This is a genomic window from Pseudomonas sp. GW821-FHT03A09, assembly GCF_059421065.1.
Genome location: NZ_JBWKUX010000002.1, coordinates 142,520 through 257,862 on the forward strand (window position 1 = coordinate 142,520; position 115,343 = coordinate 257,862).

Genomic DNA, 115,343 nt, shown 5'->3' on the forward strand with positions numbered 1-115,343 from the left:
GTTAGACCGCTTTCGCAGGCAAGCCAGCTCCCACAGTTGACCGAGTTTCAGCATGAGAATGCGGTCGAGTGTGGGAGCTGGCTTGCCTGCGAAGAACGATGACTCGGTTCAACTGACCGCCCACAAAAAAAGCGCCTGAACAGGCGCTTTTTTTTCGACCGGAGTCGGCTTACTTCAGGGTCACAGTGCCTTTCATCATCGAGATGTGGCCTGGGAAGGAGCAGAAGAACGCGTAGTCAGTACCTGCTGCCAACTTCGACACATCGAAGGTCACCGAATCTTTCTCGCCGGCACCGATGATCTTGGTGTGGGCGATGATGCGGGTGTCGCCGTCTTTCAGGTAGTTCTTGTCGATACCAGCGGCCATGCCGTCGCTGGCGATGCCAGGCATGTCGGCAGCGGAGCTCAGTACCCAGTTATGGCCCATGACGTTTTTCGGCAAGCTGCCGGAGTGAGTCAGCTCGACGGTGAATGTCTTGCAGCTCTTGTCGATTTCAATGGCCTTGGTGTTGAAGGACATTTGATCAGTGGAGTCGACGGTGACCTTGCACTCTGCAGCAAGCAACTGGCCGCTCGCCAGAGTCAGCAGGGAAACAGCAACGAGTTTGGCAAACATGTGAATCTCCAAGGCAGGGTTTAAAAAACGCGTATTGCGACAAGGGTGCCTCAAGCAGGCAGGAATTCTTATGATCTGAGTCAACAGATTGTATACAACTTTAGGCTATCAGACTGATCAACACAATCAACCAGCCAAAGTGCCGCACGTTACCTATGATCGACCCTATCCCCACTGGAGTCCGAGCCATGCACCTCAACCAACTGTTCAACGGCCTGTTCGCCGCCTACGCCTGCGGTAAGTGAAGGCCAAGCGCGCTGCTAAGCTGCTACCATGGCGGCCCAAGGCAGCTGCGCGCCGCCCACCCTCACCTTCGACCCTAGAGGATCGCCCATGGCCAAACCTAATTACTCCTTCGCCAAACGTCAGAGAGACTTGGCCAAGGAGCAGAAGAAAGAGGAAAAACTGCAACGCAAGAAAGCCGCTGCAGAAGAAGAGGCCAATGGGCTGACCGCAGACGTCGATGCTGAAGAAACGAGCGACGAGACCGAAACACCAAAAGATCCGGCTGAATAATTTCCTTTGTGGTGAGCCGGCGCGCCCGGCTCGCCACAATCCACCGTCACTCCAGCGGCATCACCGTCACCCGCACCTCCGGGTCATGGTTCCCGCCCCCCAGAATCACCCCCCGCAACGGCGACACATCGGAGAAATCCCGGCCCCAGGCCAGGGTGATGTGCTCCAGTGCCGGCTGCACGTTATTCGTCGGATCAAAATCCACCCAACCTGACACCGGGCAATACACCGAGACCCACGCATGGGACGCATCGGCGCCGATCAGCCGTGGCTGGCCGGGCGGTGGCTGGGTGAGCAAATAGCCGCTGATGTAGCGTGCCGCCAGGCCCCGTGAGCGCAGGCAGGCAAGCATCAGGTGGGCGAAGTCCTGGCAAACGCCGCGACGGCGCTCCAGCACTTCCACCAGGGGCGTGGCGACCTGGGTGGCTTCGGCATCGAACGTGAACTCCCTGAAAATCTTCTCCATCAGCGCCTGTACGCCCAGCAACAATGGCTTGCCTGGGGGGAAACAGTTTTCGGAGAATTCGACGAAGGCTTTTTTCAGGTGCACGTAAGGCGATTCAAAGCGATAGCGGCAGGCCTCGATCAACTCAGCCGACATCGGTTGGCTACTGTAAGTGAGACTGTCACGGGTCTGGTCCCAGGCCGGCGACTGCTGAAAGTCCAGGGCCGGCCGCGCCAGCACTTCCACGGTCAACCCGGCATTCACCAGCAGTTCATCATGGGGCCGCTCAAAAGCCAGGCGAGTGATCGGGTTACCGAACACGTCCAGCTCATCACGTCGCGCAGACGGTTGCGGGCTGATGTCCAGTTGCTGCGAGCTGCAGCGCTGCCAGGCACACGGCCGTGGCCACAAGTGCGCCAATTGCTGGGCCAGGGACACCGGGCTGTCGTAGTGGTAATGGGTATCGTGGAAAATCTGGTAGCGCGCACTCATCACAGCGACACCGTCTGCTGGCTGACATCATCCACATGGGCAAAGTGACGCAACGCCAAGCGATCCGACACTTGCCCACTCTCATCGGCCACCGCTTGCAGCAGGTCGGCCAAGCCGCCCAGCGCGGCGCGTACGCTCGGCTCGCCAAACAGCGGGTTCTCCAGGCAACCCAGGTCGAAGTGCGCCAGGCGCTCCACCAATGGCCCCAGGCCGGTTTCCCGAGGCACACCAAAGTCATCGTTGAGACGGCGCAGGGTGCGGCTCACCAGTTTCAACTGGAACAGCACCGCATGGGGGTTCTGCTCATCCAGCAACAACAGGTCGAGCACCGGGATCAATTGGGGCACCGCCAGGTAGCGCGAGCGATAGGTGATGCTACTGTTGCCCAGTTCCAGCAACCACTCCAACCCCGCCTGATCGAACACCGCCACGCCACGCAGAAATGCCGCGAGGCTGCTGCTGAGAAACTGCAGGCGTTCGATACGCCGGCCCATCATCAAAAAGCGCCAGCCTTCGTCTCGGGTCATATCATCCAGGGCAAACCCGGACAGCGCCGCCAGCGACATCACCAGGCGATTGAGGAAGTCCAGCAACTCGCCGAAGTCCGGGGTTTCGCTTTCCAGTTCCGTGGCTTCGCGTTGCAGCTCCACCAAGGCCTGCCAGTTCTCCCGGGACAGCTTGCCGCGCACCTGGGACGCCGCCCATTGCAAGCGCTGCAAATTGGCACGCAGGCTCGACGCCCAGTCATCACCGAGCAAGGCCGCCAACAGACGCTCAGGCAACTCGCCCTCCTCCGGCAGTAGGCGCAGGGTTTCACCGAGCTCAACAGCCGCCTGCAACGCGAGTGGATCGTCACCGTCGACATAACGCGCCAGCACGATGCGCAGCCAGCGCGCGCTGTCATCGCAACGCTCGCAGTAACGGCCAAACCAGAACAGGTTCTCCACCACCCGTGATGGCAGATAAGGGTCACGGCGCACCAGGTCATGCACACCAATCGCCCGCTGCGCACGCCAATGCTCGCCACCGGCAGCGCGTTCACCGAGCACCCAGGTGTCTTTGCTGGCGCCACCGCGTTGCATCGACACCACTTCGGCATCTGCCTCGGCCGCCACGCGAGTCAGGCCACCGGGCAGCACCCGATAACCTTCATCGCTCGCCACGGCGTACACCCGCATGCCAATGGCGCGGTGTTGCAGATGATCATCCTCGGTATGCCATACCGGCGCCTGGGACAGTTGAGCAAGCTCTTGGGCGACATACGCGTAGGGCCGCGCACGCATACGTTCGGCCAGGGCCTGGCGTTGCGGGTCGTTCAAGTCGCGCCCGAATACCGGGGGGAAGCTCTGCGAAGGAAACGCGGGTTTGATCAGCAGCTCCGGCAGTTTCTCCAAGGCTTCGGCCAGCACCGGTGCTTCACCGCACCACCAGGTAGCGATGGACGGCAGGATCAGTTCTTCGCCAAACAAAAACTGGTTGATCTTCGGCAGAAAGCCCAACAAACCCGGGGACTCCAACACACCACTGCCAAGGGCATTGGCCACCAGCACGTTGCCCTGGCGCACGGCATCGAGCAGCCCGGGCACGCCGAGGGCCGAGTCGGTGCGTAGTTCCAACGGGTCACAAAAGTCATCGTCCAGCCGGCGCATGATCGCGTGCACCCGGCGCAGGCCACTGAGGGTTTTAAGAAACACCGTGCTGTCGCGCACCGTCAGATCGCCGCCCTCCACCAACGGGTAGCCGAGTTGGCGCGCGAGGTAGAGGTGTTCGAAATAGCTTTCGTTGAAACGCCCCGGTGTCAGCAACACGATCAGCGGCGGCTGGTCATCGCCGGGCGCCTGACGGGCCAAGGTTTCCTGCAAGGTGCGGAAGAAACCAGTGAGGTGCTGCACTTGCAGATCACGATACAGATCCGGGAAAGCACGGGACACAATGGTGCGGTTTTCCAGCGCATAACCCGCACCCGATGGCGCCTGGGTCCGGTCGGCGGTGACCCACCAGCGACCATCCGGTGTGCGTGCCAGGTCCACGGCGTACAGATGCAGGAAAGCATCCTCCGGCGGCTGGATGCCTTGGCAGGGCCACAGGAAATTGTTATGCCCGAACACCAGTTCAGCCGGCAGCAAGCCTTCCTTGATCAGGCGTTGCGGGCCGTAGAGATCGGCCAGCACGGCATTGAGCAAGCGCGCACGCTGGGCGATCCCCGCCGAAAGCTGCTGCCACTCATCGGCAGCCAGCACATGGGGCAGCAGATCCAACTCCCAGGGGCGGTCGGCGCCCTTGGGGTCGGCATAGACGTTGTAGGTCACGCCGTTTTCCTGGATCTGCCGGGTCAACAGCGCCTGGCGCTGAGCCAGTTGCGCGGGCGTACTGCGTTGCAAGTGCTCAAGCAAGCGCTGCCAATGGGCACGCACCGCGCCGCTATCGTCCAGCAGTTCGTGATAAGTACCCGCGGTCAGCGGGTAACGGTCGAGCAAGTCGGACATGGAACGCTCGGCAGGGGCAAGGGGGCTCAGATTAACTCAAATTTACTGCAATCTAATGTGGGAGGGGCTTGCCCACGATTACGGTGGGTCAGTTGCACATTTGTTGATTGGCACACCGTCATCGGGGGCAAGCCCCCTCCCACATTTGAATCGTGCTTAATTGGGGAAACGTCGGAGATCTAGGGTCATGGGCAATTCATCGTTGATGACTTTCGTCGGCACTGGGAGCTTTCCAGGGCTGTGCCCCAACCGGAAAAACCGCGCCATGCGCCGGCTCTCGGCCTCATTGGCATTCACCGGCAAGCTGTCGTAATTGCGCCCACCCGGATGGGCCACGTGATACTGGCAACCACCGAGGGAGCGTTGCATCCAAGTATCGAGCAGGTCGAACACCAACGGCGCATGCACCGGGATCGTCGGCTGCAGACAGTTGGCCGGTTGCCAGGCGCGGTAACGCACGCCGGCAACAAATTCGCCCACCCGCCCGGTGGCTTGCAACGGCACCGGAACACCGTTGCAGGTCAGCAGATAGCGTTGCGGCGGCAGCCCGGTGAGCTTCACTTGCAGACGCTCCAATGACGAATCCACATAACGCACCGTACCGCCTGCCGCCCCCTCTTCGCCCAGTACGTGCCAGGGCTCCAGGGCCTGGCGCAATTCCAGTTCGATCCCGCTGACGGCGTAGTCGCCGACCTTGGGAAAACGGAACTCCAGGTGCGCGGCAAACCATTCGGCACGCAGCGGGTAACCGGCGGCATTCAGCTCGACGATCACATCGGCAAAATCCTGCTCGATAAAGTGTGGCAACAAAAAGCGGTCATGCAGCTCGGTCCCCCAACGCGCCAGTTTCGGTGGCGCATAAGGTTCGCGCCAGAATCGCGCGACCAGGGCACGCAACAGCAATTGTTGGGTGAGGCTCATGCGCGCATGGGGCGGCATTTCAAAGGCACGCAATTCCAACAGGCCCAATCGGCCGGTGGCACCGTCGGGAGAGTAGAGTTTGTCGATACAGAACTCTGCGCGATGGGTGTTGCCCGTCACGTCGATCAGCAGGTTGCGCAGCAAGCGGTCGACCAACCACGGCGGGCATTCTTCACCAGGTTCGGGCATTTGGGCGAAGGCGATTTCCAATTCGTACAGGGCGTCATTACGCGCTTCGTCCACCCTGGGTGCCTGGGACGTCGGGCCGATAAACAGGCCGGAAAACAGGTACGACAGAGAGGGATGGTTGTGCCAGTAGCTGATCAGACTGCGCAGCAGATCAGGCCGGCGTAGAAACGGCGAATCCTTGGGCGTGGCGCCGCCCAGCACAAAGTGGTTACCACCACCGGTGCCGGTGTGGCGCCCGTCGATCATGAACTTTTCAGTGGTCAGGCGGGTTTGCCGCGCCTCTTCGTAGAGGAATTCGGTGCGTTCCACCAACTCATCCCAAGTGGCGGATGGCTGCACATTCACCTCGATCACACCCGGGTCTGGCGTGACGCGAAAATTGCTCAACCGCGTATCGGCCGGCGGCTCGTAGCCTTCCAGCAACACCGGGCAGTGCAGTTCTTCGGCGGTGGCTTCGATGACGGCCACCAGTTCCAGATAATCCTCGACGCGCTCCAGCGGCGGCATGAACAGGTACAGCCGCCCTTCCCGCGCCTCGGCGCACAGCGCGGTGCGGGTGAGCCAGTCAGCGGATTGATCGACCTTCGGCACACGCTCATCGACGGGCGCGGCGTCGTCATGGCTTTGCAGCTGCGCCGTGGTCGGCAGCTCAGGTTGATCCTGGTTCGGGTCGGTGGGATGCACAAAGGGATACTCCGCCGCCGTCACCCACGGCTGTGACGCCAACGGCAGGCGATAACCCAACGGCGAGTCGCCAGGCACCAGCCGACAGTGGTTATCGCGCAAGTACCAACGCCCGCTTTGCCAACGATCATTGGCCGCCGTACGCGCCAGCGGTAGCACTTGGCCGATGACCTTATCCAGGCCCTGGCTGAACACTTTGCGCAGGCGCTCACGCTCCAGCTCATCGCCCAGGCGCGGGTCTTGGGCGGTGACGTTTTGTGGCAGCGCACCTTCGCGCCACAGGTAGTAGAAGTTGTCTTCGAAGGCGGGAAACACAAAGCGCGGCGGCAGTTTCAGGCTTTCGGCGATGCTGGCCAGAAACCGCCCGGCGAGCACGCCATCAGCGCCGTAATCCTGTTGCTCATCGGCGATCAGCGCACTGTTATGCCAGATCGGCACCCCATCGCGGCGCCAGTAGCAGTTGAGCGACCAGCGCGGCAATTGTTCACCTGGATACCACTTGCCCTGGCCGAAGTGCACCAGGCCCTTGGGCGCGTAGTGCTTGCGCATGCGCTGGAACAGTTCGGCGGACAGACGTCGCTTGTCCGGCCCCAGCGCAGCGGTGTTCCATTCGGCACCGTCGGGGTCGTCGATAGAGACGAAGGTCGGTTCGCCACCCATGGTCAGGCGTACGTCATCCTTGAGCAGGTCGCCGTCGATCTGCCGGCCAAGGGCCTGGATCGCCAGCCATTGTTCTTCGGTGTAGGGCTTGGTGACGCGCGGCGCCTCCCAGATGCGCTCTACCGACATTTCGTGGGTGAACTCGCACTCACAGGGTTCGACCAACCCACTGATGGGCGCGGCGGACGATGGATCGGGACTACAAGCCAACGGAATATGGCCCTCTCCGGCAAACAACCCGGAAGTGGCATCCAGGCCGATCCAGCCCGCGCCGGGCAAATACACCTCGCACCAGGCGTGCAAGTCGGTGAAATCCACCTCGGTACCAGACGGGCCGTCGAGGGCTTTGACATCGGCGGTCAATTGGATCAGATAACCGGAGACAAACCGCGCCGCCAACCCGAGGTTGCGCAGCAACTGCACCAACAGCCAGGCCGAATCGCGGCACGAGCCGGAGGCGTTTTCCAGGGTAAATTCCGGGGTTTGTACGCCGGGCTCCATGCGGATCAGGTAGGCGATATCGGCAGCCAGGCGCTGGTTGAGGCCCACCAGAAAGTCCACCGCCGGCAGCGGCGTACGGTCGATACCCGCCAGGTAGGCAGCAAACCTGGGCGTTAGCGGCAGGGTTTCCAGGTACGGTGCCAGCTCCCGCTGCTCATCGGCAGCGTAGCGGAAGGGGATTTTTTCGGCATAAGGCTCGAGGAAAAAGTCGAACGGATTGAACACCGCCATCTCGGCGACCAGATCGACTTCGATGCGCAGCTCATCGGTTTTTTCCGGGAACACCAAACGCGCCAGGTAATTGCCCTGGGGGTCTTGCTGCCAATTGATGAAATGCTGCTCGGGCTGCACTTTCAGCGCGTAAGACAGAATCCGCGTGCGGCTATGGGCGGCCGGGCGTAACCGCACGATCTGCGGGCCGAGTTCGACCGCACGGTCGTAGCGGTAATGCGTAACGTGGTGCAACGCGACATGAATCGACACGGCGGCCTCCTGCGAGCTAGGGCATGGAAACAAAGCGCGCAAGACTTATGCCAGAGCGGCAGCCATTGCGCTTTATCGTAGGGCCCGGTGCAGTACAGCACCAAAACGGCGCCTGGGGTGGTGCCATGGTGCAAGTGACGCACACATTTGTGGCGAGAGGCCGTGCCTCAGATGGTGAATCTACCCAATCAGCGGGATTTGTGGCGGGCAATCATGGCTTCGCGCAGGTGGCGCACTTCGAGCAGTTTCTGGCGCATTTCGCGGTGGCGTTTGCTGTTGAGCAGCAGCAACCCCAGCAGCGGGAACAGCAGGCCCAACCCATAGGACAGAGGATGGGGACCAAAGGCGATAGTGGGCAGCACCGCCAGAACACAGAGTATGAGCAGCGCCACCAGCGGCCATACCCACTGCGGCCGTCCGCGCGCGATCATGAAATTGCAGTGCACGATGCCCCACGTCAGAGCGAGACCACCCAGGAAGGAATACTTGAGGTTGTCGTCCATCGGCAAGCGTGGGAAATAACTGTCGAACATCAGCGGTACCGCAAACACAAGGCTGAACACCGCCGCGAAAATCGCGCCCATGAAGACCGGAAAGTACTGCGCCAGAAAACTGCGAATGCCAGGTAACTCATTCATCTCTCATGCCCTCATACAGTCCTACTGGCCAGCCTGGCCCCATCGCGGGCAAGCCCGGCTCCCACAGTTGACCGGGTTTCACAGTGAGAGCGCGGTCAACTGTGGGAGCTGGCTTGCCTGCGAAGGCGATTTAATGGGTACTGCCTTGACACAGGCCGCTAAAACTAACGCTTTTTACCCGCCGCTATAACGGCCTGGCGCAGATGGCGGATCTCCAGCAATTTTTTGCGCATTTCCCGATGGCGCTTGCTGTTGAGCAATAGCAGGCCAAATAGCGGGAAAAGGACCGCAGAGGTGTAAACAAGCAAGTGCGGGGGGAACTGAATCATCGGCAGTACGAACAACAGGCAACACCCCAAGTAGCCTGCGACCAGTCCTGTAGCCCATGGGCGCCCTCGCGCAATCATGAAATTGCCAAACACTATCACCGCAACCAATATCAGGATGGCAAGTCCTGAGTAATTGGACTTCAACACTGGATCAACACCTCGCAAATACGTAACGCCTGCAAGGGATACAGCAGATGCCCCGGAAAAGATCGCCATGAAAATCGTCCCCATGAACACGGGGAAATAGCGGACGAGGAAACCGTTTATCGAAGGCGCCCCCTTCACATGCGACCACTCGACCTAACGGTTGATTTGACAGACTGCCGAATGCGGCGGATTCCCACGAGTTTTGCACGCATATCTCGTTGAGCCTTGCTGTTAAGCGTCAACAATCCGAGTAATGGGAATAACACCGCCAAGCCAAAGAGAACCCTTTGAGGCTGGTATTGAACCATTGGAACTACAAACAGTAGACAGGCGATGTAGATACCGACCATTACCCACGCCCAAGAGGGTTTGCCCCGCAGAATCATAAAGTTGCTATGGACCGCCAACAGAATGAGCAGCGCCCCGACAGACATGATCTTGAGCCCCACTTGAGCAATGGGCGCATCACGAAAATAGGTAACGAACGCCAGCGCCACAGCCAACGCCAAAGAAAAACACGCAGCAAATACGCCGCCCATAAACGTCAGAAAGTATTGCCTGAAAAAGTCGCGTAGCGTCATTAATTCGCTCATTCGTTGACCTCCTCGTACAACCCGATCGCGATGGTATTGATGTTCCCGGAATAGGCGCTCCCACCGAACCCTACGGTTGCGCCCAAGACGTCTTTGATCTGGGTGGTTGTACTGTGCTTGAGCTGCGTAGGGGTGAAGCGCTTGGTGAGCTCACCCGATGCCTGCCTGAGTTTGAGCATCTTCGAGGTCAGGCTGGGGTCATTGATGCTCAAAAGCTCCTTCGTCAGCTTGGCTCTTTCCTGGCGATTCAAACCGCGAAGTACTTCACGCAGGCTCTTGCCCGTCGAGGCCTTGGCGACCTTGACCAGCTTGACCGTCGTGAGGGCCGAAGCGCCCACGCCTGCTAGCGATGCAGCATCCAGCACAATGGACGCATTCTGGTACCAGCCTTCACTGTCGAGCCAATCGTTTACCTCTGGTTTGGCAACTTCCAGCGCTGTACGGGCAATGCCATTGAAACACTGGAGCGAACTGGCGCCAGCAGCTGCATACCCCACCACTACGATGACGGAACTGGCGCCAGCACTGAAAGGCACCAGGATCGTTCCACTGGCGATCGCTGCCCAACTGATGACAGCTCCCAGGCAGGAGACTCCGGTATTCACGGCTTCGCCGATGAGGCGAGATTCGCGAGGATTACTCACAACATGTTCAGCAAACTGCGTCGGTGCAATGTACTTCTGCGCTTCACGCAAAATGATGCGCTTGGGCTTGATACTGCAAATCGGCTTGAATTCGCGCAGGGTGACGACGTTGAAGTCAGCGTCGATATACACCACGCCCGCGCCAACGATGCCAGGATCGGCATCGATAGCCGCAAACAGGCGCGGCAAGTTGATCTGGCTTTCAATACGCTGGCGCGCCATGAATTGGGAGCGATTGGAGTCCATGCCGATGGAGGCCAGGGGGTTGCCCATGGGGTGTTCTTCCTTGAAAGGGGTGGCGACTGCACTGACGCCTTCGCGGGCAAGCCCGCTCCCACACTTGAATGTATTCACAAATCAAAATGTGGGAGCAGGCTTGCCTGCGATAGCGACTGAATGGGCGCCACCTTAACAAACAGACTCGCCACCGAATAGAAAGCAAAACGCCAGCACGAGGCTGGCGTTTTGCATATCAGGCTGCGATCAACGCGGCACTACCGGCTTGCGCGCAGGCTTGCCGCCCTTGCCCTTGGCCGCATCAGCACGCTCCTTGGCGGCCTGCTTGTTGCGTGCCTGGGCCGCGGCCTTGGCTTGTTCGCGTTTGTCCCACGGGTTGCTGCCGTCGCTGCCACGAGGCGGCAGGCCGGTGTGCTGGGTGAGGATCTTGGTCGTGGTTTCCTTGGCGACCTTATGGCTGCCGGCCGGCGTCGAGTTCTTGCGACGGGCGCTCTGGTAGCTGTCGGTGGATGGCTGGTGCAAGGGGATCAACTGGTCCTTGCCCGGCCCGATCAAGTCGGCGCGGCCCATGCGGGTCAATGCTTCACGCAGCATCGGCCAGCCTTTCGGGTCGTGGTAGCGCAGGAACGCCTTGTGCAGGCGGCGCTGTTCCTCGCTCTTGACGATGGTCACGGCGTCGCTCTTGTAGGTGACCTTACGCAGCGGGTTCTTGCCCGAGTGGTACATCGCGGTGGCGGTGGCCATCGGCGACGGGTAGAACGCCTGCACCTGGTCGGCACGGAAGCCATTGCCCTTGAGCCACAGGGCCAGGTTCATCATGTCCTCATCAGTGGTGCCCGGGTGGGCCGCGATGAAGTAAGGAATGAGGTACTGCTCCTTGCCCGCTTCCTTGGTGTACTTCTCGAACATGCGCTTGAACTTGTCATAGCTGCCGATGCCCGGCTTCATCATCTGGTTGAGCGGACCTTCCTCGGTGTGTTCCGGGGCGATCTTGAGGTAACCACCGACGTGGTGAGTCACCAACTCCTTGACGTACTCCGGCGACTCGACGGCAAGGTCGTAGCGCAGGCCAGACGCAATCAGGATTTTCTTCACACCCGGCAACGCACGGGCACTGCGGTACAGCTGGATCAGCGACGAGTGGTCGGTATTCAGGTTCGGGCAGATGCCGGGGAACACGCAGGACGGCTTGCGGCACGCGGATTCGATTTCCGGGCTCTTGCAGGCGATGCGGTACATGTTCGCGGTCGGGCCGCCGAGGTCGGAGATCACCCCGGTAAAGCCCGGCACCTTGTCGCGGATCTCTTCGATCTCGCGAATGATCGACTCTTCGGAACGGTTCTGGATGATGCGGCCTTCGTGCTCGGTGATCGAGCAGAAGGTGCAACCGCCGAAGCAGCCACGCATGATATTCACCGAGAAACGGATCATGTCGTAGGCCGGGATTTTTTCCTTGCCGTACGCCGGGTGCGGAACGCGGGCGTAAGGCATGCCGAACACGTAGTCCATTTCTTCGGTGGTCATTGGGATGGGCGGCGGGTTGAACCACACGTCCACTTCACCATGCTTCTGTACCAGGGCACGGGCGTTGCCTGGGTTGGTTTCCAGGTGCAGCACGCGGTTGGCGTGGGCGTAGAGCACCGCGTCGCCACGGACTTTTTCCACCGAGGGCAGGCGGATCACGGTCTTGTCGCGGGTCATCTTCGGGCTGGCCAGGATCTGTACGACCTTGGCTTCTTCCGGATCGTCCTGCGGACCTTTTTCCTGCTCGATGGCGCAAGCCTGGGTGTCCTGGGTGTTCACATACGGGTTGATGATCTTGTCGATCTTGCCCGGGCGGTCGATACGCGTGGAGTCCACTTCGTACCAGCCCGCTGGCGTGTCACGGCGAATGAACGCAGTGCCGCGCACGTCGGTGATGTCTTCGATCTTGTGGCCCCACGACAGGCGCTGGGCAACCTCGACAATGGCCCGCTCGGCGTTGCCGTACAGCAGGATATCGGCGCTGGCGTCGATCAGGATCGAGTTGCGTACACGGTCCTGCCAGTAGTCGTAGTGGGCGATGCGGCGCAGGGAGGCTTCGATGCCACCGAGCACGATCGGCACATGCTTGTAGGCTTCCTTGCAACGCTGGCTGTACACCAGGCTCGCACGGTCCGGGCGTTTGCCGGCCATGCCGCCAGGGGTGTAGGCGTCGTCGGAACGGATTTTCTTGTCGGCGGTGTAGCGGTTGATCATGGAGTCCATGTTGCCGGCCGCGACGCCGAAGAACAGGTTCGGCTCGCCGAGCTTCATGAAGTCGTCTTTGGACTGCCAGTTCGGCTGGGCAATGATCCCGACGCGGAAGCCCTGGGACTCCAGCAGCCGGCCGATAATCGCCATGCCGAACGACGGATGGTCAACGTAAGCATCACCGGTGACGATGATGATGTCGCAGGAATCCCAGCCGAGCTGATCCATCTCCTCCCTGCTCATCGGCAGGAATGGCGCTGGACCGAAACATTCGGCCCAGTACTTGGGATAGTCAAATAACGGCTTGGCTGTTTGCATGACGGTGACCGGTGTTGAGATGAAAAATCGCGGGCGCGGAATATAGCACAAATTTTGACCAATTCCGACGGCAGCAGTCGGAATTGTGGTGACGCCATCGCAGGCAAGCCAGCTCCCACCTTTGAATGCATTCACACATCAATGTGGGAGCTGGCTTGCCTGCGATGAGCCCCTTACGGGCGCAGGAGAATTACTCGTCGTCGTCGAAGTTGTAACTGCCCGGCGCGAGGTTTTCGAAGCGGGTGTACTTACCGATGAATGCCAGGCGGATAAACCCGATGGGGCCGTTCCGCTGCTTGCCGATGATGATCTCGGCAATGCCTTTGTGCTCGGTCTCGGGGTGATACACCTCGTCGCGGTACACGAACATGATCACGTCGGCGTCCTGCTCGATCGCTCCGGATTCCCGCAAGTCGGAGTTCACCGGGCGCTTGTTGGGACGTTGTTCCAGGGAACGGTTGAGCTGGGAGAGTGCCACTACCGGGCAGTTGAATTCCTTGGCCAGGGCCTTGAGGGACCGGGAGATTTCGGAGATCTCGTTGGTCCGGTTGTCACCGCTGGAACCCGGGATCTGCATCAACTGCAGGTAGTCGATCATGATCAGGGCGATGTCACCGTGCTCGCGCACCAGGCGCCGGGTACGCGCGCGCATCTCCGAGGGGCTGATGCCCGCGGTATCGTCGATGAACAGCTTACGGTCGTTGAGCAGGTTGACCGCCGACGTCAGGCGCGGCCAATCGTCATCTTCCAGTTGGCCGGAACGGACTTTGGTCTGATCGATACGACCCAGGGAGGAAAGCATACGCATGATCAGCGATTCGCCTGGCATCTCCAGGGAGTACACCAAAACGGTCTTGTCACTGCGCAACACGGCGTTTTCCACCAGGTTCATCGCGAACGTGGTTTTACCCATGGACGGACGACCGGCGACGATGATCAAGTCAGCCGGCTGCAGGCCGCTGGTCTTCTCGTCGAGGTCGGTGTAGCCGGTGGAAATACCCGTGATGGCCGCATCGGTGTTGAACAGCGTGTCGATGCGGTCGATGGCTTTGGTCAACAGCTCGTTGACGCCTACCGGGCCGCCAGTCTTCGGGCGCGCTTCGGCGATCTGGAAGATCTGGCGTTCGGCTTCATCGAGGATCTCTTCGGCGGTGCGTCCTTCGGGATTGAAGGCGCTGTCGGCAATCTCGGTGCTGATACCGATCAATTGGCGCAGGGTGGCGCGCTGGCGAACGATCTGGGCATAGGCCTTGATGTTGGCGACGGACGGCGTGTTTTTCGCCAGCTCGCCCAGGTAACCCAGGCCGCCGACTTGGGAGGTCTGGCCTTCCTTGTCGAGTTGTTCGGCCAGGGTCACCACGTCGATCGGCGAGTTCTGGTCGGCCAGCTTGGCGATGGCGCGGAAGATCAGGCGGTGGTCATGTCGATAGAAGTCACCGTCCGAGACTTGATCCAGCACGCGTTCCCAGGCGTTGTTGTCCAGCATCAAGCCACCGAGCACGGCCTGTTCGGCCTCGATGGAATGCGGCGGCACCTTCAGGGCAGCGGTTTGCAGATCGTATTGCTCAGGAGCTGAAATATCGTTCATGGCCACTTGGAATTGGGGAAGTCTAGAAAAACAAAAGGCACGACCTGTAAACAGGATCGTGCCCGATGTTAACCGCCTGGCACGCGAGGTGCCAGTCAGTTAGGTGCGACTTAAGCTGCTACCACGACAACGCGTACGGTGGCTTCAACTTCAGCGTGCAGGTGCACGGCTACGTCGAATTCGCCTACGTTGCGGATGGTGCCGTTCGGCAGACGAACTTCGCTTTTTGCAACTTCAACGCCGGAGGCGGTCAGTGCATCAGCGATGTCGTGGGTGCCGATCGAACCGAACAGCTTGCCTTCGTCACCGGCGGTGGCAGTGATAGTCACTTCCAGCTCAGCCAGTTGGGCAGCGCGAGTTTCAGCCGAAGCTTTTTTGTCTGCTGCTGCTTTTTCCAGCTCAGCACGACGCTCTTCAAACGCAGCCAGGTTGGCAGCGGTTGCAGCGGTGGCTTTGCCGTATGGCAGCAGGTAGTTACGACCGTAGCCGGCCTTAACGTTCACTTTGTCGCCCAGGTTGCCCAGGTTGGCGACTTTTTCCAGAAGGATCAGTTGCATGTGAAAATCCTCTAACTTTTAACCTTCACCGTTCGCGTTATCGGCGTCTTTCGGCGCCAGACGACCGCGAAAATCAATCAGGCCGTCGACAATGGCCAAAACCACGAGTAACGGATAGATCAGCTGCATGAACAGCAACAGCGTGACGTACAACCCCACCAGCCAGAACTTGGCCAGGCGCTTTCGCGCAACCAGCCCATGAATCAAGGCCAGCCCGGCAAACACCAGCGGTACGCTGCAAATCGGCGCCAGCAAGGCCATCTGAGGACCGAAGTTCGGTCCGACAACCATGCACGCCAGCAGCAACATCGCCGGCCCCGCAGGGATTCTGATACTGCGAAACTCGCGACCAAAACCACCCGGGTTGTACAACAACGCCTGCCAGTAACGCCCAAGAATCAGGCTCATTACGCTGACAACTTGCAACAGTGCCGCAATCAGGCCAGTCAGGACCGGGGCAATCAGTGACGCGAACCGCGCTCGCTCATCTACCGACAATTGCTGGTAGATATCCCCGAGGGCCAGCGGCAGGATCTTGACGATCTCTTGCGCCAGCGCCTCGATCTGCGGGCGGAAAGCCGCGCCAAGCATCACCGAGTACACCAAACCCAATGCCACGCTGACCAGCAGCGTACGGACCCAGGACTCGCTTGCGCGTAAAACCAACGCAAGGCTCGATGACCCCAGCAGTACCAGAAGTACCCGTGGATCACCGAATTGCAGCCACCAGATCAAGGCCGGCAACAATCCCAGGGCAAGAACGCCAACGGCGTCCTTCAAACCGCGCCGCAAGAGCACAAGGCAACCTGCAGCAGCACCCAACCAATAAAGCAACGGCAATGCCGCACAGCCAGCCACTACCAGAGTGGCCTGCACGCGTCCGCGCATGATGAACTCAGCTAAGGCGCGCATGCATTCAATCCCTTACTACTTGTCGACTGCCCGGTCTCAGCGGCCGTGGCTGTCGGTGTAGGCCAGCAGGGCCAGGAAGCGGGCGCGCTTGATAGCGGTGGCCAGCTGACGCTGATAACGAGCTTTGGTACCGGTGATACGGCTTGGAACGATTTTGCCGGTCTCGGATACGTAGGCTTTCAGAGTGTTGAGATCTTTGTAATCGATCTCTTTCACGTCTTCAGCGGTGAAGCGGCAGAATTTACGACGACGGAAGAAACGTGCCATTTGATAGGCTCCTTAAAAGGTCCGTGGATTACTCGTCAGCGTTATCGCTGTTGTCGCTGTCATCACTATCAACGCTATCAGCGCCTTCGTGCTCAGGACGGTCGCGACGCTCACGGCGCTCACTGCGGTTTTCTTCAGCCTTGAGCATCTCGGATTGGCCGGTAACGGCTTCTTCGCGACGGATGACCAGGTTACGGATCACTGCATCGTTGTAGCGGAAGTTGTCTTCCAGCTCGGCCAGGGCCTTGCCAGTGCACTCAACGTTCAGCATCACGTAGTGAGCCTTGTGAACATTGTTGATTGCGTAGGCCAGTTGACGACGGCCCCAATCTTCCAGACGGTGGATTTTGCCGCCGTCTTCTTCGATCAGCTTGGTGTAACGCTCAACCATGCCGCCGACTTGCTCGCTTTGATCCGGGTGGACCAAAAAGATGATTTCGTAATGACGCATGAATGCTCCTTACGGGTTGTAGCCTGCCGCTCAAAAACGGTCAGACAAGGAGTGAATGACACTTATGGATCTTGCCGCAGGGAGGCACATCGGTGCCCGCCAGGAAGGCAAGGGGCGCAATTGTAGAGAAGGGGGAGGAAGCGTGCAAGGTGATTGGTGATTATTTGAACAATCTCCCAAACACCACAAAACAATTATGGGAGGGGGCTTGTGTGGGAGCCGGGCTTGCCCGCGATACAGGCACCTCGACTTTTCAGTTACACCGAGATAATGCTATCGCAGGCAAGCCAGCTCCCACACAAGCCTGGCTCCCACAGGGTCTTGCGTCGTTTTTTAGCCTTACTTCTTGGCTTTAGCCTTCGCGCCACGCTGGCGCTGGGCTTCAAACAGGCACACACCGGTCGCAACCGATACGTTGAGACTGCTGACACTACCGGCCATCGGCAAATGCACCAGGTAGTCACAATGCTCACGAGTCAGGCGACGCATGCCTTTGCCTTCAGCGCCCATGATCAGGATGGTCGGGCCAGTAAGGTCCTGGTCATAAATACTGACCTCGGCCTCGCCCGCCGTGCCCACGACCCACAGGCCACGCTGCTGGAGCTTCTCCAGGGTGCGCGCCAGGTTGGTCACAGCCACCAATGGAATCACTTCCGCGGCGCCGCAGGCCACTTTACGCACGACCGGCGTCAAGGTTGCCGACTTGTCTTTAGGCACGATCACCGCCAGCGCACCGGCAGCATCCGCCGAGCGCAGGCAAGCGCCGAGGTTGTGCGGGTCGGTCACGCCGTCCAGCACCAGCAACAGCGGCGAACCTTCGGTGCGATCGAGCAGCTCGTCGAGCATCGCCTCGCCCCAGACCTGGCTCGGACTTACGTCCGCGACCACGCCCTGGTGAACGCCTTCTACCCAAACGTCCATCTCACGACGCTCGGCCTGACCGATGGCGACTTTATTCTGTGTGGCCAACTCGACCAGCGCTTGTACACGCGGCTCGCTGCGACCTTCTGCCAACCACACCTGCTTGACGCGCTTAGGGTGATGACGCAGCAATGCTTCTACGGCGTGCACGCCGTAGATTTTTTCCAGACTCATGACTTGGCCTTAGGTTTGCGCGACCCGCCGCTTCTCGCGGGAGCCGAACCCGCTTTTGGCGGGCCTTTACGGTGTTTGCTCGGTTTCTTTTCTGCGCCCTGGGACTTTCCCCCAGACGCCGCTTTACCACCGCTTTTGGCTTCGTTGAGCAACTGCTGCTTCAACTCGCGACTTTTGCGCACTTCGGCATTTTTAGCCGCAGCGTCGCTTGGTCGGTAGGCCTCTGGGGCTTTTTCCTTGGCGGAAGAACGACGACCGGCCGGCTTGGACGGTGCAGGCTCGGCAGCCGCTTTCGCAGGAGCGCCTTTGCCTTTGCTGGCTGGCGCAGCGGATTCGCCACCACGTTTCTTACGGTTGCCCGGTGATTCAGCGGGCTTGTCGGACATGCCGAAGTCGATCTTGCGCTCGTCGAGGTCGACGCGCATAACCTGCACTTCCACCGTATCGCCCAAACGGAAACTGCGACCGGTGCGCTCGCCCGCCAGTCGGTGATGCACAGGATCGAAGTGGTAGTAGTCACCCGGCAAGGCAGTAACGTGCACCAAGCCTTCGACGTAGATATCGGTCAGTTCGACGAACAGGCCAAAACCGGTCACGGCAGTGATCACGCCTGGGAACGACTCGCCCACGCGATCCTTCATGAACTCGCACTTGAGCCAGTTCACCACGTCGCGGGTCGCTTCGTCGGCACGGCGCTCGCTCATGGAGCACTGCTCGCCCAATTGTTCCAGGGCCGCTTCGTCGTACGGATAGATCCGTGCCTTCGGAATGGTCATGGCACCGGCGCGCTTGACGTGCGGGGTGTTCTGCTTGGAGTGGATCACGCTGCGGATTGCGCGGTGCGTGAGCAGGTCCGGGTAACGACGGATCGGCGAGGTGAAGTGAGTATACGCCTCGTAATTCAGACCGAAGTGGCCCTGGTTATCCGCGCTGTACACCGCCTGACTCAACGAACGCAGCATGACGGTCTGGATCACGTGGTAATCCGGACGATCCTTGATGCTGGCCAGCAGAGCCTGGTAATCCTTCGGCGTCGGGCCGTCCTTGCCTTTGTGCAGGGACAGGCCAAGCTCACCCAGGAAAGCACGCAGTTTTTCCAGACGCTCCGGCGGCGGGCCGTCGTGCACACGATACAGCGCAGGAATTTCGTGCTTTTTCAGGAATTCAGCGGTGGCCACGTTGGCCGCCAGCATGCACTCCTCGATCAGCTTATGCGCATCGTTACGCGTGGTCGGGGTGATCGCGGCGATCTTGCGCTCGGAACCAAAGACAATCCGGGTTTCCTGGGTTTCAAAATCGATCGCACCACGGGTATGACGCGCGCCCAGCAACACCTTGTACAGCGCATACAGCTGCTTGAGGTGCGGCACCACGCCAGCGTATTCGGTACGCAGGGCCTTGGCTTCGCTGGCCTTCGGTGTTTCCAGGATGGTGCTGACCTTGTTGTAGGTCAGGCGCGCCTGGGAGTGGATCACCGCTTCGTAGAACTGGTAGTCGGTCATTTCGCCGGTTTTCGAGATGGTCATCTCGCACACCATGGCCAAACGGTCGACTTTCGGGTTCAGGGAACACAGGCCGTTGGACAATTCCTCGGGCAGCATCGGAATCACGCGCTCAGGGAAGTACACGGAGTTGCCACGCACCTGAGCCTCGGCATCCAGCGCCGAACCGATCTTCACGTAGCTGGAGACGTCGGCAATCGCCACGTACAACTTCCAGCCACCGGAGAACAGGCGCAGCTTGCCGGGCTTGGCTTCGCAGTACACCGCGTCGTCGAAGTCGCGGGCATCTTCGCCATCGATGGTGACAAACGGCAGATGGCGCAGGTCGATGCGCTTCTCTTTGTCCTTCTCTTCGACTTCGGGCTTGAGCTTGCGCGCTTCTTTCACGACGGCTTCAGGCCAGACGTGAGGAATATCGTAGGTCCGCAGCGCGACATCGATTTCCATGCCCGGCGCCATGTAGTTGCCGACCACTTCGATGACGTCACCTTGCGGCTGGAAGCGCGGCGTCGGCCAGTGGGTGATTTTCACCTCGACGAACTGACCGATCTTGGCGTTGGCGTTACGGCCCGGAGTGATCAGCACTTCTTGCTGCACCTTGGGGTTATCCGGCACCACAAAGCCGATACCGCCTTCTTCGAAGTAACGCCCCACGATGGTTTCATGACCACGGGACACCACTTCGACGATCACACCTTCACGGCGACCGCGACGGTCCAGGCCGGAAACCCGTGCCAGGGCACGGTCGCCATCGAACACCAGGCGCATTTGCGCCGGGCTCATGAACAGGTCGTCGCTGCCGTCATCCGGGATCAGGAAGCCGAAGCCGTCACGGTGACCGGCGATGCGGCCCAGGATCAGGTCGAGCTTGTCCACGGGCGCATAAGTGCCACGGCGGGTGTAGATCAGTTGTGCGTCGCGCTCCATGGCGCGCAGGCGGCGGCGCAGCGCTTCGAGTTGGTCTTCGGTGGTCAGACCGAATTCTTCAACCAGCTGCTCGCGGCTAGCAGGCGAACCCCGATCGGCGAGGTGCGCCAGGATCAGTTCGCGGCTAGGAATAGGGTTTTCATATTTTTCCGCTTCACGAGCGGCCTCGGGATCGAGGGACTGCCAATCGGCCATTAGAGAGTTTTCACCTTGTCTATATGCGGGTTAGTTTGGCATACGCGTATTGAAACGGGAAATTTCAGACGTCAACTAGCCTTTAAAAAGCCTTTGTAGCCCCCGACGAGCACCTTGCGCGACCATTGGCGAAATTTTCCAGGAATTTTTCATGGCGGGGGTTTACAGCTCAACATGCCCTCCGTATAGTGCGCGCCATCGACGACGGCAACGTTGTTCGATAATGCCCAGGTGGTGAAATTGGTAGACACGCCAGCTTCAGGTGCTGGTGATCGCAAGGTCGTGGAAGTTCGAGTCTTCTCCTGGGCACCAAATTCAGATCAAACCCGCGAAAGCGGGTTTTTTCGTTTCAGGCCTTTGATTTTTAACGTAAAACTCGATTTATTTTTTTTGAATCAGGGGTTTACAGATCAAAAAGCCGTCCGTATAGTTCGCTCCATCAACAGCGCAAGCGTTGCTGATAATGCCCAGGTGGTGAAATTGGTAGACACGCCAGCTTCAGGTGCTGGTGATCGCAAGGTCGTGGAAGTTCGAGTCTTCTCCTGGGCACCAAATTCAGATCAAACCCGCGAAAGCGGGTTTTTTCGTTTCTGGCATCCGAAAACTTTTCCCTCGATTCAGCCCCTCTCACGCATTTGAGAAGTTTTATCGTTTATCCTTGCAATGATTTGTTGCATTCAAGCGAGGAAACTTCCGGATGATGTTCCGCGATACCCGTCTCAAGACATCCCTTCTGCGTGGCCTGACCCTCACTCTGCTCGGCCTGACCCTACTCTCCCCCACTGCCCATTCCGCCGACAAGGTGTCCCTGACCCTTTACAACGGCCAACACAAAGAAGTGGGCGATCAACTCGCCAAAGCCTTCGAAGCCAAGACCGGCATTCACGTCAACGTACGCAAAGGCAGCAGCAACCAACTGGCCAGCCAGGTCGTCGAAGAGGGTGAACGCTCCCCCGCCGACGTGATCTACACCGAAGAGTCGCCACCCCTGAACAAACTCGGCGAGCAAGGTTTGCTGGCCAAGATCGACGCCGGCACCCTCGACGTACTGCCCAAGGACTACGTGGGCGCAAATGGCGATTGGATGGGCGTGACCGCACGCACCCGTGTCGTGGCCTTCAACCCGAAGCTGATCGCTGAAAAAGACCTGCCCAAATCGGTGCTGGATTTCGCCGGCCCCGAGTGGCAAGGCAAAGTCGGTTTCGTACCCACCAGCGGCGCATTCCAGGAACAAGCCGTAGCGATCATCAAGCTGCACGGTCGCGAAGCCGCTGAGGAATGGCTGACCGGCCTGCGCGCCTTCGGCAAGGTATACAGCAACAACATGGTCGCCCTCAAAGCCGTGGAGAACGGCGAAGTGGCCACTGTGCTGGTGAACAACTATTACTGGTTCGCCCTGAAAAAAGAAAAAACCAACCTGGACTCCCAACTGCACTACTTCACCGACGGCGATGTCGGCGGCCTGATCACCGTGTCTTCCGCTGCCGCACTGAAATCCAGCAAGCATCCCAAGGAAGCCCAGCAACTGCTGGCATTCATGGCCAGCGAAGAAGGCCAGCGCGTCATCACCGACACTTCGGCCGAATATCCGCTGCGCAAAGGCATGGAATCCAGCCGTGGCCTCAAGCCGTTCAGCGAGCTGCAACCACCTAAAGTCACACCCGCCGACCTAGGCAACGCCGAAGAAGCCCTGGACCTGGAACGTGACGTTGGCTTGAACTGATGAGCCCATCGCTACCGGCCCTGCGCGGGCGTTTCAGCCCGCGATGCAAGCGCCCTTCGATCTGGCTGCTATTGCCCGTCCTGCTTCTGGTCGGCTTGAGCCTGCTGCCGCTGGTGTATGTCGGGACCAAAGCCTGGCAGGCCGGCTGGGCGCAAGCGGTGCACCTGCTATGGCGCCCCTACGTTTTTGGCCTGCTGCGCAATACCCTCGCGCTGATGATCGGCGTAACGGTGGCATGCGCCGTGATCGGCCTGTCCCTGGCGTGGCTGCTGGAGCGCAGCAACCTGCCGGGGCGGCGCATCTGGGGCGTGATCCTGTGCCTGCCGTTTGCGGTGCCAGCGTTTGTCAGCAGCTTCACCTGGGTGTCACTGAGCGCCAGTTTCGAAGGGCTTGGCGGCGCCATCCTGGTGATGAGCCTGTCGAAGTATCCGCTGGTTTTTCTGCCGGTGGCGGCGACCCTGCGCAATCTTGATCCGTCCCTGGAAGAGTCAGCCCGCACCCTGGGACTGAATCGCTGGGGCGTGTTTTTCCGCATCACCCTTCCGTTGTTATGGCCGTCACTGCTGGCCGGCGCGCTACTGATCGCGCTGCATATGCTGGTGGAGTTCGGCGCACTGTCGATCATCGGCCTGCAAACCTTCACCACCGCCATCTACCAGCAATTCGAACTGGAATTCAGCAACGCCAATGCAGCAATGCTGTCGGCCGTACTGCTGGTGATGTGCCTGACACTGTTGTGGCTGGAGCTGCGCGTACGCGGCAAGGGCCGACACGTGCGAATCGGCCAGGGTGCGGCGCGGCATGCCGAGCAGGTTCGATTGGGCAAATGGACGCCACTGGGGCAAGCATACTGCTTGGCGCTGGCGATCATTGGCAGCGGCATTCCCCTGGGGATGCTCGGTTATTGGTTGGCAGTGGGTTCTTCAGCGGCGTTTCCAGTGGCTGAGATTGGCGAAGCGTTACTGTCCTCGCTGGCACTGTCCCTGGGCGGAGCAGCACTCTGCCTGGCGTTCGCCGTTCCGGTGGGGTTGTTGGTAGTGCGTTACAAGGGCCAACTGGCGATATGGGCCGAGCGCCTGCCTTACTTGCTGCACGCTCTTCCCGGCCTGGTAATCGCACTGACCCTGGTGTACTTCGCACTGCATTACGTGCCGGCACTGTACCAAACATCGGCACTGCTACTGATCGCCTATGCACTGCTGTTCCTGCCACTGGCCCAGGCACCGATCCGTACGGCACTGAACAAGGCTGCGCCGCAGCTGGAAGAGGCTGCGCGCACGCTGGGTGCATCGTCTTTCGGCGCTTTTTGCCGGGTCACGTTGCCGATTATCTTTCCGGCGCTGGGGGCGGCGTTTGCGCTGGTGTTCCTGGATGCGATGAAGGAACTGACGGCGACGTTGCTGCTCAGCCCGACTGGGTTGAATACCCTGGCGACGGCGGTGTGGGCGCATACCTCGAATGTGGAGTTTGCAGCGGCAGCGCCGTATGCGGCGTTGTTGATCTTGGTGTCGGGGTTGCCGGTGTACTTGCTCACTACTCGGATGTATCTGAGCCGCTGAGACCGCTATCGCAGGCAAGCCAGCTCCCACATTGGAATGCATTCCAAATGTGGGAGCTGGCTTGCCTGTGACGGGGCCAGACCGAACAACCTCAAGCCCGGAACTGCCCCAGACTGGCCTTCAACTGCGCCGCCAACCCATCCAGCACCTTGCCACTGGCGGTCGTCTCCACCACCGCCTGCGCGGCACGCTCCGCCTGAGCATGGATCACCTCGACCCGGCCCCGTACCGCATGGGCACCCTGGGCCTGGTGTTCGGCGGCACGCGTCGCCAGACCAATCGCCGCATGCACCTGCTCAACCGACGCCTGCACGGTCTGCTGCAAGCGCACGCTGTCGCGCAACACCAGCAACCCTTCGTTGGCCTGGCGCCCGGCCTTGCCGATGGTCTCCACCGCCTCACGCGCGCCCTGTTGCAACGCCACGATATGGGCCTGAATGTCGCCGGTGGAGCTTTGAGTCTTGCTGGCCAGCGCCCGCACCTCGTCCGCCACCACCGCAAAGCCACGACCGGTCTCACCGGCACGCGCCGCCTCGATGGCGGCGTTCAGGGCCAGCAAGTTGGTTTGCTCGGCGATGCCATGGATCACCGTCAGTACAACTTCGATCTGCTCGCTCTGTTGCGCCAACCGCTCGATCACCCTGGAACCGGCCTGCACCTGCCCCGCCAGCGCCTCGATCAAACCGCCAACCTCAGCTGACGTGCGCGAGTTCTCATCCGTGGCCTGGCGAATATCCACCACCTGCTGCAATGCCGCCTGCATGGCATGGCTTTCGGCCTGAGCCTCATCCGCCATCTGCGACAGCGCGCGCAAGCTCTCGGCCACCTCGTCACGCTGCAAACCGGCCGCCGCATCAGCACCGGCATTACGCAGGGTCATGGCGCCAATTTCCACACCAGTACGCTGGGCCACATCCCCCGCCTCACGCACGATCGGTTGCAACTTATCCACAAAGCGATTGACCGCCGAGGCCATGGCGCCTATTTCGTCCTGGCTGTTGATTTGCACGCGCTTGGTCAGATCGCCCTCGCCCGCCGCCAGATCGTCCATCGCCGCGATCAACAACTTCAGGCGATTGACCACACGACGGCCCAACACGATGGCGATCAACAGCAGCACGCCGAAGCCGACAATGGCGAGCCCCATGCCGATGCGCCAACGCAAGGTTCCAGCAGCCTCCTGCACAGCGCTGGAAGTATTGGCGGTCATCTGGGTTGCTGTGGCTTGCGCCGACTGCAAGCGCGCGCCCATGGCGCTCGCACTGTCGGCGGCTGCGCCCTTGAGGCTGTCGCCCACCAGTTGATCGCTGCTGGCAATCAGCGCGGCAAAGCGTTTATCCAGCGCAGCCAGGTCAGCCTCTACCGATGCAGTGGAAACCCCCATGATGACCTTGCCGATTTCCACACCGTTGGGGCTGATGGACGCCTCCACGTAATACACCGACGGGTCGTTCTTGGCGGCATTCAACACCTTGTCCAAGGCGCGGTCGCCTTGGCCCTTTTCCAGCAGGGCCTGGTTGATCGGGTTCTCCCGGTTCAGATAACGGGTCAGATGCTCTCCCGCCGCATCGTCGTACACCACGAACAGCACATTGGGATTACGCTGGGCACGCCGGGCAAACTCCGACAGGGTCGGCACGTCGCTGTCCCACATGGCGCGAGGGGCTACCGAGGCGAGCAGTTGCGCCATGTCATTGGCAGAGTCCTTCAGGTCTTTTTCCAGGGCCGCACGCAGTTGCTTCTGCTCTTCCTGCAGGCGCGACGATAAACCCGTGGTGAGACGCTGGCGTGTACTGGAAGACAGGCTGTCCAAGCTGGACGTGACCTCTTGGCCGGCTTGCGCCAACTCGCCCGACAGCTTCTGACTGTCGATACCCAGTCGATTGCCCAAATCGGCCTCAAGCGCAGTGACGGTGCTCCGCGTCAGAGCGACGGCCACCAGCACTTGCACCAAAAGAGCGATACCAAGGGTAACGAACACGGGTCGCAACAGACGGCTTTGTAACAGTGAGAGAACGGCAGACACTGGAAATCCCTCCACCCTGGGTGCCACTAATTTGATAGCACCGCGAAAGAAAGAAACATAGCAAGGGTCGTGCCGTCTGCCAGGCACAAACGACAAAGGGCTCCCGAAGGAGCCCTTTGCTTTTTACATCAGCAGCTTATTAGGCGAACGGATGACGCAGAACGATGGTCTCGTTGCGGTCCGGGCCCGTCGAAATAATGTCGATCGGCGCACCGATCAGCTCTTCGACACGCTTGATGTAGGCACGAGCGTTAGCGGGCAGTTCTTCCAGGGTCTTGGCACCCACGGTCGATTCGGTCCAGCCCGGCACTTCTTCGTACACAGGCTGCAGGCCTACGTAGCTGTCAGCGTCGGTCGGCGCAACGTCCTTGCCTTCTGCATCTTTGTAGCCGACGCAGATGTTGATGGTTTCCAGACCGTCGAGCACGTCCAGCTTGGTCAGGCAGATGCCCGAGATGCTGTTCACATCGATAGCGCGACGCAGGATAACGGCATCGAACCAGCCACAACGGCGGGCACGGCCGGTGGTCGCGCCGAACTCGTGGCCTTGTTTGGCCAGGTGCGCGCCAACTTCGTCGAACAGCTCAGTCGGGAACGGGCCAGAACCTACGCGAGTGGTGTAAGCCTTGGTGATGCCCAGGATGTAGTCCAGGAACATCGGGCCAACGCCCGAACCGGTCGCAACGCCGCCAGCGGTGGTGTTGGAGCTGGTCACGTACGGGTAGGTACCGTGGTCGATGTCCAGCAACGAACCCTGGGCGCCTTCGAACATGATGTCTTTGCCGGCGCGACGCAGGTCGTGCAGCTCGGCGGTCACGTCCAGCATCAACGGCTTGAGCAGTTCAGCGTATTCCTTGCACTCAGCCAGGGTCTTGTCGAACTCGATGGCCGGCTCTTTGTAGTAACCCACCAGCATGAAGTTGTGGTAATCCACCAACTCACGCAGCTTGTCTTCAAAGCGCGGCATGTTGAGCAGGTCGCCCACACGCAGGCCGCGACGTGCAACCTTGTCTTCGTAGGCCGGGCCGATGCCGCGACCGGTGGTGCCGATCTTCAGCTCGCCACGGGCCTTTTCACGGGCCTGGTCCAGCGCAACGTGGAAGGACAGGATCAGCGGGCAGGATGGGCTGATACGCAGGCGCTCGCGCACCGGCACGCCTTTCTCTTCCAGCTTGGTGATCTCACGCAGCAGGGCGTCAGGTGCAACCACCACGCCGTTGCCGATCAGGCACTGCACGCCTTCGCGCAGCACGCCCGATGGGATCAGGTGCAAGACGGTTTTTTCGCCGTCGATGACCAGGGTGTGGCCAGCGTTGTGGCCACCTTGGTAGCGCACTACGGCGGCAGCATGTTCGGTCAGCAGATCAACGATCTTGCCTTTGCCCTCATCACCCCATTGGGTGCCCAGGACTACGACATTCTTACCCATAACACTTGTCCTCATTCGCGCAAACTTGGTGCCGGCGATGGCCGGCAGGAAAACTCAAGAAGCCAGTGGCGATACTTGCCAAAGCCCGTTCTGCAGAATCAATTGCCGGTCGCAGTCCGCTTCACGGGCGGCGGCCAATGGCTGCCCAGGCAAGGCCTGGACGACACGCTGACCCTCACTGCGCAACTGGCAAACCTGCTGCCAGAGTGCTGCGTCCGTACTGTCGGGCATCCAGATGCCACCAGACGGCAGCTCGACCTCAGCACGCCCCAGGGTCACCAGGGTTTTCAAATCGGTGGAAAAGCCAGTCGCCGGACGCGCGCGACCGAAGTCAGCGCCGATATCGTCATAACGACCGCCTTGGGCGATGGCCTGACCAACACCCGGTACAAACACGGCGAACACCACACCCGTGTGGTAGTGGTAGCCACGCAATTCGCCCAGGTCAAAATACAGCGGCAACTGCGGGAAACGTGCCGACAATTGCTCAGCAATCGCCAGGACGTCGTCCAATGCAGCCAAGACTGTCGCCGGCGCATTGGCCAAGCGCTCACGCGCAGCGTCCAACACTTCACGACCGCCGCACAGGTTCACCAGCGCACGCAGCATGCCAGCGAGATCCGCAGGCACACCCTCGGTGAGGGCGATTACTTCGTCGATGGCCTTGCGTTGCAGGGCATCGAACAGTTGTTGTTCCACTTCACCGGACAAACCGGCCGCGCGAGCCAGGCCACGGTAGATACCGACGTGTCCCAGGTCCATGTGGACATCAGGTACGTCAGCCAACTGCAACATGGCCAGCATCAAGCTGATCACTTCAACGTCGCTGCTCGGGCTCGCATCGCCATACAACTCGGCGCCCAGCTGGATCGGGCTACGGGAGGACGACAAGGCACGTGGCTGCGCATGCAACACACTACCGGCGTAGCACAGACGGCTCGGACCTTCGCGACGCAGGGTGTGCGCATCGATACGCGCCACTTGTGGCGTGATGTCCGCACGGAAGCCCATTTGCCGGCCCGACTGTGGGTCGATGACCTTGAAGGTGCGCAAATCCAGATCCTGGCCCGCGCCGGTCAGCAGGGATTCCAGGTACTCGATATGGGGGGTGACGACAAACTCGTAACCCCAGCTCTGGAACAGATCCAACACCTGGCGACGCGCTACTTCAATGCGCGCAGCTTCTGGTGGCAGTACTTCTTCGATGCCATCTGGCAGCAGCCAGCGGTCTACCGTTGCCATTACGCCAATCCCCTTTGATCCAGGCGGCCAGCCCTCGGCCGAGCCTTGAGTGAAGCAGAAAATACCCGCCGCCTGCATAAACCACGCGCAAGAGCGACGTGACGAACGGCCTGCTAGCGGCCTCGTCGGGCACTTTCCTCGAAAAACCTGTCACGCCTGCCGAATCAAACATGCAGACGCAAAAAAGCCGGGAATTTCCCGGCTGCCGCATCATACACCCGTTTTCTGAAAGGATCACCCCGCCAGGCGTTTTAGCCGCCCGACGGAGTGCGCCTTAAAGTCACAGGCTTTTATTTGGCTTTTTCCAGGTAGCGGAAGAAATCGCTACTTGGGTCCAGCACCATGACGTCGGTTTTGTTCGCGAAGCTTTCACGGTAGGCACGCAGGCTACGGTAGAACGCGTAGAACTCCTGGTCCTGGCCGTAGGCCTTGGCGTAGATCGCCGCAGCCTGAGCATCGCCATCACCACGGGCCTCTTCAGACTCGCGATAGGCTTCGGCCAGCAGTACACGGCGCTGACGATCGGCATCCGCACGGATACCTTCAGCCAACTCGTTACCCTTGGCACGGTGCTCACGGGCTTCACGCTCACGCTCGGTGCTCATACGCTCGAACACGCTGCGGTTCACTTCCTTCGGCAGATCGATGGCCTTGACCCGAACATCGACCACTTCGATGCCCAGTTCTTTTTCCGCCATCGTGTTCAGCGAACGTGTGATGTCAGCCATCAGCGCGTCACGCTCACCGGATACCACCTCGTGCAGGGTGCGCTTACCAAACTGGTCACGCAGACCCGATTCCAGACGGCGCGACAAGCGCTCGTCAGCAATCTGCTTGAGGCCGGAGGTCGCGGTGTAGAAGCGCTCGGCATCCTTGACGCGCCACTTGGCGTAGGCGTCAACCATCACGGCTTTCTTTTCCAGGGTCAGGAAGCGCTGTGTCGGTGCGTCCAGGGTCATCAGGCGGGCGTCGAACTTGCGCACCTGGTTGACGTAGGGGACCTTCACATGCAGACCCGGCTGGACATCCGCCTGGACCACGCGACCGAATTGCAGCAACACCGCACGCTCGGTCTGAGACACGATGTAGAAGCAGTTCCAGGCAGCGATGACCACGACGACACCCACAATCAGGGCTGTCAGCGATTTATTGCTCATCAACGACTCTCCCTGGTACGTGTTTGCTGTTGCAGCAAGTCAGCGGCCGCACGGGCACTCGCTTCATTGGCAGCGGCATTCGAACTGGTCGACGGCGCGCTGGTGCTGCTACGACCACCTTCGATCATCTTGTCCAGCGGCAGGTACAGCAGGTTGTTCTGCCCACCTTTGCTGCCAGTCACGAGAACCTTGCTGGTGTTGCTGAAGACTTCCTGCATGGTGTCCAGGTACAGACGCTCACGGGTGACTTCCGGAGCCTTGCGGTACTCGGCAACCAGCTTGGTAAAGCGATCAGCCTCACCCTTGGCGCGAGAGACCACTTCGTCGCGGTAACCGTTGGCATCCTCGAGGATGCGCTGGGCCTGACCACGGGCTTCCGGCACGACGCCGTTGGCATAGGTTTCGGCCTGGTTGCGCGAACGCTGCTCGTCTTCACGGGCGCGGATCACGTCGTCAAAGGCTTCCTGCACTTCACGCGGTGCCGCTGCGCTCTGTACGTTCACCTGGGTGACAGTGATACCGGTGCGATAGGTATCGAGGAACCGTTGCAGGCGCTCCTTGATCTCGCTGGCCATCAATTCACGACCTTCGGTCAGCACCTGGTCCATCGCGGTAGAACCGACAACGTGGCGCAAGGCGCTTTCGGTAGCGTGTTGCAGGCTGATTTCCGGCTGATCAACATTCAGCACGAAGTCCTGCAGGTTGCTGATCTTGTACTGCACGGTCAGCGGCACTTCGACGATGTTCTCGTCTTCGGTCAGCATCTGGCCCTGCTTGGTGTAGGCACGCTCACGCGTGACGTTCTCCATGTACTTCTTGTCGATCGGCGGGAAGTAGATGTTCAGGCCAGGCCCGACCGTCTCGTAGTACTTGCCGAAGCGCAGCACCACGGCTTGCTCCTGCTCGTCCACGACATACACGGCGCTGTACAGCCACACGGCCGCCAGCACGACAAGACCCAGGCCCAGCAGGCCATAGCCGCCACCCTTGCTTGTGCGACCGCCGTCGTCACCACCACTTTTTTTCCCACCACCGAACAACCCATTCAGGCTTTCCTGCAGCTTTCGGAAGGCCTCGTCGAGATCCGGTGGCCCCTTGCGGTCGCCATTATTGCGGCGCTTACCACCCCAAGGATCCTGATTATTCGAGTTGCCACCCGGCTCATTCCAAGCCATAGCGCTCTCCATCTGATAAAGCAAAGACGCACCCACGGCGCGCCGACCAATGCTACAGAATGCCTGCTACTGCGGCACAACCGCTTTTTCAGGCTTTTATTGCAAAGTGTGTTGTTCGATGAACTCTGCCGGTACAACGCCTTCACGGCTGACCAGCCGATTCAGCTCCGAGCGCGGCAATCGAACGGCCAGCAAGCTGACACCTTCTTCGTCGTGTTCTTCTTTCTGTACCGCGCCCAACTCGAAAAACTGAGCACGCAGTCGAGCAAAACGCTGAGGCAAGCGCAAGGTGCCGACAAACAAATCGCTGCCCAACAGCTCGGCAATAGCTTGTTCGAGCAATTCCAAGCCACTGCCATCACGCGCCGACAGCCAGACCCGCTGGGGCTTGCCGTTCTCGTCGCGCTGGATTTGTGGCTCTACGCCTTCAAGCAAATCGAGTTTGTTATAGACCTCGAGGATCGGCAAGTCCTGGGCACCAATCTCGCCCAGCACCAACATCACCTGCTCAATCTGCAACATACGGTCCGGTTCGGCCGCATCGATCACGTGCAACAGCAGATCCGAGTTACTCGACTCTTCGAGCGTAGACCGGAATGCTTCGACCAGCTTGTGGGGCAAGTGACGAATGAACCCCACGGTATCCGCCAGGACAATCGGCCCCAGGTCATCCAGGTCCAGACGGCGCAGGGTCGGGTCGAGCGTGGCGAACAGTTGGTCGGCCGCGTACACATCCGATTTCGTCACATTATTGAACAGCGTGGATTTGCCGGCGTTGGTATAGCCCACCAGGGAAACGGTCGGAATATCCGCACGGGAACGGCCACGGCGTGACTGTTCGCGCTGGCTACGCACTTTCTCCAGGCGGCCCTTGATCTGGCGCAGGCGGACCCGCAGCAGACGTCGGTCGGTTTCAAGCTGGGTTTCACCCGGACCGCGCATACCGATACCGCCACCTTGACGCTCAAGGTGAGTCCAGCCGCGAACCAGCCGAGTGCTCATGTGGTCAAGCTGGGCCAGTTCAACCTGGAGCTTGCCTTCATGGGTACGGGCACGTTGGGCGAAAATATCGAGAATCAGGCCGGTACGGTCGATCACGCGACACTCGAAGACACGTTCGAGGTTACGTTCCTGACTAGGTGTGAGGACGTGATTGAAGATCACCAGATCGGCTTCTTCGGCGTGTACCAGGTCGCGCAGTTCCTCGACCTTGCCGCTGCCAATCAGGAATTTGGCGGTTGGCCGATGACGCGGCACGTTAAAAAACGCAACGGTCTCGGCGCCGGCCGAATTTGCCAACTCCTGAAACTCCTGCGGATCTTCGCGCGCCTCAGGGTCCTGTCCATCCAAGTGAACGAGGATCACTCGCTCACCACCACCGTGGCGCTCAAAGAACAAAGGAGACTCCTATCAGGCGTTACCTGGCTCAGCGTCACCCTGTTCATCACCGGCAGCGCTAGGCAGACGGATCGGACGAACTGGAACAACTGTCGAGATAGCGTGTTTGTAGACCATCTGGCTGACGGTGTTCTTCAGCAGGATCACGAACTGGTCGAACGACTCGATCGTGCCTTGCAGTTTGATACCGTTGACCAGGTAGATGGAAACCCCAACTTTCTCTTTACGTAAAGTATTCAAGTAAGGGTCTTGTAGCGAATGCCCTTTTGACATGTGTCGCACTCCTATAAGGATCAATAATAAAAAAGCGGAAAATAGATAGCTTATGGCCGTCACACCCCCAAGGATAGACGGCAATTGCAAGGACTCAGCTCAATATGGAGACCGTGCCCAAGTATTTCAAGGCGCGTGACAGATTGTCGCTGTCCAGGCTGTCCAACCAGTGCAAATCGCTCCAGCTGCGCAGCCAGGTGAACTGGCGTTTGGCCAATTGGCGCGTGGCGATGATGCCGCGCTCCTGCATTTCGGCCGACGTCAGCTTGCCATCCAGGTGATCCCAGACTTGGCGATAGCCTACAGCACGTATCGAAGGCAGCCCGGGATGCAGGTCACCTCTTGAACGCAGTGCTACGACCTCGTCCACAAACCCCTGTTCCAACATAATTGTGAATCTTTGTGCAATTCGTTCATGCAGCACCTGGCGATTTGCCGGAGCGATGGCCAGATTCGCCACAGTATAGGGCAATTGTGACTGTCCAGATGCGTCTGCATCAGCACTTTGCGCAGTTTGTTTCAGCCTGTGTTCAGTCATGGTCTGACCACTCACACGCCAGACTTCCAAGGCGCGCGTGAGGCGCTGGGGGTCGTTAGGGTGAATCCGCGCAGCAGAGACCGGATCGACAGCCGCCAACTGATCGTGCAGGGCTTGCCAACCAAGGCGCGCTGCCTCCTCTTCAAGCTCGGCACGCACCTGGGCGTCAGCCGGAGGCATATCCGCCAGACCTTCCTGCAAAGCCTTGTAATAGAGCATCGTGCCGCCCACCAGCAACGGGATATTGCCCCGAGCAGTGATTTCAGCCATGGCGGCCAGGGCGTCGGTACGGAAGTCCGCCGCCGAATAGCTCTCGGCCGGGTCGATGATGTCGATCAGTTTATGCGGATATTGGGCCAACAACGTTTTTGAAGGCTTGGCGGTACCGATGTCCATGTCCCGGTAAACCAGGGCAGAGTCGACACTGATCAGCTCGCACGGCAACACCTTGGTCAGCTCGATGGCCAGGTCGGTCTTGCCGGCGGCCGTGGGGCCCATCAGGAAAATGGCGGGGGGCAAGGCACTCATCAACGGCCGCGCAAGAACAGTTTGTCCAGATCGTCCAGGCCCATCTGGGTCCAGGTCGGTCGGCCATGGTTGCATTGGCCACTGCGCTCGGTGTTTTCCATGTCGCGCAACAACCCGTTCATTTCCGGCAGGGCCAGGCGGCGATTGGCGCGGATGGCGCCGTGGCAGGCCATGGTGCCAAGCAGTTCGTTGATGTGCGCCTGGATGCGGTCGCTGGTGCCGTATTCCATCAGGTCGGCCAACACGTCAGCCACCAGTCGATTGGCTTCGGCCTGCTTGAGCAGTGCGGGAATCTGGCGGATTGCCAGGGTTTCCGGCCCGAGGCGCTGCAATTCGAAACCCAGCTTCTGGAACACGCCGTGATGCTCTTCGGCGCAATCGGCTTCCCGCTGGCTGACCGCCAGGGACTCGGGTACCAACAGCGGCTGGCCGCTGAGACCTTCGCTGGCCATGGCGATCTTCAGGCGTTCGTACATGATCCGCTCATGGGCGGCATGCATGTCTACCAGCACCAGGCCATGGGCGTTTTCCGCCAGGATGTAGATGCCCTTGAGCTGTGCCAGGGCATAGCCCAACGGTGGAATATCACCGCCGCCTTCCGGCAAGGCAACCGCCGCGCCCGGCTCGGCACCCGGCAGTGGCGCAAAAAACTCGCGATAGGCCGCCTGGGCCTCGGCTACCGGCACTGTCGACTGCGGGCGCGGGGTGTATTGATACTGATAGCCAGCCCCCGAGCCGGAGCCCGGCGCCGTATAAGCAGGCTGTTGCTGTGGCGATTGCAGCAAGTTGGCGGCCAGGCTCATTTCGCCTTGGGGACCGAACTCACCCGCCTGCGGACCACTTGGCCGCACCACCGCCGTCACAATCGGCGCAGACAACTGATCATCCGGGCGCACATCGCCCAGGGCGCGGTGCAGCGTGCCATAGAGGAAGTCATGCACCATGCGCCCGTCACGGAAGCGCACTTCGTGCTTGGTCGGGTGCACGTTGACGTCGACCACCGATGGGTCGACCTCAAAAAACAGCACAAACGTCGGATGCCGCCCGTTGAACAGCACGTCGCGATATGCCTGGCGCACCGCGTGGGCCACCAGCTTGTCGCGCACCGCTCGACCATTCACAAAGAAGTACTGCAAGTCCGCCTGGCTACGGGAGAACGTCGGCAACCCGACCCAACCCCACAGACGCAAGCCATTACGCTCTATTTCAATCGGCAGCGCCTGTTCCAGGAAACCCGCGCCGCATACCGCCGCTACACGGCGGGCGCGGGCGGCGTCGTCATTGGCTTCGTGCAGGCTGAGGATCGTCTTGCCGTTATGGCGCAGATGGAACGCCACATCGAAACGGGCCAGGGCCAGGCGCTTGATGACTTCTTGCAGGTGATCGAATTCGGTTTTTTCGGCCTTGAGGAATTTGCGGCGCGCCGGCGTGTTGAAGAACAGGTCACGCACTTCCACCGAGGTACCCACCGGGTGCGCAGCTGGCTGGACCCGAGGCGCCATGTCGCGGCCTTCGGTCTCTACCTGCCAGGCCTGATCGGCGCTGCGGGTACGGGACGTCAGGGTCAGGCGGGCCACGGAACTGATGGAGGCCAGGGCCTCGCCGCGAAAGCCCAGGCTCATCACCCGCTCAAGGTCTTCCAGGTCGCGAATCTTGCTGGTGGCGTGACGGGCCAGGGCCAGCGGCAGGTCATCGGAAGAGATGCCGCTGCCGTCGTCGCGCACGCGCAGGAGTTTGACGCCGCCTTGCTCCACGTCGACATCGATACGCTTGGCGCCGGAGTCGATGCTGTTCTCCAGCAACTCCTTGATCACCGACGCCGGACGCTCAACCACCTCGCCCGCGGCAATCTGGTTGGCCAGGCGCGGGCTGAGCAGTTCGATGCGCGAGCCGCTGTTCAACTGTGATTCGCTCATTACTGCGCCGCCAATTCAGTGCCAGGAATGGTCAACACCTGGCCGACTTTCAACTCATCGGTTTTCAGGTTATTCGCGCTGCGCAACGTTGCGGGTGAAACCTGGAAGCGCACGGCCAGCATGGCCAGGGTGTCGCCGGGCTGCACGCGATGATCACGTGGGCCCTGGGCGATCTTCCCGGAGTCACGCAGCCAGGCAATGTAGGTGCCCGGCGGCGGGTTCTGCTGGAAGAACTGTCGGATACCGGCGCTGATCGAACGCGCCAGCGCTTGCTGGTGGCTGGCACTGGCCAGCTTGGACGCTTCGTTGGAGTTGGAGATAAACCCGGTTTCCACCAGGATCGACGGGATATCCGGCGACTTCAACACCATGAAACCCGCCTGCTCCACCCGCTGTTTGTGCAGCGAAGTGACCCGACCGATATTGCTCAGGACCTTCTGGCCAACGTTCAGGCTGGAGGTCAACGAAGCCGTCATCGACAGGTCGAGCAGCACGCCGGCGAGCATTTTGTCCTTGTCATCCAGGGACACGTTGCCAGCCCCGCCGATCAAGTCGGAACGGTTTTCACTGTCGGCCAACCAGCGGGCAGTCTCGGAAGTAGCACCCCGATCGGACAGCGCGAACACCGACGCACCGAAGGCGGCGGTCGAAGGTGCGGCGTCGGCATGGATCGATACAAACAGATCGGCACCCTTCTTACGTGCGATTTCGGTACGGCCACGCAACGGAATGAAGTAGTCGCCGGTACGGGTCAACTCGGCGCGATAACCTTTCATCGCATTGACCTGACGCTGCAGCTCACGGGCAATGGCCAATACCACGTCTTTTTCATGCTGGCCGCGTGAACCGGAAGCGCCGGGGTCTTCACCGCCGTGACCGGCGTCGATCACCACGATAATGTCGCGCTTGCCCGCGGGGGCCGGTGGTAGTGGCGGCAACTTGACCTGCGGCTGCGACGGGTTGACCGGCACGGCAGGGACTGTGGCAACGCTCGGGGTTGGCGCTGGCGGCGGGTTGGCATCGGCGGCGTTGTCGAACAGGTCGACCACAAGCCGGTTACCGTATTGGGCATTCGGCGCCAGGGAGAAGCTTTTCGGGGTCACGACCTTTTTCAGGTCGATAACCACACGCAGATCGGTCGGCGTACGCTGGGCCGAACGCATGGAGGTAATCGGGGTGTTGGCGGTGGACACTTTGAGCGGCGCGGCCAGGGTCGCACCGTTGATGTCGATCACCAAGCGATCGGGCGCCGTCAGGGTAAAGACGCTGTGCTGGACCGGGCCAGACAGGTCGAACACCAGTCGCGTGTTATCCGGCGCTCGCCACAGGCGAACACTTTTCACCTGTGAAGCAGCCAGAGCATTGACAGTCATTGCCGCAAGCAACACTCCCACGACAGCAACCAACGCGCGAAAGCGCATACCTAACCCCACCAATTATTTGAATTCCAATGCCAAAGCGGCACACCAAGACTGGCCGCGCGCACCCTGGGGCAACAACTTCAACTGACGTCCATGCTCATGCGGCGTAATGGTAATGGTCATGTCAGGCTTTGGCAAAAAGCCTGTGCCTTTATCTGGCCACTCGATCAGGCACAACGCGTCTTCGTCGAAGTAATCCCGGATGCCCATGTACTCCAGTTCTTCAGGGTCAACCAGACGATAAAGGTCGAAGTGGAAAGCTCGCACTTCGCCAATTTCGTAGGGCTCTACCAGAGTGAACGTAGGGCTTTTCACCGCCCCCGTGTGGCCCAAACCGCGAATAATGCCGCGCGAGAGGGTGGTTTTACCCGCGCCCAAGTCGCCCTCAAGAAAGATCAGCCCTGCACCCGCCGTCACCTGGGCAATGCGATGACCGAACGCGACCATCGCGTCTTCATCGGCCAGAAAAAGGGTTACTTCAGACACGGCGACTGCTCCTCCAGCAATTGACGAACGGCAGGTATCAGATCGCTGGCAGCCAGCCCACGACCAAAGGTGCCTTGGCGAGCCCCCGCCGTGGCGTGCAACCACACAGCCAGGCAACTCGCCTCATAGGCCGGCATGCCTTGGGCCAACAAAGCGCCGACCAGGCCAGCCAGCACATCGCCCAGCCCCGCCGCGGCCATCGCGGGATGGCCCTGATCACAACGGGAAACCCGGCCGTCCGGGCTGGCAATCAAACTGCCAGCACCCTTGAGGATAGCTACTGCATTGAATTTCTGGCTTAAAGCGCGCGCCACCTTAAGGCGATCGGCCTGAACCTCGGCTGTCGAGAGCCCCATCAAGCGCGCCGCCTCGCCAGGGTGCGGGGTGATGACCGAGCCAGCCGGTAAGTTGACACCGCCCGTTGCCAGTTGATTCAACGCGTCCGCGTCCCAGACCTGCGGCTGCCGGGCGTTGGCGGCAACCGACAACAGGCTTTTACCCCAGGATGCCTCGCCAAGGCCGGGGCCAATGACGATGACCGAGATTTTTTCCAGCAACCCCATCAGTTGGTTAGCCGAACTGACGCCAAGGGCCATGACCTCGGGCAAGCGCGCCAGGGCTGCCGGTACATGCTCCGGACGCGTCGCCAGGGACACCATGCCGGCGCCACTGCGCAAGGCGCTTTCCGCGCTCAGCAGCGCAGCGCCGCCAAAGCCGCGGTCGCCACCGATGACCAACAGATGGCCGAACTGGCCTTTATGGGCATCCGAGGAACGCGCAGCCAGTTGCGGCAAGTGGCCGGGCAACAGTGACTGAACGTCGGTTATTTCGTGTTTTGTCTGCGGCATGCGTCTTCAAGCTCCGATGTCTGGCAGAATTATACGCATCTAACCCGTGGTTTCTCGTGTCTCATGCCTGCTATTACCTCCGATCTGCCCGCCCTCGCCCAATCGATCAAAGACTGGGGCCGCGAACTGGGCTTTCAACAAGTCGGCATCAGCGGCCTGGACCTGGCCGAGCATGAACAGCACCTGCAACGCTGGCTCGACGCGGGGTATCACGGCGAGATGGAATACATGGGCGCCCATGGCAGCAAGCGCTCCCACCCGGATGAGTTGGTGCCAGGCACCTTGCGCGTGATTTCGCTGCGCATGGACTACCTGCCCGGCGACACGCAAATGGCGCAATTGCTGGCCCAGCCGGAAAAAGCCTATATCTCGCGCTACGCCCTGGGCCGCGACTATCACAAGCTGATCAGAAAACGCGTACAACAACTGGCCGACCGCATTCAGGCGCAGATCGGCCCATTTGGCTTTCGCGCGTTTGTCGACAGCGCGCCGGTACTGGAAAAAGCCATCGCCGAACAAGCCGGGCTGGGCTGGATCGGTAAAAACACCTTGGTACTCAATCGCAAGGCCGGCAGCTATTTCTTTCTGAGCGAACTGTTTGTCGACTTGCCGCTACCGGTAGATGCTCCCCACAGCACCGAGCACTGTGGACGCTGCACCGCGTGCCTGGACATCTGCCCCACCAATGCCTTCGTCGGCCCCTATGTGTTGGACGCGCGCCGCTGCATTTCCTACCTGACCATCGAGCTCAAGAGCGCGATCCCCGAGGATCTGCGCCCGCTGATCGGCAATCGTGTGTTCGGTTGCGATGACTGTCAGATCGTTTGCCCATGGAATCGTTTCGCCCGCCCCACGGCCGAAGGCGATTTCAAGCCACGCCACAACCTGGATAACGCCGAACTGGCCGAGTTGTTCATGTGGGACGAGGATCAATTCCTCAGCAGCACCGAAGGTTCGCCGTTACGCCGTGCCGGTTATGAGCGCTGGTTGCGCAACCTGGCGGTGGGCCTGGGCAATGCACCGTCGAGCATCCCGGTGCTGGAGGCGCTGAAGGCCCGCCGGGATTACCCGTCGGAGCTGGTGCGCGAACACGTCGAGTGGGCGCTGAACCAGCACGCTACGCGTTAGTGCACATCGTCGTTGTAGACGAACTTGGGCATTTCCCAGTGAAAGCGGATCGCCAGCAACCTCAATAGAAAACCACTGAACAGCGTCAGCAAAATCGCCTGTTCGCTCGGCAGCTCCAGATACAGGCACAGCATGTAGAACCAGGCGGCAAGGAACGAGACGCTGGCGTACAACTCACGACGGAAGATCAGGGGAATGTCATTGCAGAAGATATCCCGCAAGATACCGCCGAACACCCCAGTGATCACACCACTGACCGAGGCCACCAGCATGCCGTGGCCCATTTCCAAAGCTGTCATGCAGCCGATCAGGGTGAACGCCACCAGCCCTACGGCGTCCAGCGCCAGGAACAGCGAGCGCAGGTGGCGCATCAGCGGCGCAATAAAGATCGTCACCAGCGCGGCGATAGAGGTCAGCACCAGGTATTCCGGGTGCTTGACCCATGTCAGCGGGTAATGCCCCAGCAACACATCGCGCACCGACCCGCCACCCAGAGCGGTGACGCAAGCGATCAACACCACCCCGAACCAGTCCATGCCACGCCGCCCGGCGGACAGCGCGCCGGTCATGGCTTCGGCAGTAATGGCGATGAGGTAGAGCATCAGCAGCATGGTGGCGGTCCTTCCAGAGAGGCGCGCAGTCTAATCATTTGGTGATGGCACCAAAAGGGGGCGTTCGGCGAAAGACCGCGTCGACCCTATCGCAGGCAAGCCAGCTCCCACATTTGGATTTGTGAATACGTTCAACTGTGGGAGCTGGCTTGCCTGCGATGGCGCCGGTTCAGGCGCCACCCATTCAAGCCTTGATGAAATGCTTGCGGTAATACTGCAACTCGGCGATCGACTCGCGAATATCATCCAACGCCAGGTGTGTGCTGCCTTTATGGAAGCTGTCTTTGACTTCCGGCGCCCAGCGCGCTGCCAGCTCTTTAAGCGTCGAAACATCCAGGTTGCGGTAGTGGAAGTAGCTTTCCAGCCCTTTCATGTGGGTATAAAGGAAGCGACGGTCCTGGCAGATGCTGTTGCCGCAGATCGGCGACTTGCCCTTGGGTACCCACTTCTCCAGGAAGGCAATGGTTTCGGCCTCGGCCTCAGCCATGCTGATGCGACTGTCACGCACGCGCTGGGTCAGGCCGGAGTTGCCGTGGGTGCGGGTGTTCCACTCGTCCATGGTGGCCAAGACGGCATCGCTGTGGTGGATGGCAATCACCGGACCTTCGGCCAAGGTGTTGAGATTGCTGTCGGTGACAATAGTCGCCATCTCGATGATGACGTCGGTGTCGGGGTTCAGACCGGTCATTTCCAGATCGATCCAAATCAGGTTCTGTGGGTTTTGCATGGCTTGATTCTCTTGGCACCTTGGCGTAGCTGCGCAGTTTAGCAGGCGGGGCCGTGCTAGACTCGCGACCGTTTTACCTAACCTTTGCATTATCGACACGGAACACCCATGGCCAAACGCCAGCTCAATCGCCGCCAAAACTGGCGCATCGAAAAGATTCAAGGTGAACGCGCCGCTCGCGCCGCCAAACGTGAATCCTCCGCCGTGGAAGCGCTCGAAGGCGGCGACCTTGGCCCTGAACAAACAGGCCTGGTGATCGCGCACTTCGGTGTGCAGGTCGAAGTCGAGGCGCTGGAAGGCGAGCTCGCCGGCCAGGTGTTCCGTTGCCACCTGCGCGCCAACCTGCCTGCGCTGGTGACTGGCGACCAAGTGGTATGGCGTGCCGGCAACCAGGGCATCGGCGTGATCGTCGCCCAATTGCCGCGTACCACCGAACTGCGCCGCCCCGACAGCCGCGGCCAGCTCAAGCCGGTGGCCGCCAACGTCGACATGATCGTGATCGTGTTCGCGCCGCTGCCCGAGCCCCATGCCAACCTGATCGACCGCTATCTGGTCGCGGCCGAACACGCCGGCATCCGCCCGCTGTTGCTGCTGAACAAATTCGACTTGATCGACGAACAGAACGCCCCGGCACTCAACGCATTGCTGGCGGTGTACCGCACCCTCGGTTACCCGGTGCTGGAAGTCTCGGCCCATCACGGCAATGGCATGGAACAGCTGCAACAGCAGTTGGACGGCCGTATCAGCGTGTTTGTCGGCCAGTCGGGCGTAGGCAAGTCGTCGCTGGTCAACAGCCTGCTGCCGGAAGTCGAGACCCGTGTCGGCCCGCTGTCGGAACTGTCCGGCCAGGGCACCCACACCACCACCACCGCGCGGCTGTTCCACTTCCCAGGTGGCGGTGAGCTGATCGACTCCCCGGGCATTCGGGAATTTGGCCTCGGCCACGTCAGCCGCAGCGATGTGGAAGCGGGCTTCATCGAGTTCAACGACCTGATCGGCACTTGCCGTTTCCGCGACTGCAAACACGACCGCGAGCCGGGCTGCGCGCTGCTCAAGGCATTGGAAGATGGCCGCGTGCAGCAGCAACGCATGAACAGCTATCGTTCGATTATTGCGAGCTTGCCTGAGAGCAGTTACTAAACTGCCCCTACCAAAAGGCCGCGATCATCGCGGCCTTTTTGTATGTGGATTACGATCCGGGTGCCGGCGCAGGCACCGTAGGATCCTTCATCCCACCGTCATCAAACAGGTTCAGCTTCTGCCGCAGTTCATGGGGCGGCAACGGCTCCTGCTCTGGTGGAAGAGCGTTCGGATCCGCCGGCACTTCACCCGGTGCGCCGTCGCCTTGGACCGGTGCTGGTTTGGCCCCTTGATCACCCTCAATCGCACGCTGAGCCTTTTTGGTCAGCACCACGATATCAATCCGGCGATTGACCGGGTTGAACGGGTCCGCGGAATCAAACAACTGCGAGGAAGCAAACCCCACCACTCGCGCCACTTGCGGGTCCGGGTAGCTGCCAGCCACCAGCGCGCGGCGTGCGGCGTTGGCACGGTTGGCCGAGAGTTCCCAGTTACCGAAGTCGCCCTGGCCCGCATACGGCTTGGCATCGGTGTGGCCACTAATACTGATCTTGTTCGGCACCGCCTTGATGGTGTCGGCCATGGCCAGCAGGATGTCTTCGAAATACGGCTTCAAGCGTGCGCTGCCGGAGTCGAACATCGGCCGGTTGGCGGCGTCAGTGATCTGGATACGCAAGCCCTCAGGCGTGATTTCGAAGGAGATCTGGTCCTTGAACTTCAGCAGTTGCGGGTTTTCCTCAACCTTGGTCTGCAACTCCTTCAGCAGCAATTCCAGACGTTCCTGTTCGACTTGCTCAGCCATGGCCTCGACGGTGTCGCGCTCGACTGGAATCTTTTCCTGAGGAGCTTCGGTCTTGACCTCCGGGTTGATGGTGCGCTCAGGCGCCAACTGCGGCGAGCCGCCCAGGTCGATCACAAAAGGCGTACCACTTTCCGAGAAACCAATCGGGTCTTTGAAGTAACCGGCAATGGCGATCTTTTGTTCCGGTGTGGCGGTGGACATCAGCCACAGCACCAGGAAGAACGCCATCATCGCCGTCGCAAAGTCGGCGAAGGCGATTTTCCAGGCGCCGCCATGATGCCCCGCAGCGAAGCGCTTGACGCGCTTGATGATTATCGGCTGGTTGTTTTCCATGGCTTAGCGACCGCGAACCGCTTGTTCCAGCTCGGCAAAACTTGGGCGATGTTTCGGGTACAGCACCTTGCGCCCGAACTCCACCGCCAGCGACGGCGGCATACCGGAGGCCGAAGCCACCAGGCACGCCTTGATCGCCTCGTAGAGATTCACTTCTTCCTTGGCGTCATGGGCCAGGGAAGTCGCCAGCGGGCCAAAGAAACCGTAGGCCGCGAGAATACCGAAGAAGGTACCCACCAGAGCCGCACCCACGTGCATGCCGATGGCCTTCTGGTCGCCTTCGCCCAAGGAAGCCATGGTCACCACGATACCGAGTACTGCCGCGACGATACCGAAACCCGGCATACCGTCGGCAATGCCAGTGACGGCGTGGGAAGGATGTTCGAGTTCTTCCTTGAGGCTGAACAGCTCCATGTCGAACAGGCCTTCCAGCTCATGGGGGGCCATGTTGCCGGAGGACATGATGCGCAGGTAGTCACAGATGTAGGCCGTCATGCGCTCATCTTTGAGCACGGCCGGGTACTTGGCGAAAATCGGGCTGGCAGCAGCGTCTTCGATATCGCCTTCGATGGCCATCATGCCTTCGCGGCGGCTCTTGTTGAGGATCTCGTAGATCAGGCCCAGCACTTCCAGGTAGAAGGTGTGGGAGAAGCGCGAGCTGAACATGCCCAGCGACTTCTTGATCACGTGCATGGTCATGTAGCCGGGGTTGGCCTGCAAGAAAGCACCAAACGCAGCGCCGCCGATAATCAGCACTTCGAAGGGCTGGATCAATGCGGCAATTTTACCGTGGGACAGGACGTACCCACCGAGCACGCTTGCGATGACGACGATGATGCCGATAATTTTAGCCATAGGAGATTGGTACTTGCGCCGTCGGGTTCATGGACATAGTGGGTGCAGCTGAAAAACTCTTGTTCTACTTATCGGCAAAACTGCGCCAGACTATAGCCCGTTAAGGCGAAAAGCCAATTCGGCCCGTTCCGGGCGTGTTGAATGCAAGTGATGATCGCGCCCCAATCATGGCTAATGAAACGACAGTCCCAACTACAAAACCCACCACCCTCGCCGCTTGGATCAAGCGCCTGGATGAGGTGCCGCTGCCTGTTCCCCAAGCCAGCCATGAACGTGTGTGCAAAGCCATTCGCGACAGCCGCAGTTCATTACGAGATATTGCCGAGCTGATGCAAAACAGCCCGGCGCTGGTACTCAGCGTGATGCGCGAGGCCAACAGCCACACCCACGGCAGCATGGCAGAGCCGGCGGAAAACCTTGAAGTGGCGCTCAACCGCCTCGGCCTCAAGCGCGCTGAAGAACTGCTGGCGCGCCTGCCCTCGGTGCCCGCTCAGGAAATTCCCGTGGCGTTGCGCCAATTGTTGCTGGTGAGCCAGCACGCCTCGCAGCAAGCCAACGGTTTGTTCGGCAGCCGCCTGGCGCGTTTGTGGCAAGACATTCACTGGGGCAGCCTGCTGTTTCTGTCGCCGTTGTGGCCGATGGCCGTCGCTTATCCCAAACTCCTGGAAAAATGGGAGTTGCGGGTGATTCACAAGGGCCAGTCGGCGCACCAGGTCGAGCATGAGCTGTTCGGCGTACGACTGTTGGATTTGTGCCTTGGCTTGACCGAAGCCTGGCACTTGCCGATCTGGGTGTCCCAAGGCTACCACCTGCTCTTGAGCGAACAGCGCCTGCTGGTCAAAGCGCTGCATATCGCCCGCGAAGACGAGGCGCTGCGCCACCAGCAACTGCTGGATGCCGAACCCAACCTGCGGCGCTGGCTGAACCAGCCGGCCAATACAGTACTGCTGGCCAACGGCCTGGCACTGTCGGCCCAGGAGTCCTGGACCTGCCCGCACACAGAACGCTGGCAATACCTCACTGCGCTCTACCTGCAAGAACCTCTGGGCGACGTACAGCAACAGGTCCACCAACAAGCGGTGATCAGCGCCCGCCACACCTTGATGCCTGACCTATGGCACCCGGCGTTGTCGCTTATCTGGCCGTGGCATGTGCAGAAGATCCATCGCGGCCTGTTGCCCGCGCCGCCGCCCACCGCCGAAGCCTTGGCCGTGTGGCGCAAGCGTTGCACCGAACTGCTGGTCGAACCGAGCCGCTTCGCCAACGCCATGCACCTCACTACTTGTGCCAAAGAAGCCTTGGTGGCCAGCGGTATGCAACGTGTGTTGCTGCTCATGGCAGACCGCGCCTTGAGTACGTTGCGTGTGCATCAAGCCGATGGTCTGCCGAAGGATGCCGCGCACCTGAGCCTGGACGTGGTCAACAGCACGCTGCTGCAGCGCCTGCTGGAAAAATCCGCCCAGGTACGCCTCACACCCGACAACCATGCGCAGTTCTCTGCGCTGCTGCCACCGGTCCTGCGTCGCCTGTTTACCGGCGAGCACCTGTTGCTGCGATCCCTGAGCTGCAATGGCCGCGTGGTCATGCTGATGGTCGCCGACCAGGGTGGCGGGCCATTCTCGGAAACCACCGTGCAAGCCTTCGGCAAAACCGCCCAATGCATCGAGAAAGCGCTGCACAGCTTTACCAACCGCAGCGCTTGATGCTTGCGCTACAATCCCGATCCTTTATCGCCGACATTTGTGCCCAGGAGACCTCACATGCCTGACTTCTCTGGCTTGCCGCTGGTGATCGAATCCAGCGACCTGCAAGGTCGCCTTGATGCCGAACACCTGATTCTGGTGGACCTCACCAGCGCCGCCCGCTACGCCGAAGGGCATATCCCCGGCGCGCATTTCGTTGACCCCAAGCGCACCCAACTGGGCCAGCCTCCCGCCCCCGGCTTACTGCCGAGCAAGGCCGAGCTGGAAGCACTGTTCGGCGAACTGGGCCACACCCCGGACGCGACCTACGTGGTCTACGACGACGAAGGCGGTGGCTGGGCCGGGCGTTTTATCTGGATGCTCGACGTGATCGGCCACCCGAAATACCACTACCTGGACGGTGGCCTGCTGGCTTGGCTGGAAGGCCAGCACCCGGTTTCCACCGAGGTGCCCGCTCCCGTCGGCGGCCCGGTCAGCCTGACGCTGCACGAAGGCCCTACCGCCACCCGTGAGTACCTACAAAGCCGACTCGGCGCCGCCGACCTGGGCATCTGGGACGCACGCGGCCCGCTGGAGTATTCCGGCGAAAAAGTACTCGCAGCCAAAGGCGGGCACATCCCCGGCGCGGTGAACTTCGAATGGACCGCCGGCATGGACAAGGCGCGCAACCTGCGCATCCGCCGCGATATGCCACAGATCCTCGAGGACCTCGGGCTGACCCGCGACAAAGAAATCATCACCCACTGCCAGACTCACCATCGCTCTGGCTTCACCTACCTGGTGGCCAAGGCGCTCGGTTATCCGCGAGTCAAAGGTTATGCCGGTTCCTGGGGCGAATGGGGCAACCACCCCGACACCCCCGTTGAGATTTAAGGTTTAAGGACACTTAATGAAAAAGCAGTTGTTTATCCTCAGCCAGTACCTATTGCCACACCACTTGCTGTCGCGCCTGGCCGGCTGCATTGCCGAGTGCCGCGTACGCTGGTTCAAGAACGCCTTCACCAGCTGGTTCGCCAAGCGCTATCAGGTGGACATGTCCCAGGCCCTGGTTGAAGACCTGACCGCCTACGAGCACTTCAACGCGTTCTTCACCCGTGCGCTGAAAGACGGCGCACGCCCGCTGGATCCAACCCCAGGTGCGGTATTGAGCCCTGCCGACGGCGCTGTCAGCCAGCTTGGCCCGATCGAACACGGCCGGGTATTCCAGGCCAAAGGCCACAGCTTCAGCGTGCTGGAACTGCTGGGTGGGGATGCGGCGCTGGCTGCACCGTTCATGGGCGGTGATTTCGCCACTATTTACCTGTCGCCGAAGGACTACCACCGTGTGCACATGCCGCTGGCAGGTACGTTGCGCGAGATGGTGTACGTGCCAGGGCGGATTTTTTCGGTAAACCAGACCACCGCTGAAAACGTGCCGGAGCTGTTTGCACGCAACGAGCGCGTTGTCTGCCTGTTCGACACCGAACGCGGTCCGATGGCCGTGGTATTGGTAGGCGCGATGATCGTCGCGTCGATTGAAACCGTGTGGGCCGGCCTGGTGACACCGCCGAAGCGTGAGCTGAAGACCTTCCGCTACGACGAAGCGGCGCGGGCGCCGATTCATTTGGAGAAAGGCGCGGAGCTGGGTCGCTTCAAGCTGGGCTCGACCGCCATCGTGCTGTTCGGGCCGGATCAGGTGAAGTGGGCAGAAGAGTTGGTGGCGGGTACGCCAGTGCAGATGGGTCAAGGTATCGCAACACCTAAAGCCTGACACAGAACCCAATGTGGGAGGGGGCTTGCCCCCGATGGCGGAGTACCAGTTAACACATCATTAACTGAACCACCGCTATCGGGGGCAAGCCCCCTCCCACATTTTTTACCGCATATCTTCAGTTACAGCTGACCATCACGGTCGCGAAAGCCCAGCAGATACAACACGCCATCCAACCCCAAGGTCGAAATCGCCTGCTTGGCCGACTGTTTCACCAACGGCTTGGCACGGAACGCCACACCCAACCCGGCAATCGCCAGCATCGGCAAGTCGTTCGCACCGTCACCGACCGCAATGGTCTGTTCCAGACGCAGACCTTCCTTGTGAGCCAGTTCCTTCAGCAAGTCAGCCTTGCGCTGTGCATCAACAATCGGCTCAACCGCCACACCGGTCACTTTGCCGTCGATCACTTCCAGCTCGTTGGCGAACACATAGTCGATGCCCAGCTTGGCCTGCAATTGCTTGGCGAAGTAGGTAAAGCCGCCAGACAGGATCGCCGTCTTGTAACCCAGGCGCTTGAGTTCAGCGAACAGCGTTTCGGCACCTTCGGTCAGGCGCAGCGATGCACCAATCGAGTCCAGCACACTCACATCCAACCCCTTGAGCAGCGCCAGGCGCTCCTTGAAGCTGGCGCGAAAGTCCAGCTCGCCGGCCATGGCGCGCTCGGTAATCTCGGAGACCTGCTCGCCTACACCCGCCGCCTTGGCCAGTTCGTCGATGACTTCGGCCTCGATCAGCGTGGAGTCCATGTCGAACACCGCCAGGCGACGGTTGCGACGGAACAGTGAGTCTTCCTGGAAGGCGATATCGACATTCAGCTCCTGAGCCACGCTCAGGAATTCGGCGCGCAATGCTTGTGGATCAGCCGGTTCACCGCGCACGGAGAACTCGATGCAGCCCTTGCCTTTATCGGCCGGCGTATCCAACGGCATACGACCCGACAGACGGTCAATATGGTCGATATTCAAACCATACTGGGCCGTGATCGAACTGACGCGCTGCAATTGTTCAGCCGTCACTTTGCGGGTCAACAGGGTCACGATGTGGCGTTTTTTACCCTGACCGTCGACCCAATGCTGGTAATCGGCTTCGGACACCGGCGTGAATCGCACCTGTTGATCGAGCTTATACGCCGTAAACAGGATGTCTTTGAGTACCGAAGACGCCTGCTCGGTGCTCGGAATTTCGACGAGGATGCCAAAGGACAAGGTGTCGTGGATCACCGCTTGGCCAATGTCGAGAATGTTCACACCACCCTGGGCCAACACACCGGTAATGGCAGCGGTGAGACCCGGGCGGTCTTCACCGGTGATGTTTATCAGGACAATTTCGCGCAAAGCGCACCCCCAGGCTGGAAAAAAACCGCATTCTACCCACTTTCAGTGACCATCGGGCACAGCCAGCGCTTTGCCGGCCCTAGGCCTGTCGCTATACTGCGCGTCAACTTCACGGACCAAGAGCCGAGCGCAAGTGAACCGGCCCACGCCAGTAAAAACCGATAACTTCTTCCTGCTGATCTTCCGGGCACTGCGCCACCGCCGTGTACCGATCGCATTACGCATCGCCAGCCATAACGTGATCCTGGTCGCTCTGGCCTTGGTGATCTACGCCTGCGTGATGGGTTTGCAATTCAAGCAGGCCATGCACGAGCAAGCCGACGCCCTGGGCGCGAGCCTGACGACGCAGACCGCCACCTCGGCGACTGAGTTGCTGGTGTCCAACGACATCCTCAGCCTGAACGTGCTGCTCAACAACCTGACCAAGAACCCGCTGGTGGCCCACGCCGCTATCTATAGCGTGGACAACCGGATCATGGCCGAAGCCGGGCAGCGCCCGAAGAACGGTCTGCTGGGTGAGGCCGAGGGTCTGTATTCGAGCAACATCACGTTCCAGGATGTGAAGGCCGGTCAGTTGCGTATCAGCTTGGATATGCAGCAATTCCAGCAGCCGATGACCATCAGCCTGCAAAGCATGGGCATTCTCAGCGCCATTCTGCTGGCACTGGCACTGGCCTTGAGCCTGCGTCTGGGTCGGCACATCTCCACGCCGCTGATGCAATTGCGCATCTGGCTGCGGGATATCGACGAACACACCCCGGCCACCGACCGACAGGACGAAATCGGCGACCTCGCCCGCCAGCTCCACGCAAGCTTTGCCCCGGAGCCAGTGGTGCGCGAGCCGGAACCCGAGCCTGAGCCGGAATATGACGACACCGACGAGCCTGAGTTTGAAGTCCGCGATCTGCGTGACCCAGGCTTTGACGAAAGCGCCCCGGTAGCCGGACTGAAGGCAGCACCGCGCCATGTGGTCAAGGCTGAAGAAGACGAGTTGGACGACGAAGACCCGTTTGCCGACCTGCGCGACACTTCGGCCGCCGCACCAGTCGTTGCGCCCAAGCCGATGCCAGTGAAGAACGCCGAACCCCAGCACAGCGCGGTATTGGCTGTGCAACTGGGCGCCCAAGAGCAACTGCGTCGCCTGCCCCGTGCCCGCCTGACAGAACTGCTGGAGCGCTACCGTGATTGCCTCGACCAAGCCGCGTCGCTGTATCAAAGCGAACTGCACACCCTGAACGATGGCAGCACGCTGATGTTGTTCCACAGCGAAGACAGTGGCGAAGACTACCTGACCAACGCCATCTGCTGCGGCGAGCTGCTACGCGCCCTAGGCCATGCCCTGCAGATCGAAGTGGCCGACAGCGGCATTACCTTGCAGTTGCAACTGGGCCTGACGGTCGGTGATGACCTGTTTGGTATGAGCCAGATCGACTTGTTGCTGACAGAAATCGCCCAGGACGCGCTGGCCCTGTCCCAACACAGTCGTAACCTGCTGCTGGTGGAGCGCAAGATCAGTGAAGACACCTTGATCCGCCAGCGCGCGCGCATCCGTCCGATCGCCAGCCCTGAAGGTGCGAGCTGTGTGGAACGGTTGATGGAACCGTATCCGTCGATGCTGGAGCGGCAGCTGGCGCGGATGCATGAGACCCGTACCAAGCCCTGACGGGCATCGCGAAACCAATGTGGGAGGGGGCTTGCCCCCGATGGCGGAGTGTCAGTCAATGCATGTATCGACTGATCTACCGCTATCGGGGGCAAGCCCCCTCCCACATTTTGTTTGCCTGCAATTCAGCTTAGAAGCGGAACACTTCCATATCCGTACGAATCGGCGTAGCCATCGGCATCTTCGGCTTTTCCGGCGCTGCTGGCCTGGCCTGTGCCGGGGCACTCTGCTTGCGCGGGGCCTCGGCGACTGCTGGCTGATTGGCCAGCGGCTTGATCGCCACCGACAGTTGCTGCGCCAAATGCTGTAACAACACGCCCTGGGCCTGGACCTGGGACGCGGTAGTGCCGGCGTGTTCTTCCTGCAGGTGCACGATGCGGTTATCGCGCACCTGGCCGCGGCGGTCGATCAAGCGCCATTGCGCATCGAGGATCGCCGGCTGCGAAATCCCGGAGTCGAGTCGGGTAATCGTCAGCAAGACCTGAACATCCGGGGTAAAGCCGGTGGGTGCAGGTGCCAGGACCACACGCTGGCTGTCCAGTTGACCCGCGACCTGGCGCAACATCAGTTGGTTGATATCGGCCGACAGACTGCCCGCCCAACGCCCATCCGTTGAACCTTGCAGGCTGCCGTCGCTCTGACGTTGTAGCAGCGTTTCGCGTTGCAGGTAATCGGCAACGATTACCGGACCCAGCAATACGGCCATGCCAGCCGTTTGGGCTGGCTGAGCCGGACTTCCGCTGTCCAGCTGGTACAGCGACACCGGTTGGTGTGTGCTGCAACCCGCCAACCCCAAAAGGCCAGCGAGCATCAAAAATAGAGGAAGGCGTGGAGCAGTCATCATCCCATCCAGGTGGCTGCCACAAGGCAAACCACAATGTAATACTAAAAATAACCTAAACACGCTCGGCCACGCCGGCGCTGGAAAGGCCATATCATCCGTGAATATGCGCCATGACTCCAGCGCCAAAGCGTCGATCTACGGGTTAAATCGTAGATCGAGAGCCTTAGTCCGCCTTAAACAGGCGCTTCCACCAACAAAGCATCCACTCGCTGGAACCCTCTCGGCAGCTTGTTACCCCGCCGACCGCGCTCGCCCTTGTAGTGTTCAAGGTCGTCAGGGCGCAGCGACAGTGTGCGCTTGCCAGCCTGAAGCACCAGAGTGGCGCCTTCCGGGATCACGGCGATGTCGGTCACGTACTCTTCGCGACTGGCCACGCGCTCCCCGGGAATCCCGATGATCTTGTTACCCTTACCCTTACCCAACTGCGGCAGGTCGCTGATCTTGAATACCAGCAAACGGCCTTCGGTGGTCACCGAGGCCAGCCAGTTGCTCTCACGATCATCCACCGGGCGCGGCAGGATCACCTTGGCGTTGTTCGGCAGGCTCAACAGTGCCTTGCCCGCCTTGTTCTTGGCCTGCAGGTCTTCACCCTTGACCACGAAGCCGTAACCGGCGTCGGAAGCGATCACGTACAGCGAATCGTCGTCCGGCAGCAGCACACACTCGAAATTCGCCCCAGGTGGCGGCGTGAGACGCCCCGTCAGTGGCTCGCCCTGCCCTCGCGCCGAAGGCAACGTATGGGCCGGCACCGAATAACTGCGCCCGGTGGAGTCAATGAACACCGCAAACTGGTTGGAACGCCCAGCCGCGGCGGTCTTGAAACCATCACCTGCTTTATAGGAAAGGCCGGTGGCATCGATATCATGCCCTTTGGCAGAGCGAACCCAACCCTTTTCCGACAGAACGACGGTAATTTTCTCGTTTGGCAGCAGCTCGGTTTCTGTCAGGGCTTTCGCTTCAGCACGCTCAACAATCGGCGACCGACGGTCATCACCATAGGTTTCCGCATCTTTGATCAGTTCGCTACGCACCAACTTCTTGAGCTTGGCTTCGCTGCCCAGCAGGGCTTGCAGCTTGGCTTGTTCCTTGAGCAGCGCGTCTTGTTCGTCGCGCAGCTTCATTTCTTCCAGCCGCGCCAACTGGCGCAAGCGGGTGTCGAGAATGTAGTCCGCCTGGATCTCGCTCAGCTCGAAGCGCGCGATCAGCTCCGCCTTCGGGTGTTCGGCGGTGCGGATGATGTGGATCACTTCGTCCAGATTGAGGTAGGCAATCAGCAAACCGTCCAACAGGTGCAGGCGGCGCTCAACCTTGTCCAGGCGGAATTGCAGGCGGCGACGCACGGTCTGTACGCGGAACTCCATCCACTCCACCAGCAGGTTGCGCAGGTTCTTCAGCTGCGGCTTGCCATCCAGACCGATGATGTTGACGTTGACCCGGTAGCTGGACTCAAGATCCGTGCTGGCAAACAGATGCTGCATCAGCACTTCATGGTCGACCCGGCTGTTGGTCGGGATGATCACGATGCGGCATGGGTTTTCGTGATCGGACTCATCACGCAGGTCAGCAACCTGCGGCAGTTTCGACGGCTTGGCCTGCATCAGCGCGGCGATCTGCTCCAGCACCTTGGCGCCGGACACCTGGTGCGGCAGCGCGGTGACAATGATGTCGCCATCTTCGACGTGGTACACGGCACGCATGCGCACCGAACCTTTGCCGGTCTCGTACATCTTCAGCAAGTCGGCACGAGGCGTGATGATTTCCGCTTCGGTCGGGTAGTCCGGGCCCTGGATATGCTCGCAGAGCTGTTCGACCGTGGCTTTTGGCTCATCCAGCAAACGCACGCACGCCGTGGCGACTTCACGCAGGTTGTGCGGCGGCACGTCGGTGGCCATACCGACCGCGATACCGGTGGTGCCATTGAGCAGGATGTTCGGCAAACGTGCCGGCAACACCAAGGGTTCGTCGAGGGTGCCGTCGAAGTTCGGGCCCCAATCGGCCGTGCCCTGCCCCAGTTCGCTCAACAGTACTTCCGAGTAACGCGACAGGCGCGCTTCGGTGTACCGCATGGCAGCGAAGGACTTGGGATCATCCGGCGCACCCCAGTTACCTTGGCCGTCCACCAGCGTGTAGCGGTAACTGAACGGCTGCGCCATCAACACCATGGCTTCGTAGCAGGCCGAATCACCGTGGGGATGGAACTTACCGAGCACGTCACCGACGGTACGCGCCGATTTCTTGTGCTTGGAATCGGCGTCCAGGCCCAGCTCACTCATGGCGTAGATGATGCGCCGTTGCACGGGTTTCAGGCCGTCGCCGATATGCGGCAAGGCACGGTCCATGATCACGTACATGGAGTAGTTGAGGTAGGCATTTTCGGTGAAGTCAGCCAGCGACCGGCGTTCTACGCCATCTAAGCTGTCTGCAAGGATGTCACTCATGCGGGCCTCATCATGGTTAGGTAAGGCGCAGCGGAACTGCCGCCGCGCTGAGTCAATTCAAAAAAAGTGGGGGTCATGGCTGGGCGCTCCAGCCACCGGCCGGGGCGGCGAAACGATAGACCATCGGGCGTTTTTCACCATCGGCGCGCGGGCCGAAATTGTTGTCGATGCCCACCCAGGCACCCTCGGCATCCATCACCAGGGCTTCAGCCAGGCCATAGGGCTGGGCATAACGCCGATTGGGCGTCAGGGCCTCGTCGGCAAACGACCAGCACAGCTCAACCTTGGCCGTGACGGTGTCGCGCCGACAGATCTGGAACGCATTGCGCTCCAGCGTAAACAGCTTGCCGTTGTACAGCGCCAGGTCAGCAAAGTCCTTGGACACGACCTTGGCATTCTTGAACTGCGCCGGCTGCACTTCCTGACCCGCCTCGCTCAGCAGCACGCAAGGGCCGTCGCAATCCCACACGCTCTGCCCGCGCTTGATGGAGATCAAGCCGCGTCGCTCGCGTTCGGCGGCCAGCCAGATCTGATTGCCCTGCGGATTCACCGCCAGGCCCTCAAACAAGGCATTGAAGTGCAGCAACATGCCACTGGCCCGGGCTTCACGCACCATGCCTGGAGCGATTTTCAACCATTCAGCCGCGCCAGTAACCGGCACCTGCAGCACGGCTGCGTGGGCTTCGCTGACGATGTAACGATTACCCGCGGCATCGCAGGTGATGCCTTCAAAATCCAGGTCGCCACCGCGAATGAAGGACGCGGCCTTGGTGCGCGAACGCAACCCCCAGGGCAAACCGGAGTCGGGCACTGGCGGCACGTCGATCTTCAACACCTCTGCCTTCCAGGTCGGGGCGCCGATATCGAGCCGATAGATCTGGTCGTCATCACGGTCCGAAACCGTCCACAGGTCCTTGCCACACAAGGCCAGGCCCGACAGGTTTCCGCCGCGCATGCCGTCCACGGGGTGTTCGGAGACCAGTTTCAACTCCGTCACGGGCGCGGCAACCACCTGGGTGGTCGCCAGCCCGCTCAACATCAGGATCGCCAGGGCGAAACCTGTGCGCATCAGCCCAGAACCTCGGCCAGGTTGCCTTTGGATTCCAGCCAGGACTTACGGTCGCCGGCGCGCTTCTTGGCCAGCAACATGTCCATCATTTCAGTGGTGGCCGCGAAGTCATCCAAGGTCAACTGCACCAGGCGCCGAGTGTTCGGGTCCATGGTGGTTTCGCGCAGTTGCGGCGGGTTCATTTCACCCAGGCCCTTGAATCGCGTGACTTGTGGCTTGCCGCGTTTTTTCTCGGCCACCAGGCGGTCGAGGATGCCGTCGCGCTCGGCCTCGTCCAGAGCGTAGTAAATCTCCTTGCCCAGGTCGATCCGGTACAGCGGCGGCATGGCCACGTAAACGTGGCCGGCATCCACCAACGGGCGGAAGTGCTGGACGAACAGCGCACACAGCAAAGTGGCGATGTGCAGGCCGTCGGAGTCAGCGTCGGCGAGGATGCAGATCTTGCCGTAGCGCAGCTGGCTCATGTCCGCTGCGCCTGGGTCCACACCAATGGCCACGGCGATATTGTGCACTTCCTGGCTGGCCAGGACTTCGCTGCCGTCGACTTCCCAGGTGTTGAGGATCTTGCCGCGCAACGGCAGGATCGCCTGGAATTCCTTGTCCCGCGCTTGCTTGGCGGAACCGCCGGCGGAGTCACCTTCCACCAGGAACAGCTCGGAACGCATCGGGTCCTGCCCCGCACAATCGGCCAGTTTGCCGGGCAACGCAGGGCCTTGGGTGATGCGCTTGCGTTCGACCTTTTTGCTGGCCTTCAAGCGACGGCCAGCGTTGTTGATCGCCAGTTCAGCCAGGGCCAGGCCCAGCTCCGGGTGCTCGTTGAGCCACAGGCTGAAGGCGTCCTTGACCACACCGGAGACAAATGCTGCCGCTTCGCGAGACGACAAACGCTCCTTGGTCTGGCCGGAGAATTGCGGTTCCTGCATCTTCATCGACAGCACGAACGCAATGCGCTCCCACACGTCTTCCGGCGCCAGCTTCACACCGCGTGGCAACAGGCTGCGGTATTCGCAGAATTCACGCATGGCATCCAGCAAACCCTGGCGCAAACCGTTGACGTGAGTGCCGCCCTGAGCCGTAGGGATCAGGTTGACGTAGCTTTCCTGAACGCTGTCGCCGCCTTCGGGCAACCACAGCAGCGCCCAGTCGACCGCTTCTTTATTACCGGCCAGACTGCCGCAGAACGGTTCGTTGGGCAGGCGCTCGAAGTCGCTGACGGAATCGTCCAGGTAGGAACGCAGGCCGTCTTCGTAATGCCACTCGACCTTTTCACCGGTGCCTTTGTCTTCAAAGGTGACCAGCAGGCCCGGGCACAACACGGCCTTGGCCTTGAGCACGTGCTTGAGGCGGCTAATGGAGAATTTCGGCGAATCGAAGTATTTCGGGTCAGGCGCGAAGTACACGCTGGTGCCGGTGTTGCGCTTGCCGACGGTACCGATCACTTCCAGGTCAGTGGCTTTGTAGCCATCGGCGAAGGTCATCTGGTACTCGTTACCGTCGCGCTTGACCTTGACCCGCACCAACGTGGACAGGGCGTTGACCACGGAAATACCCACGCCGTGCAAGCCACCGGAAAACTGGTAGTTCTTGTTGGAGAACTTGCCACCCGCATGGAGCTTGGTGAGGATCAGCTCGACGCCCGGCACGCCCTCTTCCGGGTGGATGTCCACCGGCATGCCGCGACCATCGTCGGACACTTCCAGGGAGTGGTCTGCGTGGAGAATGACATGCACCGACTTGGCGTGCCCGGCCAAGGCTTCGTCGACGCTGTTGTCGATGACTTCCTGGGCAAGGTGGTTCGGCCGACTGGTGTCGGTGTACATGCCGGGGCGTTTGCGCACCGGGTCGAGGCCCGAGAGGACTTCGATGGCGTCGGCGTTATAAGAGCTAGCGCTGGGAGTGGCCATGGGGTCTCGTCGTGAGTCGTTCGATTAAAAAGTGACCTGCGACTTTACAGTGCTGCAAAGTCGAAGGATTGATACTGATCTGCGCCAATGCCGGCAAAGCTCAACATCGCCGGCAATTGCTGGGCGAACCCTTGGTAACCATGGTCGCCACCGGCCTGGATGCGCAAGGCACAGGCCCGGTAATACTGTTGGGCAAGGCGATAGTCCAGGGTTTCGTCCCCGGTCTGCAACCACACCTGGTAACGTCCGGCGTCCTGGGGTGCCGGGACTTCCAGCTCGGCCAGGGCAGTGACGTGATCGTGGGTCAACTCCCAAGTCTCATCGGTATAGAGGTTCTTCTGGGCGCCTAGGTAACCGTCGAACATCCGGTGGGGACTGACCGCCGGGTTGACCAGCAGCGCCTTGAGGCCATGGCGTTCGGCAAGATGGGTTGCATAGTAGCCGCCGAGTGAGCTGCCGACCAGCAGTGGGCGGCCCAACTGTGCAATGGCTTCTTCCAATTGCGGAATCGCCTTACGCGGGTGGTGATGCAGGGCCGGCACACGCAGTTGGTCGGCCAGGCCGAGACTGTCCATCACAGCGATCAACTGACTGGCCTTGTTGGACGTCGGCGCGCTGTTGAATCCGTGGATATACAAGATCGAAGCGGACATGCCGGGCTCTCCGTGCTTCAGCCAAAGAGGCGCAGTTTACAGGGATCTGGGTGGTATCTACAGGACATAGGCGAACCAATGTGGGAGCTGGCTTGCCTGCGATGGCGGTGTATCAGTCACACAGGTATTGGCTGGCAAACCGCTATCGCAGGCAAGCCAGCTCCCACAGTGAGGCCTCAGTAGCCGTTGCTGCCGTAATCTATGGTGAAAGCAAAATCCTTTACCCGCTCCACACCGGTTTCCAACCGTCCGTCGGCATGCAGGCGCAGCCAGCGGTAGCCCGGCGCCTGTTCGCTGACCTGGAAGTCGTCACTGCCCGGTGCGAACTGGATGCAGGTGGATGGCGACGCCAGCAGGCGCACGCCATTGCGTTCGCGATCGATCTCCTGGTGCACATGCCCCCAGAGCACAGCCTTGACCTGCGGGAAGCGCTCGAGCACGGCAAACAAAGCTTCCGGGTTGCGCAGACCGATTGGCTCCATCCACGCACAACCGATGGGCACCGGGTGATGGTGAAAGCACACCAAATGGTGCCGGCTCGGCGCTTCGCTCAGGGCCTGGGCGAGCAGTTGCAGTTGCCGGTCTTGCAGGTAACCGGGCACCGAGCCTGGCACGGCGGAATCCAGCAGCGTGATGCGCCAGTTGCCGATATCGACCACAGGCTCCAGTAAATCGCTGCACACGGCGGCGTGCGCCATGATCTGCGGCTCATCGTGGTTACCGGGAATCCAGCGCGCCGGGGCGTCGATCTGCCGGCTCATATCGCGAAACCGCTGATAAGACTCAAGCGTGCCGTCCTGGGACAAATCTCCCGTCGCCAGCATCAGATCGATCCGGGGCTGCTGCACGCGCACCAACTCAATCACCCGCTGCAGGCTTTCGCGAGTGTTCATGCCCAGCAGCGTGCCGCTTGCCTCGGCAAACAGGTGGCTGTCGGACAGTTGCACCAGCAACACAGGTGCATCAGGGTTCACGGTGGATACGCTCGGCAAGGCGCTCTCCCAAGGCAATCACAGGAAAATGGACGATTGGCGCGATTATGCTAGGCAGGACACAAAGAGGAAACCTGGGGAAGCAGACGCAGTTCACATCTACCGCACGACTTCGAACTCGTGGCCCAGGGCCAGGCAGTGACTCAACCACTCACCGAGGAACACATTGAGCTGTGCTTTCTCATCGGGCTGGTGCATGAACACGTTCGGGTAAGGATAGATGCTGCGAAAGCGTCGTGCATGTTCGGCACTGATCACTTCGGCCATCCGCGCATCGTGATACACCTGCACTTCCAACTGCGGCACCGGCAGCCACGGCAGGCTGTGTTCCTGGCGTACACGCAGGGTGGTGGTGTAGGGGCAGTTGACGATGACTTCAAGGGTCAGCACGCCGAGCATCTGGTCGCCATGGGTCACGGCAATGCGCCGGGCCTCAGGCGCATGGCGCATGTCGGGAAGCAGGCGCATCAGCCGCGCATAATTGGCCTCGCAGGCGGCTTGCAGCCCGATCAGGTCAACTCGGTATCGTTCCCGTGCCTTTACTGCCATAACCCCCTCACTTCCGCGCGATTAAGCGCAAGCCATTGCAGCGCAATGATGCTGGCTGCATTGGAAATTTTGCCGTCGCGCACCGCCTGCAGGGCATCTTCGAACGCCCAGGGAGTGACGCGGATATCTTCTGCCTCTTCTTCCAATCCATGGACGCCACCGGCCCCGGTGCTGTCGCAACGGCCCAGGTACAGGTGGACAAATTCGGTACTGCCGCCGGGCGAAGGGAAATACTTCGTGATCGGCCACAACGCGGAGAACGTCAGCCCAGCTTCCTCCTCGGCTTCACGGTGTGCAACCTCCTCCGGCTGCTCGTCCTTGTCAATCAGCCCGGCGACCATTTCCACCAGCCAGGGATTGTCAGTACGCCCCATGGCACCTACGCGAAACTGCTCGATCAGCACCACTTCGTCACGCTGCGGGTCGTAGGGCAACACGCACACCGCGTCATGCCGCACGAAGACTTCGCGATTGATCACCCGGCTCATGCCGCCGTCGAACTTCTCATGGCGCAACTGCACGCGATCGAGCTTGTAGAAGCCCTGGTAGGCATTGTCACGCTGAACGATTTCGATCTTGCTCGGCGTCGATTTCACAATGTCCGTCATATCCATTCCCGTTGCCCCCGTACAATTGGCGCCATCCTAACGCGCTCGCGCCCCTGGGTGCAGCCCCTTTCCAGTTGCCGGGATAGACGGCGGACGTCACACTCACTCTCATCAGTTTAGTGGCGAACTGACTGCCTTGCGGGCAGTCCAAGCGCTACTCTTTTCGCTTTCCATCGATTTACGAAGGACACCCATGTCGCTTTTAAAAATCGCCTCCGTGGCTTGTATTGCCTTGACCCTGGGCGCCTGCCAGAGCTTGTTCCAACCCAGCTATCTCAAGCCGCTGGACACTCGACCGGACGCTTCGGAACAGATCAAACCCGGCTGCGACAGCCCGGATTGCCCGCTGGTCAACATCGACACCGTGCATTTCCCTACCGAACCGCAACTCGACTCTCTGGTGGAACAACGCCTGCTGCAAATGACCCGCACCACGCCAGGCGCCAGCGTGCCAGCGACCTTGAATGCCTATCGGGATAAATTCCTGCGTGAATCCGCCGACCGCAACAGCATGTACTTGCAGGCCAAGGTACGTGAACAGCATGACGGACTAGTGATCGTTGAAGTGTCCAGCTACCTGGACACCGGCGCTGCCCACGGCGAACCCGGCCGTGGTTTCATCAACTATTCGCGCCTGCTGCACAAGGAACTGAGCCTGACCGACATGTTGCTGCCGGGCCAGGAACAGGCGTTCTGGAACACCGCGAAAGTCGCCCACAACAGCTGGCTGATCAACTCGCAGATGGACCGTGACCCGGAGTTCGTGAAGAACTGGCCGTTCCAGAAAACCCCGAACGTAGCCTTGACCAGCAACGGGGTGGTGCTCAAGTACAACGTGGCAACCATCGCACCGTATGCATTGGGGCTGATCGAAATGACCATCCCCTACGCACGTCTCACTGGCGTGCTCAAGCCTGAACTGGTGCCCGCGCGCCACTGAAGGCCCGGCCCAGGATGAGCTGCAACAACCCTGCCAGCACCAGTGCCGGCAGGGTCGCGCCGACATTCGGATACAGGTTGGCCAGCAGGTGATACGCGCCGATGCCCCCCAGCCACGCCACCAGCGCGGGCCAGTGCAACGGGGTGACCGAGCCCTGGTTTCGATGGCGCAGGATGAAGTGATCCACCAGCACCACGCCGAACAACGGCGCAAACACTGAGCCAATCAGCAGCAGGAAGTTCTGGTATTGCGCCAGCGGCGCGAGGCAGGCGATCAAGGTGCAGATCACACCAATGGCCAAGGCCAGGTGCTCGACCTTCCAACGCAATAGAATCCCGCTGGACACCGCCGCCGAGTGAATATCGGCAAAGGCGTTTTCCGATTCATCCAACAGGATCAGCAACAGCGGAATCCCCAGGCCCGCACCGGCCAGCGCCAACAACAACGCATTCACTTCACCGCTGGGCGCAAACGCCAGGGTGTAGGCCACGCCCAGGCTCATCAGCCAGAAATTACCGATAAAGAAGCCCAACGCGGTGCCGCCGAACACGCTTTTCGCGCGCTTGCCGAAACGCGAATAGTCGGCAATCAACGGCAACCAGGACAGCGGCATGGCGATGGCGATATCGAAACCCACCGCGAACGGCATTGTACCGTCACCGGGCTGGGCCCAAAGCGCGGCGAGGTCGGCCTTGGCGAACAGGTTCCAGGTCAGCCACAGGCACGCGGCCAACAGCAGCCAGATGCCCCACTTGCGCAGGATCTGCCGCACAAACGTCAGCGGGCCGCTGACCGCCAGCAATGTGGCCAAACCACCGAAGAACAGCGTCCACAGCAATGGGCTGGCCATCAGGCTGCCTTCGCTGAACGCTCGCGTGCCCAACAGACTGGCGGCGTCGCGCATGACGATAATCTCGAACGAACCCCAGCCGATCAGCTGCAACAGGTTCAACAACGCCGGCAAACTCGCACCCTTGGTGCCAAGGCTGAGTTTAAGCGCAGCCATGGCGGACAGGCCGGTGTCGCTGCCGATCACACCGACAGCGGCCAGCAACAATACACCTGCCAAGGTGCCGAGGAAGATCGCCAGCAACGAACCTGACAAGCCCAAGCCCGGCGCGAGCAAGGCGCCGGTCTGCAGGACCATCAGGCCGATGCCGAGGGAGAACCACAGGGAGAACAGGTCGCGGGCGCCGAAGACGCGCTTGTCATTCGGCACGGCGATGTCGGGGGAGTAAGTACTCGGTTGAATGCTCAAGGATGTTATCTCTGAGGGGCATTTGTTGTTTGTCAGATCGCTATCGGGGGCAAGCCCCCTCCCACATGGGGCCTGCTGTGAGCACAGATTTTGTGTACACATCGGTCAACTGTGGGAGCGGGCTTGCCCGCGATGGCGGCGGCACAATCACCGCCGCCCCCGGATCAGACTTTTTTGTAGAGCTGACTCCCTTCCTGCTTGAACCGCTCCGCCTGCTCCGCCAAGCCCTTGGCCACGTCCACATCCACCGCATCAATACGCTGGTTGGCCGCGTACTCGCGCACTTCCTGGGTGATTTTCATCGAGCAGAACTTCGGCCCGCACATCGAGCAGAAATGCGCGACTTTGGCCGAGTCTTTCGGCAGGGTTTCATCGTGGTAGGAACGTGCGGTGTCCGGGTCCAGGCCGAGGTTGAACTGGTCTTCCCAACGGAATTCGAAGCGCGCCTTGCTCAAGGCGTTGTCGCGGATCTGCGCGCCCGGGTGCCCCTTGGCCAAGTCCGCAGCATGCGCGGCGATCTTGTAGGTGATGATCCCGGTCTTCACGTCATCCTTGTTCGGCAAACCCAGGTGTTCCTTGGGCGTGACGTAGCAAAGCATGGCGCAACCGAACCAGCCGATCATCGCCGCACCAATCCCCGAAGTGATGTGGTCGTAGCCTGGGGCGATGTCGGTGGTCAGCGGGCCGAGGGTGTAGAACGGCGCCTCGTCGCAGCACTCCAGCTGCTTGTCCATGTTCTCCTTGATCAACTGCATCGGCACGTGGCCGGGGCCTTCGATCATGGTTTGTACGTCGTGCTTCCAGGCAGTCTTGGTCAGCTCGCCGAGGGTTTCCAGTTCGCCGAATTGGGCAGCGTCGTTGGCGTCGGCAATCGAGCCTGGGCGCAGACCGTCGCCGAGGGAGAAGCTGACGTCGTAGGCCTTCATGATTTCGCAGATTTCGTCGAAATGCGTGTAGGTGAAGTTCTCTTTGTGGTGCGCCAGGCACCACTTGGCCATGATCGAGCCGCCACGGGACACGATACCGGTCACGCGTTTGGCGGTCAGCGGCACGTAGCGCAGCAGCACGCCGGCGTGAATGGTGAAGTAATCCACGCCCTGCTCGGCCTGTTCGATCAGGGTGTCGCGGAACAACTCCCAGGTCAGGTCCTCGGCGGCGCCGCCGACTTTTTCCAGGGCTTGGTAGATCGGCACGGTGCCGATCGGCACGGGCGAGTTGCGGATGATCCACTCGCGGGTTTCGTGGATGTGCTTGCCGGTGGACAAGTCCATCACAGTGTCCGAACCCCAGCGAATGCCCCAGGTCAGTTTCGCCACTTCCTCTTCAATCGACGAACCCAGGGCGCTGTTGCCGATATTGCCGTTGATCTTCACCAGGAAGTTGCGGCCGATGATCATCGGTTCCAGTTCGGTGTGGTTGATGTTGGCCGGGATGATCGCGCGGCCACGGGCGATTTCTTCGCGTACGAATTCCGGCGTGATGATTTTCGGCACGCTGGCGCCAAAGCTGTGGCCGGCGTGTTGCTGGTCGAGCAGGCCAGTGGCGCGGGCCTCTTCGAGCTTCATGTTTTCGCGGATGGCGACGTATTCCATCTCGGCGGTGATGATGCCTTTGCGCGCGTAGTGCATTTGCGTGACGTTGGCACCGGCCTTGGCGCGGCGCGGGTTCTTCACGTGGGCGAAGCGCAGTGCGGTCAGTTCGGCATCGCTCAGGCGCTGTTGGCCGAAATGCGAGGTCAGGCCAGGCAGGCGCTCGGTGTCGCCACGCACTTCGATCCACGGCGAGCGCACATCGGCCAGGCCTTTGCGTACGTCGATGATCACGTTGGGGTCGGTGTAGGGGCCGGAGGTGTCGTACACCGTGACCGGGGCGTTGATTTCACCGCCGAAATCGGTAGGGGTGACGTCCAGGCTGATTTCGCGCATCGGTACACGAATGTCCGGGCGAGTGCCTTGCACATAGATTTTTTGCGAGCGGGTAAAGGGTTGCACGGAGCCGGAGTCGACCTTGGCCGATTCACTCAAGTGCACGGTGTTTTTTAGTTTTGTACTTTTTATTTCTGTGCTCATCACGGGCTCTCCAACTATCCAGGCGGTGGATTTTTGTCGGAGCGAACCTGAGACGGATGGACGCACTGAGAGCAGTGCTGTGCTTGGCGCACGGGGTGTTCGATTGTCGAACAACTATCCCGAACGAAGCACAAGAGGACTCGCCGGGTGACGAGAAATCTTGTTCCCTACGCAGGCGCTAACCTGATCAGGTTCAACGGGATCCGGTATTTACCGATCTCAGCCTTCCAACAAGGCACCCCGACAAGAACGCCGCCAGTCTAGACCAGGCTGGGGGCAAATTGCCAATAGCGCAGTATTCAGCGTGATGAATGGCGTGATTGCGGGATTGTTGCGCCGGGTCAGCGCAACTACACTCGGTGACCGCCACAATGCTTGACGCCAGGAATGGCCAGCCTTAGCCTTGGGCGCTAAATTATCGCTGTAATATTCATACTAGGGATCGCCTCATGCTGCGCAAACTCTCACTGGCTCTTGCCGTGTCTTGTGCGACCAACGGAATGGTCTGGGCAGCTGAAGCGCCCTTGTCTGCCAAAACCGATCTGGTCAGCGTCTACCAGGAAGCGGTGAACAACAACGCCGACCTGGCCGCCGCCCGCGCCCAATACGGCGCGCAAAAAGAAGTGGTGCCCCAGGCGCGCGCCGGCTTGCTGCCGAACCTGTCGGCCGGTGCTGACAGCAATAATGTCCGCACCCAGATCGACCAACCGGCGGCCACCGTCAACCGTGACGCACACTCCTGGCGTGCCACCCTGAGCCAGCCGCTATTCCGCGCCGATCGCTGGTTCCAGCTGCAAGCCGCTGAAGCCGTCAACGAGCAGGCCTCGTTGCAACTGTCGGCCACCGAGCAGAACCTGATCCTGCAAAGCGCCGAGAACTACTTCGCCGTGCTGCGCGCCCAGGACAACCTGGCGTCGACCAAGGCCGAAGAAAATGCGTTCAAGCGCCAGCTCGACCAGTCCAACGAGCGCTTCGACGTGGGGCTGTCGGACAAGACCGACGTGCTGCAATCCCAGGCCAGCTACGACACCGCACGCGCCAACCGCATCGTCGCCCAGCGCCAGGTAGACGACGCCTTCGAAGCGCTGATCACCCTGACCAACCGCCAGTACAACTCGATCCAGGGCATTGTCCACACGTTGCCGGTGCTGCCACCAGCGCCGAACGACGCCAAGGCCTGGGTCGAAACCGCCGGCCGCCAGAACCTCAACCTGCTGGCCAGCAACTACGCGGTGACCGCCGCCGAAGAAACCCTGAGGCAGCGCAAGGCCGGCCACTTGCCGACACTGGACGCCGTGGCGCAATACGAAAAAGGCGATAACGACGCACTCGGCTTCAGCAACCCTAACCAACTGCCCGTGCCGTACGGTGGCGATGTGTCCCAACGCACCATCGGCCTGCGCCTGAACATCCCGATCTACAGTGGTGGCCTCACCAGCTCCCAAGTGCGCGAATCCTATTCACGCCTCGACCAGACCGAACAGCAACGTGAAGGCATGCGCCGCCAGGTCGTAGAAAACACGCGCAACCTGCACCGCGCCGTGAACACCGATGTGGAACAGGTACAGGCACGCCGCCAGTCGATCATCTCCAACCAGAGCGCAGTGGAAGCCACGGAGATCGGGTATCAGGTGGGCACGCGCAACATCGTCGACGTGCTGGACTCACAGCGCCAGCTCTACTCGTCAGTGCGCAACTACAACAACAGCCGCTACGACTACATCCTCGACAATCTGCGCTTGAAGCAAGCCGCGGGCACGCTGAACCCGGGGGATTTGCAGGATCTGGCGCGCTACCTCAAGGCCGACTACAACCCGGACAAGGACTTCCTGCCACCGGACTTGGCCAAGGCCGCTGCCGAGCAGCTCAAGGCCCGCCCCGGCTACTAAGCGCAGCACAAAACCAATGTGGGAGCTGGCTTGCCTGCTCCCACATTTGGATCAGTGTCGAATCATCCGGTCCAAACCATCCAGCAGGCGCTTGAGTGCACCCTGGTTGGTTTGCATCACCTTCAACCCCGCCTCGGCCATCTTGCGCGCATCCTGCGGCAACTCGAACAACTGCCGCACGGCCTCGGCCAATCCCTCAGCATCATCCACTTCGCGCAACGCCCCGGCCTGGCGCATCATCGCGCTGATTTCGAGGAAGTTGAACAGGTGCGGCCCCATGATCACAGGCTTTGCCAATGCCGCCGGTTCCAACGGGTTGTGGCCACCGGTCGGTACCAGGCTGCCGCCGACGAAGGCACTGTCGGCCAAGGCATAGAGAAACAGCAGCTCGCCCATGGTGTCACCCAGCAACACTGAGGTTTGTGCGGTCACGGGGTCACCACTGGAACGACGCACTGTGGCGAAGCCTTGTTGCTCGCACAGCTCAAACATCGGGCCAAAGCGCTCTTGGTGACGCGGCACCAAAATCAACAACGCATTGGGATAGCTGGTGAGCAACTGGCGATGGGCTGCCAGCACCACCGAATCTTCGCCTTCGTGGGTGCTGGCGGCGATCCACACCGGACGCTCGCTGGCGCCCCATTGCTCGCGCAAGGCCGCAGCCCGCACCGGCAACTCCGGGTCGATGGTCAGGTCGAACTTGATCGAGCCGGTGACCTCAACGGTTTCCGGTCGCGCACCCAGGCTAAGAAATCGTTGGGCCTCGGTGTGTGTCTGCACGGCGAACAGGCTCATTTCAGCCAGCATCGGCGCTGTCAGCCTGGCAAATCGTGCATAGCCTTTAGCGGAACGTTCCGACAGCCGCGCATTGGCCAACGCCACGGGTATGCCACGCTGGGCGCAGGCATGAATATGATTAGGCCACAACTCCGTCTCCATGATCACCGCCAGTTTCGGCTGCACGTGATCGAGAAAACGCTTGGCGGCGCACGGTACGTCATACGGCAAATAGCAGTGCTGAATACGTGGTTCGTTGGCGAACAACGCCTGGATACGCTCGGACCCCGTGGGGGTCATGCAAGTGACGGTGATCGGCAGTGTCGGATGGCGCGCCATCAGCCCGCGAATCATCGGCGCGGCGGCAATGCTTTCGCCCACCGACACGGCATGCACCCAGATCCCGCCCGGCTGCATCACCGGCAGACCGTAGGAAAACCGTTCGCCCACACGCTTGGCATAAGCCGGCGCCTTGCGCGCACGCAGCCACAGACGTAAAGCCACCAACGGCAGCGCCAGGTAAAACAGACAGCTGTAGAGGATTCTATTCATGGCGGCGGAGTTTATCGGCTTTTTCAATCGATCGCCTGCAAGCACTCGGCAAATCGTTTCGCCAGGAAGCGTGCGGCCGGCCCGAGGTGCTCGTCACGGCGCCAGACCAGTTCCACCACCAGGGCCGGCGGGGTCCATTCGCTGTCCAGCTCGACCATTTGTTGCTGATAGGTCGGGTACTGCACGATGTGCCTCGGTAGCCAGGCCCAGCCCAGGCCGCTCATCAGCCATTCGGCCAGCACGTAGAAACTGTCGGCGCGCCACACCAAGGGGCTGGCGGCCTCACTGCCGGGATAGACGCTGGTCTGAGTCGACATCAATAGCTGGCGAAACTGTGCCAGGCGCTGGCAATCCACATAGGGTTCCTTGGCGAGCGGGTGGTTCACGCCGCACACCGTCACCATCTCCACACTGCCCACGACCCGACGCTCAAGGGCCTCGGGGATTTGGTCGTGATAGAACAGCAGGCCCAGGTCGGCTTTACGCTCCACCAACTTGCGCGCCACATCGCCTTGGGCGGCGCTGGACAACTGTACTTCCAGCAGCGGGTATTGCACGGCCAGCGCCTCAAGGCTGTCGAGTACCGGCTGGAACAGCATGGCTTCGTCCTGGGCCAGGCGCAGGCAGGCTTCTTCACCGCGAGTCAAGGACAGCGCCCGACCATTGAACCGCTCACACTGGCGCAGCACCTCGCGCGCCTCCTCCAACAATACGCTGCCAGCCTCGGTCAAACGCGGCTGGCGGCCGCTGCTACGATCAAACAGGCTCAACCCCAGGTCCGCCTCCAGCAGGGCAATCCCATTGCTCACCGCCGATTGCGCCTTGCACTGGTCACGCGCCACTGCCGAAAACGAACGCTGCTCGGCAACACTGACAAACAGACGCATTTGCTCAAGATTCCACTGCACGCTCATGGCACAACCCATCTCTTGTTCGGATAGGTAATGACTTTACCCCATCTTTTCAAGCGCTAGAATGCCGACCTAACCAACACGCAATACACCGAGGATTACCCCATGAATGTCGCCTACCTCTACCTGGCCATTGCCATTTGCTCGGAAGTGATCGCGACCGTCTCCATGAAAGCGGTCAAGGGCTTGAGCACACCCATCCCGCTGCTGCTGATGATCGTGGGTTATGGCGTGGCGTTCTGGATGCTCACCCTGGTGGTGCGCACCGTACCGGTGGGCGTGGCCTATGCGGTGTGGGCGGGGCTGGGGATCGTGATGGTCAGTGTCGCTGCCTTGTTTATCTACGGGCAGAAGCTGGACGTCCCGGCGATGCTGGGGATGGGCCTGATCGTGTTGGGCGTGGTGGTGATTCAGCTGTTCTCGAAAACCGTCGGGCACTGACCGCTACTCAACAGGCTGTATACTGCGCCCCTTGTCTTGAACACTGAGGTCGCCGATGCCATCCGTTATTTCCACCGACGTTCTGATTGTCGGCGCCGGGGTTGCCGGCCTCTGGCTCAATGCGCGCCTGCGCCGCCAGGGGTTTTCCACGGTGCTGGTGGAAAGCGCCACCTTGGGCGGCGGGCAAAGCGTGAAGTCCCAGGGGATCATTCACGGCGGGGCGAAGTACGCCCTGCACGGCGCCCTCACCGGTGCCTCCGAAGCCATTGCCGACATGCCGCGCCGTTGGCGTGAAGCCCTGGCGGGTAATGGTGAGCTGGACCTCTCCGACGTGCGCGTACTGTCTCAAGCTCACTATCTATGGTCCCCCGGCACCCTCGCCGGCAATCTCACCAGCTTCTTTGCCAGCAAGGCCGTGCGCGGGCGCGTGGATCAGGTAAAGGGTGACGACTTGCCCCCTGCCCTGCAGGATCGCCGCTTCAAGGGAAAGGTCTATCGCCTGGCCGAACTCGTGGTGGATGTGCCCAGCGTGATCGGACGCCTCGCGCAACTGGCCGGTGACGGGCTGCTCGCCGGGCAGCACATCGAGCCACTGCTGGAAAACGACACCCTGGTGGGCCTGAAGGTGGATGGCCGCGAGATCCGCGCCCAACGCATCGTGCTCAGCGCCGGTGCCGGCACGGCGGATTTGCTCAGCACCCTGGGCCTCAGCCAACCCGCCATGCAGAAACGCCCATTGCATATGATCATCGCCAAAGGCCCTGGCCTGAAGCCGTTGTACGCCCACTGCCTGGGCGGCGGCACCAAGCCGCGCATCACCGTCACCACCCATCCGGCCGCTGATGGCAACTGGGTGTGGTACATGGGCGGCGATATCGCCGAAGCCGATGGCGTGGCACGTACACCAGAAGAACAGATCGCCACCGCCCAAAAGGAGCTGGCGCACCTGTTGCCGTGGATCGACATGAGCCAGACCCAGTGGGCCACCTTGCGCGTCGACCGGGCCGAGCCACTGCAATCGGGCCTGACCCGTCCCGACAACGCCTTTCTCGCCGAACAGGGCCGCCTGCTGGTGGGCTGGCCGACCAAGCTGGCGCTGGCGCCGGACTTCGCTGATCGCGTGCTCAACGCCCTGGAGCGCGACGGTATCCGCCCAGGCGCCACCGAGCCTCTGCCAGCCCTGCCCAAACCGGCTATTGGCGTACCTGCCTGGGAGCAACTGTTGCCATGAGCCTGCCCACCTTGCACGACTTGCATCGCCCCTTGGGCAGTACTGGCTTGATGGTCTCGCCACTGGGCCTGGGCACCGTCAAGCTGGGTCGCGACCAGGGCGTAAAATACCCCAGCGGCTTCCAGATTCCTGATGATGACGAAGCGCGGATGCTGCTGCGCCAAGCCCAACAGTTGGGCATCAACCTGATCGACACTGCCCCCGCCTACGGGCGCAGCGAAGAACGCCTGGGGCCGCTGCTGCGCGGCCAACGCAAGGACTGGGTGATTGTCAGCAAGGTCGGCGAAGAGTTCGTCGATGGCGTGTCCCATCACGATTTCAGTGCCGCCCATACGCGGCTGTCGATCGAACGCAGCCTGAAAAGACTTGAAACGGATTTTATCGATCTGGTGCTGGTGCATTCCGACGGCAATGACCTGCACATCCTCAACGATTGCGAGGTTTACCAAACCCTGGCCGAGCTGAAAAAAGAAGGCAAGATTCGCGGCTTCGGCTTCTCCGGCAAAACCGTTGAAGGCGGCGTGAAGGCTCTGGAACAGGGCGATTGTGCGATGGTCACCTACAATCTGAACGAGCAAACCGAGAAAGCCGTGATTGATTACGCGGCGGCCCATGGCAAAGGCATCTTGGTGAAAAAGGCCCTGGCCAGCGGCCATGTTTGCCTGGAGCCTGGAATGGATCCAATTCATGCCAGTTTCATGCTGTTGTTTGCGCAAACGGGCGTCGCCAGTGCTATTGTCGGGACCATTAACCCGCTGCACCTGGCCCATAACGTGGCGACCGCTGCCCAGGTCATTCGTCAACTCTGATGCCGCCCACGCGGCCGACCCCGTCGCAAGAAGGAGCCGACATGCCGCGAACGCTCATAAGAAAAAATCCCAGCAACTTCAAGACACTGCCGCTGTACGTCGAAGCCACACCCGAGGGCCTGAGCTACCAGAGCGTCGGCATGCCGCTCAACTTCGCCCAGGTCCTGCAACGACGCAAACCGGTCGACGTACCGGACGCCGAGCGCTTTGCCCTGGAACTGGCCAACCTTGGCGTATCGGTGCGACTGACGCTGCATTGGCAAAACAAAGACTACTGGGTGCTCGTGCGCCAGCGTCGCCAGGACCGCGGCGATGTGGTGCTCAAACTGATCTCCGGCTACGTTCCCGCTCATGAGCTGAACCTGCCGCTGCACACCGCCATCCAGGAAATTGCCGAGGAGTGCCTGCTCGAAACCCCCGAAGGCTGGCTCGGCGGGCGTTTCAACGACACCTGGCTGCCGGCGCCCTATTCCGCCGCCCTGCATTACCGTGAAGCCTTGCCCTTTCGCCTCAGCCCGCTCTCCGGAGCCGCGCGCCCGGTGCGCTGCGCAACGACGCAGTTGATCGAGCGCCCGCGAGCCTATGTGCACCTGCCCACCGCATCGCTGCAATTGATCTATGACTTGCGCCTGGAAGTACCGAAGGAAGCCAAGTCCCTGAGCCTGTTCCATGTGGACGAGCGGCTTGAAGGCGATCAGTTGGTGGCACGCCTGGACCGCCAACGTCCGGACCTGTACCTGATGCCCTTGAAAGACGGCCAGCCGCTGGCCGAGTTGTACACCGTCAAGAAAGACCAACTGTATCCGGCGAGCACACGGGGTTTGTACCTGGCAGAAAGCTTCGCCCAGCAAGAAGGCTGGCTGGTGCGTGATGAGCGGATTCGTTGGAAGGACTGGCTCAGGCAGCAAGGCCTGGCGGAACCGGAGAAGGAGTCGAAGCTCAAGCGCTTGACCGGCAAGGCGCGGCAGATGCTGCGCAAGATCGTGCCGAAAAAAGCCAGCCGCTAGGAGCGAGCACCCTCGCTTCTAGCGGCAACGCGCTTTATTCGTTGCTGCGGATTTTTTCGACGATCGCGGTGGTCGAGCTGTTTTCAACCAGGCCCAGCACTTTGACCTTGCCACCGTAGGCGCTGACGATGTCGGCACCGACGACTTGATCGACGGAGTAGTCACCGCCCTTGACCAGCACGTCCGGCTTGACCTGGGCCAGCAGGTTTTCCGGGGTGCCTTCAGGGAAGCTGATCACCCAATCCACCGCGCCCAGACCCGCCAGCACCGCCATGCGACGGTCGACGCTATTGATCGGACGGCCCGGACCTTTCAGGCGACTGACCGAAGCGTCGTCGTTGACCGCAACGATCAGGCGATCGCCTTGGGCACGCGCCTGTTCCAGGTAAGTCACGTGGCCCGCGTGCAGGATGTCGAAACAGCCATTGGTGAACACAATGCTTTCGTTGTGGGCGCGGGCATCGTCAATCGCCAGCAGCAACTGCTCGATACTCAGCACGCCACGCTCGGAACCTTCGGAACGCTGGATCGCCCGGCGCAACTCAGGCGCACTGATGGCCGCCGTACCCAGCTTGCCCACCACGATACCTGCGGCCAGATTGGCCAGGGCTACCGCGTGAGGCAATTCTTCACCTGCCGCGATAGAAGCGGCCAAGGTGGAAATGACCGTGTCACCGGCACCGGTCACGTCGAACACTTCACGGGCACGTGCCGGCAGGTGCATCGCCGGATGGCCCGGGCGCAGCAAGGTCATGCCGTGCTCGCCACGGGTCACCAGCAAGGCGCCCAGGTCGAGATCAGCCATCAGGGTGGCGCCCTTGCTCACCAATTCATGCTCATCGGCACAGCCGCCGACGATGGCTTCGAACTCGCTGAGATTTGGCGTGATCAGGCTGGCACCCCGATAAATCGAGAAATCCTTGCCCTTGGGATCGGCCAGCACCGGAATGCCCTTGGCCTTGGCGGCCTGGATCAGTACCTGGTGATTGCGCAAGGCGCCTTTGCCGTAATCGGACAACACCAGCACCTTGATACCTTCGAGCAACTCATCGACCTGGCTGCCGAGGGCCAGGGCGTCGGTGGCGAAGGGTTCTTCGAAATCGATACGCAGCAGCTGCTGGTGACGACTCATGACCCGCAGCTTGACGATGGTCGGCTGATGGGCGATGCGTTGGAACACCGCACGCACGCCTGCACCGCGCAGGCTGTTGGCCAGGCTGTCGGCGGCTTCGTCGTCGCCGGTCACACCCACCAGGGAGGCCGGGGCGCCGAGCGCAGCAATATTGAGGGCAACGTTGGCAGCGCCACCTGGACGGTCTTCGATTTGCTCGACCTTGACTACCGGTACCGGTGCCTCAGGGGAAATCCGTGAGGTACCGCCATGCCAGTAACGGTCGAGCATGACATCGCCGACCACCAAGACAGGGGCTTGATCGAATCGCGGCATGGACAACTTCATGGAGCAACCCACATACAAAATGAACAGGGGCGCGATATTAGCACAGGGTTTGCGATGGCTTGCGACTAGCGAGACACCGAATCCACTGCGGGGCAAATGTAGGAGGGGGCTTGCTCCCGATGGCGGTGGGTCAGCCAGCATTTCTGCAAGCTGACACTTTGCTATCGGGGGCAAGCCCCCTCCCACAGTAGTCCTATGTAGCTGTCAAATCAGGTGATATCGGCCGACACCGGCGTATCCAGGCCCATGGAGTGCAAGCGGGCGTAGTAGCCGTTTTGCGCCAGCAACTGGCCGTGAGTACCACGCTCCACGATACGACCGTCGTCCATCACCAGGATCAGGTCGGCCTTCTCGATGGTCGACAGGCGGTGCGCGATCACCAGGGTCGTGCGACCTTGCATGACCTTGTCCAGCGCCGCCTGAATGTGCCGCTCGGACTCGGTGTCGAGAGCCGAGGTGGCCTCGTCGAGAATCAGCAGTGGCGCATTCTTGAGCAACGCACGGGCAATCGCCAGGCGCTGGCGCTGGCCGCCGGACAGCAGCACGCCGTTTTCGCCAACCTGAGTGTCAAAGCCCTTGGGCAACTGGTCGATGAAGTCCTTGGCATTGGCATCCGCCGCTGCCGCCTCGACATCTTCCCGTGGTGCGCCGGCTAGATCGCCATAGGCGATGTTGTTGGTCACCGTGTCGCTGAACAACGTCACATGCTGGGTCACCTGGGCAATGTGTTTACGCAGGTTGAGCAGCTTGTAATCTTCGATTTCGACGCCATCGAGCAGGATCTCACCGCTCTCATGGTGATAGAAACGCGGGATCAGGCTGGCCAGGGTCGACTTGCCGCTACCCGAGCGCCCGACCAGGGCGATCATCTGCCCAGGCTCGGCGGTGAAGCTGATGTCCTTGAGCACATGGCGCTCAGTGCCTGGGTAGGTGAAGTTCAGGTTGCGCACTTCCAGACGACCATTGACCTTGTCGCGCTCGACAGTGCCGTGGTCGACTTCGACCTCTTCGTCCAACTGCTCGAAAATACTTTCAGCGCCGGCCACACCTTTCTGGATGGTCGAGCTGACTTCCGACAGTTGGCGGATCGGCTTGGGCAATAGACCGGCCAGGGTGATGTAGGCAACCATATCACCGGCGGACGCATCGCCACGCAGATACAGAACCAGGAACATCAGCACCGCCATGGCGGTGTAGATCACCAGTTGCAGTGCCGGCGTGTAGATCGCGCCGGTGCGGGTCATGCGCAGTTGCTTGTTGGTATTGCTCTGGCTGGCCTTGAAGAAGCGCTTCTCCTCGTAGACTTCACCGCCGAAGCTGCGCACCACGCGATAGCCCTGGATGGTTTCCGAGGCCACGTGGGTCACGTCGCCCATTGCCACCTGGATCTTTTTGCTCTGCTTGCGGAATTTCTTGCTGGCCGTGCTGACCATCACCGCAATCAACGGCAGGATGGCGATCATGACCAGCGTCAGGCGCCAGTTCATGTACAGCAGGGAGGCGAACAGGAAGATCACCGTCATGCCTTCGCGGATCACCACCTTGATGGCATCGGTCGCCGCGCCCGTAACCATGGTCACGTTGAAGGTGATGCGGGAAATCAGGTGCCCCGAGTTGTGATTGTCGAAATACCGGTTAGGCAGCGTCAGCAGGTTGTTGAACAACTGCACTCGCAAGTCGTGGACCAGACCCAGGGAGACCTTGGCCAACAGGTAGTTGCCCAGGAATGACCCCAAGCCCTGCCAGGCAGCGATCAAGATAATCAGCAGCGGAACGGCCTGCAACAATTGCAGGTCCCGCAGGAAAGGCACGGTGGGGAACAACACGGCTTCCGGGTTGGAAAGGCCATCGACAAAGTATTTGAGGATGTAACCCAGCATCGGCTGGGTTGACGCGAAAATCAGAAATCCGACGATACTCAACGCGAACAAGCCCATGTAGGGCTTAACGTAACTAAGCAGGCGGAAGTATATTTTCAAGCTCGAAGGGCTTGCGCTCGGACTGGAGTCGGTCATATCACGCGGCGTTTTGAAAAAGGAGGCTGACTTTAGCACAGCTTCTCTGTTGTACTTGCACCCGGCGTAAGCCGCGGCCCGGTTGGACCCGACCGGCGACATTACATAGCCACTACCTTAAGATGGTCGGCTTTCTCTTTCTGGAATGGCTTTTACTGTATGCACTCCAAGCGCCTAACCTATGGCTCAAATCGCGTTTTCGACTTCCTGGTCCTATGGATTTTGCCCATTGGCTTGTTGCTGCTCCTGAGTGCACTGTTCTTCGTCACCAACCGCAATGTGCTGCACCGCTTCTTCTACATAACGTTCAGCGTACCGACCTTGTTCCTACTGTGCATGCGCCCCCGAGAACTCAGGGAGCTTTTGCGCGAGCCCTTGGCGATCGCGTTTGTGGTGTTCTCCGCCTGGGCCCTGATCAGCATGCTCTGGACCCCTGAATCGACCAACGACACCGACCTGCTCAAACGGCCGCTGAATACGTTCATGCTGTTCGGCGGAATGGGGCTTGTGCTGCATTATCGCAACGAGCTGTTCAAGCCGATCTTCTTTAGTGCCGCACTTATAGCGTTGGTCGCCACCACTTTCAACCTGGTGCATTTCATCACGGATTTCGAGCCGGGCGGGCGCATGATTGGCGGGCGCGGAGCGCTTGACAACCCGCTGCTCAGCTCTCATGTCTTTGGTTTCTTCACCATTTACTGGCTGTATGTCTGTGTAACGACCCGCCGACTGAAAAACCTCTGGTTCGCGGTACCCGCGCTCGCCATTATGCTCGCCGCTGTGTTGGCGACAGGCTCCCGGACACCATTGGTCGCCTTGGTGCTATCGGCACTCTGGCTTACGTTTGCCAGCCCGAACCGTCGATCGGCCATGATGATTGCCGGCCTAGCTCTCGGGGCATCACTCGTCCTGTTGATCGACCCTCAGATCATCACCGCACGGGGCGACTCCTCCCGACTGGGCCTTTGGCAGATGTCTCTGGAGCGTATCGCCGAACACCCATGGATCGGTCACAGCTATGACTCCGATCTTTACCTGAGCCTCGGCTGGGGTGAAACCCTGCGCGAACCCCACAGCTTTGCCCTGGGGGTGCTGTATTACGTTGGCATCATCGGCTTTATCCCATGGATTTTCATGATCGGCTGGGCGTTGTACAACAGCTTCCAGCAACGGGCACAACCGCTGTTCATCCTCGCCTCGTCTCTGTTGGCCTATGGCATCGGCGCAGGCCTGACCGAAGGTGGGGGTATTCTCTCGCGCCCCAAGGAGCACTGGTTCCTGCTGTGGATTCCGCTGGCATTGATTGCTGGCCTGAGCATTGCCCAGCGCCGACGCAGTGTGCTGCGCATGCCAGTGGAGCCCCTCAATCCGCACGCATTCGAGCAACTGTGCGGCAACGCTCATGTAATTGAGGCCGATGGCCTAGGGCCAAAAGTACTGCGCCTGGAAGATGGCAGCTACCTCAAACTGTTCCGGTCACGTCGCTGGTACACATCGGGTAGTTTTAACCCCTACTCAGAGCGGTTTGCCAGCAACAGCGAACAACTGCGCGAGCTGGGCATTCCTGCCCCCCCTATTCTGAATCTTTATACCTTGAACGATGGCAGCAGCGCCGTGCGCTACGAACCACTACCAGGGCTTACCTTGCGCCAAGCGCTGCAAAGCCTGGACAGCAGTCTGCGTGAGTCGCTGATCGAGCGTTTTGGCCGATTCATGGCTCAGTTGCACGAGCGCGGCGTGTACTTCCGCTCGCTGCACCTGGGCAATGTACTGTTGATGGACGATGGTGAGTTCGGCCTGATCGATGTGGCCGACATGCGCGTATACCCCTCGGCGCTGCGCAACGCGCTGCGCCAACGTAACCTGCGCCACATGCAACGTTATCCACAAGACCGCAACTGGTTGTTCGAGGCTCACTTTGAACAGCTCGTCCGAGGCTATGCCTCCGTCGCATCGGCCCAGGCCACGGCAAAAATTCGCGAACAGGTCCTGACCCTTACTCGTCCGGCACAGGCGATCCGCCCTACAACGACGAGGTAATAGCATGAACTTATGGTTCACTACTCCGATGCTGGCGATCGCGATCTACGCGATTGCCATTACCACCTCAGCAGTGCTGCTGCGCCTGTTTCCGCGCATGGGTGAAAGCCTGATATCCACGGGTAGCCAGCGTTATGAAAGTATCGACGGACTGCGTGGCTATCTGGCCCTCGGCGTATTCATCCATCACGCAGTGATCCTGTGGATTGCGCTCACTACCGGCGTTACCGACGTTCCCGCCAACAAGTTCTATGCCCAAATCGGCCTGGCCAGCGTGGCGCTGTTCTTCATGATTACCGGCTTTCTGTTCTGGGGGCGTCTGCTCAAGCATGGTCAGTCGCATGACTGGCTGGCGTTTGCGGTTTCCCGGATATTCCGGATCTACCCTCTGTATCTGCTTCTGTTGGTGGTGGTAATCGCAAACGTGTTCCGCCTGCAAGGCTGGACCCTGATGGAGTCACCTGCGGATCTGCTCAAGCACATCGCTCTGTGGTTGACCTTCGACCGACCGGACATCAACGGTTTTGCTCATACAGGGAACATGATTGCCAATGTCACCTGGACCCTGAACTACGAGCTGTTCTTTTATATGGCCCTGCCGTTTTTTGGCGCACTGTTCATCAGCCGCGGACGCTGGCAAAAGACTGTCATGGCGACCCTGGCGATCGTCCTGGTGTACAAATTGATAGGCTGGGAACACGCCCTGAGGGTGCACATCATCATGATGTTCCTCGGAGGTATCGGCGCGGCGTATTGGGTTCGCCGGCCGGCGCTGGTTGCATGGGGCAAGACGCGCCTGGCAGCAGTCATCGCGCTGATAGCACTGGCGTTGACCATGACCTTGTTTCGCAAAAGCTTCGCCATCACACCGCTGATTCTGTTAACGGTGTTCTTTGTGGTAGTGGCATCCGGCAATACACTGTTCGGTACGCTGAAATTGACCAGCGTGCGCTGGCTGGGTGAGGTCAGCTTCAGTACCTACCTGCTGCACGGCTTGCTGCTATGGCTGGCGGTTCGCGAACTTCCAGCCCTAATGCCCGCTGACCTGCACCAGCCCCAGGCGTTTCTGGCCATGCTGGCGGTCACCACCGTGCTGCTAGTGACCCTCAGCACCTTGAGCTACATCTATATCGAAAAACCCGGCATCGAAGCCGGCAAGCACGTGCTATGGCGCCTGCGCAACCGGCGAGCGAAAGCCGCAACTCTATGACTTGCGTTGTCGTACCAAATAAAGCCGCACCAACCCGCGCAAGGTCTTGCGCCCCCAGAACTTCAACGGGATCTGCTTGAGAATCTCCCGCGCCAACGGGCGATCACGGTCGGCGGTCTTGAGGAACATCGAGTTCAGGAAGTTATAGCGAACCTGATCATAAGCCGGGTGATCGCTGAACAAGCCATAGGTCTTGAGGATGTTCTGGATCATGTAGCGATGGTTCTTGTACGTATTGGTGGCGTGCTGACGATAACGCGCCATCACCACGCCCAGCACGTCAATGGTGTAGCCGGCGTGGGTAATTTTCAGCTCGATCAGCAGGTCTTCCAAGGGGATCAACGGATCGAAACCACCGACTTGCACCAGCGCCTCCTGGCGGATCATCAGTGTGGGCGCCGGCGGAAAGGGCTTGCGATCCATGAACAGATCGTCGAAGTCCAGGCTGCGAAACGGCAGGTCGCGGTGCTGCTTTTTCTCCGGGTATGGCTTGCCGTCGCCATCGATCAGCTCGATGTTACCGGCGCAGATACCGACCTTCGGCTTGCCGTCCATGTAGGCAACCTGGGTCGCGATACGCTCGGGCAACATGATGTCATCAGAGCCGAACGGCACGATCAGGCTGCCCTTGGCCCGGGCGATAGCACCATTGAGGGTGTTGGTCAGGCCCTGGTTCTGCTGGACCTGGAAGTCAAAGCCATGCTCGGCCTGCAAACGGCGAATGCGCTCGACGCTGTCATCCTTGGAGCCGTCATCCACCACCAATAATTCGATATGGGTGTAGGTCTGCCCCAGCACGCTAAGAATACTCTGCTCGATGTACGGAGCATGGTTGTAGGACGCGATGATCACCGAGACCAGGGGTTGTGGCTGATTCATGCTCTACCTACTTCACGCAAACCGGTTTCAATCAGGGTCAGGTACTTGTGCTTGAACTCGTCAAGGGTGTGATTGGCCACCAGATAACGGAACACCTCTTCACCCTTGGCACGCAGTTGTTCGTCGCTCAAGGCCAGGTAAGTGTCCAGGGCGGCGGTCAATTGCTCGACGTTGCCCGGATCGTGGGAAAGGCCGCCAGCACCCTGCACCAGCGGCAGCATGGCCGGGCCGTTGGAGGCGATCACCGGCAAGTGCCCGCTCATGCCTTCAAGCAGCGCCAGGCCCAGGCCCTCGAACAACGACGGCATGGTCCATATGTCAAAGCCGCGCACGTACTTCATGCCGTCCTCACGGAAGCCCAGCAGGTGTGCACGACCGGTCAGGCCCAGGCGTTCGATGTCGGCACGCAAATCGGCTTCGGCGCGACCGGAACCGATGATGCCCACCTGAGCCTCAGGGTATTTGTCCTTGAGGTTGGCAAAGGCTTGCAGCAGATGGGTGTGGCCCTTGATCGGCACCAGACGCCCCAGCGCGCCAATCATCCGGGCATCCATCGGCAGGCCCAGGGCCTTGCGTGCGTCCTCACGGGTCAGCTGCAAGGCTTCTGCCTGCGGGATATCGATAGCGTTGGTAACGTAAGTGGTGTTGTCACGGGTGAATCCGCAATTGAGGTCCACCAGGTAATCCTTCACCGCCTCCGACACGCCGACAAAACGCCACGCCGGGCTGACCCAACGCTGGGTCTGGCGACGACGGTAGCCACGGGCATATTCGCCAAACCCGTGGGAAATGCCAATGCACAGCGGGATCTTCAACCAACGGTTGAGCGACAGCATCATGTTCACCGACTTGAAGCGGTTACAGATGACCACGTCGAATTTCTGCTCGCGGCAATACTTATAGATCTGCCACATGGCGCCAAAGCGAATGCCCTTGAGGGACTTCTCCGGCAGCTCGAAATAGTGGGAATGCTCGGCCACGCTCAAAGGCTGGCCGGGCAGAGGGCGGCCGCTGAGGAACCCCGATGTCACCTCGAAGCGCTCAGCCGGCAAGGACTTGACGATCTGCTCGCCCAAATCGGCGAAGTCATTGGTCTTGACGTTGTAGTCCGGCTGTAACTGCAAAACCTTGAAACGAGGCTTCATAACTCTCCATGCAGCGATCTGGCTACGGGCACACAGCCCGGTAAAAAGGCGACAGGCGCATACGGGCCTGCCTTCGATAGCATCTCAGTCCCGCTTCAGGACCCACAACAGTTCGTGACGACGCACAGCCTTGCGAAAGAATTCGTTCTCGCCATAAGGTGATGGTGCCCGGCCTGCCAACCACTGCTGAAGCCACCTGCGCCCGCGGCGCTTGAACGGCGCGCGCGGCTGCAGGTCGTGCATCATGCCCAAGGCCATGGCCTTGTCCTGCTGCTGGCTCAAGGCAAGCGTGAAGCTGCAAGGCACCAGCTCGACACCGGGGTCGAAACGCGGCGGCAACGCCACGCCGGCACCCGAATCGCCCATGGGCCAGCGGTCGTTATCATGCAGGTGGTTGGCATAGCCGAGCAACGTTTCGGGCTGCCACTCCAGGCCCTGCAACGCCTCAAGTATCGCCGCATGGGCACAGATGTGATCTGCGTGGGGGTCCAGCAACGGCGTCGGCAACACGACTACCTGAGGTCGCGCCTTGAGCAACAGTGCTCTCAGGTCGGCGATCAGGTTATTCCAGGTCGGTGCGCCGTCCATATCCCCCGGCAAGGCAAAGCCGTTGAACTGACGAAACAGCCGCGTATCGCTCAAATCGGCTTCGCGGGAGGCATGGGGTTCCTCCGGCGACGCCTGCATGACCTGCAATTGCATGCAGAAGTAACCCAACTGCACACATTGCGCCTCGGGCACACCGGCCCAGCGTGGCACGGCAATGCTGTCCCAGGCACGCAAACGCCCCTTGAGCCGCGCGGCCTCAGCTGTGGGCATGCCCATCTGTTGATAATGTTCGGCTTCGATTTCACCGGCAGTCAGGGTAACGATCCAGCTTTCGGCTGCCTGGCTATAAAGGCTGAATGCAGCCAGTTCGGCATCGTCGGCGTGGGGCGCAATGACCATGACGCGCTGCTGCCGATAGTCCGGCTGCTGGAAACGCCACAGCGTCGGCTGGCCTTTGATCCGGCACCAGCGCCCGCGTAGCTCGACCGTGCCTGCTACCAACGCTTCGGCTGCACCGGTCAGGTTGAGGTAACGTCGCCCGGCAACCCCGCGCTCGAACACCTGTCGGTCCGGCGAATCCAGGCCTAGTATCTCTACCGCAGGGTCCACGAAGCGCCCGAGCCACGAACTCTTCAACTCGATACCGACGATCAGGGTTTCATCAACGCCCAGCGGAGATTCCAGTACCAGTCGCCCAGCCTCCAGGCGCAAGCCCGGTTGCTCGCTACCCGTCGGGAAAGCGTACTCATAGTCGTCTTTGGGCGAGTAGAACAAGTGATCGGCAAACCATGCCTCATGGGCCGCCCACAGCACGACCGCCAGCACCAACGGCAACCACCAGGCCACCAGCACACCGGCCGCGATCAACACCAACAGGCCGATCAACAGGGCGATACGCTTATTGCGTCGATGACGCTTGAGCAGTTGCTGTTTGCGGCTCATACGCTGAACACCGGCACCGGGTTGCACCAGCGCTCCTTGTATTCGCGGTCGGAACGCCCGAAGGAGAAGCGCAGCGCCTTGTTGACCGCCCGCGCCTGCTCCCAGGCACTTTGGGTATTGAGAAAGCTCAGCACACTGCCAGGGCTGAATGCGCGGGTCTCAGGGTCGACACCACCGTTGACGTACTCGGCGCTGAACCACTCAGTGGACTCCACTTGATACACCAACTGCACGGCAATCGGGGCGTCATTGAGAAACAGCACCGAGCCGAACAGAAACTCCTTGAGCAGCTCCAGCACCTCGGCCAGGCGTGCCGCTCCGGCGGCCGGAAAACCCCAGCGGCGCTGGAACAGGTCGCAATAAATCGCCGCCAATTCCACGCTGGAGAACTCACTCACCGCCCGCACCACACCGCCCGCCTCTTCCAGCAACCGCAACTCACGGCGCTGGTTATAGCGAAACTTCTTCGACAATTCTTCAGAGGTGCGCGCCATCGCCAACTGCTCGGCCTGGGGCTTGAGAGTACTGACACGCCCCTCGTTCAGCGCCGACAGGTAACGTGCACGGTGACGCAACGGAGCCCGCGCCTCGGCAGCAATCGGCAAGATGATCTCGGCATTGCCCAGGTCAAACAGGCCTTTCTTGCCATTGCGCTTGAGCACGTCCTTGGACAGGGCCAGGTCGCGCCCCCAAGTGGCAATCGCCCCCTTGAGTTCGCCGTCCTGCTCCCAGCCCAGGTAACGCACGGAAATCTGCGCCAGCTCGGCCAAGCGCTCGATCACCTGTGGATGAGTCGCCACGCTGCCGCCGTAACGCTGCCAGGCCTGGGCATAAACCTCGGCCTCGACAGGCGCCCAGCCACGTTCACGCCAACCCTGGAAGCGGTTCAGCATTTAGACCACAGCGTCATAAGGGTCCACGCCGTCCTTGACCACCAGAATGTCTTCCATGATCAGGTACTGCAGGTCAGAGCCGAAGAACATGTTCAGCGCATCGGTCGGCGAGCAGATCATCGCTTCGCCACGACGGTTGAGCGAGGTGTTCAGCGACACGCCGTTACCGGTCAGCACTTCCAGCTCTTTCATCATGTCGTAGTAGCGCGGGTTGTACTCGCGCTTGAGCACCTGGGCGCGGGAAGTGCCATCTTCATGGACCACTTCCGGCACACGGGTCTTCCACTCTTCCGCCACTTCAAAGGTGAAGGTCATGAACGGTGCCGGGTGGTCGACCTTGATCATTTGTGGAGCAACGGTGTCGAGCATCGACGGGCAGAAAGGCCTCCAGCGCTCGCGGAACTTGATCTGGTGGTTGATACGGTCCGCCACGCCGGTGGCGCTTGGGCAACCGATGATCGAACGACCGCCCAAGGCACGTGGACCGAACTCCATCCGGCCCTGGAACCAGGCCACCGGGTTGCCATCGACCATGATCTTGGCGATGCGCTTGGGCATGTTCTCGATCTTGCGCCAGTTCGGCTTGCTCTCGTGCTTGGCGCACGCCGCGATCACGTCTTCGTTGCTGTAGGACGGGCCGAGGTAGACGTGTTCCATCTTCTCGACCGGTACACCACGGGCGTGGGACACATAGGCGGCCGCGCCCACCGCGGTGCCGGCATCGCCGGACGCCGGTTGCACGAAAAGCTCTTTCACGTCGTCGCGGGCGATGATCTTCTGGTTCAGCTTCACGTTCAGCGCACAGCCGCCGGCGAAGGCCAGCTTGCCGGTGTCCTTGAGGATGTCGCCCAGATAGTGGTCGATCATCTGCAGGGCCAATTTCTCGAACAGCGCTTGCATGCTGGCGGCGTAGTGGATGTACGGCTCGTCGGCGATGTCGCCTTCGCGTTTCGGGCCCAGCCACTCGATCAGTTTTGGCGAGAAGTAGAAACCCTTGCCCTTCTCTTTGTAGCGACGCAGACCAATGACGTTGGCGTAGTCAGTGTTGATCACCAACTCGCCGTTCTCAAAGGAGGCCAGGCGCGAGAAGTCGTACTTGCTGGCGTCGCCATACGGCGCCATGCCCATGACCTTGAACTCGCCGTCAAGCATCTCGAAACCGAGGAACTCGGTGATTGCGCCGTACAGGCCGCCCAGGGAGTCCGGATCGTAGAATTCCTTGATCTTGTGGATCTTGCCGTTTTCGCCGTAGCCAAAGAATGTGGTGGCGTACTCGCCCTTGCCGTCGATGCCGAGGATCGCGGTTTTCTCTTGGAAACCGGAGCAGTGATAGGCGCTGGAAGCGTGGGCCAGATGGTGCTCAACCGGTTCGATCTTGATTTTCTTCGGATCGAAGCCCAGTTGCTCCAGGCACCAGACGATCTTGTTGCGATAGCGTTTGTAGCGGCGGTTGCCCATCAGGATCGCGTCGAGGGCGCGGTCCGGGGCGTACCAGTAACGCTTGGCGTAGTGCCAGCGTGCTTCGCCGAACAGGCTGATCGGGGCGAAAGGGATCGCCACTACGTCAACGTCGGAAGGCTTGATGCCGGCCTGTTCCAGGCAGAACTTCGCCGATTCGTAAGGCATGCGGTTCTTTGCATGTTTGTCGCGTACGAAACGCTCTTCTTCGGCGGCCGCGATCAGCTTGCCGTCGATATACAAGGCTGCGGAAGGATCATGGCTAAGGGCGCCGGACAGGCCAAGAATCGTCAATGCCACAGGGGTCTAGCCTCTTTTAGTCTGCATGCAGGCGGGTCGCGCCTGAAAAAAGTGTGCCTCCCGCCTCGGCAGGAAACAGCTAAAGGGCGGGATTATAGCGTAAAAGCAGTGGGAAGCTGTTAGCGACAAGCGCCAAGAGGATCAGCGATAGATCTCGATGCTGCCGTCCTTGTTTTGACGGTAGATCGTGTAGGGCAACACCAATGTATCCATCACGCCCGAGGCAACCGCCTCGATGGCGATGATAGGAAATGCGTTACCCGCTGAGTTCAACAGGTGGCTGTCGTTCAAGCCTTTTTCAGGCTGGGGTTCACCATTGAGCGTACAAAAGCCATAGATCACACCGCTGTAGACCCTCGGTACATTTTCACAATGGCTGCGCGAGTCCTTGAGGTTCTGGCTAGTCACGGCGTCGGGGCGAAAGACCGTGTTGACCGTGCCGCAACCAGCAAGCGATACAAACAGCGCCCCCCACAAGACTTTCGAGGTAATCCGCACGAACCACTCCTTTAGACACGCTGGCCATTTTCATCGACAGGACCTGCCACGCTACCATCGACGGCCAAAACAACCCAGGGTACGTAAACCGATTTGCAGCGTAGGGTGATTCTTAAATGATAAAAATAACCTGGGTCATTAAACTCGCGCCTTTTTTGCGCGTTTACTCCCAAACGCCACGGATTCTGGCTGACTCATGAAGACCCTCACCCACCTCACCCTGCTGTTGCCCGGCTTGCTCGCCTTGAGCGATACCGCGCGGGCTTACGATACGCCCCTGATCCTCGACCCCAGCGTAGTCACCGGCTCACGCAGCGCCAGCCCGACGTTCGACCTGCCCTACTCGGTGGACAGCATCAGCCGCGAGCAGATCAGCGACGGCCAACTCGGCATCAACGCCTCCGAAGCCCTGTCCCGCGTGCCGGGCCTGGTGGTGCAGAATCGCCAGAATTATGCCCAGGACTTGCAGATTTCCTCCCGCGGCTTCGGCGCGCGTTCGGCATTTGGCGTGCGCGGTATCAAGCTGATTGCCGACGGCATTCCCGCCAGCACCCCGGACGGCCAGGGGCAGGCAGCCACCTTCAACCTCGACACCGCCGAACGCATTGAAGTGCTACGCGGCCCGGCAGCCACGCTGTACGGCAGCAACGCTGGCGGGGTGATCCAGATGTTCTCCCGCGACGGCGAAGGCCCACCGCGCATCGGCGCCGAAACCCTGGTGGGCAGCGATGGCATGAGCAAGAACCACCTCACCGCCGAAGGTGCCACCAATGGCGCGGGCTTCGTGCTTGATGCTTCGCGCATGGACACCGATGGCTACCGCGACCACAGCAGCGCCCGCCGCGACCAGACCTTCGCCAAGCTCAACGTCGAGCCGGATGACGACAGCAAGCTGGCGCTGATCTACAGCAGCCTGGAGCAGAACGGCACGCAGGACCCGCTGGGGCAGACCTGGGCGGCGTACAAGGCAGACCCGCGCTCGGTCGCTCCCGCCGCACTGCAGTACAACACGCGAAAAAGTATCGATCACCAGCAATTGGGCATGAATTACGAACGGTATTTCGGCGATGCGACGCTGCAGGTGAATGCATACACCGGGCGCCGGAGCGTGATTCAGTACCTGTCGATCCCAGGTGGCACACCGGCCGACAAGCGCGGCGGCGTGGTGGATTTCGACCGCAAATTCTACGGCGGCTCCATCCACTGGCTGCAACCCATCACCAGCGCGCCCGGCGACCTCACCCTGATCACAGGACTGGACTACGACCGCAGCCAGGATGATCGCCAGGGCTACTCCAATACGCTCAACGGTGTACACGGTGTCAAAGGCGCCCTGGGCCGCGATGAAATCGATACCGCCACCAGCCTCGACCCGTTCGTGCAAGCCAATTGGCTGCTGGGCGACTGGACCCTGCAAGCCGGCCTGCGCCACAGCACCATGAAGATGGACGTGGACGACCACTTCCTCAGCGACGGAAACGACAGCGGCAGCAAGACCTACCAGAAGAACACACCCTCGGTCAGCGTGATGTACGCGTTCACGCCTGACTTGCACGGTTATGTGAGCGCCGGCAAAGGTTTCGAGACACCGACCCAGGCGGAATCGGCGTATTCCAGCACCTCGAATGGCTTCAACTTCGCGCTCAAGCCGTCAGTCAGCACACAGTATGAAATGGGCCTGAAAGCCCGCATCGGCCAGGACACCCGCGTCAACGCCGCCGTGTTCCAGATCACTACCGAAGACGAGTTGGTGGTACAGCAATCCAGCGGTGGCCGCACCACTTACCAGAACGCCGGACGCACCCTGCGCCGTGGTTTTGAACTGGGCCTGGAAAGCCAACTCAGCGAACACTGGAGCACCAACCTCGCCTACACCCGCCTGCAAGCCACTTACGACAGCGACTTCGTCAGCGGCGGCAGCACGCCAATCGACAAAGGCAACTACCTCCCCGGCGTGCCGCAAACCACGCTGTTCGCCGAGCTGAACTGGAAGCCTCGCGACTGGGTCAGCACCGCCGTCGAAGGCATGTACCGCAGCAAGGTCTACGTCGAAGACACCAACCAGCAACATGCAGCACCGGGCTACAGCGTGTTCAACTGGCGTGCACGGTTCGAGCAGAAGGTAGAGCACTGGACCTTTCACCAGACATTGCGCCTGGATAACTTGTTGGATCGCCAGTACGTCGGATCGGTGATTGTGGGTGACGGCAACGGCCGCTACTACGAAGCTGCACCGGGCCGCTCGTGGTACGCCGGTGCCGGCGCCGAATACCAGTTCTAACCCCGCTCACTACAATATCGGTCACCTATGGCGCAGGCAGGCGCTGGTCGATCACTTTGTAGAGCGCACTGTTCTCAGGCCAGTTACGCATAAACCGCGCGCGGTCCTTGGCAAACGCCGGGGCAAAGCTGGCGGCGGAGTGGTGCTGACACATCGCGTCCAGGTCGATCATCGCCCAGCGACCTTCGTTCCAGAACAGATTATGCCCCTTGAAGTCGCCATGACTGATGCGCTCGCGGATCAGCTCAGCAAACAGCTGGTCCAGGGCCAGCAGTTCGTTTTCAGGGGCGTCACCACGCTCAACGTAGGGCGCGAAGCGCTCGATGATATCCGGCCCCGGCAAGAACTCGGTGATCAGGTAAGCCCGGCTGCGCAGCCAGAAAAAACGCTTCTCCAGCACCGCCAGCGGCTTGGGTGTGGCAATGCCAAGAAACGCCAGACGGTTTCCTTCGCGCCAGGAATGCCAGGCACGGCTGGGGCGCCAGAAGCGCTTGAGCCAATGGGCAAAACCCTTGATGTTGTAGCGCTTGATCACCAACGGGCGGCCAGCCACCTCGACCTTGGCGACACTCGCCGCGCCACCGGTCTTGTACAAATGGCCCTGCTCGAGCAGCGCATCCGCCTGCTCCAGCACCGGCACCATCGCGGCCTCTTCTTCACGACGCGCCGCACACAAGCCAAAGGCGCCACGCACCACGCTGAACAGCGTGCATTCACGGCCGACCTTGCTCATGAAGTCCCTCATGCGCCAGGCGCTGACCTTACGCACCTGCTTCTCGAGGGCTTCCAAGGGCAACGCATGCTCACCGTTGCTTAGCAGGTAGTACACCAGCAACTCTTCGGTAAACGGCTCGAGGCTCCTAGGCAACTGGGCAAAAAACACACCAAGGTTTTCCAGCACGCGGTTGCGCGACAGCGGCTTGCCGGCCTCTTCAGCGCAGATCCCGGCGCCATCAATCAGGTACAGCTTGCCGTTATGACGCAGCAGGTTGTCCAGGTGCAGGTCTTCCTGCCACACCCCTTGGGCGTGCATCTGGGCAATCGCACCGAGGGCTTCGGCGAGCACGGCAGTTTGTTCGTCCGCTAACGGCGGCAAGTCTTCGACGGCATGCCAGGCATCCGCTAGGCTTTCGGCACCTTCGAGAAACTCGAATAGCAACCAGCCACCCTCGCCGTCTTGCAACCCGTCGGCCAACAGTAAGGGCGTAGTCAAGCCTTGCTCGGCCAACAGCCGCACACCGTTGCGTTCACGCTGAAAATGCCGCGCGGCCTTGCTGCCCACCAGCAACTTGGCCAACACCGGGCGCCCACGCCAAACCGCCGCGCCCACATAGCGCTGCCCCGGCAGCACCCGCAACAGGCTCAGCAGTTGCAACTGCCCGGGACCGGCCGCATCCGCCAACTCGATGCTCAGCGGTAAGCTGGGCGTACGGCCGGCATTTTTCAGCTCGGACAAACGCATCAACGGCTCTCCTTGTGGCTGCGACGGGCCGTCAGACGCTGATGCCAAGTGGCAACCAACGCGCTGTCCTCAGGCTGTTCCAGGTAAGCGGCCAGCAATTGGCGCACCTGAGCCTCAGACCACTGGGGAGCACGACGCAACAGCGGCTCCAGGTCTTTCACCCGGTCACGCCAGCCAAACAACAGCGGGCGGGTTTTCTCCAGGTCAATCAACTGTGCGGCATAACCGTCGGCGGTGGCCTGCAGGAAAATATGCTTGGGGTAAAAACAGCCATGCACTTGACCCACATCGTGCAATTTGTGTGCAAGCTGGCCACAGGCCCGCAGGATTGCACTGTGCTGGGCGTCGCTCAGTTGCGGCCACTGCTCCAGCAACGAATCCAGGTCATTCCAACCGTCCAATGCACGGGTCAGCAACATTGCACGACGCTCGCCCTTGATCTTGCGCTCACCGAAGAACGCGGCTTGCAACGCCGGGATACGCCGCTGGCGGTAAAGGCTGATGTTGCGAAACTCACGGGCAAAACTCGGCTCGCCCAATGGCCTGTGCAAGGTGCGCGTCAGGTAGTTGCTTTGGCGCTTGAGGTAATAACCCTGCCCCTCCAGTTCCAGGCGATACACACTGCTCCAGCCACCGCGACTGGTATTGGGTTCGTCTACAGCATCAAGTTGCTTGGCCCACAAGGCGTCAAAGGTCGCCAGACCGTTGCGCTCCAGCAGAGCACGGTCTTCGGCCGCTAGAAAGTCACTCATTCGCGCCCCTCGAAAAACTTCACCACGTGACGAATGCGTTGTTTATCCGACGCCGTCAGGTGCGTGTGTTGGCGATATTGCATGTAGAAGCGCAGGCGCTGGGTGGCCGACAAGTGATACTTGGCGACTTTGTCCAGGCAGGCCAGGTCCTTGGTGATGCGGTATTTGAGCCAGAAGCCGCGCCAGAAATCACCGTTGGGGCAATCGATCAGGTACAGGGTGCGCTGGTCGTCCACCAGAAGATTGCGCCACTTCAAGTCGTTATGGGTGAAGCGGTGATCGTGCATGGTGCGAGTATATTCAGCGAGTTGACGGCTGATCGCATTGACCCAGCACGGATCTTTCAGCCGCGCATCCTTGCGTTCGGCCAACACCGACAAGTCTTCGGTTTTCGGCAACTCACGGGTAATCATCGCCCCCCGGTTGTACGCCAGGCCCTTGCGATCAAGCCCCCAGGCGACCACATCGGCGGTAGGAATGCCCCATTTGGCAAAACGCTTGAGGTTCTGCCATTCGGATTTGACCCGAGGCTTGCCCAAATAACGACGCAAGCCTTTACCGGCGCCGACATAGCGTTTGACGTAGTAGTTGATTCCGTCACGCGTCACCCGGATCACTTCCGACAGCGGATCGCGAGTCAACTGTTCACCCTGCAGAGCGAACACCGCGTCAAGGCTGCCAAAGTCGTCTGCCAGGGAGGCGTAAGCGGGTTCCAGGTTCCACCCCGCCATCAGAGCGCGTCCCCGTATCGCTGCTTGCGCGCGTAAAGCTTGGCGGCCATGCGTTCCAACTCGTTCAATAGCGCCGTTTGCTCTGCCAGGATCTGGCGCAACGGCTGCTGGAAGTAATGCTTGAGGAAGCGCAGCTTGTCGCGCTGGGTCAAGCCGATTTCCAGTGCCGAGTAATACAGCCCGGCCAGATCCTTGTTGCGCCAGCGCATCGGAATCGTCGGGCGCACCTGGGCACGGTGCAAGTCAATCACCGACAGCTTGAGGTTGTCGGCAGTGATGGGCTGGTCGGTGTGCAACAGAAAGTGGCAGAGGTAGCAATCACGGTGGTTGACACCGCCCCGGTGCATCGCGCCAACGGTACGTGCCAGTTCGACGGTCAAGGCGTGCTTGATCGCCGGAGCCGGCGGCTGCTTGACCCAGTCGAGGGTCAAGTCTTCAAGGCTGATAATCGGCGTCAGCTCTTCGGTGATGATGAATGAATGCTGATCGGCGGGGTTGCTGCCTTTTTCCCCAAAGGCCACTGCGGTCATGGTCGGCACGTCCAGCTCTTGCAGGCGCTGGATCGCCCGCCACTCCTGGCCCGCGCCCAATACCGGCAACTTGGCAGTGACCAGGTTCTTGAGGATTTCGGCCCAGCCGATTCCCCGGTGGATCTTCACGAAATAAGGGTGGCCATCCACCACCGTACGCAACGTACGGCGAGCGGCCAGCTCGCGGAACACCTGGCCTTCCAGTTTCTCGACCTCGGCAAAGGCATCACGCCCCGCCCACAAGGTCTTGAACGGTTCGGCAAGAATCAACTTCATCGGTTTGGCTCCGCCAGAATCAGGTCCGCAGCGTACTGCGGCATGCTAAAGAGGTCGGCCGTCTCGGCGAAGGCCAGACCATTGCGACTCCAGGTCGCACGCGCGTGTGGATCGTCGAGCATCTCGACCAGGTATTGATTGAGCTGGGCCTGCTCGAAGGGCTCGTCCAGCACCCGGCCACTTTGGGCCTTGTCGATGTAGAAGGCATAACCACAGACCTTGCTCACCAGCACCGGCAGGCCTGCGACTACGGCTTCGATCAGCACGTTACCCGCCGCTTCGTTGTAGGCCGGATGGATCAACAGATCAGCTCCCAGCAGGAAACGCGGAATATCGTTACGCCCCTTGAAGAACTGCACCTGATCGCCCAAGCCCAACGCAGCGCTCTGCAATTGGAATACTTTGGGGTCATCCTGGCCGATTACAAACAGTCGAGTACGCTTCTTCAAGGCCGACGGTAACGCAGCTACCGCCTTGAGACTGCGGTCCACACCTTTGGTCTTGAAGCCAGAACCGATCTGGACCAACAACAAATCATCGTCCGCCAGGCCGAACTCGCGGCGAAACTCAGCGCGGATCTCAGCGGCGTTGGGTGGCGCGCGGCGATCACGGGAGATACCGGGTGGCAGCAGGTGAAAGCGCTCAGGCTGGGTGCCGTAATATTGGGTAAAAAGCGGCTGTTGCTGCGCGGAAATGGTCAAGATCCGGGTCTTGGCGTTTTTATCAAACACCGCACGCTCATACTCCGCGAAGTGCTTGTAACGCCCGAACCAGCGGTACATCGGGTTGCGAAGGGTCTGTGCCTTGTCTTCGAACACGCCATCGGCGGCGAAGTACACATCCAGCCCCGGCATCTTGTTGAACCCCACCACACGGTCCACCGGACGCTTGGCCAGGTCGGCCTGGATCCAGGCATACAGCTTTTCGTTGCGGCGGTGGTTGACCAGCGCCTTGACCGGTGCCACCAGCACTTCAAAGCCCGGCGGGATATCGCCTTCCCAGATCAACGTGTACACACGAATCTGATGCCCGCGCTGTTGGCACTCCAGGGCGATGCGCATGAAGTCACGCTGCAGGCCACCGAAGGGGAAGTATTTGTAAAGCACAAAAGCCAGTTGCATCAGTGCTGTTCCTCGGCCAATAACAATGTGGTCAGTCGGTTTGCCACACGTTCAGGGTTCAGGCGTGTAAAGCACAGGGGCGACTCGCGTGGGACGTCGAACCGCCGCAGGTCATCAGCCGTAGGTTGATAAGTGCATTGCTTTTGCAGGCAAGGCGCACACGGGAAATCGCTGGCCAAATGAATCTGGCCTTTGCCATAGGCACCAGTCAGGCCGGGGTTGGTAGGGCCAAACAGGGAAATGGTCGGTACGTCCAACGCGGCAGCCAAGTGGCCAAGACCGGTGTCCACCGCCACGCAGGCACGGGCGCCGGCCAACACACGGGCGACACCCGCCAGGTTCAGCTTGGGCAACACTTCGGCGCTGGACAGGCCCTGAGCCAGGCGTTCAGCCCGGGCCTTTTCGGCTGGGTTGCCCCACGGTAGCTTCACATCCACGCCCAAACGCCCCATGCGCTCGGCCAGTTCGCGCCAGTAGGCTTCCGGCCAGTGCTTGGTGTCCCAGGTGGTGCCGTGCAACAGCAGTACGAAGGGCTTCTTCGGCGGCAGGCCGACGAGCTTGTCGACATTCAGCCCGTAGTCGCCCAACGCCTTAGGCAAGTCATAGCCCAACGCCACGGCAAACAGTTGGCGCAAACGCTCCACCGCATGTTGCCCCCGGGCCACGGCCAGGCGCCGGGAATAAAAGCGTGCCGCAATGGGTTCACGGGCGGAGTTTTTATCGAAACCGGCCACCGGCGCACGCACGTAGCGGGTCAGCCAGGCGCTTTTGAGCAGGCCTTGGGCATCGATCACCAGGTCGTACTTGGTCGACTGGATGCGCTGTTTGAAACGCCGCCACTCGCCGCTCTTGAAGGTCTGCCAGATGTTCTTGCGCCAGCGGCGAATCGCCACCGGAATCACCTTGTCCACCGCAGGGTGCCAGGTGGGGATCTCGGCAAAGCCTTCTTCCACCACCCAGTCGAAGCGAATACCGGGAATTGCCCGCGCCGCGTCGGTCAGTGCCGGCAACGCGTGGATCACATCACCCAGGGATGAGGTCTTGACTACCAATACTCGCAAACTATCGGACCTCTACCACTGAGCCCTGCAACCGCTGCAAAGCCTCATTGACTGGCTGCGGCAGCAATTGACGCAGGCAGTTGTAGTGGCCGAACCGGCAGGTGCGGTCAAAGCACGGGCTGCACTCCAGGCCCAGGCGCACCACCTCGACCTTGTCGGCCAATGGCGGGGTAAAGCCTGGAGAGGTGGAACCATACACCGCGACCAGTGGGCGGTTGAGCGCGGCAGCCACGTGCATCAGGCCGGAGTCGTTGGACACCACCGAATCCGCACAGGACAGCAGATCGATCGCCTCGGCCAGCGAAGTATCGCCACTGAGGTTCACCGCTTCTTCGCGCAGGCCAGGGATCAAGCGCTGGCGTATGTCTTCGCCCACCGAGTGATCGTTTTTCGAGCCGAAGAGCCATACTTGCCAGCCTTCACGGATCTTCGTCTCGGCGACTTTGGCGTAATGCTCCGACGGCCAGCGCTTGGACTCGCCAAACTCGGCGCCCGGGCACAGCGCCAGTACCGGACGGTCCAGGGTCAGGCCGAACTTGGCCAATGCCGCATCACGTGTCACCGGGTCGATCTGCAGACTGGGACGTGGGTAAGGCTTGGGCAACTCGGCACCCGGCTCGTAAGCCAAAGCCATGAACCGTTCGATCATCAACGGGTAGCGCGCCTTGTCGAGGGTGCGTACATCGTTGAGCAGTACATAGCGGAATTCGCCGCGCCAGCCGGTACGCTTGGGGATACTGGCAAAGTAAGGCACCAGCGCCGACTTGAGCGAGTTGGGCAGCAGGATGGCCTGGTCGTACTGGCCGGCCATGGATTTGCCGATTCGACGACGGGTCGCCAGCTCAAGGGCACCGTGGCCGAGCGGGAAGCTCAAGGCCTTGCGCACCTCGGGCATGCGCTCGAGGATCGGCCGGCTCCACTCGGGGGCGAGCACGTCGATCTGGCAGTCTGGGTAGCGAACGCGCAGGCACTGGAACAGTGTCTGCGCCATCACCATGTCACCGACCCAACTGGGCCCAACGATCAGAATATTCATGTAGTTTCCACAAACGATGCGGGGAGGCTTATGCCTCCCCGCATCGACAATGACTGTAGATCGCGCTTTGTGTGGGAGCTGGCTTGCCTGCGATGGCATCGCTTCGGTATGACTGACATACCGAGGCGCCTGCATCGCGGGCAAGCCCGGCTCCTACAAAAAGCTAGTTTCCACATTAGATTGGCGTCGCTCAATTAATCGAGTTTCAGCTTAACCCCAGTTCTTTCCAGATTCGCATCACCTGGCGCCGTTCGTCGACAAACTGATCGCCGGCAACCGTGCCTGACTCATTTTGCAGAGCCTGGCGATGCGCGGCGGAACGGTAGGCCTTATATACCTCGCGCAGCAGGTGGGCATCGGCGGCGGGCATCAGCCCTACCTGCTCCAAGCCCTCCAGAATGCGGATATTGTCGGTGTAGCGCAGCAACGATGGATGCTGCGCAGACCACGCCAAAGCCGCGTATTGCACCATAAATTCAATATCGACGATACCTCCGGCGTCCTGCTTGAGGTCGAACACCGCCGTCGCCTCGAACGCATTGGCGCCGGTACCGGCCGCCGTGGTCTTGGTGCCCAGGTTATCGCGCATCTTGGCACGCATCTCGCTGACCTCCTGGCGCAGCTTGATCGGGTCCCGTTCCCGGCCCAGCACGCGGGCCCGCACTTGCTCAAAGGCATGCCCGACATCCTGGCTGCCCACCAGCACCCGCGCACGGATCAGGGCTTGATGCTCCCAGGTCCAGGCTTCATTTTGTTGATAGCGGTCAAACGCCCCCAGGGAACTGACCAATAGCCCGGACGCACCGGAAGGCCGCAGGCGCATATCCACTTCATATAACTGGCCAGAGTTGGTCTGGGTCGTCAGCAAGTGAATGATCCGCTGGCCCAGACGCGTGAAGAACTGCGCACCATCGATCGGCTTGGCCCCATCGGTTTCCGCTTGCGGGTCGCCGTCGTGGATAAACACCAGGTCCAGGTCGGAACCATGCCCCAGTTCGATCCCACCGACTTTCCCATAACCGACAATGATGAACCCAGGATCGCACAAGGTGCCATCCACCCGTTGCGGCGCACCGTGACGGGCCACGGTCTGGCGCCAAGCCAGGGCCAACACTTGTTCGAGGATGGCTTCGGCGAGCCAGGTGAGGTAATCGCTGACTTTCATCAACGGCAGGCTACCGGCAATTTCCGAAGCCGCCACGCGCAGGCGATGAGCCAGCTTGAAGTGGCGCAGCGCTTCCATCTGCTGCTCAAGGTCGTCCTCGGGAATGCGCGTCAGGCGCTCGCGTAGCTCGGCAGCCAGCTCCGGCGCCAATGGCGGCTTGAACAGGCGACCCTCGTTGAGCAATTCGTCGAGCAGCAACGGGAAACGGGTGATCTGTTCCGCAATCCAGGGGCTGGCGGCACATAGCGTCAGCAAACGGCGCAGGGCATCGGGGTTCTCGGTCAGCAGCACCAGGTAAGCGGAGCGGCGGGCAACCGCCTCCACCAGCGGCAGTACACGCTCCAGCACCAGGTCCGGGTTGGCATGTTCGACCGCCTGGGCCAGCAGGCGCGGGATAAACGCATCCAGCCGCTCACGCCCCAGGCGTTGCATGGCGCGCAATTGCGGGCTACCGCGTAGGCCTGCCAGGGCCTTGAGGGCCTTGGTCGCGTCGGTAAAACCACCTTCGGCCAATTGGCGGCACGCCGCGTCTTCATCCTGGGACTCTTCCCACAGCGGCAACCACTCACCGCCCACCATCAGCTCGCTCTCTTCACCTTCTTCTTCATCAGGATCAGCGATCACTTGGCGGAAGTGCCAGTCCACCCGGCCACGCCAGTACATCAGGCGCTCATGGAAAGCGTCCCAATCGGCGAACCCCAGCATAAAGGCAATGCGCGCCTGGTCTTCTGGATTGTCCGGGAGCATTTGGGTCTGCCGGTCGGCAATCGCCTGGATGGCATGCTCGGTGTAGCGCAGGAACTCATAGCCGTCACGCAGTTCGGCAATCACCACCGCCGGCAGATAACCCTGGCCTTCCAGGGTGCCCAACACTTTGAGCAACGGTCGCTGTTGCAGACTGAGGTCGCGGCCGCCGTGGATCAACTGGAACGCCTGGGCAATAAACTCCACCTCGCGGATGCCGCCCGAGCCCAGCTTGATGTTGTCGGCCATGCCTTTGCGCCGCACTTCTTGCTGGATCAGCTGCTTCATGGTGCGCAGCGCTTCAATAGCGGAAAAATCCAGATAGCGGCGATAGACAAACGGTCGAAGCATATCAAGCAGTTGCGCACCGGCCACTTGGTCGCCAGCCACCACGCGCGCCTTGATCATGGCGTAGCGCTCCCAGTCGCGGCCCTGGTCCTGGTAGTACTGCTCCAACGCATTGAAGCTGAGCACCAGGGCACCGGCCGAACCATAGGGGCGCAGGCGCATGTCGACACGGAACACAAAACCATCGACGGTCATCGGGTCAAGAGCCTTGATCAGTTTTTGACCAAGACGAATAAAGAACTCCTGATTATCCAGGGCGCGCTTCACGCCCACTGTCTCGCCGCCCTCGGGGTACGCGAAGATCAGGTCGATATCGGAAGACAGGTTCAATTCCACCGCCCCCAGCTTGCCCATGCCCAGGATGACCATGTGCTGTGCTTCGCCGCTGCGGCGGCCGGTCGGTGTGCCGAACTGCACGCAGTGGCGCTGGTACAGCCATTGATAGGCTTGGTCGATGCAGGCGTCGGCCATGTCGGACAGGTCGCGACAGGTTTGCACCAGGTCCGCCTGTCGGGTCAGGTCGCGCCAGATGATCCGCACTTGTTGGCGAGTACGCTGGCGGCGCAGTACACGTCCCAGCTCATCTTCTGTTGCAGCCTGTTGCACCGCAGCGGCGACTTGCCCACACAGCTCATCCGGCGCAAAGCCGCGGTCCAGCTCACCCCAGGCGGCCAGCTCCAGCAACATCAAAGGGTCACGAACACTCTGTTCAATGACGAAATCACTGGCAGCACACACACGGGCGAAGTCAGCCCAGCGTTGCGACGTCCATGCAGAAAGGCCATGATCGTCGTCCAGCGCGGCCACTGCGTCACGAAATGACTGCTCGGCCCGCTGGGCAAAAGGCAAGAGAATGGCCGGCAGTTCGGCCAGCGTTGGAAGGCTCATGGTCTATCCTTGATCGGCGCGTAAATGGCTTGTAGCTGTGAACGCAAGAACCACGCTCGGTGAAGGACTGTCGAACAAAGGTTAGAAATAGCTGAAATTAATTTCATTTTGGCAGCCAACATCAAACATTCACCTTTTCTTGTTCGCAAAAGATCAACAATAACGATTATGCTCACCAGCCAGACCGAGCTATACGCTCAGTCTTGTGTAGTTTTACTACTCGTATATACATTCGAAAGGCTGAAATGGCCGACGATTTGTAGTAAAACTACAGGACGCCGAAGCAACCTTCGGCCATCCAAGAATTTATGTCGTCTGCCCACAAGGCCAGTCGCAAACTTCAGGCAACCGATTCTGGTAGCCTTTCCGCCCTGGAGCAAGCCATGCAAGACCTCGATCCCGTCGAAACCCAGGAATGGCTGGACGCCCTGGAATCGGTTCTCGACAAAGAAGGCGAAGACCGTGCTCACTACCTGATGACCCGTATGGGCGAACTCGCGACCCGCAGCGGCTCGCAACTGCCCTACGCCATCACCACGCCGTACCGCAACACCATCCCCGTTACCCACGAAGCACGCATGCCTGGCGACCTGTTCATGGAACGCCGCATTCGCTCGTTGGTACGTTGGAACGCCATGGCGATGGTAATGCGCACGAACTTGAAAGATTCTGACCTGGGCGGTCACATCTCCAGCTTCGCTTCCAGCGCAACCCTGTATGACATCGGCTTCAACTACTTCTTCCAGGCCCCGACCGACGAACACGGCGGCGACCTGATCTACTTCCAGGGCCACACCTCGCCAGGCGTCTACGCCCGTGCGTTCATGGAAGGCCGCATCACCGAAGAACACATGAACAACTTCCGCCAGGAAGTGGACGGTAACGGCCTGTCGTCGTACCCGCACCCTTGGCTGATGCCTGATTTCTGGCAGTTCCCGACGGTTTCCATGGGTCTGGGTCCAATCCAGGCGATCTACCAGGCACGTTTCATGAAGTACCTGGAAGCCCGTGGCTTCATCCCTGAAGGCAAACAGAAAGTCTGGTGTTTCCTGGGCGACGGCGAGTGTGACGAGCCGGAATCCCTGGGCGCCATCTCCCTGGCCGGCCGCGAGAAGCTCGATAACCTGATCTTCGTCATCAACTGCAACCTGCAGCGCCTCGACGGCCCGGTTCGCGGCAACGGCAAGATCATCCAGGAACTCGAAGGCGTATTCCGTGGTGCCCAGTGGAACGTGACCAAAGTCATCTGGGGCCGTTTCTGGGACCCACTGCTGGCCAAGGACGTCGACGGTATCCTGCAACGTCGCATGGACGAAGTCATCGACGGCGAGTACCAGAACTACAAAGCCAAAGACGGCGCGTTCGTACGTGAACACTTCTTCAACACGCCTGAACTCAAGGCGATGGTTGCTGATCTGTCCGACGACGAGATCTGGAAACTCAACCGTGGCGGCCACGATCCGTACAAGGTCTACGCGGCGTACCACGAAGCGGTCAACCACAAAGAACAACCGACCGTCATCCTGGCCAAGACCATCAAGGGTTATGGCACGGGTGCCGGCGAAGCGAAAAACACCGCGCACAACACCAAGAAAGTCGATGTCGACAGCCTGAAGTTGTTCCGCGATCGCTTCGACATTCCGGTCAAAGACGAAGAGCTGGAAAACCTGCCGTTCTTCAAGCCGGAGCCGAACAGCGCCGAAGCCCGCTACCTGAGCGAGCGTCGCGCCGCACTGGGTGGTTTCGTGCCACAGCGTCGCGCGCAGAGCTTCAGCGTACCGACGCCAGACCTGAGCACCCTCAAGGCTATCCTTGACGGCTCGGGCGACCGTGAAATCTCCACCACCATGGCTTTCGTGCGCATCCTGGCGCAGCTGGTCAAGGACAAGGACATCGGCCCGCGCATCGTCCCGATCATCCCGGACGAAGCCCGTACCTTCGGTATGGAAGGCATGTTCCGCCAGTTGGGCATCTACTCCTCCGTCGGCCAGCTCTACGAGCCAGTCGATAAAGACCAGGTGATGTTCTACAAGGAAGACAAGAAGGGCCAGATCCTCGAAGAAGGCATCAACGAAGCGGGCGCCATGAGCTCCTTCATCGCTGCCGGTACTTCGTATTCCAGCCACAACCAGCCAATGCTGCCGTTCTACATCTTCTACTCGATGTTCGGCTTCCAGCGCATTGGCGACCTGGCTTGGGCAGCAGGCGACAGCCGTACCCGTGGCTTCCTGATCGGCGGCACCGCCGGCCGCACCACGCTGAACGGCGAAGGCCTGCAACACGAAGACGGTCACAGCCACATCCTGGCTGCCACCATCCCGAACTGCCGCACCTTTGATCCAACCTACGGCTACGAGCTGGCGGTGATCATCCAGGACGGCATGAAGAAGATGACCGAAGAGCAGCAGGACGTTTTCTACTACATCACCGTGATGAACGAGTCCTACCAGCAGCCTGCAATGCCGGCTGGCGTGGAAGAAGGCATCATCAAGGGCATGTACCTGCTCGAAGAAGACACCAAGGAAGCAGCGCACCACGTACAGCTGATGGGCTCCGGCACCATCCTGCGCGAAGTGCGTGAAGCGGCGAAGATCCTGCGTGAAGAGTTCAACGTCGGCGCTGACGTGTGGAGCGTCACCAGCTTCAACGAACTGCGTCGCGACGGCCTGGCCGTAGAGCGTCACAACCGCCTGCACCCTGGCCAGAAGCCACAGCGCACCTTCGTTGAAGAGTGCCTGACCGGCCGTAAAGGCCCGGTGATCGCTTCGACCGACTACATGAAACTGTTTGCTGAACAAATTCGCCAGTGGGTCCCGTCCAAGGAATTCAAAGTCCTGGGCACCGACGGTTTCGGTCGCAGTGACAGCCGCAAGAAGCTGCGTCACTTCTTCGAAGTCGACCGTCACTTCGTGGTGTTGGCAGCCCTGGAAGCCTTGGCTGACCGTGGTGAGATCGAACCTAAGGTGGTGGCTGACGCTATCGTCAAGTTCGGGATCAACCCGGAAAAACGCAACCCACTGGACTGCTGAGGAGATTTTTTGTGAGCGAACTCATTCGCGTACCTGACATCGGCAGCGGTGAAGGTGAAGTAATCGAGCTGTTTGTGAAGGTCGGCGACACCGTCGAAGCCGACCAGAGCATCCTGACCCTGGAGTCGGACAAGGCGAGCATGGAAATCCCTGCTCCCAAGGCTGGCGTGGTCAAAAGCCTGAAAGTGAAGCTGGGCGACCGCCTGAAAGAAGGTGACGAACTGCTGGAGCTGGAAATCGAAGGTGCCGCTGCTGCGGCCCCTGCGCCAGCGGCCGCTCCGGCGGCTGCACCAGCGCCTGCCGAAAAGCCAGCCGAGGCCCCAGCGGCTCCGGCTGCTGCACCTGCCGCTGCTTCTGTCCAGGACATTCACGTCCCGGACATCGGCTCGTCGGGCAAGGCCAAGATCATCGAGCTGCTGGTCAAGGTCGGCGACACCGTCGAAGCCGACCAGTCGCTGATCACCCTGGAGTCCGACAAGGCCTCCATGGAAATCCCATCGCCGGCTGCCGGCGTGGTGGAAAGCATCGCGGTCAAGCTGGAAGACGAAGTCGGCACTGGCGATTTCATCCTCAAGCTGAAAGTACAAGGCGCTGCGCCTGCCGCCGCTCCAGCTCCGGCCGCCGCACCGGCTGCCAAGGCTGAAGCCGCACCGGCAGCCGCTGCCCCTGCGCCTGCTGCAAAAGCCGAGGCCGCACCGGCCCCGGTTGCTGCCGCACCAGCGCCAAGCGGCGCCAAGGTTCACGCCGGCCCGGCCGTGCGTCAGTTGGCCCGTGAGTTCGGCGTTGAGCTGAGCGCAGTAGCGGCCAGCGGTCCTCATGGTCGCGTGCTGAAGGAAGACGTGCAGGTTTACGTCAAAGCCATGATGCAGAAAGCCAAGGAAGCTCCGGCTGCTGGCGCTGCTACCGGTGGTTCGGGCATCCCGCCGATCCGCACCGTGGACTTCAGCCGCTTCGGCGAAATCGAAGAAGTGCCTATGACCCGCCTGATGCAAATCGGCGCGGCCGGTCTGCACGCCAGCTGGCTGAACATCCCGCACGTGACCCAGTTCGACCAGGCCGACATCACCGACCTGGAAGCTTTCCGCGTTGCGCAGAAAGCCGTGGCTGAAAAAGCCGGCGTGAAACTGACTGTGCTGCCGCTGCTGCTCAAGGCCTGCGCGCACCTGCTCAAGGAACTGCCGGACTTCAATAGCTCGCTGGCGCCAAGCGGCAAGGCGATCATCCGCAAGAAATACGTGCACATCGGCTTCGCGGTCGACACCCCGGATGGCCTGCTGGTACCGGTCATCAAGAACGTCGACCAGAAGAGCCTGCTGCAACTGGCTGCCGAAGCCGCTGCACTGGCTGCCAAGGCCCGCGACAAGAAGCTCACCCCGGACGACATGCAGGGCGCGTGCTTCACCATCTCCAGCCTCGGCCACATTGGCGGCACTGGCTTCACGCCAATCGTCAACGCGCCGGAAGTGGCGATCCTCGGTGTGTCCAAGGCCACTATCCAGCCTGTGTGGGACGGTAAAGCGTTCCAGCCGAAGCTGATGCTGCCATTGTCGTTGTCCTACGATCACCGTGTGATCAACGGCGCCGCGGCTGCACGCTTCACTCAGCGTCTGAGCCAGTTGCTGAACGACATCCGCACTATCCTGCTGTAAGCCTCAACGGGCCTCCCCTTCACCGGGGAGGCCTGGCAATACCGATTTCCGAGCGCCACGCTCGTACCTCAACCCCGCCACTTGGCGGGGCTTTTTTTGCCCTGCTTTTGTAGCCGCGGGTATGCTGGATAAACGCAGTGTCTCTGCGCTTTTCGCGAGCAAGCCGGCCCCCACACAAAGCCAGTGCGAACCACCGATCGCTCCGATTGCAGAAATCCCCCGTGCGGCCGATAACACCCATATAGCACTTAGCCTTCATCCTCTCTTGTCAGTGCGTGCTGCATGATGCAACCTTGCCGCAGGTGACAGTAAAGAGGGCGTGAGCCCGGCGCAGTGCGCAATTTCCCAAGCGAGTTTCCCCATGAAAAGCCAACCCGATGTCGCCCGTATGGCGGCCGAGGTAGTGACGCAATTACCGGTGCCTTCGCGCCTCGGTATGCTGCGTTTCGAGCGGCTTAATGAGGCAAGCTGGGCGTTGCTTTACCTCGACCCCAATTGCGAGCGCCAATTCGGCCTGCCGGCGGTCGAGTTATGCGCCCTGATCGGCACCCCCTACGCCAGCCTGATGGAACCCCAGGCGCGCTACCAGTTGCACGATGCGATCCAGCAGCAACTGAGCCAGAGCCCCCATTACCTGGTGCGCTACACCCTGCACACCAACGATGGGCCGCTGAGCCTGCTGGAAATGGGCGAGGCTTATAAACAACACAATCGCCACTTGCTGCGCGGCTACCTCATGGTCGTCGACGGCCTGTTCAGTGAAATCCCCGCCCCGGCCCCGACGGCCGATCTGGAAAACCAGAACAGCCGCCTGCAAATCGCCCTGGAACTCAACCAGCGTGCGCAACAGGAACAGTTGCAGCACCTGGAACGGGTGCGCGCCCAGCAGGAACTGATCCTGCTGCTGGCCCGCCAGCGCTACAGCGCGCCCAACTCGCTACAGGAAGCCGCCGAGCTGATCACGCGCAGTGCGTGCGATATCTATCAAATCGATTGCGCCAGTATCTGGAACCTCGAGGGCCAGCGCCTGGTGCCGATCTCGGCGTACCAGCGTGCCGACCAGCAACACCACCTGCCCGAGGCCATCGACGCGAGTGGCTTTCCGGACTACCTGGAAGCCCTGCACAGCAGCCGCGCCATCGACGCCACCCATGCGATGCGCGATCCACGCACCCGGGAAATGGCCGAAAGCCTGCGCGCCAAGGATATCCACGCCATGCTCGATGCGAGCATTCGGGTGGATGGTCAGGTCGTCGGCGTGCTGTGCCTGGAACAAAGCGGCAGCTCCCGCGCCTGGCAATCCGATGAAATCGCCTTCGCTGGCGAGCTGGCGGACCAGTTCGCCCAAGTGATCAACAATCACAACCGCCGCACCGCCACCAGCGCCCTGCACCTGTTCCAACGTGCCGTGGAACAAAGCGCCAACGCCTTCCTGCTGGTCAATTGCGATGGCGTGGTGGAATACGTCAACCCAAGCTTTACTGCGATTACCCAGTACAGCGCCGAAGAAGTCCACGGCCATCGCCTGGCGCAACTGCCGGCCTTGGAAAACCTCAGTGAGTTGCTGTTCGACGCACCTTCCAGCCTGGCCAAGAGCAACAGCTGGCAAGGCGAATTCAAAAGCCGACGCAAGAACCTGGAGCCCTACTGGGGCCAGCTGTCGATTTCCAAGGTGTATGGCGACAACCGTGAGTTGACCCACTACATCGGCATCTACGAAGACATCACCCAGACCAAGCTGGCCCAGCAGCGCATCGAACGCCTGGCGTACACCGACAACTTGACCAACCTGGGCAACCGCCCGGCGTTTATCCGCAACCTGGATGAACGCTTTGCCCGGGACAGCGACAGCCCGATCAGCCTGCTGCTGGTGGACATTGACAACTTCAAGCGGATCAACGACAGCCTCGGCCACCAGACCGGTGACAAGCTGCTGATCAGCCTGGCCCGTCGCCTGCGCAACAGCTTGAGTACCGGTGGCAGCCTGGCGCGCTTTGCCAGCAATGAGTTTGCGGTGCTGCTGGACGACGCCGATCTGGAAACCGGCCAGCAGGTCGCCAGCCAACTGCTGACCACCCTCGACAAACCGATGTTCGTCGACAACCAATTGATCAGCGTCACGGGCTCCGTCGGCCTGGCCTGCGCACCACTGCATGGCCGCGATCCACAGACACTGATGCGCAACGCCGGCCTGGCGCTGCACAAAGCCAAGGCCAACGGCAAACACCAGGTGCAGGTATTTACCGAGGCGCTGAACGCCGAAGCCAGCTACAAGCTGTTCGTGGAAAACAACCTGCGCCGCGCCCTGACCCAAAACGAGCTGGACGTGTTCTACCAACCCAAACTGTGCCTGCGCAGTGGCCGCCTATTGGGCATGGAAGCACTGTTGCGCTGGAATCATCCGGAAAAGGGCATGATCCGCCCCGACCAATTCATCAGCGTGGCCGAAGAGACCGGGCTGATCATCCCTATCGGCAAGTGGATCGCCCGCCAGGCCTGCCGCATGAGCAAGCAGTTGAGCGCCGCCGGCATGGGCAATCTGCAGGTGGCGATCAACCTGTCGCCCAAGCAGTTTTCCGACCCGGACCTGGTGGCGTCCATCGCCACCATCCTCAAGGAAGAACAGCTGCCGGCGAACCTGCTGGAGCTGGAACTGACCGAAGGCCTGCTGCTGGAGGCCACCGAAGACACGCGCCTGCAACTGGACCAGTTGAAGAGTTTCGGTCTGACCCTGGCCATGGACGACTTCGGCACCGGGTACTCGTCGCTAAGCTACTTGAAAAAATTCCCCATCGACATCATTAAGATCGATCGCAGCTTTATCCATGAGATCCCGGATAACCAGGACGATATGGAGATCACTTCGGCGGTCATCGCCATGGCCCACAACCTCAAGCTCAAGGTGGTGGCCGAAGGTATCGAGACCGCAGAGCAACTGGCGTTCCTGCGCCGGCATCGCTGCGATGTGGGCCAAGGCTACCTGTTCGACCGGCCGATCCCCGGGTCCGAGCTGATGAAGATGCTTAAACGCTACCCGCGCGGGCCAATCGCCTGACAGCGATGTAACACTCGGGCACACTGGCTGTCTGAATTCTTACCTAACTCAATCTGACTGAGAGGACTGATCATGGTCTTGCGCTCGGAAATTCTGGTGAACAAAAACGTGCTGCCTACTCAAGAACAAGCTTTGCCTGGTCGTGAAACCCCGATGGCGCTGCCGGAGACCCATTTCGTCAACGGCAATCCGCTGCTGGGCCCATTCCTCGACGACGTCGGCTTCGCGATCTTCGGCCTGGGCTGCTTCTGGGGCGCCGAGCGCAAGTTCTGGCAGCGCGATGGCGTGGTCAGCACCGTGGTTGGCTACGCCGGCGGCTACACGCCGAACCCGACCTATGAAGAAGTCTGCTCGGGCCTGACCGGCCATAGCGAAGTGGTGCTGGTGGTGTATGACCAGGCCAAGGTGAAATACGAAGACCTGCTGAAGATGTTCTGGGAACTGCATAACCCGACCCAGGGCATGCGCCAGGGTAATGACATCGGCAGCCAGTACCGCTCGGTGATCTACGCCACTACACCCGAGCAATTGGCAGCAGCGCAAGCCAGCGCGCAGGCATATCAGCAGGAGCTGACCAAAGCCGGCCTGGGCGTGATCACCACGGAAATCGAAGAAGCGCCAACGGTGTACTTCGCCGAGGCGTATCACCAGCAGTACCTGGCGAAGAACCCGCAAGGGTATTGCGGTATCGGCGGCACAGGCGTGACCTGCCCGATCTGACACCAAAAGCATCGCGGGCAAGCCCGCTCCCACCTTGGAATGCATTCCAAATGTGGGAGCGGGCTTGCCCGCGATGGCGTCCTGGCAGGCGACTAGCTACTCAGCGATCAACCAATCCATCTGCCACCCACCCTGCGTCTGGCCAAGCTTCTTGGACAGCCACGGCAGCAGCTCACGCAACTCCTCTTCCAAACCCCACGGCGGGTTGGCGATAGCCAATCCAGAACCGGTCAGGGTGTTGGGCGTGTCCAGCGGATGTACCAGCAACTCCACGCGCAGCAATTTCGGCGCGCCGGTACCGGCCAGGTCCTGGTAGAAACGACGCAGCATGCGCTGGTCCTTCACCGGGTACCAGATCGCTGCGACGGTCTGGCGCATACGGCCCACCGCCTCCTTGAGCGACGCGGCGCAGCGTTGCATTTCATCGAGCTTTTCGAACGGCGGGTCAATCAGCATCAGCGCGCGCTTCTCCGGCACCGGCAGCAAGGCACGCGGCACATGCCAACCTTCGCCCAGGTGCACTTTGACGCGGCGATCACCTTTCATGTTGTCCTTGAGCAACACGCCGTCGTCCGGGTGTTTCTCATTGAGCAACACACGGTCCTGCGGGCGCGTGAGACGCCGGGCCAGCTCCGGGGAGCCAGGGTAGTAACGCAACTGGCCATCCGGGTTCATCTCGTGCAGTACGCGCATGTAATCGGCGGTCAGCGGCGGCAGGTCGCTTTCACCCCACAGACGGGCGATGCCTTCCAGGTATTCACCGGTGCGGTTGGCCTGATCGCCCTGCAGGTCATACAGCCCGATACCGGCATGGGTATCAAGGTAGGCGAACGGTTGCTCCTTGCGCGACATCAGGGCGATGAGGCGGGTCAAGGTCAGGTGTTTGAAGACATCGGCATGGTTGCCGGCGTGAAAGGCGTGACGATAATTCATGGTTGCTCCTGCGCAGGGGGCGAAGTTTACCTTCTACCGGGACAAAGGTGCAGGGCTGCATGTCGGCTGTTGCTCACGGGCCGGTGAGGGACATGCCTCCAGACTCGCAAACAAGATAGCTGGCCAATGTCTCATGACAGACATCAGGCCCACGCGAAAAGTAAGCCACCTTGTGCTTCAAGGTCGCCAGCGAGAAAGCCGCATACAGCTCCGGACGATGCTCCTCCAGCCATTGCATCAGGTTGTCGGTCAAGGTCTGGGGCGATTGTTGCGCCAGCCCGGCTAACAAAGACGCCGGCACCCGCTACCAAGGACTGGCTTTCGCCACTGTCACAGGCGCCGGCGTTACCACCAAGGGCTGACCGTTGATCAGATAGCGTCGGAACACCGGCAGCACCCGCCCCGCCTCTTCCTCCAGCCCCTGCAGGATTGGCAAAAACCGAGCTCCATCCCAAAAACGCAAGAACACGACCCGGCCGTCGGGTAGATAGACCTTGGTCAGGCTTTGCAGGTGCGCAATCACCACGTCCAACGGGCTGGACGACACCGCCAGCCAGCCCCAATCGGCAGCCTCAGTGGTTGCGACCCAATCGCAGAAGGCACTCCCCGGCTCAACGATGCCGACATAGGGCATCACCTCCCCCCACTCGGCATAGGCCGTGCCTGCCCAGATCGATTGGGGCAGCATTCCAACCGCTGCGTCAAAAGGTTTGGCATCACTGGCATTGCTCAAGATGGCGAAGACCCGCTCACCAGACGGTAGAGGCTGCTGTGCAATCCAGGCGTCAGGCGCCAGACGCTTGTTCATCAAGGCAAACTCCTGTCAGCCACTGTGTCGTGGGATATCACACTGGCCGTGTTTGCAGCGCTCACACTCTTCGCAAAACGGTGCGCTACGTTTCAGGCTGGCCACTTGAACGCGGCTCAACGGCACGGGAATAACCACCAGCAGCTTCTCCTTCATTCCCGGTATCAACGGTGTAGCGGCGGGAACTGGCGCACTGCCAAGTTGGATAGGAACACTGCTGAAGATACCGCCCGCCGAAACCGTAATGGATTGGCCACCCGCCTGAATCGTCACACCGGCACCCGCATCGATCACGACACTTTGCCCAGCACCAATCTGGATAGTCCTCCCGGCCCGTATACGCTGCGAGCCACCGACCATCAGATGATCATCCTGCTTGAGTTCAGTCAGACGGTTGCCGTGGGTAACGCGTTGCTCTTCGCCCTGCAACTCATGGTGCGACTCGCCGCCCACCGTTATCCGACGCTGGTTGTCGATCTGCACCTGCTGGTCGTGCAACACATGCTGGGTCCAGTCCCGCTGGGCGCGCAGGTAGATCTCCTCGGCCCCCTTGCGGTCTTCGATGCGCAGTTCGTTATAGCCACCCCCACCGGGGCTGCTCTGGCTGCGCAAGATGCTGCGGGTCTTATCCGTCGGCAGGTCGAGAGGCACCGGCGTCGCCGCGTTGGGCAAGCACCCCATGACCACTGGCATATCCAGGTCGCCATTGACGAAGCCCACCAGCACCTCCATGCCGACCCTGGGAATCAGCACTGAGCCATAACCGTCATGCGCCCAAGCACTGGCCACTCGCAACCAGCAACTCGAATGATCGTTGTGCTCCCCCGTACGGTCCCAAGCCATTTGCACCTTGACCCGGCCGTATTCATCGCAATGGATCTCGCTGTCGGCAGGCCCGGTAACCACCGCATTCTGATAACCCGAACTATTCGGGCGTGGTTGTTCTGGCAGCGACGGCCGGAAAACCACATCCCACGGCGCGGCCGTGAACTCGTTGCGATAGCCCTGACGAAAATCCCCGCCAGCCACTTCGACCACAGCCTCCTCAAGTACCTGGGGTTGTTTGCCTTCGTGCGTGATGCGCGTCACCAGCCACAGGTCGTTCCAGTCGGCGCGCGGGTGCCCGCCAAGCTTGAGGAAACGACCGCTGGTCAACCCCGGCTCGTCACCTTCGCCATGGGCGACCCGGTAGTCGCTGCGGTGCCGTTCCAGCCTGTGCTGCGCCAGGTATTTGCCGTGGGGACGGTCGGAAAAATAGCCGGGATAATCTTGTTCTTCCAGCCGAGGAAGCCGTTCGCTGGCGACTTCGCTCTGCAACGCCAGGTGCGGTTTACGAAAGTCGTAATCGCGCAGACTCACCGCCGTGGTGCGGGTTTCCAATTGCACGGTAAAACTCTTGATTGCCGCTGTGTCCGCCACCATTCCGGAACCAGGCGCGTAAGGCGTGGGCTGCTCGGCCTGGGCAAATACCGTCTGATCGTCACCGAACACCAACAGGTGCCCCTCCGGCGAATGCTGGAAGTGATAGTGAATGCCCAACTCGGCACACAGCCGCTGAATGAATGCCAGATCACTCTCACCGAACTGTACGCAATACTCGCGCTCGGGATACGTTCCGCTGAGTTGGAATGTGAACCGGTCGCCCTGGATCCCCTGCGCCACCAGCACCTGCGCAACGATCTGCGGCACGCTCTTGTGTTGGAAAATGCGCTGGTGGCTGCTGTGTTTCAGATAGGTCAGCTGAGGAACGACACTCATCTGATAACGCGTCAGGCGCCGCCCGGAATCACCCTGTGCCACACGGTAAACCAGACCATGAACACCCTGCCCCTGGTCGTCGAAGCCCAGATACACCTGACGATGGAGCAAGCTCTCAAGGTCAAGGTCGGGCTGCTCGCTGACCAATTCCAAGTCAAAACGGTAGGGCTGACTGATGGCTTCGGTGCCCCTGAACTCGAGTACCTTGAGTTCACTGGACGCCCCGTCGAGGGTCAGGGTAAAGACGCATTGGTTGGCAGGAGCGAACATCCGATGTTTCTCTGCGAAGGGTGGGCGGCAGATTCTGCACCACGGTTACGCCCTGCTGAGCACGCCCCGAGCAAATCAGTAAAACCCTACATGCTAACGCCTGAATCTTCTCCGGAGCGGCGTAAATCACACACGTAAAAAAGCCCGCCATCTGTAGGATGCGGGCTTTTTTTCAGCTCAACGGGCGATCAACGCCCGAAGCATTACTTGTTGAGGTTGTAGTCTTTTTCCGCTGCATCAAAACGCTCGAGCATACCCGCCGTCGGCGCGCCCAGCTTACTTACGAAGTAAATCGCGAGGCTGGCAAAGATGAAGCCTGGGATGATCTCGTACAGGCCCAGCAGACTGAAGTGTTTCCACACGATCACGGTGATTGCGCCGACCAGGATACCGGCCAGTGCGCCGTTGCGGGTCATGCCTTTCCAGATCACCGAGATCAGCACCACTGGGCCGAATGCCGCGCCGAAACCGGCCCAGGCATAGCTCACCAGGCCCAGTACACGGTTGTCCGGGTTGGCCGCCATGGCGATAGCGATCAGGGCCACCAGTAGCACCATGGCGCGGCCAACCCATACCAATTCCAGCTGGGAAGCATTTTTACGCAGGAAGGTCTTGTAGAAATCTTCGGTCAGGGCGCTGGAGCACACCAGCAGTTGGCAGCTCAGGGTACTCATGACCGCCGCCAGGATGGCCGACAACAGCACGCCTGCGATCCATGGGTTGAACAGCAGCTTGGCCAGCTCGATGAACACACGCTCGTGGTTCTCGGTAACCGGGCCTGCCACTTCCGGGTGCGCCGAGAAGTAGGCGATACCGAAGAAGCCCACGGCCACGGTGCCGCCCAGGCACAGGATCATCCAGGTCATGGAGATGCGACGCGCCTTGGCGATCGACTTCACCGAATCCGCCGCCATGAAGCGTGCGAGGATGTGCGGCTGGCCAAAGTAGCCCAGGCCCCAGCCCATCAGCGAAATGATGCCGATGAAGGTGGTGTTTTTCAGCATGTTGAAGTTGTCGGGGTTCTTGGCCTCGATGGCCAGGAAGGTCGTATCGACACCGCCAGTGGCCAGCAGCACGATGATCGGCGTCAGGATCAACGCGAAGATCATCAGCGTGGCTTGTACGGTATCTGTCCAACTTACCGCCAGGAAACCACCAACAAAGGTGTAGGCAATCGTCGCCGCGGCGCCGGCCCACAGTGCAGTCTCGTAGGACATGCCGAAGGTGCTTTCGAACAGGCGGGCACCGGCCACGATGCCGGATGCGCAGTAGATAGTGAAGAACACCAGGATCACCACCGCAGAGATAATCCGCAGCAGGCCGCTCTTATCTTCGAAACGGCTGGAGAAATAATCCGGCAGGGTCAGGGCGTCGCCGTTATGTTCGGTCTGTACCCGCAGACGACCGGCCACGAACAGCCAGTTCAAGTAAGCACCGACGATCAGGCCGATGGCGATCCAGCTTTCCGACAGGCCCGACATGTAGATCGCACCCGGCAAACCCATCAACAACCAGCCGCTCATGTCAGAAGCGCCGGCCGACAGAGCCGTCACCACGCTACCGAGGCTGCGACCGCCGAGGATGTAATCGGAAAGGTTGTTGGTGGAGCGATAGGCCATGAAGCCGATCAGCACCATTGCTGCGATGTAGATCACGAACGTGATCAGGGTTGGATTGCTAACGCTCATAAGAGTGACGCCCTGGCTTTGTTTTTATGTAGCGACGGCCTGTCAGACGGCCACCCACTGCTAACCGGGTAGACGAAACTGCGTGCCGCGCATTTATGACTGGCGTTTCCCCAGGAAAGCCGCCAGCCGATGAACCGAACCGCTGAGGTGGTTGCACCTTGGCCGCGAATGCTATTCAACAAAGCAAATAAGGTGCAACCAGTTTCTTGAGAATAAGTTGCACCCACTCATGTATTCCGGAAAACACCGCGTTTTTGCTCCTTTTTGGAGCAAGAACAGCCGAAGTCAGAAGCAAATGCACCAAGAGAAAGCGGATTCGGCTGAGGGCCGATTTTTTTCGTGAGGACCTTCAAAAATTTCCTGAACAAAAGGGTTGCACCCGGTTGCACCTCTTCATGGGCAAAGCTAATCTTGCCGCCAGCAGATGCCACTCGGTAGTGGCACCCATGAGGATAATAAAGATGGCAACGACCACCCTTGGGGTCAAACTCGACGACCCAACCCGCGAACGCTTGAAGGCTGCCGCGACCTCCATTGATCGCACGCCGCACTGGCTGATCAAGCAGGCGATTTTCAATTACCTGGAGAAACTCGAGGGTGGTGCAACCCTGACCGAGCTCAATGGCTTGGCCAGCAAGGACGCTGAAGACGCGGGCGAGGTCCAGGCCGACCACGCCCACCAGTGCTTCCTGGAGTTCGCCGAAAGTATCCTGCCGCAGTCGGTACTGCGCGCTTCGATCACTGCCGCCTACCGCCGCCCGGAGCCGGAAGTGGTACCGATGCTGATCGAGCAGGCCCGCCTGCCAGCTCCGATGGCAGAAGCCACCAACAAGCTGGCCGCCTCGATTGCCGAGAAACTGCGCAATCAGAAGAGTGCCGGCGGCCGTGCCGGTATTGTCCAGGGCCTGCTGCAAGAATTTTCCCTGTCGTCCCAAGAAGGTGTGGCGCTGATGTGCCTGGCCGAAGCGCTGCTGCGCATCCCCGACAAAGGCACCCGCGATGCGCTGATCCGCGACAAGATCAGCACCGGCAACTGGCAGCCGCACCTGGGCAACAGCCCGTCGTTGTTCGTCAATGCCGCCACGTGGGGCCTGCTGCTGACCGGCAAACTGGTCGCCACCCACAATGAGGCCGGCCTGACCTCATCCCTGAGCCGCATCATCGGCAAGAGCGGCGAGCCGATGATCCGCAAGGGCGTCGACATGGCCATGCGCCTGATGGGCGAGCAGTTCGTCACCGGCGAAACCATCGCAGAAGCCCTGGCCAACGCGAGCAAGTTCGAAGCCAAGGGCTTCCGCTACTCCTACGACATGCTCGGTGAAGCCGCGCTGACCGAACACGATGCCCAGAAGTACCTGGCATCGTACGAACAAGCCATTCACTCCATCGGCAAAGCGTCCCACGGCCGTGGGATTTATGAAGGCCCTGGCATCTCCATCAAGCTTTCGGCACTGCATCCGCGTTATAGCCGTGCGCAGTATGAGCGCGTGATGGACGAGCTGTACCCACGTCTGCTGTCCCTGACCCTACTGGCCAAGCAATACGACATCGGCTTGAACATCGACGCCGAAGAAGCCGACCGCCTGGAACTGTCGCTGGACCTGCTGGAGCGCCTGTGCTTCGAACCGCAACTGACCGGCTGGAACGGTATCGGTTTCGTGATCCAGGCTTACCAGAAACGTTGCCCGTACGTGATCGACTACGTCATCGATCTGGCGCGCCGCAGCCGCCACCGCCTGATGATCCGTCTGGTAAAAGGCGCGTACTGGGACAGCGAAATCAAGCGCGCCCAGGTCGAAGGCCTGGAAGGCTACCCGGTGTATACCCGCAAGGTGTACACCGACGTTTCCTACATTGCTTGTGCACGCAAACTGCTGTCGGTACCGGAAGTCATCTACCCGCAGTTCGCTACCCACAACGCCCACACCCTGTCGGCCATTTACCATATCGCCGGTCAGAACTATTACCCTGGCCAGTACGAGTTCCAATGCCTGCACGGCATGGGTGAACCACTGTACGAGCAGGTTGTAGGCAAGGTTTCCGATGGCAAGCTGAACCGTCCATGCCGTGTGTATGCACCGGTCGGCACCCACGAAACACTGTTGGCCTACTTGGTGCGTCGCCTGTTGGAAAACGGTGCCAACACCTCGTTCGTCAACCGCATCGCCGACCAGTCCATCTCGATTCAGGAACTGGTGGCCGATCCAGTGGCCAGCATTGAGCAAATGGCCACATTGGAAGGTGGCTTCGGTCTGCCGCATCCGCGCATTCCATTGCCGCGCGACCTGTACGGCAGTGACCGCGCCAACTCCGCCGGCATCGACCTGGCCAACGAACACCGCCTGGCATCGCTGTCCTGCGCCCTGTTGGCCACCGCACACAACAACTGGAAAGCCGCGCCGATGCTCGGTTGTGCCTCCAGCAATGAAGCAGCCGCACCGGTGCTGAACCCGTCCGACCTGCGTGATGTAGTCGGCCACGTGCAAGAGGCCACCGTCGAAGACGTCGACAATGCCATCCAGTGCGCCATCAACGCCGGCCCAATCTGGCAGGCCACCCCGCCCGCCGAACGCGCCGCGATCCTGGAACGCGCCGCCGACCTGATGGAAGGCGAGATCCAGCCGCTGATGGGCCTGCTAGCCCGCGAAGCCGGCAAGACCTTCGCCAACGCCATCGCCGAAGTGCGCGAAGCCGTGGATTTCCTGCGTTACTACGCAGTGCAGGCACGCAACGATTTCACCAATGACGCCCACCGCCCGCTGGGCCCGGTGGTGTGCATCAGCCCGTGGAACTTCCCACTGGCAATTTTCAGCGGCCAGGTCGCCGCTGCACTGGCCGCCGGCAATCCGGTCCTGGCCAAGCCTGCCGAACAAACCCCGCTGGTCGCCGCACAAGCCGTGCGCATCCTGCTGGAAGCCGGCATTCCCGAAGGCGTGCTGCAACTGCTGCCGGGTCAAGGCGAAACCGTCGGTGCCCGCCTGGTGGGTGATGATCGCGTCAAAGGCGTGATGTTCACCGGTTCCACCGAAGTAGCGCGCTTGCTGCAACGTAATGTCGCCGGCCGTCTCGATGCGCAGGGCCGTCCGATCCCGCTGATTGCCGAGACTGGTGGCCAGAACGCGATGATCGTCGACTCCTCGGCCCTCACCGAACAAGTGGTTATCGACGTGGTGTCTTCGGCCTTCGACAGCGCCGGCCAACGTTGCTCGGCCCTGCGCGTACTGTGCCTGCAGGAAGATTCGGCAGACCGTGTCATCGAAATGCTCAAGGGTGCCATGGCGGAATGTCGCCTGGGTAACCCGGAGCGCCTGTCGGTGGACATCGGCCCGGTGATCGACGCCGAAGCCAAGGCCGGCATCGAGAAACATATCCAGGCCATGCGCGACAAAGGCCGCAACGTGTACCAAGTGGCAATCGCCGACGGCGAAGAGGTCAAGCGCGGCACCTTCGTGATGCCAACCCTGATCGAGCTGGAAAGCTTTGACGAACTGCAACGGGAGATCTTCGGCCCGGTGCTGCACGTGGTGCGCTACAAGCGCAAAGAGATCGATCAACTGATCGGCCAGATCAACGCTTCCGGCTATGGCCTGACCCTGGGCGTACACACTCGTATCGACGAGACCATCGCCAAGGTGATCGACAACGTCAATGCCGGTAACGTCTATGTGAACCGCAACATTGTGGGCGCCGTGGTTGGCGTGCAACCGTTCGGTGGCGAAGGCTTGTCAGGCACCGGCCCGAAAGCCGGTGGTCCACTGTACCTGTACCGCCTGCTGTCGACTCGTCCTACCGATGCGATCGAACAGTCCTTCGTACGTGGCGACGCACTGACGGCACCGGACGTACGTCTGCGCGACGTCATGAGCCAACCGCTGACGGCCCTGAAAACCTGGTCCGACAGCAACAAGTTCAGCGACCTGAGCGCCCTGTGCAGCCAGTTCGCCGCACAATCCCAAAGCGGTATCACCCGCCAACTGGCCGGACCGACCGGCGAACGCAACAGCTACGCCATCCTGCCTCGTGAGCACGTACTGTGCCTGGCGGAAGTGGAAGGCGACCTGTTGACTCAATTGGCAGCGGTATTGGCAGTGGGCGGTTCGGCGGTATGGCCGGAAACCGACCTGACCAAAGCTCTATTCCCACGCCTACCGAAGGAAGTTCAGGCGAAGATCAAGCGCGTGGCCGACTGGACCAAGGACGAGGTGGTGTTCGACGCGGTCCTGCACCACGGTGATTCCGACCAACTGCGCGCGGTGTGCCAGCAAGTGGCCCAGCGTGGCGGGGCGATTGTTGGCGTGCATGGTTTGTCGCAGGGTGAGACGGCGATTGCGCTGGAGCGCTTGGTGATTGAACGTGCATTGAGCGTTAACACCGCA

86 protein-coding genes, 2 tRNA genes, 3 pseudogenes and 1 riboswitch (1 of these 92 cut by a window edge) are annotated in these 115,343 nt (G+C 60.6%); of the genes and pseudogenes, 25 read left to right on the forward strand and 66 right to left on the reverse strand.

What is annotated here, in order from left to right; translation table 11 throughout:
- Positions 1 to 169 precede the first annotated feature (169 nt).
- Positions 170 to 616, reverse strand: a complete 447-nt coding sequence (azu, locus tag AC07V4_RS03470; RefSeq protein ID WP_008439083.1) for an azurin — start codon at positions 614 to 616, stop codon at positions 170 to 172.
- Positions 617 to 949: 333 nt separating this feature from the next.
- Here azu and AC07V4_RS03475 point away from each other — a divergent pair, with 333 nt between their 5' ends.
- Positions 950 to 1,132 (forward strand): hypothetical protein, encoded by a 183-nt coding sequence (locus AC07V4_RS03475; RefSeq protein WP_431751991.1) that lies wholly within the window; start codon positions 950 to 952, stop codon positions 1,130 to 1,132.
- Between the two features lie 46 nt (positions 1,133 to 1,178).
- Here AC07V4_RS03475 and AC07V4_RS03480 read toward each other — a convergent pair whose 3' ends face one another.
- The 15 genes from AC07V4_RS03480 to rnr form a co-directional block, all read right to left on the reverse strand.
- On the reverse strand, positions 1,179 to 2,069 hold the full coding sequence (locus AC07V4_RS03480) for a transglutaminase family protein (RefSeq protein ID WP_492637287.1): 891 nt from the start codon (positions 2,067 to 2,069) through the stop codon (positions 1,179 to 1,181).
- On the reverse strand, positions 2,069 to 4,555 hold the full coding sequence (locus AC07V4_RS03485; protein WP_492637288.1) for a circularly permuted type 2 ATP-grasp protein: 2,487 nt from the start codon (positions 4,553 to 4,555) through the stop codon (positions 2,069 to 2,071). The genes AC07V4_RS03480 and AC07V4_RS03485 overlap by 1 nt, the downstream gene beginning before the upstream one ends.
- Before the next feature lie 156 nt (positions 4,556 to 4,711).
- The gene (locus AC07V4_RS03490; protein ID WP_492637289.1) at positions 4,712 to 7,993 is read right to left on the reverse strand and encodes a transglutaminase family protein; all 3,282 of its coding nucleotides are present in this window, start codon (positions 7,991 to 7,993) and stop codon (positions 4,712 to 4,714) included.
- A 188-nt stretch (positions 7,994 to 8,181) separates the two neighbouring features.
- Complete coding sequence (locus tag AC07V4_RS03495) at positions 8,182 to 8,631, reverse strand: hypothetical protein (protein ID WP_492637290.1); 450 nt, start codon at positions 8,629 to 8,631, stop codon at positions 8,182 to 8,184.
- Between the two features lie 164 nt (positions 8,632 to 8,795).
- On the reverse strand, positions 8,796 to 9,191 hold the full coding sequence (locus AC07V4_RS03500; protein WP_492637377.1) for a hypothetical protein: 396 nt from the start codon (positions 9,189 to 9,191) through the stop codon (positions 8,796 to 8,798).
- A gap of 50 nt (positions 9,192 to 9,241) precedes the next feature.
- Positions 9,242 to 9,700: a hypothetical protein gene (locus tag AC07V4_RS03505; protein WP_492637291.1), complete on the reverse strand. Its 459-nt coding sequence runs from the start codon at positions 9,698 to 9,700 to the stop codon at positions 9,242 to 9,244.
- Entirely contained in the window at positions 9,697 to 10,617 is a 921-nt protein-coding gene (gene ssp4, locus AC07V4_RS03510; RefSeq protein ID WP_492637292.1) for an Ssp4 family T6SS effector, read from the reverse strand. Before ssp4 ends, AC07V4_RS03505 begins: the two co-directional genes overlap by 4 nt.
- A gap of 210 nt (positions 10,618 to 10,827) precedes the next feature.
- Positions 10,828 to 13,131 (reverse strand): YgiQ family radical SAM protein, encoded by a 2,304-nt coding sequence (locus AC07V4_RS03515; RefSeq protein ID WP_492637293.1) that lies wholly within the window; start codon positions 13,129 to 13,131, stop codon positions 10,828 to 10,830.
- A 190-nt stretch (positions 13,132 to 13,321) separates the two neighbouring features.
- On the reverse strand, positions 13,322 to 14,719 hold the full coding sequence (dnaB, locus tag AC07V4_RS03520; protein WP_034095616.1) for a replicative DNA helicase: 1,398 nt from the start codon (positions 14,717 to 14,719) through the stop codon (positions 13,322 to 13,324).
- A 110-nt stretch (positions 14,720 to 14,829) separates the two neighbouring features.
- Entirely contained in the window at positions 14,830 to 15,276 is a 447-nt protein-coding gene (gene rplI / locus AC07V4_RS03525) for a 50S ribosomal protein L9 (RefSeq protein WP_010563337.1), read from the reverse strand.
- Between the two features lie 18 nt (positions 15,277 to 15,294).
- Positions 15,295 to 16,188, reverse strand: a complete 894-nt coding sequence (locus AC07V4_RS03530; RefSeq protein WP_431748881.1) for a YybS family protein — start codon at positions 16,186 to 16,188, stop codon at positions 15,295 to 15,297.
- 36 nt (positions 16,189 to 16,224) lie between these two features.
- Entirely contained in the window at positions 16,225 to 16,455 is a 231-nt protein-coding gene (gene rpsR / locus AC07V4_RS03535; protein WP_002551829.1) for a 30S ribosomal protein S18, read from the reverse strand.
- Between the two features lie 28 nt (positions 16,456 to 16,483).
- A complete protein-coding gene (gene rpsF, locus AC07V4_RS03540; protein ID WP_010563335.1) occupies positions 16,484 to 16,906 on the reverse strand; it encodes a 30S ribosomal protein S6 in 423 nt (140 codons plus the stop codon).
- Between the two features lie 339 nt (positions 16,907 to 17,245).
- Entirely contained in the window at positions 17,246 to 18,001 is a 756-nt protein-coding gene (rlmB, locus tag AC07V4_RS03545; RefSeq protein ID WP_431750357.1) for a 23S rRNA (guanosine(2251)-2'-O)-methyltransferase RlmB, read from the reverse strand.
- Positions 17,998 to 20,625 (reverse strand): ribonuclease R, encoded by a 2,628-nt coding sequence (rnr, locus tag AC07V4_RS03550; RefSeq protein WP_492637294.1) that lies wholly within the window; start codon positions 20,623 to 20,625, stop codon positions 17,998 to 18,000. The genes rlmB and rnr overlap by 4 nt, the downstream gene beginning before the upstream one ends.
- 225 nt (positions 20,626 to 20,850) lie before the next feature.
- Between rnr and AC07V4_RS03555 the strand changes: the two genes are divergently transcribed.
- The 4 genes from AC07V4_RS03555 (at position 20,851) to AC07V4_RS03570 (ending at position 23,907) form a co-directional block, all read left to right on the forward strand.
- Positions 20,851 to 20,937 (forward strand) — tRNA-Leu (locus AC07V4_RS03555).
- 153 nt (positions 20,938 to 21,090) lie between these two features.
- A tRNA-Leu gene (locus AC07V4_RS03560) sits at positions 21,091 to 21,177 on the forward strand.
- A 145-nt stretch (positions 21,178 to 21,322) separates the two neighbouring features.
- Positions 21,323 to 22,348, forward strand: coding sequence for an extracellular solute-binding protein (locus AC07V4_RS03565; RefSeq protein WP_492637295.1), 1,026 nt, complete (start codon positions 21,323 to 21,325; stop codon positions 22,346 to 22,348).
- A complete protein-coding gene (locus AC07V4_RS03570) occupies positions 22,348 to 23,907 on the forward strand; it encodes an ABC transporter permease (RefSeq protein ID WP_492637296.1) in 1,560 nt (519 codons plus the stop codon). Before AC07V4_RS03565 ends, AC07V4_RS03570 begins: the two co-directional genes overlap by 1 nt.
- A 91-nt stretch (positions 23,908 to 23,998) precedes the next feature.
- Here the strand turns inward: AC07V4_RS03570 and AC07V4_RS03575 are convergent.
- The 13 genes and pseudogenes from AC07V4_RS03575 to AC07V4_RS03635 form a co-directional block, all read right to left on the reverse strand.
- A pseudogene (locus tag AC07V4_RS03575) lies at positions 23,999 to 24,493 on the reverse strand (methyl-accepting chemotaxis protein); the annotation flags it as partial.
- A 411-nt stretch (positions 24,494 to 24,904) separates the two neighbouring features.
- Positions 24,905 to 25,597 (reverse strand): annotated as a pseudogene (locus AC07V4_RS03580) (methyl-accepting chemotaxis protein); the annotation flags it as partial.
- Positions 25,598 to 26,072: 475 nt separating this feature from the next.
- Positions 26,073 to 27,362, reverse strand: a complete 1,290-nt coding sequence (locus AC07V4_RS03585) for an adenylosuccinate synthase (protein ID WP_071482783.1) — start codon at positions 27,360 to 27,362, stop codon at positions 26,073 to 26,075.
- Between the two features lie 54 nt (positions 27,363 to 27,416).
- Positions 27,417 to 28,604, reverse strand: coding sequence for an ATP phosphoribosyltransferase regulatory subunit (locus AC07V4_RS03590; RefSeq protein ID WP_492637297.1), 1,188 nt, complete (start codon positions 28,602 to 28,604; stop codon positions 27,417 to 27,419).
- A gap of 290 nt (positions 28,605 to 28,894) precedes the next feature.
- On the reverse strand, positions 28,895 to 29,761 hold the full coding sequence (gene hflC / locus AC07V4_RS03595; protein WP_431753173.1) for a protease modulator HflC: 867 nt from the start codon (positions 29,759 to 29,761) through the stop codon (positions 28,895 to 28,897).
- On the reverse strand, positions 29,761 to 30,936 hold the full coding sequence (gene hflK / locus AC07V4_RS03600; protein WP_492637298.1) for an FtsH protease activity modulator HflK: 1,176 nt from the start codon (positions 30,934 to 30,936) through the stop codon (positions 29,761 to 29,763). Before hflK ends, hflC begins: the two co-directional genes overlap by 1 nt.
- Before the next feature lie 96 nt (positions 30,937 to 31,032).
- Positions 31,033 to 32,334 carry a ribosome rescue GTPase HflX gene (gene hflX / locus AC07V4_RS03605; protein WP_010213610.1) on the reverse strand — a complete coding sequence of 434 codons (1,302 nt, stop codon included), beginning with the start codon at positions 32,332 to 32,334 and terminating at the stop codon, positions 31,033 to 31,035.
- A 12-nt stretch (positions 32,335 to 32,346) separates the two neighbouring features.
- Positions 32,347 to 32,607, reverse strand: a complete 261-nt coding sequence (gene hfq, locus AC07V4_RS03610) for an RNA chaperone Hfq (protein WP_003188059.1) — start codon at positions 32,605 to 32,607, stop codon at positions 32,347 to 32,349.
- Positions 32,608 to 32,701: 94 nt separating this feature from the next.
- On the reverse strand, positions 32,702 to 33,673 hold the full coding sequence (gene miaA / locus AC07V4_RS03615; protein WP_492637299.1) for a tRNA (adenosine(37)-N6)-dimethylallyltransferase MiaA: 972 nt from the start codon (positions 33,671 to 33,673) through the stop codon (positions 32,702 to 32,704).
- Positions 33,673 to 35,589, reverse strand: a complete 1,917-nt coding sequence (gene mutL, locus AC07V4_RS03620) for a DNA mismatch repair endonuclease MutL (protein WP_431753176.1) — start codon at positions 35,587 to 35,589, stop codon at positions 33,673 to 33,675. Before mutL ends, miaA begins: the two co-directional genes overlap by 1 nt.
- A complete protein-coding gene (locus AC07V4_RS03625) occupies positions 35,589 to 37,010 on the reverse strand; it encodes an N-acetylmuramoyl-L-alanine amidase (protein WP_431753177.1) in 1,422 nt (473 codons plus the stop codon). Before AC07V4_RS03625 ends, mutL begins: the two co-directional genes overlap by 1 nt.
- A 15-nt stretch (positions 37,011 to 37,025) precedes the next feature.
- On the reverse strand, positions 37,026 to 37,496 hold the full coding sequence (tsaE, locus tag AC07V4_RS03630; protein WP_492637300.1) for a tRNA (adenosine(37)-N6)-threonylcarbamoyltransferase complex ATPase subunit type 1 TsaE: 471 nt from the start codon (positions 37,494 to 37,496) through the stop codon (positions 37,026 to 37,028).
- Positions 37,484 to 38,344 (reverse strand): NAD(P)H-hydrate dehydratase, encoded by an 861-nt coding sequence (locus tag AC07V4_RS03635; RefSeq protein WP_492637301.1) that lies wholly within the window; start codon positions 38,342 to 38,344, stop codon positions 37,484 to 37,486. Before AC07V4_RS03635 ends, tsaE begins: the two co-directional genes overlap by 13 nt.
- Before the next feature lie 63 nt (positions 38,345 to 38,407).
- On the opposite strand from AC07V4_RS03635, the gene queG reads away from it, so the two are divergent.
- Complete coding sequence (gene queG, locus AC07V4_RS03640; RefSeq protein ID WP_492637302.1) at positions 38,408 to 39,472, forward strand: tRNA epoxyqueuosine(34) reductase QueG; 1,065 nt, start codon at positions 38,408 to 38,410, stop codon at positions 39,470 to 39,472.
- Here the strand turns inward: queG and AC07V4_RS03645 are convergent.
- A complete protein-coding gene (locus AC07V4_RS03645) occupies positions 39,469 to 40,083 on the reverse strand; it encodes a trimeric intracellular cation channel family protein (protein ID WP_053254043.1) in 615 nt (204 codons plus the stop codon). The two genes, queG and AC07V4_RS03645, sit on opposite strands and share 4 nt — an antisense overlap.
- A 184-nt stretch (positions 40,084 to 40,267) precedes the next feature.
- On the reverse strand, positions 40,268 to 40,810 hold the full coding sequence (orn, locus tag AC07V4_RS03650; RefSeq protein ID WP_492637303.1) for an oligoribonuclease: 543 nt from the start codon (positions 40,808 to 40,810) through the stop codon (positions 40,268 to 40,270).
- Between the two features lie 108 nt (positions 40,811 to 40,918).
- Here orn and rsgA point away from each other — a divergent pair, with 108 nt between their 5' ends.
- Positions 40,919 to 41,950, forward strand: a complete 1,032-nt coding sequence (rsgA, locus tag AC07V4_RS03655; RefSeq protein WP_033898469.1) for a small ribosomal subunit biogenesis GTPase RsgA — start codon at positions 40,919 to 40,921, stop codon at positions 41,948 to 41,950.
- 49 nt (positions 41,951 to 41,999) lie between these two features.
- Here the strand turns inward: rsgA and motB are convergent, their stop codons facing one another.
- Positions 42,000 to 43,025, reverse strand: coding sequence for a flagellar motor protein MotB (gene motB, locus AC07V4_RS03660; RefSeq protein WP_492637304.1), 1,026 nt, complete (start codon positions 43,023 to 43,025; stop codon positions 42,000 to 42,002).
- Between the two features lie 3 nt (positions 43,026 to 43,028).
- Positions 43,029 to 43,880 (reverse strand): flagellar motor stator protein MotA, encoded by an 852-nt coding sequence (gene motA / locus AC07V4_RS03665; RefSeq protein ID WP_003217532.1) that lies wholly within the window; start codon positions 43,878 to 43,880, stop codon positions 43,029 to 43,031.
- A 167-nt stretch (positions 43,881 to 44,047) separates the two neighbouring features.
- Here motA and AC07V4_RS03670 point away from each other — a divergent pair, with 167 nt between their 5' ends.
- From AC07V4_RS03670 to asd, 3 genes are read left to right on the forward strand one after another with little or no spacing between them, the layout of a single operon-like run.
- Complete coding sequence (locus AC07V4_RS03670; protein WP_492637305.1) at positions 44,048 to 45,583, forward strand: HDOD domain-containing protein; 1,536 nt, start codon at positions 44,048 to 44,050, stop codon at positions 45,581 to 45,583.
- A 57-nt stretch (positions 45,584 to 45,640) separates the two neighbouring features.
- Positions 45,641 to 46,456 carry a rhodanese-like domain-containing protein gene (locus AC07V4_RS03675; protein WP_492637306.1) on the forward strand — a complete coding sequence of 272 codons (816 nt, stop codon included), beginning with the start codon at positions 45,641 to 45,643 and terminating at the stop codon, positions 46,454 to 46,456.
- A 16-nt stretch (positions 46,457 to 46,472) separates the two neighbouring features.
- Positions 46,473 to 47,333 carry an archaetidylserine decarboxylase gene (gene asd, locus AC07V4_RS03680; RefSeq protein ID WP_431752590.1) on the forward strand — a complete coding sequence of 287 codons (861 nt, stop codon included), beginning with the start codon at positions 46,473 to 46,475 and terminating at the stop codon, positions 47,331 to 47,333.
- Positions 47,334 to 47,455: 122 nt separating this feature from the next.
- Here the strand turns inward: asd and serB are convergent, their stop codons facing one another.
- Positions 47,456 to 48,670, reverse strand: coding sequence for a phosphoserine phosphatase SerB (gene serB, locus AC07V4_RS03685; protein WP_492637307.1), 1,215 nt, complete (start codon positions 48,668 to 48,670; stop codon positions 47,456 to 47,458).
- A 133-nt stretch (positions 48,671 to 48,803) separates the two neighbouring features.
- Between serB and AC07V4_RS03690 the strand changes: the two genes are divergently transcribed.
- Entirely contained in the window at positions 48,804 to 50,333 is a 1,530-nt protein-coding gene (locus AC07V4_RS03690; RefSeq protein ID WP_492637308.1) for a histidine kinase, read from the forward strand.
- A gap of 130 nt (positions 50,334 to 50,463) precedes the next feature.
- On the opposite strand, the gene AC07V4_RS03695 is transcribed toward AC07V4_RS03690, so the two are convergent.
- The 8 genes from AC07V4_RS03695 to AC07V4_RS03730 form a co-directional block, all read right to left on the reverse strand.
- Positions 50,464 to 51,174 carry a PqiC family protein gene (locus AC07V4_RS03695; protein WP_492637309.1) on the reverse strand — a complete coding sequence of 237 codons (711 nt, stop codon included), beginning with the start codon at positions 51,172 to 51,174 and terminating at the stop codon, positions 50,464 to 50,466.
- 176 nt (positions 51,175 to 51,350) lie between these two features.
- Positions 51,351 to 53,615: a DNA topoisomerase IV subunit A gene (gene parC, locus AC07V4_RS03700; protein ID WP_492637310.1), complete on the reverse strand. Its 2,265-nt coding sequence runs from the start codon at positions 53,613 to 53,615 to the stop codon at positions 51,351 to 51,353.
- A gap of 73 nt (positions 53,616 to 53,688) precedes the next feature.
- Entirely contained in the window at positions 53,689 to 54,684 is a 996-nt protein-coding gene (locus tag AC07V4_RS03705; protein WP_492637311.1) for an esterase-like activity of phytase family protein, read from the reverse strand.
- Positions 54,684 to 56,588, reverse strand: a complete 1,905-nt coding sequence (parE, locus tag AC07V4_RS03710) for a DNA topoisomerase IV subunit B (protein ID WP_492637312.1) — start codon at positions 56,586 to 56,588, stop codon at positions 54,684 to 54,686. The genes AC07V4_RS03705 and parE overlap by 1 nt, the downstream gene beginning before the upstream one ends.
- Before the next feature lie 44 nt (positions 56,589 to 56,632).
- Positions 56,633 to 57,241 (reverse strand): YqiA/YcfP family alpha/beta fold hydrolase, encoded by a 609-nt coding sequence (locus AC07V4_RS03715; RefSeq protein WP_492637313.1) that lies wholly within the window; start codon positions 57,239 to 57,241, stop codon positions 56,633 to 56,635.
- Positions 57,242 to 57,417: 176 nt separating this feature from the next.
- Complete coding sequence (gene cpdA / locus AC07V4_RS03720) at positions 57,418 to 58,233, reverse strand: 3',5'-cyclic-AMP phosphodiesterase (protein ID WP_492637314.1); 816 nt, start codon at positions 58,231 to 58,233, stop codon at positions 57,418 to 57,420.
- A 99-nt stretch (positions 58,234 to 58,332) separates the two neighbouring features.
- Positions 58,333 to 58,782: a DUF1249 domain-containing protein gene (locus tag AC07V4_RS03725; RefSeq protein ID WP_017138485.1), complete on the reverse strand. Its 450-nt coding sequence runs from the start codon at positions 58,780 to 58,782 to the stop codon at positions 58,333 to 58,335.
- The gene (locus AC07V4_RS03730) at positions 58,773 to 59,390 is read right to left on the reverse strand and encodes an NUDIX domain-containing protein (protein ID WP_431753492.1); all 618 of its coding nucleotides are present in this window, start codon (positions 59,388 to 59,390) and stop codon (positions 58,773 to 58,775) included. The genes AC07V4_RS03725 and AC07V4_RS03730 overlap by 10 nt, the downstream gene beginning before the upstream one ends.
- Before the next feature lie 193 nt (positions 59,391 to 59,583).
- Here AC07V4_RS03730 and AC07V4_RS03735 point away from each other — a divergent pair, with 193 nt between their 5' ends.
- On the forward strand, positions 59,584 to 60,330 hold the full coding sequence (locus tag AC07V4_RS03735) for an RsiV family protein (RefSeq protein ID WP_431753493.1): 747 nt from the start codon (positions 59,584 to 59,586) through the stop codon (positions 60,328 to 60,330).
- On the opposite strand, the gene cytX is transcribed toward AC07V4_RS03735, so the two are convergent.
- Positions 60,299 to 61,588: a putative hydroxymethylpyrimidine transporter CytX gene (gene cytX, locus AC07V4_RS03740; RefSeq protein WP_492637315.1), complete on the reverse strand. Its 1,290-nt coding sequence runs from the start codon at positions 61,586 to 61,588 to the stop codon at positions 60,299 to 60,301. The genes AC07V4_RS03735 and cytX overlap by 32 nt on opposite strands.
- A gap of 164 nt (positions 61,589 to 61,752) precedes the next feature.
- A complete protein-coding gene (gene thiC, locus AC07V4_RS03745; RefSeq protein WP_492637316.1) occupies positions 61,753 to 63,657 on the reverse strand; it encodes a phosphomethylpyrimidine synthase ThiC in 1,905 nt (634 codons plus the stop codon).
- 147 nt (positions 63,658 to 63,804) lie between these two features.
- A riboswitch (TPP riboswitch) is annotated at positions 63,805 to 63,910 on the reverse strand.
- A 196-nt stretch (positions 63,911 to 64,106) separates the two neighbouring features.
- Here thiC and AC07V4_RS03750 point away from each other — a divergent pair.
- Positions 64,107 to 65,546, forward strand: coding sequence for a TolC family outer membrane protein (locus AC07V4_RS03750; protein WP_431753496.1), 1,440 nt, complete (start codon positions 64,107 to 64,109; stop codon positions 65,544 to 65,546).
- Positions 65,547 to 65,597: 51 nt separating this feature from the next.
- Here AC07V4_RS03750 and waaA read toward each other — a convergent pair whose 3' ends face one another.
- Positions 65,598 to 66,875 carry a lipid IV(A) 3-deoxy-D-manno-octulosonic acid transferase gene (waaA, locus tag AC07V4_RS03755; protein ID WP_492637317.1) on the reverse strand — a complete coding sequence of 426 codons (1,278 nt, stop codon included), beginning with the start codon at positions 66,873 to 66,875 and terminating at the stop codon, positions 65,598 to 65,600.
- Positions 66,876 to 66,898: 23 nt separating this feature from the next.
- Positions 66,899 to 67,789 carry a LysR family transcriptional regulator gene (locus tag AC07V4_RS03760; protein ID WP_492637318.1) on the reverse strand — a complete coding sequence of 297 codons (891 nt, stop codon included), beginning with the start codon at positions 67,787 to 67,789 and terminating at the stop codon, positions 66,899 to 66,901.
- A gap of 102 nt (positions 67,790 to 67,891) precedes the next feature.
- On the opposite strand from AC07V4_RS03760, the gene AC07V4_RS03765 reads away from it, so the two are divergent.
- The 4 genes from AC07V4_RS03765 to AC07V4_RS03780 are packed head-to-tail and all read left to right on the forward strand — an operon-like array spanning position 67,892 to position 71,274.
- The gene (locus AC07V4_RS03765) at positions 67,892 to 68,227 is read left to right on the forward strand and encodes a DMT family transporter (RefSeq protein WP_431753499.1); all 336 of its coding nucleotides are present in this window, start codon (positions 67,892 to 67,894) and stop codon (positions 68,225 to 68,227) included.
- Between the two features lie 55 nt (positions 68,228 to 68,282).
- A complete protein-coding gene (locus AC07V4_RS03770; protein ID WP_492637319.1) occupies positions 68,283 to 69,458 on the forward strand; it encodes an NAD(P)/FAD-dependent oxidoreductase in 1,176 nt (391 codons plus the stop codon).
- Entirely contained in the window at positions 69,455 to 70,267 is an 813-nt protein-coding gene (locus AC07V4_RS03775) for an aldo/keto reductase (RefSeq protein ID WP_431753501.1), read from the forward strand. Before AC07V4_RS03770 ends, AC07V4_RS03775 begins: the two co-directional genes overlap by 4 nt.
- A 41-nt stretch (positions 70,268 to 70,308) precedes the next feature.
- Positions 70,309 to 71,274, forward strand: a complete 966-nt coding sequence (locus AC07V4_RS03780) for a metal ABC transporter ATPase (RefSeq protein ID WP_431753502.1) — start codon at positions 70,309 to 70,311, stop codon at positions 71,272 to 71,274.
- A gap of 34 nt (positions 71,275 to 71,308) precedes the next feature.
- On the opposite strand, the gene hldE is transcribed toward AC07V4_RS03780, so the two are convergent.
- Positions 71,309 to 72,733, reverse strand: coding sequence for a bifunctional D-glycero-beta-D-manno-heptose-7-phosphate kinase/D-glycero-beta-D-manno-heptose 1-phosphate adenylyltransferase HldE (gene hldE, locus AC07V4_RS03785; protein WP_431753503.1), 1,425 nt, complete (start codon positions 72,731 to 72,733; stop codon positions 71,309 to 71,311).
- A 209-nt stretch (positions 72,734 to 72,942) separates the two neighbouring features.
- The gene (gene msbA, locus AC07V4_RS03790) at positions 72,943 to 74,748 is read right to left on the reverse strand and encodes a lipid A export permease/ATP-binding protein MsbA (protein WP_492637320.1); all 1,806 of its coding nucleotides are present in this window, start codon (positions 74,746 to 74,748) and stop codon (positions 72,943 to 72,945) included.
- Positions 74,749 to 74,907: 159 nt separating this feature from the next.
- Between msbA and AC07V4_RS03795 the strand changes: the two genes are divergently transcribed.
- Positions 74,908 to 76,788: an O-antigen ligase family protein gene (locus tag AC07V4_RS03795; protein ID WP_492637321.1), complete on the forward strand. Its 1,881-nt coding sequence runs from the start codon at positions 74,908 to 74,910 to the stop codon at positions 76,786 to 76,788.
- 4 nt (positions 76,789 to 76,792) lie between these two features.
- A complete protein-coding gene (locus tag AC07V4_RS03800) occupies positions 76,793 to 77,998 on the forward strand; it encodes an acyltransferase family protein (RefSeq protein WP_492637322.1) in 1,206 nt (401 codons plus the stop codon).
- Here AC07V4_RS03800 and AC07V4_RS03805 read toward each other — a convergent pair.
- The 6 genes from AC07V4_RS03805 to AC07V4_RS03830 all read right to left on the reverse strand — a co-directional run bounded on the left by AC07V4_RS03805 (position 77,993) and on the right by AC07V4_RS03830 (position 84,662).
- Positions 77,993 to 78,877 carry a glycosyltransferase gene (locus AC07V4_RS03805; RefSeq protein ID WP_492637323.1) on the reverse strand — a complete coding sequence of 295 codons (885 nt, stop codon included), beginning with the start codon at positions 78,875 to 78,877 and terminating at the stop codon, positions 77,993 to 77,995. The genes AC07V4_RS03800 and AC07V4_RS03805 overlap by 6 nt on opposite strands.
- The gene (locus AC07V4_RS03810) at positions 78,874 to 80,022 is read right to left on the reverse strand and encodes a glycosyltransferase family 4 protein (RefSeq protein ID WP_431752707.1); all 1,149 of its coding nucleotides are present in this window, start codon (positions 80,020 to 80,022) and stop codon (positions 78,874 to 78,876) included. Before AC07V4_RS03810 ends, AC07V4_RS03805 begins: the two co-directional genes overlap by 4 nt.
- 84 nt (positions 80,023 to 80,106) lie before the next feature.
- Positions 80,107 to 81,513, reverse strand: coding sequence for a PIG-L family deacetylase (locus tag AC07V4_RS03815; RefSeq protein WP_492637324.1), 1,407 nt, complete (start codon positions 81,511 to 81,513; stop codon positions 80,107 to 80,109).
- Entirely contained in the window at positions 81,510 to 82,406 is an 897-nt protein-coding gene (locus AC07V4_RS03820) for a GNAT family N-acetyltransferase (RefSeq protein ID WP_492637325.1), read from the reverse strand. Before AC07V4_RS03820 ends, AC07V4_RS03815 begins: the two co-directional genes overlap by 4 nt.
- Positions 82,407 to 84,164 carry a carbamoyltransferase family protein gene (locus tag AC07V4_RS03825; RefSeq protein ID WP_014716634.1) on the reverse strand — a complete coding sequence of 586 codons (1,758 nt, stop codon included), beginning with the start codon at positions 84,162 to 84,164 and terminating at the stop codon, positions 82,407 to 82,409.
- 141 nt (positions 84,165 to 84,305) lie between these two features.
- On the reverse strand, positions 84,306 to 84,662 hold the full coding sequence (locus tag AC07V4_RS03830; RefSeq protein WP_492637326.1) for a YceK/YidQ family lipoprotein: 357 nt from the start codon (positions 84,660 to 84,662) through the stop codon (positions 84,306 to 84,308).
- 196 nt (positions 84,663 to 84,858) lie between these two features.
- Between AC07V4_RS03830 and AC07V4_RS03835 the strand changes: the two genes are divergently transcribed.
- Positions 84,859 to 86,943: a TonB-dependent receptor family protein gene (locus AC07V4_RS03835; RefSeq protein ID WP_492637327.1), complete on the forward strand. Its 2,085-nt coding sequence runs from the start codon at positions 84,859 to 84,861 to the stop codon at positions 86,941 to 86,943.
- A 25-nt stretch (positions 86,944 to 86,968) separates the two neighbouring features.
- Here the strand turns inward: AC07V4_RS03835 and AC07V4_RS03840 are convergent, their stop codons facing one another.
- The 8 genes from AC07V4_RS03840 to glnE all read right to left on the reverse strand — a co-directional run bounded on the left by AC07V4_RS03840 (position 86,969) and on the right by glnE (position 97,057).
- Complete coding sequence (locus AC07V4_RS03840) at positions 86,969 to 88,405, reverse strand: lipopolysaccharide kinase InaA family protein (RefSeq protein ID WP_492637328.1); 1,437 nt, start codon at positions 88,403 to 88,405, stop codon at positions 86,969 to 86,971.
- Positions 88,405 to 89,157, reverse strand: coding sequence for a lipopolysaccharide kinase InaA family protein (locus AC07V4_RS03845; RefSeq protein WP_492637329.1), 753 nt, complete (start codon positions 89,155 to 89,157; stop codon positions 88,405 to 88,407). The genes AC07V4_RS03840 and AC07V4_RS03845 overlap by 1 nt, the downstream gene beginning before the upstream one ends.
- Positions 89,154 to 89,888, reverse strand: coding sequence for a lipopolysaccharide kinase InaA family protein (locus AC07V4_RS03850; protein WP_492637330.1), 735 nt, complete (start codon positions 89,886 to 89,888; stop codon positions 89,154 to 89,156). Before AC07V4_RS03850 ends, AC07V4_RS03845 begins: the two co-directional genes overlap by 4 nt.
- Positions 89,888 to 90,694, reverse strand: coding sequence for a lipopolysaccharide core heptose(I) kinase RfaP (gene rfaP, locus AC07V4_RS03855; protein WP_492637331.1), 807 nt, complete (start codon positions 90,692 to 90,694; stop codon positions 89,888 to 89,890). Before rfaP ends, AC07V4_RS03850 begins: the two co-directional genes overlap by 1 nt.
- A complete protein-coding gene (locus AC07V4_RS03860; RefSeq protein ID WP_492637332.1) occupies positions 90,691 to 91,815 on the reverse strand; it encodes a glycosyltransferase family 4 protein in 1,125 nt (374 codons plus the stop codon). Before AC07V4_RS03860 ends, rfaP begins: the two co-directional genes overlap by 4 nt.
- Positions 91,815 to 92,876: a lipopolysaccharide heptosyltransferase I gene (waaC, locus tag AC07V4_RS03865; protein ID WP_492637333.1), complete on the reverse strand. Its 1,062-nt coding sequence runs from the start codon at positions 92,874 to 92,876 to the stop codon at positions 91,815 to 91,817. Before waaC ends, AC07V4_RS03860 begins: the two co-directional genes overlap by 1 nt.
- 1 nt (position 92,877) lies before the next feature.
- On the reverse strand, positions 92,878 to 93,912 hold the full coding sequence (waaF, locus tag AC07V4_RS03870; RefSeq protein ID WP_492637334.1) for a lipopolysaccharide heptosyltransferase II: 1,035 nt from the start codon (positions 93,910 to 93,912) through the stop codon (positions 92,878 to 92,880).
- A gap of 205 nt (positions 93,913 to 94,117) precedes the next feature.
- Entirely contained in the window at positions 94,118 to 97,057 is a 2,940-nt protein-coding gene (glnE, locus tag AC07V4_RS03875; protein WP_492637335.1) for a bifunctional [glutamate--ammonia ligase]-adenylyl-L-tyrosine phosphorylase/[glutamate--ammonia-ligase] adenylyltransferase, read from the reverse strand.
- Positions 97,058 to 97,440: 383 nt separating this feature from the next.
- Between glnE and aceE the strand changes: the two genes are divergently transcribed.
- The 4 genes from aceE to msrA all read left to right on the forward strand — a co-directional run bounded on the left by aceE (position 97,441) and on the right by msrA (position 105,510).
- Positions 97,441 to 100,086, forward strand: a complete 2,646-nt coding sequence (aceE, locus tag AC07V4_RS03880; RefSeq protein WP_492637336.1) for a pyruvate dehydrogenase (acetyl-transferring), homodimeric type — start codon at positions 97,441 to 97,443, stop codon at positions 100,084 to 100,086.
- An 11-nt stretch (positions 100,087 to 100,097) separates the two neighbouring features.
- Entirely contained in the window at positions 100,098 to 101,735 is a 1,638-nt protein-coding gene (gene aceF, locus AC07V4_RS03885; RefSeq protein WP_431749635.1) for a dihydrolipoyllysine-residue acetyltransferase, read from the forward strand.
- Between the two features lie 361 nt (positions 101,736 to 102,096).
- The gene (locus AC07V4_RS03890; RefSeq protein WP_492637337.1) at positions 102,097 to 104,790 is read left to right on the forward strand and encodes a putative bifunctional diguanylate cyclase/phosphodiesterase; all 2,694 of its coding nucleotides are present in this window, start codon (positions 102,097 to 102,099) and stop codon (positions 104,788 to 104,790) included.
- A gap of 72 nt (positions 104,791 to 104,862) precedes the next feature.
- Positions 104,863 to 105,510, forward strand: a complete 648-nt coding sequence (msrA, locus tag AC07V4_RS03895; RefSeq protein ID WP_431749637.1) for a peptide-methionine (S)-S-oxide reductase MsrA — start codon at positions 104,863 to 104,865, stop codon at positions 105,508 to 105,510.
- Positions 105,511 to 105,606: 96 nt separating this feature from the next.
- Here the strand turns inward: msrA and AC07V4_RS03900 are convergent, their stop codons facing one another.
- The 4 genes and pseudogenes from AC07V4_RS03900 to putP all read right to left on the reverse strand — a co-directional run bounded on the left by AC07V4_RS03900 (position 105,607) and on the right by putP (position 110,967).
- Positions 105,607 to 106,443, reverse strand: a complete 837-nt coding sequence (locus AC07V4_RS03900) for a 23S rRNA (adenine(2030)-N(6))-methyltransferase RlmJ (RefSeq protein WP_060755160.1) — start codon at positions 106,441 to 106,443, stop codon at positions 105,607 to 105,609.
- Between the two features lie 73 nt (positions 106,444 to 106,516).
- Positions 106,517 to 107,251: pseudogene (locus AC07V4_RS03905) on the reverse strand (DUF4123 domain-containing protein).
- Between the two features lie 15 nt (positions 107,252 to 107,266).
- Positions 107,267 to 109,279, reverse strand: a complete 2,013-nt coding sequence (locus AC07V4_RS03910) for a type VI secretion system Vgr family protein (RefSeq protein WP_492637338.1) — start codon at positions 109,277 to 109,279, stop codon at positions 107,267 to 107,269.
- Positions 109,280 to 109,482: 203 nt separating this feature from the next.
- A complete protein-coding gene (putP, locus tag AC07V4_RS03915; protein WP_431752263.1) occupies positions 109,483 to 110,967 on the reverse strand; it encodes a sodium/proline symporter PutP in 1,485 nt (494 codons plus the stop codon).
- A gap of 461 nt (positions 110,968 to 111,428) precedes the next feature.
- Between putP and putA the strand changes: the two genes are divergently transcribed.
- Positions 111,429 to 115,343 carry the 5' portion of a trifunctional transcriptional regulator/proline dehydrogenase/L-glutamate gamma-semialdehyde dehydrogenase gene (gene putA, locus AC07V4_RS03920; RefSeq protein WP_492637339.1) on the forward strand. 39 nt of this gene lie beyond the right edge of the window, so the window shows 3,915 of its 3,954 coding nt (coding positions 1-3,915); the start codon lies at positions 111,429 to 111,431; its stop codon lies off the right edge, out of view.

What these genes read in the sequence shown, in the direction of transcription:
- azu (WP_008439083.1), bottom strand. Translation starts at nt 616, where the DNA reads ATGTTTGCCAAACTCGTTGCTGTTTCCCTGCTGACTCTGGCGAGCGGC.
- AC07V4_RS03475 (WP_431751991.1), top strand. Translation starts at nt 950, where the DNA reads ATGGCCAAACCTAATTACTCCTTCGCCAAACGTCAGAGAGACTTGGCC.
- AC07V4_RS03480 (WP_492637287.1), bottom strand. Translation starts at nt 2,069, where the DNA reads ATGAGTGCGCGCTACCAGATTTTCCACGATACCCATTACCACTACGAC.
- AC07V4_RS03485 (WP_492637288.1), bottom strand. Translation starts at nt 4,555, where the DNA reads ATGTCCGACTTGCTCGACCGTTACCCGCTGACCGCGGGTACTTATCAC.
- AC07V4_RS03495 (WP_492637290.1), bottom strand. Translation starts at nt 8,631, where the DNA reads ATGAATGAGTTACCTGGCATTCGCAGTTTTCTGGCGCAGTACTTTCCG.
- AC07V4_RS03500 (WP_492637377.1), bottom strand. Translation starts at nt 9,191, where the DNA reads ATGGGGACGATTTTCATGGCGATCTTTTCCGGGGCATCTGCTGTATCC.
- AC07V4_RS03505 (WP_492637291.1), bottom strand. Translation starts at nt 9,700, where the DNA reads ATGAGCGAATTAATGACGCTACGCGACTTTTTCAGGCAATACTTTCTG.
- ssp4 (WP_492637292.1), bottom strand. Translation starts at nt 10,617, where the DNA reads ATGGGCAACCCCCTGGCCTCCATCGGCATGGACTCCAATCGCTCCCAA.
- AC07V4_RS03515 (WP_492637293.1), bottom strand. Translation starts at nt 13,131, where the DNA reads ATGCAAACAGCCAAGCCGTTATTTGACTATCCCAAGTACTGGGCCGAA.
- dnaB (WP_034095616.1), bottom strand. Translation starts at nt 14,719, where the DNA reads ATGAACGATATTTCAGCTCCTGAGCAATACGATCTGCAAACCGCTGCC.
- rplI (WP_010563337.1), bottom strand. Translation starts at nt 15,276, where the DNA reads ATGCAACTGATCCTTCTGGAAAAAGTCGCCAACCTGGGCAACCTGGGC.
- AC07V4_RS03530 (WP_431748881.1), bottom strand. Translation starts at nt 16,188, where the DNA reads ATGCGCGCCTTAGCTGAGTTCATCATGCGCGGACGCGTGCAGGCCACT.
- rpsR (WP_002551829.1), bottom strand. Translation starts at nt 16,455, where the DNA reads ATGGCACGTTTCTTCCGTCGTCGTAAATTCTGCCGCTTCACCGCTGAA.
- rpsF (WP_010563335.1), bottom strand. Translation starts at nt 16,906, where the DNA reads ATGCGTCATTACGAAATCATCTTTTTGGTCCACCCGGATCAAAGCGAG.
- rlmB (WP_431750357.1), bottom strand. Translation starts at nt 18,001, where the DNA reads ATGAGTCTGGAAAAAATCTACGGCGTGCACGCCGTAGAAGCATTGCTG.
- rnr (WP_492637294.1), bottom strand. Translation starts at nt 20,625, where the DNA reads ATGGCCGATTGGCAGTCCCTCGATCCCGAGGCCGCTCGTGAAGCGGAA.
- AC07V4_RS03565 (WP_492637295.1), top strand. Translation starts at nt 21,323, where the DNA reads ATGATGTTCCGCGATACCCGTCTCAAGACATCCCTTCTGCGTGGCCTG.
- AC07V4_RS03570 (WP_492637296.1), top strand. Translation starts at nt 22,348, where the DNA reads ATGAGCCCATCGCTACCGGCCCTGCGCGGGCGTTTCAGCCCGCGATGC.
- AC07V4_RS03585 (WP_071482783.1), bottom strand. Translation starts at nt 27,362, where the DNA reads ATGGGTAAGAATGTCGTAGTCCTGGGCACCCAATGGGGTGATGAGGGC.
- AC07V4_RS03590 (WP_492637297.1), bottom strand. Translation starts at nt 28,604, where the DNA reads ATGGCAACGGTAGACCGCTGGCTGCTGCCAGATGGCATCGAAGAAGTA.
- hflC (WP_431753173.1), bottom strand. Translation starts at nt 29,761, where the DNA reads ATGAGCAATAAATCGCTGACAGCCCTGATTGTGGGTGTCGTCGTGGTC.
- hflK (WP_492637298.1), bottom strand. Translation starts at nt 30,936, where the DNA reads ATGGCTTGGAATGAGCCGGGTGGCAACTCGAATAATCAGGATCCTTGG.
- hfq (WP_003188059.1), bottom strand. Translation starts at nt 32,607, where the DNA reads ATGTCAAAAGGGCATTCGCTACAAGACCCTTACTTGAATACTTTACGT.
- miaA (WP_492637299.1), bottom strand. Translation starts at nt 33,673, where the DNA reads ATGAGTGCCTTGCCCCCCGCCATTTTCCTGATGGGCCCCACGGCCGCC.
- mutL (WP_431753176.1), bottom strand. Translation starts at nt 35,589, where the DNA reads ATGAGCGAATCACAGTTGAACAGCGGCTCGCGCATCGAACTGCTCAGC.
- AC07V4_RS03625 (WP_431753177.1), bottom strand. Translation starts at nt 37,010, where the DNA reads ATGCGCTTTCGCGCGTTGGTTGCTGTCGTGGGAGTGTTGCTTGCGGCA.
- AC07V4_RS03635 (WP_492637301.1), bottom strand. Translation starts at nt 38,344, where the DNA reads ATGCCGCAGACAAAACACGAAATAACCGACGTTCAGTCACTGTTGCCC.
- queG (WP_492637302.1), top strand. Translation starts at nt 38,408, where the DNA reads ATGCCTGCTATTACCTCCGATCTGCCCGCCCTCGCCCAATCGATCAAA.
- AC07V4_RS03645 (WP_053254043.1), bottom strand. Translation starts at nt 40,083, where the DNA reads ATGCTGCTGATGCTCTACCTCATCGCCATTACTGCCGAAGCCATGACC.
- orn (WP_492637303.1), bottom strand. Translation starts at nt 40,810, where the DNA reads ATGCAAAACCCACAGAACCTGATTTGGATCGATCTGGAAATGACCGGT.
- rsgA (WP_033898469.1), top strand. Translation starts at nt 40,919, where the DNA reads ATGGCCAAACGCCAGCTCAATCGCCGCCAAAACTGGCGCATCGAAAAG.
- motB (WP_492637304.1), bottom strand. Translation starts at nt 43,025, where the DNA reads ATGGAAAACAACCAGCCGATAATCATCAAGCGCGTCAAGCGCTTCGCT.
- motA (WP_003217532.1), bottom strand. Translation starts at nt 43,880, where the DNA reads ATGGCTAAAATTATCGGCATCATCGTCGTCATCGCAAGCGTGCTCGGT.
- AC07V4_RS03670 (WP_492637305.1), top strand. Translation starts at nt 44,048, where the DNA reads ATGGCTAATGAAACGACAGTCCCAACTACAAAACCCACCACCCTCGCC.
- AC07V4_RS03675 (WP_492637306.1), top strand. Translation starts at nt 45,641, where the DNA reads ATGCCTGACTTCTCTGGCTTGCCGCTGGTGATCGAATCCAGCGACCTG.
- asd (WP_431752590.1), top strand. Translation starts at nt 46,473, where the DNA reads ATGAAAAAGCAGTTGTTTATCCTCAGCCAGTACCTATTGCCACACCAC.
- AC07V4_RS03695 (WP_492637309.1), bottom strand. Translation starts at nt 51,174, where the DNA reads ATGACTGCTCCACGCCTTCCTCTATTTTTGATGCTCGCTGGCCTTTTG.
- parC (WP_492637310.1), bottom strand. Translation starts at nt 53,615, where the DNA reads ATGAGTGACATCCTTGCAGACAGCTTAGATGGCGTAGAACGCCGGTCG.
- AC07V4_RS03705 (WP_492637311.1), bottom strand. Translation starts at nt 54,684, where the DNA reads ATGCGCACAGGTTTCGCCCTGGCGATCCTGATGTTGAGCGGGCTGGCG.
- parE (WP_492637312.1), bottom strand. Translation starts at nt 56,588, where the DNA reads ATGGCCACTCCCAGCGCTAGCTCTTATAACGCCGACGCCATCGAAGTC.
- AC07V4_RS03715 (WP_492637313.1), bottom strand. Translation starts at nt 57,241, where the DNA reads ATGTCCGCTTCGATCTTGTATATCCACGGATTCAACAGCGCGCCGACG.
- AC07V4_RS03725 (WP_017138485.1), bottom strand. Translation starts at nt 58,782, where the DNA reads ATGGCAGTAAAGGCACGGGAACGATACCGAGTTGACCTGATCGGGCTG.
- AC07V4_RS03730 (WP_431753492.1), bottom strand. Translation starts at nt 59,390, where the DNA reads ATGACGGACATTGTGAAATCGACGCCGAGCAAGATCGAAATCGTTCAG.
- AC07V4_RS03735 (WP_431753493.1), top strand. Translation starts at nt 59,584, where the DNA reads ATGTCGCTTTTAAAAATCGCCTCCGTGGCTTGTATTGCCTTGACCCTG.
- thiC (WP_492637316.1), bottom strand. Translation starts at nt 63,657, where the DNA reads ATGAGCACAGAAATAAAAAGTACAAAACTAAAAAACACCGTGCACTTG.
- AC07V4_RS03750 (WP_431753496.1), top strand. Translation starts at nt 64,107, where the DNA reads ATGCTGCGCAAACTCTCACTGGCTCTTGCCGTGTCTTGTGCGACCAAC.
- waaA (WP_492637317.1), bottom strand. Translation starts at nt 66,875, where the DNA reads ATGAATAGAATCCTCTACAGCTGTCTGTTTTACCTGGCGCTGCCGTTG.
- AC07V4_RS03760 (WP_492637318.1), bottom strand. Translation starts at nt 67,789, where the DNA reads ATGAGCGTGCAGTGGAATCTTGAGCAAATGCGTCTGTTTGTCAGTGTT.
- AC07V4_RS03765 (WP_431753499.1), top strand. Translation starts at nt 67,892, where the DNA reads ATGAATGTCGCCTACCTCTACCTGGCCATTGCCATTTGCTCGGAAGTG.
- AC07V4_RS03770 (WP_492637319.1), top strand. Translation starts at nt 68,283, where the DNA reads ATGCCATCCGTTATTTCCACCGACGTTCTGATTGTCGGCGCCGGGGTT.
- AC07V4_RS03775 (WP_431753501.1), top strand. Translation starts at nt 69,455, where the DNA reads ATGAGCCTGCCCACCTTGCACGACTTGCATCGCCCCTTGGGCAGTACT.
- AC07V4_RS03780 (WP_431753502.1), top strand. Translation starts at nt 70,309, where the DNA reads ATGCCGCGAACGCTCATAAGAAAAAATCCCAGCAACTTCAAGACACTG.
- hldE (WP_431753503.1), bottom strand. Translation starts at nt 72,733, where the DNA reads ATGAAGTTGTCCATGCCGCGATTCGATCAAGCCCCTGTCTTGGTGGTC.
- msbA (WP_492637320.1), bottom strand. Translation starts at nt 74,748, where the DNA reads ATGACCGACTCCAGTCCGAGCGCAAGCCCTTCGAGCTTGAAAATATAC.
- AC07V4_RS03795 (WP_492637321.1), top strand. Translation starts at nt 74,908, where the DNA reads ATGCACTCCAAGCGCCTAACCTATGGCTCAAATCGCGTTTTCGACTTC.
- AC07V4_RS03800 (WP_492637322.1), top strand. Translation starts at nt 76,793, where the DNA reads ATGAACTTATGGTTCACTACTCCGATGCTGGCGATCGCGATCTACGCG.
- AC07V4_RS03805 (WP_492637323.1), bottom strand. Translation starts at nt 78,877, where the DNA reads ATGAATCAGCCACAACCCCTGGTCTCGGTGATCATCGCGTCCTACAAC.
- AC07V4_RS03810 (WP_431752707.1), bottom strand. Translation starts at nt 80,022, where the DNA reads ATGAAGCCTCGTTTCAAGGTTTTGCAGTTACAGCCGGACTACAACGTC.
- AC07V4_RS03815 (WP_492637324.1), bottom strand. Translation starts at nt 81,513, where the DNA reads ATGAGCCGCAAACAGCAACTGCTCAAGCGTCATCGACGCAATAAGCGT.
- AC07V4_RS03820 (WP_492637325.1), bottom strand. Translation starts at nt 82,406, where the DNA reads ATGCTGAACCGCTTCCAGGGTTGGCGTGAACGTGGCTGGGCGCCTGTC.
- AC07V4_RS03835 (WP_492637327.1), top strand. Translation starts at nt 84,859, where the DNA reads ATGAAGACCCTCACCCACCTCACCCTGCTGTTGCCCGGCTTGCTCGCC.
- AC07V4_RS03840 (WP_492637328.1), bottom strand. Translation starts at nt 88,405, where the DNA reads ATGCGTTTGTCCGAGCTGAAAAATGCCGGCCGTACGCCCAGCTTACCG.
- AC07V4_RS03845 (WP_492637329.1), bottom strand. Translation starts at nt 89,157, where the DNA reads ATGAGTGACTTTCTAGCGGCCGAAGACCGTGCTCTGCTGGAGCGCAAC.
- AC07V4_RS03850 (WP_492637330.1), bottom strand. Translation starts at nt 89,888, where the DNA reads ATGGCGGGGTGGAACCTGGAACCCGCTTACGCCTCCCTGGCAGACGAC.
- rfaP (WP_492637331.1), bottom strand. Translation starts at nt 90,694, where the DNA reads ATGAAGTTGATTCTTGCCGAACCGTTCAAGACCTTGTGGGCGGGGCGT.
- AC07V4_RS03860 (WP_492637332.1), bottom strand. Translation starts at nt 91,815, where the DNA reads ATGCAACTGGCTTTTGTGCTTTACAAATACTTCCCCTTCGGTGGCCTG.
- waaF (WP_492637334.1), bottom strand. Translation starts at nt 93,912, where the DNA reads ATGAATATTCTGATCGTTGGGCCCAGTTGGGTCGGTGACATGGTGATG.
- glnE (WP_492637335.1), bottom strand. Translation starts at nt 97,057, where the DNA reads ATGAGCCTTCCAACGCTGGCCGAACTGCCGGCCATTCTCTTGCCTTTT.
- aceE (WP_492637336.1), top strand. Translation starts at nt 97,441, where the DNA reads ATGCAAGACCTCGATCCCGTCGAAACCCAGGAATGGCTGGACGCCCTG.
- AC07V4_RS03890 (WP_492637337.1), top strand. Translation starts at nt 102,097, where the DNA reads ATGAAAAGCCAACCCGATGTCGCCCGTATGGCGGCCGAGGTAGTGACG.
- msrA (WP_431749637.1), top strand. Translation starts at nt 104,863, where the DNA reads ATGGTCTTGCGCTCGGAAATTCTGGTGAACAAAAACGTGCTGCCTACT.
- AC07V4_RS03900 (WP_060755160.1), bottom strand. Translation starts at nt 106,443, where the DNA reads ATGAATTATCGTCACGCCTTTCACGCCGGCAACCATGCCGATGTCTTC.
- AC07V4_RS03910 (WP_492637338.1), bottom strand. Translation starts at nt 109,279, where the DNA reads ATGTTCGCTCCTGCCAACCAATGCGTCTTTACCCTGACCCTCGACGGG.
- putP (WP_431752263.1), bottom strand. Translation starts at nt 110,967, where the DNA reads ATGAGCGTTAGCAATCCAACCCTGATCACGTTCGTGATCTACATCGCA.